This window comes from Maricaulis maris (assembly GCF_003634045.1).
Classification (GTDB): domain Bacteria; phylum Pseudomonadota; class Alphaproteobacteria; order Caulobacterales; family Maricaulaceae; genus Maricaulis; species Maricaulis maris.
In genome coordinates, this window is record NZ_RBIM01000009.1 from 1 (window position 1) to 91897 (window position 91897).

General features: G+C 60.4%; 91 protein-coding genes, 1 tRNA gene and 3 pseudogenes. 39 read left to right on the forward strand and 56 right to left on the reverse strand.

The features are described 5' to 3' along the window. A pseudogene (locus C7435_RS16095) lies at positions 1-95 on the forward strand (IS5/IS1182 family transposase); the annotation flags it as partial. Between the two features lie 15 nt (positions 96-110). Here C7435_RS16095 and C7435_RS16100 read toward each other — a convergent pair. From C7435_RS16100 to C7435_RS16130, 7 genes and pseudogenes are all read right to left on the reverse strand, one after another. Continuing rightward, the gene (locus C7435_RS16100; RefSeq protein ID WP_121212473.1) at positions 111-2132 is read right to left on the reverse strand and encodes an acyltransferase family protein; all 2022 of its coding nucleotides are present in this window, start codon (positions 2130-2132) and stop codon (positions 111-113) included. Positions 2133-2332: 200 nt separating this feature from the next. Then, positions 2333-3283 (reverse strand): cysteine synthase A, encoded by a 951-nt coding sequence (gene cysK / locus C7435_RS16105; protein ID WP_121212474.1) that lies wholly within the window; start codon positions 3281-3283, stop codon positions 2333-2335. A 74-nt stretch (positions 3284-3357) separates the two neighbouring features. Beyond that, positions 3358-3816: a dUTP diphosphatase gene (gene dut / locus C7435_RS16110; protein ID WP_121212475.1), complete on the reverse strand. Its 459-nt coding sequence runs from the start codon at positions 3814-3816 to the stop codon at positions 3358-3360. A gap of 65 nt (positions 3817-3881) precedes the next feature. Beyond that, positions 3882-5064, reverse strand: a pseudogene (coaBC, locus tag C7435_RS17415) (bifunctional phosphopantothenoylcysteine decarboxylase/phosphopantothenate--cysteine ligase CoaBC). A 287-nt stretch (positions 5065-5351) separates the two neighbouring features. Further along, positions 5352-5873: a protoglobin domain-containing protein gene (locus C7435_RS16120; RefSeq protein ID WP_075189951.1), complete on the reverse strand. Its 522-nt coding sequence runs from the start codon at positions 5871-5873 to the stop codon at positions 5352-5354. A gap of 72 nt (positions 5874-5945) precedes the next feature. Beyond that, complete coding sequence (gene ubiB, locus C7435_RS16125; RefSeq protein ID WP_121212476.1) at positions 5946-7484, reverse strand: 2-polyprenylphenol 6-hydroxylase; 1539 nt, start codon at positions 7482-7484, stop codon at positions 5946-5948. A 67-nt stretch (positions 7485-7551) separates the two neighbouring features. Next, positions 7552-8358, reverse strand: coding sequence for a class I SAM-dependent methyltransferase (locus C7435_RS16130; RefSeq protein ID WP_121212538.1), 807 nt, complete (start codon positions 8356-8358; stop codon positions 7552-7554). Between the two features lie 190 nt (positions 8359-8548). On the opposite strand from C7435_RS16130, the gene mutM reads away from it, so the two are divergent. From mutM to recF, 7 genes are all read left to right on the forward strand, one after another. After that, positions 8549-9415 (forward strand): bifunctional DNA-formamidopyrimidine glycosylase/DNA-(apurinic or apyrimidinic site) lyase, encoded by an 867-nt coding sequence (mutM, locus tag C7435_RS16135; RefSeq protein WP_121212477.1) that lies wholly within the window; start codon positions 8549-8551, stop codon positions 9413-9415. A 101-nt stretch (positions 9416-9516) separates the two neighbouring features. Continuing rightward, positions 9517-10449, forward strand: a complete 933-nt coding sequence (locus C7435_RS16140; protein ID WP_075189954.1) for a TraB/GumN family protein — start codon at positions 9517-9519, stop codon at positions 10447-10449. 120 nt (positions 10450-10569) lie between these two features. Then, positions 10570-11346: an enoyl-CoA hydratase gene (locus tag C7435_RS16145; RefSeq protein ID WP_075189955.1), complete on the forward strand. Its 777-nt coding sequence runs from the start codon at positions 10570-10572 to the stop codon at positions 11344-11346. Between the two features lie 109 nt (positions 11347-11455). Then, positions 11456-11722: a 30S ribosomal protein S20 gene (rpsT, locus tag C7435_RS16150; RefSeq protein ID WP_075189956.1), complete on the forward strand. Its 267-nt coding sequence runs from the start codon at positions 11456-11458 to the stop codon at positions 11720-11722. A 491-nt stretch (positions 11723-12213) separates the two neighbouring features. Further along, a complete protein-coding gene (gene dnaA / locus C7435_RS16155; RefSeq protein WP_121212478.1) occupies positions 12214-13659 on the forward strand; it encodes a chromosomal replication initiator protein DnaA in 1446 nt (481 codons plus the stop codon). Between the two features lie 192 nt (positions 13660-13851). Then, positions 13852-14970: a DNA polymerase III subunit beta gene (dnaN, locus tag C7435_RS16160; protein ID WP_121212479.1), complete on the forward strand. Its 1119-nt coding sequence runs from the start codon at positions 13852-13854 to the stop codon at positions 14968-14970. 20 nt (positions 14971-14990) lie between these two features. After that, on the forward strand, positions 14991-16139 hold the full coding sequence (gene recF / locus C7435_RS16165) for a DNA replication/repair protein RecF (RefSeq protein WP_170150523.1): 1149 nt from the start codon (positions 14991-14993) through the stop codon (positions 16137-16139). Here recF and C7435_RS16170 read toward each other — a convergent pair. Next, positions 16136-16897: a CPBP family intramembrane glutamic endopeptidase gene (locus C7435_RS16170; RefSeq protein WP_121212480.1), complete on the reverse strand. Its 762-nt coding sequence runs from the start codon at positions 16895-16897 to the stop codon at positions 16136-16138. The genes recF and C7435_RS16170 overlap by 4 nt on opposite strands. Before the next feature lie 102 nt (positions 16898-16999). Between C7435_RS16170 and C7435_RS16175 the strand changes: the two genes are divergently transcribed. From C7435_RS16175 to C7435_RS16210, 8 genes are all read left to right on the forward strand, one after another. Continuing rightward, positions 17000-17638, forward strand: a complete 639-nt coding sequence (locus tag C7435_RS16175) for a TetR/AcrR family transcriptional regulator (protein ID WP_121212481.1) — start codon at positions 17000-17002, stop codon at positions 17636-17638. 59 nt (positions 17639-17697) lie between these two features. After that, on the forward strand, positions 17698-18321 hold the full coding sequence (locus C7435_RS16180) for a LysE family translocator (protein ID WP_121212482.1): 624 nt from the start codon (positions 17698-17700) through the stop codon (positions 18319-18321). 95 nt (positions 18322-18416) lie between these two features. Further along, on the forward strand, positions 18417-19193 hold the full coding sequence (locus tag C7435_RS16185; RefSeq protein ID WP_075189962.1) for a glycosyltransferase family 2 protein: 777 nt from the start codon (positions 18417-18419) through the stop codon (positions 19191-19193). After that, positions 19190-20872, forward strand: coding sequence for an ArnT family glycosyltransferase (locus tag C7435_RS16190; RefSeq protein WP_121212483.1), 1683 nt, complete (start codon positions 19190-19192; stop codon positions 20870-20872). Before C7435_RS16185 ends, C7435_RS16190 begins: the two co-directional genes overlap by 4 nt. Next, positions 20869-21600, forward strand: a complete 732-nt coding sequence (locus tag C7435_RS16195; protein WP_083635078.1) for a TVP38/TMEM64 family protein — start codon at positions 20869-20871, stop codon at positions 21598-21600. Before C7435_RS16190 ends, C7435_RS16195 begins: the two co-directional genes overlap by 4 nt. Before the next feature lie 73 nt (positions 21601-21673). Next, positions 21674-24076: a DNA topoisomerase (ATP-hydrolyzing) subunit B gene (gene gyrB / locus C7435_RS16200; protein ID WP_121212484.1), complete on the forward strand. Its 2403-nt coding sequence runs from the start codon at positions 21674-21676 to the stop codon at positions 24074-24076. Positions 24077-24250: 174 nt separating this feature from the next. After that, on the forward strand, positions 24251-25891 hold the full coding sequence (locus C7435_RS16205) for a DUF262 domain-containing protein (RefSeq protein WP_121212485.1): 1641 nt from the start codon (positions 24251-24253) through the stop codon (positions 25889-25891). Further along, entirely contained in the window at positions 25884-26711 is an 828-nt protein-coding gene (locus C7435_RS16210; protein WP_147422737.1) for a PIN-like domain-containing protein, read from the forward strand. Before C7435_RS16205 ends, C7435_RS16210 begins: the two co-directional genes overlap by 8 nt. Here the strand turns inward: C7435_RS16210 and polA are convergent. The 4 genes from polA to C7435_RS16230 all read right to left on the reverse strand — a co-directional run bounded on the left by polA (position 26708) and on the right by C7435_RS16230 (position 32494). Then, entirely contained in the window at positions 26708-29494 is a 2787-nt protein-coding gene (polA, locus tag C7435_RS16215; RefSeq protein WP_121212487.1) for a DNA polymerase I, read from the reverse strand. The genes C7435_RS16210 and polA overlap by 4 nt on opposite strands. Before the next feature lie 106 nt (positions 29495-29600). Then, positions 29601-29999, reverse strand: coding sequence for a hypothetical protein (locus C7435_RS16220; RefSeq protein WP_121212488.1), 399 nt, complete (start codon positions 29997-29999; stop codon positions 29601-29603). Positions 30000-30715: 716 nt separating this feature from the next. Next, entirely contained in the window at positions 30716-32245 is a 1530-nt protein-coding gene (locus C7435_RS16225) for an SLC13 family permease (protein ID WP_121212489.1), read from the reverse strand. 51 nt (positions 32246-32296) lie between these two features. Beyond that, on the reverse strand, positions 32297-32494 hold the full coding sequence (locus C7435_RS16230; RefSeq protein WP_075189193.1) for a zinc-finger domain-containing protein: 198 nt from the start codon (positions 32492-32494) through the stop codon (positions 32297-32299). Between the two features lie 91 nt (positions 32495-32585). Between C7435_RS16230 and C7435_RS16235 the strand changes: the two genes are divergently transcribed. The 5 genes from C7435_RS16235 (at position 32586) to C7435_RS16255 (ending at position 35255) form a co-directional block, all read left to right on the forward strand. After that, a complete protein-coding gene (locus C7435_RS16235) occupies positions 32586-33545 on the forward strand; it encodes an ABC transporter ATP-binding protein (protein WP_075189192.1) in 960 nt (319 codons plus the stop codon). Positions 33546-33691: 146 nt separating this feature from the next. Beyond that, positions 33692-34066 carry a hypothetical protein gene (locus C7435_RS16240; RefSeq protein ID WP_075189191.1) on the forward strand — a complete coding sequence of 125 codons (375 nt, stop codon included), beginning with the start codon at positions 33692-33694 and terminating at the stop codon, positions 34064-34066. A 127-nt stretch (positions 34067-34193) separates the two neighbouring features. Continuing rightward, on the forward strand, positions 34194-34499 hold the full coding sequence (locus tag C7435_RS16245; protein ID WP_075189190.1) for an autorepressor SdpR family transcription factor: 306 nt from the start codon (positions 34194-34196) through the stop codon (positions 34497-34499). Further along, entirely contained in the window at positions 34496-34906 is a 411-nt protein-coding gene (locus tag C7435_RS16250) for a hypothetical protein (RefSeq protein WP_121212490.1), read from the forward strand. The genes C7435_RS16245 and C7435_RS16250 overlap by 4 nt, the downstream gene beginning before the upstream one ends. 272 nt (positions 34907-35178) lie before the next feature. Continuing rightward, positions 35179-35255: transfer RNA gene (locus tag C7435_RS16255), tRNA-Arg, on the forward strand. Positions 35256-35280: 25 nt separating this feature from the next. Here C7435_RS16255 and C7435_RS16260 read toward each other — a convergent pair. Continuing rightward, a complete protein-coding gene (locus C7435_RS16260; protein WP_121212491.1) occupies positions 35281-36174 on the reverse strand; it encodes a LysR family transcriptional regulator in 894 nt (297 codons plus the stop codon). Positions 36175-36313: 139 nt separating this feature from the next. Here C7435_RS16260 and C7435_RS16265 point away from each other — a divergent pair, with 139 nt between their 5' ends. Continuing rightward, positions 36314-37000: a DUF4386 domain-containing protein gene (locus tag C7435_RS16265; RefSeq protein ID WP_121212492.1), complete on the forward strand. Its 687-nt coding sequence runs from the start codon at positions 36314-36316 to the stop codon at positions 36998-37000. 13 nt (positions 37001-37013) lie between these two features. Next, positions 37014-37505, forward strand: a complete 492-nt coding sequence (locus C7435_RS16270; RefSeq protein WP_121212493.1) for a DoxX family protein — start codon at positions 37014-37016, stop codon at positions 37503-37505. Here the strand turns inward: C7435_RS16270 and C7435_RS17055 are convergent. Both C7435_RS17055 and C7435_RS16275 read right to left on the reverse strand, forming a co-directional pair. Beyond that, positions 37445-38122: a hypothetical protein gene (locus C7435_RS17055; protein ID WP_147422738.1), complete on the reverse strand. Its 678-nt coding sequence runs from the start codon at positions 38120-38122 to the stop codon at positions 37445-37447. The two genes, C7435_RS16270 and C7435_RS17055, sit on opposite strands and share 61 nt — an antisense overlap. Positions 38123-38450: 328 nt before the next feature. Further along, positions 38451-39419, reverse strand: a complete 969-nt coding sequence (locus C7435_RS16275) for a LysR family transcriptional regulator (protein ID WP_147422739.1) — start codon at positions 39417-39419, stop codon at positions 38451-38453. Between the two features lie 103 nt (positions 39420-39522). Here C7435_RS16275 and C7435_RS16280 point away from each other — a divergent pair, with 103 nt between their 5' ends. Next, positions 39523-40413, forward strand: a complete 891-nt coding sequence (locus tag C7435_RS16280; protein WP_170150524.1) for a DMT family transporter — start codon at positions 39523-39525, stop codon at positions 40411-40413. A gap of 90 nt (positions 40414-40503) precedes the next feature. Here C7435_RS16280 and C7435_RS16285 read toward each other — a convergent pair whose 3' ends face one another. The 12 genes from C7435_RS16285 to C7435_RS16340 form a co-directional block, all read right to left on the reverse strand. After that, positions 40504-40770, reverse strand: coding sequence for a DUF2274 domain-containing protein (locus tag C7435_RS16285; RefSeq protein ID WP_121212496.1), 267 nt, complete (start codon positions 40768-40770; stop codon positions 40504-40506). A 3-nt stretch (positions 40771-40773) separates the two neighbouring features. Beyond that, positions 40774-41967 carry a TraB/TrbI/VirB10 family type IV secretion system protein gene (locus C7435_RS16290; protein ID WP_121212497.1) on the reverse strand — a complete coding sequence of 398 codons (1194 nt, stop codon included), beginning with the start codon at positions 41965-41967 and terminating at the stop codon, positions 40774-40776. After that, positions 41964-43001, reverse strand: a complete 1038-nt coding sequence (trbG, locus tag C7435_RS16295; protein WP_121212498.1) for a P-type conjugative transfer protein TrbG — start codon at positions 42999-43001, stop codon at positions 41964-41966. The genes C7435_RS16290 and trbG overlap by 4 nt, the downstream gene beginning before the upstream one ends. Beyond that, entirely contained in the window at positions 42998-43681 is a 684-nt protein-coding gene (trbF, locus tag C7435_RS16300; protein ID WP_121212499.1) for a conjugal transfer protein TrbF, read from the reverse strand. The genes trbG and trbF overlap by 4 nt, the downstream gene beginning before the upstream one ends. Then, complete coding sequence (gene trbL, locus C7435_RS16305) at positions 43681-44967, reverse strand: P-type conjugative transfer protein TrbL (RefSeq protein WP_121212500.1); 1287 nt, start codon at positions 44965-44967, stop codon at positions 43681-43683. Before trbL ends, trbF begins: the two co-directional genes overlap by 1 nt. 3 nt (positions 44968-44970) lie before the next feature. Then, complete coding sequence (gene trbK-alt, locus C7435_RS16310) at positions 44971-45243, reverse strand: putative entry exclusion protein TrbK-alt (RefSeq protein WP_121212501.1); 273 nt, start codon at positions 45241-45243, stop codon at positions 44971-44973. A gap of 6 nt (positions 45244-45249) precedes the next feature. Further along, a complete protein-coding gene (gene trbJ / locus C7435_RS16315; RefSeq protein WP_121212502.1) occupies positions 45250-45990 on the reverse strand; it encodes a P-type conjugative transfer protein TrbJ in 741 nt (246 codons plus the stop codon). Then, positions 45983-48442 (reverse strand): conjugal transfer protein TrbE, encoded by a 2460-nt coding sequence (gene trbE, locus C7435_RS16320; RefSeq protein WP_121212503.1) that lies wholly within the window; start codon positions 48440-48442, stop codon positions 45983-45985. Before trbE ends, trbJ begins: the two co-directional genes overlap by 8 nt. Positions 48443-48445: 3 nt before the next feature. After that, a complete protein-coding gene (locus C7435_RS16325) occupies positions 48446-48715 on the reverse strand; it encodes a VirB3 family type IV secretion system protein (RefSeq protein WP_121212504.1) in 270 nt (89 codons plus the stop codon). Next, positions 48715-49044 carry a TrbC/VirB2 family type IV secretion system protein gene (locus C7435_RS16330; RefSeq protein WP_121212505.1) on the reverse strand — a complete coding sequence of 110 codons (330 nt, stop codon included), beginning with the start codon at positions 49042-49044 and terminating at the stop codon, positions 48715-48717. The genes C7435_RS16325 and C7435_RS16330 overlap by 1 nt, the downstream gene beginning before the upstream one ends. Further along, positions 49041-50024, reverse strand: a complete 984-nt coding sequence (trbB, locus tag C7435_RS16335; RefSeq protein WP_121212506.1) for a P-type conjugative transfer ATPase TrbB — start codon at positions 50022-50024, stop codon at positions 49041-49043. The genes C7435_RS16330 and trbB overlap by 4 nt, the downstream gene beginning before the upstream one ends. Positions 50025-50172: 148 nt before the next feature. Further along, positions 50173-50646: a GNAT family N-acetyltransferase gene (locus tag C7435_RS16340; RefSeq protein ID WP_121212507.1), complete on the reverse strand. Its 474-nt coding sequence runs from the start codon at positions 50644-50646 to the stop codon at positions 50173-50175. Positions 50647-51300: 654 nt separating this feature from the next. Between C7435_RS16340 and C7435_RS16350 the strand changes: the two genes are divergently transcribed. Both C7435_RS16350 and C7435_RS16355 read left to right on the forward strand, forming a co-directional pair. Then, positions 51301-51813: a dihydrofolate reductase family protein gene (locus tag C7435_RS16350; RefSeq protein WP_233350816.1), complete on the forward strand. Its 513-nt coding sequence runs from the start codon at positions 51301-51303 to the stop codon at positions 51811-51813. Between the two features lie 3 nt (positions 51814-51816). After that, positions 51817-52392, forward strand: a complete 576-nt coding sequence (locus C7435_RS16355) for a TetR/AcrR family transcriptional regulator (protein WP_147422741.1) — start codon at positions 51817-51819, stop codon at positions 52390-52392. A gap of 59 nt (positions 52393-52451) precedes the next feature. On the opposite strand, the gene C7435_RS16360 is transcribed toward C7435_RS16355, so the two are convergent. The 13 genes and pseudogenes from C7435_RS16360 to C7435_RS16415 form a co-directional block, all read right to left on the reverse strand. After that, entirely contained in the window at positions 52452-52874 is a 423-nt protein-coding gene (locus tag C7435_RS16360; protein ID WP_121212510.1) for a ribbon-helix-helix domain-containing protein, read from the reverse strand. Positions 52875-52882: 8 nt separating this feature from the next. Beyond that, the gene (locus C7435_RS16365) at positions 52883-54892 is read right to left on the reverse strand and encodes a conjugal transfer protein TraG (RefSeq protein ID WP_121212511.1); all 2010 of its coding nucleotides are present in this window, start codon (positions 54890-54892) and stop codon (positions 52883-52885) included. Positions 54893-54915: 23 nt separating this feature from the next. Continuing rightward, positions 54916-56673, reverse strand: coding sequence for a relaxase/mobilization nuclease domain-containing protein (locus tag C7435_RS16370; protein WP_121212512.1), 1758 nt, complete (start codon positions 56671-56673; stop codon positions 54916-54918). A gap of 247 nt (positions 56674-56920) precedes the next feature. Further along, positions 56921-57643, reverse strand: a complete 723-nt coding sequence (locus C7435_RS16375; RefSeq protein WP_233350817.1) for a lytic transglycosylase domain-containing protein — start codon at positions 57641-57643, stop codon at positions 56921-56923. After that, positions 57630-57977: a DUF736 domain-containing protein gene (locus C7435_RS16380; RefSeq protein ID WP_121212513.1), complete on the reverse strand. Its 348-nt coding sequence runs from the start codon at positions 57975-57977 to the stop codon at positions 57630-57632. The genes C7435_RS16375 and C7435_RS16380 overlap by 14 nt, the downstream gene beginning before the upstream one ends. A 34-nt stretch (positions 57978-58011) precedes the next feature. Then, positions 58012-58569, reverse strand: a complete 558-nt coding sequence (locus C7435_RS16385; protein WP_121212541.1) for a S26 family signal peptidase — start codon at positions 58567-58569, stop codon at positions 58012-58014. Beyond that, on the reverse strand, positions 58566-59072 hold the full coding sequence (locus tag C7435_RS16390; RefSeq protein ID WP_121212514.1) for a DUF2840 domain-containing protein: 507 nt from the start codon (positions 59070-59072) through the stop codon (positions 58566-58568). The genes C7435_RS16385 and C7435_RS16390 overlap by 4 nt, the downstream gene beginning before the upstream one ends. Next, a complete protein-coding gene (locus tag C7435_RS16395; RefSeq protein ID WP_104829948.1) occupies positions 59069-59353 on the reverse strand; it encodes a helix-turn-helix transcriptional regulator in 285 nt (94 codons plus the stop codon). Before C7435_RS16395 ends, C7435_RS16390 begins: the two co-directional genes overlap by 4 nt. A gap of 155 nt (positions 59354-59508) precedes the next feature. Next, positions 59509-60228, reverse strand: coding sequence for an abortive infection family protein (locus tag C7435_RS16400; protein ID WP_121212515.1), 720 nt, complete (start codon positions 60226-60228; stop codon positions 59509-59511). Positions 60229-60430: 202 nt separating this feature from the next. Then, positions 60431-60916, reverse strand: coding sequence for a DUF2285 domain-containing protein (locus C7435_RS16405; RefSeq protein WP_170150525.1), 486 nt, complete (start codon positions 60914-60916; stop codon positions 60431-60433). Positions 60917-60992: 76 nt separating this feature from the next. Continuing rightward, a pseudogene (locus C7435_RS17420) lies at positions 60993-61175 on the reverse strand (transcriptional regulator domain-containing protein); the annotation flags it as partial. Between the two features lie 101 nt (positions 61176-61276). Next, positions 61277-62143, reverse strand: a complete 867-nt coding sequence (locus C7435_RS16410) for an NAD(P)H-binding protein (protein ID WP_121212517.1) — start codon at positions 62141-62143, stop codon at positions 61277-61279. Next, positions 62140-62499, reverse strand: coding sequence for a VOC family protein (locus C7435_RS16415; RefSeq protein ID WP_121212518.1), 360 nt, complete (start codon positions 62497-62499; stop codon positions 62140-62142). The genes C7435_RS16410 and C7435_RS16415 overlap by 4 nt, the downstream gene beginning before the upstream one ends. Positions 62500-62600: 101 nt before the next feature. On the opposite strand from C7435_RS16415, the gene C7435_RS16420 reads away from it, so the two are divergent. Beyond that, positions 62601-63491, forward strand: a complete 891-nt coding sequence (locus C7435_RS16420) for a LysR family transcriptional regulator (protein ID WP_121212519.1) — start codon at positions 62601-62603, stop codon at positions 63489-63491. A 58-nt stretch (positions 63492-63549) separates the two neighbouring features. Here the strand turns inward: C7435_RS16420 and C7435_RS17360 are convergent, their stop codons facing one another. Then, entirely contained in the window at positions 63550-64104 is a 555-nt protein-coding gene (locus tag C7435_RS17360; protein WP_325048669.1) for a DNA -binding domain-containing protein, read from the reverse strand. Here C7435_RS17360 and C7435_RS16430 point away from each other — a divergent pair. Then, positions 64000-64227 (forward strand): type II toxin-antitoxin system RelB family anti-toxin, encoded by a 228-nt coding sequence (locus C7435_RS16430; RefSeq protein ID WP_121212521.1) that lies wholly within the window; start codon positions 64000-64002, stop codon positions 64225-64227. The genes C7435_RS17360 and C7435_RS16430 overlap by 105 nt on opposite strands. A gap of 43 nt (positions 64228-64270) precedes the next feature. Here the strand turns inward: C7435_RS16430 and C7435_RS16435 are convergent, their stop codons facing one another. The 7 genes from C7435_RS16435 to C7435_RS16465 form a co-directional block, all read right to left on the reverse strand. Further along, on the reverse strand, positions 64271-64603 hold the full coding sequence (locus tag C7435_RS16435; RefSeq protein WP_065383358.1) for a DUF736 domain-containing protein: 333 nt from the start codon (positions 64601-64603) through the stop codon (positions 64271-64273). Positions 64604-65137: 534 nt separating this feature from the next. Then, entirely contained in the window at positions 65138-65668 is a 531-nt protein-coding gene (locus C7435_RS17425) for a GFA family protein (RefSeq protein ID WP_407658372.1), read from the reverse strand. Next, positions 65649-66074, reverse strand: a complete 426-nt coding sequence (locus C7435_RS16445; RefSeq protein ID WP_121212523.1) for a hypothetical protein — start codon at positions 66072-66074, stop codon at positions 65649-65651. The genes C7435_RS17425 and C7435_RS16445 overlap by 20 nt, the downstream gene beginning before the upstream one ends. A gap of 120 nt (positions 66075-66194) precedes the next feature. After that, on the reverse strand, positions 66195-67133 hold the full coding sequence (locus C7435_RS16450; protein ID WP_121212524.1) for a DUF2493 domain-containing protein: 939 nt from the start codon (positions 67131-67133) through the stop codon (positions 66195-66197). Positions 67134-67453: 320 nt separating this feature from the next. Further along, positions 67454-68494 carry a DUF7146 domain-containing protein gene (locus tag C7435_RS16455; protein ID WP_121212525.1) on the reverse strand — a complete coding sequence of 347 codons (1041 nt, stop codon included), beginning with the start codon at positions 68492-68494 and terminating at the stop codon, positions 67454-67456. A 96-nt stretch (positions 68495-68590) separates the two neighbouring features. Continuing rightward, positions 68591-70648 carry a ParB/RepB/Spo0J family partition protein gene (locus C7435_RS16460; RefSeq protein ID WP_121212526.1) on the reverse strand — a complete coding sequence of 686 codons (2058 nt, stop codon included), beginning with the start codon at positions 70646-70648 and terminating at the stop codon, positions 68591-68593. Positions 70649-70774: 126 nt separating this feature from the next. After that, on the reverse strand, positions 70775-71971 hold the full coding sequence (locus C7435_RS16465; RefSeq protein WP_121212527.1) for a DUF932 domain-containing protein: 1197 nt from the start codon (positions 71969-71971) through the stop codon (positions 70775-70777). Between the two features lie 312 nt (positions 71972-72283). Between C7435_RS16465 and C7435_RS16470 the strand changes: the two genes are divergently transcribed. The 6 genes from C7435_RS16470 (at position 72284) to C7435_RS16495 (ending at position 79818) form a co-directional block, all read left to right on the forward strand. Then, positions 72284-72514 (forward strand): hypothetical protein, encoded by a 231-nt coding sequence (locus C7435_RS16470; RefSeq protein WP_065382766.1) that lies wholly within the window; start codon positions 72284-72286, stop codon positions 72512-72514. Between the two features lie 12 nt (positions 72515-72526). Beyond that, a complete protein-coding gene (locus C7435_RS16475) occupies positions 72527-74392 on the forward strand; it encodes a hypothetical protein (protein ID WP_121212528.1) in 1866 nt (621 codons plus the stop codon). 249 nt (positions 74393-74641) lie between these two features. Continuing rightward, entirely contained in the window at positions 74642-75259 is a 618-nt protein-coding gene (locus C7435_RS16480; protein ID WP_121212529.1) for a type IV toxin-antitoxin system AbiEi family antitoxin domain-containing protein, read from the forward strand. 16 nt (positions 75260-75275) lie between these two features. Further along, positions 75276-76637: a hypothetical protein gene (locus C7435_RS16485; RefSeq protein WP_199288369.1), complete on the forward strand. Its 1362-nt coding sequence runs from the start codon at positions 75276-75278 to the stop codon at positions 76635-76637. Between the two features lie 39 nt (positions 76638-76676). Beyond that, complete coding sequence (locus C7435_RS16490) at positions 76677-78401, forward strand: ATP-binding protein (protein ID WP_065383223.1); 1725 nt, start codon at positions 76677-76679, stop codon at positions 78399-78401. A 1-nt stretch (position 78402) separates the two neighbouring features. Then, positions 78403-79818 (forward strand): UvrD-helicase domain-containing protein, encoded by a 1416-nt coding sequence (locus C7435_RS16495; RefSeq protein WP_065383222.1) that lies wholly within the window; start codon positions 78403-78405, stop codon positions 79816-79818. Between the two features lie 228 nt (positions 79819-80046). On the opposite strand, the gene C7435_RS16500 is transcribed toward C7435_RS16495, so the two are convergent. Together C7435_RS16500 and C7435_RS16505 are read right to left on the reverse strand one after the other, a co-directional pair. Further along, on the reverse strand, positions 80047-80445 hold the full coding sequence (locus C7435_RS16500) for a hypothetical protein (protein WP_065383221.1): 399 nt from the start codon (positions 80443-80445) through the stop codon (positions 80047-80049). Positions 80446-80645: 200 nt separating this feature from the next. Continuing rightward, positions 80646-81695, reverse strand: a complete 1050-nt coding sequence (locus tag C7435_RS16505) for a PDDEXK family nuclease (protein WP_065383220.1) — start codon at positions 81693-81695, stop codon at positions 80646-80648. 116 nt (positions 81696-81811) lie between these two features. On the opposite strand from C7435_RS16505, the gene C7435_RS16510 reads away from it, so the two are divergent. The 4 genes from C7435_RS16510 (at position 81812) to C7435_RS16525 (ending at position 87099) form a co-directional block, all read left to right on the forward strand. Further along, positions 81812-82636 (forward strand): type IV toxin-antitoxin system AbiEi family antitoxin domain-containing protein, encoded by an 825-nt coding sequence (locus tag C7435_RS16510; RefSeq protein ID WP_121212530.1) that lies wholly within the window; start codon positions 81812-81814, stop codon positions 82634-82636. Further along, complete coding sequence (locus C7435_RS16515; RefSeq protein WP_121212531.1) at positions 82633-83514, forward strand: nucleotidyl transferase AbiEii/AbiGii toxin family protein; 882 nt, start codon at positions 82633-82635, stop codon at positions 83512-83514. The genes C7435_RS16510 and C7435_RS16515 overlap by 4 nt, the downstream gene beginning before the upstream one ends. A gap of 103 nt (positions 83515-83617) precedes the next feature. Next, the gene (locus C7435_RS16520) at positions 83618-85918 is read left to right on the forward strand and encodes an argonaute/piwi family protein (protein ID WP_121212532.1); all 2301 of its coding nucleotides are present in this window, start codon (positions 83618-83620) and stop codon (positions 85916-85918) included. Next, a complete protein-coding gene (locus C7435_RS16525) occupies positions 85918-87099 on the forward strand; it encodes a PD-(D/E)XK nuclease domain-containing protein (protein WP_065383216.1) in 1182 nt (393 codons plus the stop codon). The genes C7435_RS16520 and C7435_RS16525 overlap by 1 nt, the downstream gene beginning before the upstream one ends. A 143-nt stretch (positions 87100-87242) precedes the next feature. Here C7435_RS16525 and C7435_RS16530 read toward each other — a convergent pair whose 3' ends face one another. From C7435_RS16530 to C7435_RS16545, 4 genes are all read right to left on the reverse strand, one after another. Then, complete coding sequence (locus C7435_RS16530; protein ID WP_065383215.1) at positions 87243-88568, reverse strand: tyrosine-type recombinase/integrase; 1326 nt, start codon at positions 88566-88568, stop codon at positions 87243-87245. A 512-nt stretch (positions 88569-89080) separates the two neighbouring features. Further along, positions 89081-89332: a GDCCVxC domain-containing (seleno)protein gene (locus C7435_RS17365; RefSeq protein ID WP_121212533.1), complete on the reverse strand. Its 252-nt coding sequence runs from the start codon at positions 89330-89332 to the stop codon at positions 89081-89083. Beyond that, on the reverse strand, positions 89325-89864 hold the full coding sequence (locus C7435_RS16540; RefSeq protein ID WP_121212534.1) for a hypothetical protein: 540 nt from the start codon (positions 89862-89864) through the stop codon (positions 89325-89327). Before C7435_RS16540 ends, C7435_RS17365 begins: the two co-directional genes overlap by 8 nt. Before the next feature lies 1 nt (position 89865). Next, complete coding sequence (locus C7435_RS16545) at positions 89866-90228, reverse strand: hypothetical protein (protein ID WP_121212535.1); 363 nt, start codon at positions 90226-90228, stop codon at positions 89866-89868. A gap of 70 nt (positions 90229-90298) precedes the next feature. Here C7435_RS16545 and C7435_RS16550 point away from each other — a divergent pair, with 70 nt between their 5' ends. Beyond that, entirely contained in the window at positions 90299-90715 is a 417-nt protein-coding gene (locus tag C7435_RS16550) for a MerR family transcriptional regulator (protein ID WP_121212536.1), read from the forward strand. Positions 90716-90761: 46 nt separating this feature from the next. Here the strand turns inward: C7435_RS16550 and C7435_RS16555 are convergent, their stop codons facing one another. Next, the gene (locus tag C7435_RS16555; RefSeq protein ID WP_121212537.1) at positions 90762-91316 is read right to left on the reverse strand and encodes a methyltransferase family protein; all 555 of its coding nucleotides are present in this window, start codon (positions 91314-91316) and stop codon (positions 90762-90764) included. Next, positions 91316-91897 (reverse strand): cation efflux transmembrane domain-containing protein (locus C7435_RS16560; RefSeq protein WP_233350818.1); only part of this gene is annotated, 582 nt, incomplete at its 5' end. The genes C7435_RS16555 and C7435_RS16560, both read right to left, overlap by 1 nt.

Here is a 91897-nt window from a genome sequence, read left to right on the forward strand (position 1 = left end):
CCACCCGCTTCGACAAGCTCGCCAGAAACTTCCTCGCTGCCGTCGCTCTCGCCTCAGCGCGTCTCTGGATCAGAACTTATGAGCCCACGACCTAGACCAGCCCGCGGCCTCTACTCCATGCGAGGAGCGTGCTGCGAGGTCGCCATTCTGCGCGCAGTGTCAAGCGTTAAATGGACCTGGTCCAGGTAGACGAGCTCGCCTTCCCTTGAAAAGGCGCTACAGCGGCCACCGGGACAAATCACATCGGAAATCGCCCAAACTGTAACGCCCTCGCGGTCGGGGGCGGCAGCCCAATTCATCAGGTCTGACTCCAATTCGAAAAAGTCATAGTTCAAGTAGTCGTTCAGTTCATGAGCCAGCTCGGCACCCCGTGGGCTCTCCAGCAAAGTCACCGTATTTTCACTGAACGCCGGTCGCGGCCCAACAATGACCACCGATTTACCCTGGTCCAGCAGGTATTGGGCAGTCGAGGAGATCTCATCGAAATCGCTATTATCCCAATTCCCAGTCAGTACAACGGTCGACACTGCCGGGTTCGACAACGCTTCAAACCTTCGTTGATTAAACTCCCGGCATCCACGTGGCTCATACGATGGAGGTGTCGGATATATCGGCACGCAACCGGCTTGGCTGGCCATTCCAACAGCGACATCCGGTATGATCGAGCGGGTCGCGGCGTAAGCTTCCCGTCCAACACTGTCGCCGACAACGACGATTGCGGGTGGTGCTGTCTCCGGCAGACAAGAAGACCAATCAAGTTCGTCTATCGGTGCCCGACCGGAAATTTGGCAGCGGCCGAGCGCCTCGTCGTACCGCGACCACTGAGCCCAGAGCTGGCTGATCCGCCGCGGGACCGATCCGTGGCGCTCAAGCAAGGCTTGCAGATGCTGGGATTCCGACGAGCTTTCCGCCTGCATCGCAGTTGCGGCTGCCGTTGTCGCGGCAAAATTTTCTTCAGCATCCACCGCATCTTCAGCCGCGACGGGATGATTCCGGCCATTCAGGGCCCAGAGGTGCGCCGCGCCTACTAAACTCGCAATACATAGTCCTGCCACCACGGCTGCCTTGCGAGCTTTCTGTTCGCCGGGTTCTGTGGCCTGAAAGCGAAGGGGTGTTTCAATGAATCGGTGCAGAAGTTCTGCCGAGATGAAGATCGCGGCTAAAAGAACAATGTACTGAGTGGGTGAGAACTCGGCGCCGTATAATAGCCGGGTGAGAACAATGATCGGCCAATGCACCAGGTAGAGCGAGTAGGCGCGCATGCCGACATAGGTCATTGGCGCATTTCCGAGAATTCTCACGGAGAGCTTGCTTTGAACTGCAAGCAGGATCGCAAATGTGCCGATCGTCGGAAGCAGCGCAGCGACAGCGAAATTGTATTGCTGGCCATCGGCAAGAAAAAAGGCGATGCCAATACCGACAAGCCCCGAAACGGTGAGCGCCGAGCCGAACACGGGCTTGGCGGACCAAGTTTGCCAGTTGGGCAGCCTGTGAAACGCCGCAACCCCAGCTCCGAGCGCAAACTGAAAGGCCCGAGTAGGAGCAAGGTAGAACATTGCCGAGGGGTTATTTTGCAGAACGATCCAGGATGAGATCGCACCCACAACAAAGATGGCTGCAAAAACTATGACGCGCGACCGGTCGCTCAGGCTAAACAACGCGCTCAACAATATCGGCCAAAACAGGTAGAACTGTTCTTCGACGCCCAGCGACCACGTATGCAGAAAAATATTGGTTTGCGAGGTGTCTTCGAAATAACCGGAGTTCAGCCAGAAGAATATATTCGACGCGGATATGATCGCGTATAGACCCGTTTGAGAAAAATCCATCAAGCGGCTGCTTCCGACGATAAACATTGACGCCAGTAAAGAAATAGAAATCACAACCGCAAGCGCCGGAAAGAGCCTTGCTAGGCGGCGAGTGTAAAATTCAAAAAATGAAAACCGGTTCTTTTCGGAAGATTCAAATATGATCCGGGAAATAATATACCCAGAGATGACAAAAAACACATCGACGCCGACAAAACCGCCCGGCAACGCAATGTGATTGAGGTGAAAAACGAGCACGCCGACCACCGCGATGGCACGTAACCCGTCCAGAGGCGCGATGTAGTGGGATTTCGTGCTCGACATTAGGGAATTAGCCTTAAGAATAAAGATGTTCCAAAAAATTTCGCACGAACATAAGCGGCTTGATCACCGCGTTCAATAACTCATTCTAGACTGGATAAGCCGTTCCTGCGCTCAGGGCGCTGCGGTCAACGCAGGCCAGATCTAGCCCAAACCCATACGTCTTGGTCTGGTCTACTTATTCGCTCCGTTTGGTCGACGGTTTACACCTCAAACAGCGCCGTCGACAGATAGCGCTCGGCAAAGCTCGCCAGGATCACCACGATGGTCTTGCCCGCCATGTCATCGCGCTTGGCGACCTCGAGGGCAGCTTTCAGCGCGGCGCCCGAGGAGATGCCGCCCGGGACGCCTTCCAGCTTGGCGACTTCGCGTGCCATGGCAAAGGCATCGTCGTTCGACACGGTGACCACTTCATCGATCAGGCCGGTGTCGAGAATGTCCGGCACGAAACCGGCGCCAATGCCCTGGATCTTGTGCGGGCGCGGCGCGCCACCAGACAGGATGGGGCTGTCGGTTGGCTCGACGGCGACGACGTGGAAGCCGGGCTTTTTCTCTTTCAGCACCGAGGCAACACCGGTCAGCGTACCGCCCGTGCCGACGCCGGAGATCAGCACATCGGCCTCGCCGGCGGTATCATTCCAGATTTCCAGCGCCGTGGTCTTGCGGTGGATTTCCGGATTGGCGGGATTGGCGAACTGGCTCGGCATCACCGCGCCCGGCGTTTCGTCGATGATTTCCTGGGCCTTTGCGATGGCGCCCTTCATGCCCTTGGCGGCTTCGGTCAGGACGAGCTCGGCGCCGAGATGCTTGAGGAGTTTGCGGCGCTCGATCGACATGCTCTCCGGCATGGTCAGGATCAGGCGGTGGCCGCGCGCGGCGGCGACAAAAGCCAGGCCGATGCCGGTATTGCCCGAGGTCGGCTCGACCATCACGGCGCCCTCGCCCAGCTTGCCGGCGGCTTCCAACGCATCGATCATCGCCACGCCGATCCGGTCCTTCACCGAGGCCAGCGGGTTGAAGAATTCCAGCTTGGCCAGGATGCGCGCCTTGGCGCCATGCGCGTCGGCAAGCTTTTTCAGCTCGACCAGCGGTGTATTGCCCACCGTGTCAGCGATGGAGGCATAGATGCGGCCGCGGCCGGGTGTGTCGGTCATGTCAAATCTCCGTTTGCGGCCAATGTAGGGAGGCGGCGGCCAAGTGCCAGTGACGAATGTGTCAGTCGAACCGGCTATTTCGTGCCGGTCGAGCCGAAACCGCCGGTCCCGCGTGTCGTCTCGTCCAGCGTGTCGGCGACCTCCCAGACGGCCTGGGTGACCGGAGCGATGATCATCTGGGCGATGCGGTCGCCGCGATTGACGACGAAATTGGCCTTGCCGTGATTGATCAGATTGACCCGGATCTCGCCGCGATAGTCCGCATCCACCGTTCCAGGCGTGTTGACGCAGGAAATCCCGTGCTTGGCCGCAAGGCCCGAGCGGGGTCGGACTTGCGCTTCATAGCCAGCTGGCAACGCAATCGCGATCCCGACCGGGATCAGGCGCCATTCGCCGGGCGGGATGGAGACGGGCTCGTTGGTCGGGACGGCTGCGCGCAAATCCATGCCGGCTGACTGGGGCGTTTCGTAGGCCGGCAGGGCCAGACCCTCATAATGATCGAGCGGTTTGATCTTCACGGGCACGGTCGACATGGCGCTATCCTGGCTGGCGAGTGATGGGACGCATCAAAGCCAAGCCCGGCTGATTTGGCCAGAGGCTAGAGCGCCGAGGCGATCCGAGCGGCCAGAAGGCCAGCGATCTTCGATTTCTCGGCCCGTTCCCAGGCTTCGCTGCCCACCCTGGTGACCAGCAGGACGGCATTCTCGGCCCCGCCCATCACATCACCCGACACGTCATTGGCAACGATCCAGTCGCAGCCCTTGCGGGCGCGCTTGGCGATGGCGAGGGCTTCGACATCATGGGTCTCGGCGGCAAAACCGATGACCAGGCCGGGGCGGCCCGCATTCATCTGTGAGATGGTCTTGAGAATGTCCGGATTCTCGACCAGCGGCAGGCTGGAGAAGCTGGCCTTGTCGAGCTTGAGCTTCCTGTCAGACGGCTGCGCCGGGCGCCAGTCGGCGACGGCGGCGACGGCGATAAAGACATCAGCGGGCAGGGCCTGTTCGACGGCGGCCAGCATGTCGCGCGCGGTCTCAATATGGACGGTCTCGACACCGTCAGGGTCGTCCAGCGCGGTCGGTCCGGCGACCAGTGTCACGCGAGCACCCAGCGCGGCGCAGGCCGCCGCGATGGCATAGCCTTGCTTGCCCGAGGAATGGTTGGAGATGAAGCGGACCGGGTCGATCGGTTCACGCGTCGGTCCGGCGGTGACCAGGACGTGGCGACCCTTCAGCGTGTCAGGCATTCAAGAGGCTCACAACGGCATCGGCAATCGCATCGGGTTCGGCCAGGCGGCCCGGTCCGAATTCACCACACGCCATATCGCCTTCATCCGGGCCGACGAAATGCACGCCATCGCCCTTGAGCGTTGCCAGATTGCGCTGGGTCGCCGGATGCTCCCACATGCGCACATTCATCGCTGGCGCCATCAGCACCGGCTTGTCGGTGGCCAGCAGGGTCGTCGAGGCGAGATCATTGGCCAGGCCGGTTGCGGCCTTGGCCATCAAGTCGGCGGTGGCCGGCGCGACCACGACAAGACCAGCCGAACGAGACAGCTCGATATGGCCCATCTCGGCTTCGTCGGTGAGGTTGAACAGCTCGCCATAGACCTTGTCACCGGACAGGGCGGAGACCGAGAGCGGTGTCACGAATTCGCTGCCGGCGCGGGTCAGGATGCAGCGACTGGCAATGCCGCGCTTTTTCAGCGTCCGGATCAGCTCCAGCGCCTTGTAGGCCGCGATCCCGCCGCCAATGATCAGGAGTATGGACTTGTCGGCCACGTGACGTCTCCGCTGATGGTCCCGTACAGGTAAACCGTCAGCGGGGATTTCCCAAGGGTTTCAGGGGGCGAGGGTCAGTTCAGTCGGAGAAAAGGGGACACACGCCCCCGCGCCACTTCGCGGTTTCACCCTTGAGCTGAAGAAGCGGAGACGGCCTGCTGGCTGACAAGCGATTTATGGACAGCCCTGCGCGCGGCGCTCAGATCACTCCGAGCCTGACCGGAGACCGCGCGGGTCTCCCACTCGGTCTGACGGTCGCGGCCTGGACCTACCAAGCGGGGGGAAACTCAATCGACCAGATGGCGGATTTTCTGGGCGTCGGAAGACAGCGCGGCGCGCTTTTCCATTATGTGCTGGTAGAAGGCGCCCATCGACAGTTCGACATCATAATGGGTGATCCGCGACAGTGCCGTGATGTCGTCGGTCTTGAAGCTGCGGCGGTCGGCCATGGCGAGCTCGACGATGCGCGCGAACATGTTGGAATAGGCCGCCGTGTAGACGTGGGCCGGGAATTCCAGCTTGGCGTGACGTGCGCCCATGCCTTCGGTGGACTCGTAGTAGTGCTCGTCGAACCGGGCTGAGAACAGCTCGTCGCAATGGGCCAGCATGCCGGCGCGCAGATAAGTGATGTTGTCGGTGATCTCGAAATAGTGGGCGACATCCGGATTGCCGACCAGATGATCGAAGACCGTTTCAAGCGCCTCATCCGCATACTTCATCAGGCGCGATTTCAGATGCTGCACCCGGTCAATCACATCTTCGTCGATGCGAAAAAACTCGCGCTGCAGGCTGCGTGCCTCGTCGTTCATAATGAAATCCCTTGCCATGCAGGGAATAAATGCATGCGTTTCTTTCGATTTTGTGTAAATCGCGCCGAGATTTTAGCTAAATGCCAGCATCGTCGCCGCGCCAAGGGCGGCCGCGCCCGCCAGCCAGGCCAGGCGCAGGAACCAGGGGCGGAGTTTCGGGCCGCCGCCGAGTGACAATTTGCCGGCCTTGAGCTGGGCGCCAACCTCGGCCCAGTCATCAATCGCGTCGGGCAGGCGACGCATGGCGTCATGCAGGCGCGTGAGGTCTTCGCCGAGGTCGCGGATACGGCCTTCAGGGCCCAGTTCGCGCTTCATCCAGGCTTCGACAACGGGCGCCGCTGCGCCCCACATGTCGTGCTGGGCATCGAGTTGCCGTGACACGCCCTCGCACTGGACCATGGTCTTTTGCAGCATCACGAGTTCCGGGCGCAGCCGCATGTCGAACAGGTCGGTGATCTCGAACAATTGCAGCAGCACGCGTGACATCGGCACCTGGTCGGCGGTCTTGCCGAAAATCGGTTCGCCGACCGCCCGCAGGGCGCTGGCGAAATCCTCGACCGAATGCCGGGCAGGGACATAGCCGGCGGCGAAATGGGCGCGCGCGGCGGCCATGTAGTCGCGGGTCAGGAAGCCGTGCAGGATGAGCGCCAGGAAACGACGCTCGGCACGGCCGATCCGGCCCATGATGCCGAAATCCACGGCCCAGACCGTGTCGTCAGTCCGGGCAAACAGATTGCCGCCGTGCATGTCGGCGTGAAAGACGCCGCGATCGAGGGCCGTCGACAGGAAGGCGCGGGTCAGCCGGGTTGCCAGGGCCGGCCGGTCGATGCCGCTTGCCTCGATTGCATCCATGTCGGAGAGCGGAATGCCGTCAATCCATTGCGTGGTCAGGACGCGCCGCGTCGAGCGGGTCCAGTCGACCGTCGGGATGTGATAGCCCTCGGCCACCGCTGCGGCTTCGCCCAGCTCGGAGGCAGCCGCCGCTTCCAGGCGCAGATCGGTCTCGACCGTCAGTGAGCGCGACACGGTCTCGACGAATTTGCGCGGTTCGAGCCGGCGGCTGGCCGGTGCGAAACGCTCGGCGAGGGCGGCGCCGAGGCTGAGCGTGCGGATGTCGCGCGCGATCCGGCGCTCGATGTCCGGCCGCAATATCTTGACGGCGACGACAGCGCCATCCGGCGTCACGGCATTGTGGACCTGGGCAATCGAGGCGGCTGCGATCGGCGGGCCGAATTCACTGAACAGCGTGTCGACGGGTTGTCCTAGGTCGGCGGCGACGACCGCGCGCGCCTCGGCATCGTCAAAGGCCGGCATGCGATCCTGCAGGCGCGACAGGCCGCGGGCAAAGCGCTCGCCGATCACGTCGCCGCGGGTCGCCAGGATCTGGCCGAATTTCACATAGGACGGACCCAGCTTCTCGAGCGCCCGGGCCAGGCGTTCACCGGGGTTCTCGGCCAGGTCACGGCGGCGGAAGATGCGCAGGGTCGCGCCCAGCCAGCGCGCCGGCGCCGGGTAGAGCGACTGGTATTCCGCCGGCAGGATGGCGTCATGCCGGGCCAGGGTCAGGCCGGCGCGCATCAGGCGGGCAAGGGAGGTGAGTGTGGCGAACATCAGTTGTGTCTAGTGCGCGAGGGAGGGGTTGGCGAGCGCGCCATGTGGTCGCGCCTGCATCTCCGCCTCAGGCCCAGCCGACATGCAGGGCGGCAATGCCGCCGGAGAAATTGGTGTAGCTGACATTGCGGAAGCCGGCCGTGCGCAATTCGTCGGCGAAATCATCCTGGTTGGGGAAGCGCCGGATTGACTCGACCAGGTATTGATAGCTGTCGCGATCCTTGGCGACGTAATGGCCGAGCTCCGGCATGACGTTGAAGGACCAGGCGTCATAGATCTTCTCCCAGGCCCGGCTGGTCGGACGGGTGAATTCAAGACAGAGGAAGCGCCCGCCCGGCTTGAGCACGCGGCGCATTTCCTTCAGCGCTGAAGCGCGGTCGGTGACATTGCGGATACCGGTCGAAATGGTCACGCAATGCGCGGTGCGATCCGGCAGGGGCAGGCATTCGGCATTGCCGGTCACCCAGTCGATGCGGCCGTCCTCATGCGGTTTCAGCCCGCGCTTCATGCCGGCGCGCAGCATTTGTTCGTTGATGTCGAGCACGATCGCTTTTGCCTTGCGATCACTACCCCGGCGTTCCGCGACAGCGTCAGCCTTGGCCAGGAAGCTGCGGGCCAGATCGCCGGTGCCGCCGGCGACATCAATGTGCAGTTCGCCCGGCTGCGGATTGGCGCGCGTCATCACCATGTCTTTCCAGACCCGGTGGATGCCCAGCGACATCAGGTCATTCATCAGGTCATAGCGCCGCGCCGAACGATCAAACACGCCGCGCACCAGCGAGGCTTTTTCCTCGCGGGCCACATCAGTGAAGCCGAAGGACACGGTTTCGTCGGCGGGCCGGGTTGCGGCGTGCTTGTCTTGGGTCGAGCTCATGCCCGGCAACATAGCCACCGACCGCCCGGCGGCAAAGCCGCGAGGGCGGTCCTTAGTGTCGCATGGAGCGGGCCGCACCCCATTTTGGCTGACAGGTCGGCATGCCTGTGGTCAAACGTGTAGGCTTGGTGCCATCATTCCCGCAAAGGGCGGGGCAACCGCGTGACCGCAAAGATAATTCACACAAACAATGCCTGAATTGCCTGAAGTCGAAACGGTCCGAAAGGGTCTGATCCCCGCCCTTGAGGGGCGCCGCATTGATGCGGTCACACTCAATCGACCCAATCTGCGCTTTCCCTTCCCGGAGCGTTTTGCCGAGCGATTGACCGGAAGCCGGGTCGAGCGCATCGACCGGCGTGCCAAATATCTCCTGTTGCGCCTCGACAGCGGCGAGACGCTGATCGGCCATCTGGGCATGTCGGGACGGTTCTCGATCGAGGCGGCGGGGGATGGGGCGGCGCAACCGGGCGGTTTCGTCCACGCGGCGCCCGCCGACCCTCGGCATGATCATGTCGTGATCGAGGCCGAGGGCGGTGTCACCGTGCGCTATAATGACCCGAGGCGGTTCGGCTATATGGACCTGTTCGCAACCGAGGCCGAGGCGACGCACAAGGTCTTGGGTGCGCTCGGTCCGGAGCCGCACGGCAATCAGTTTTCCGGTCCCTATCTGGCGGCAGCACTGGCCGGCCGGCGCACCCCCATCAAGACTGCCCTGCTTGACCAGTCGATCGTGGCCGGTCTGGGCAATATCTATGTCTGTGAAGCCCTGCACCGGTCCGGCATCAGTCCACGGCGACAGGCCGCCAGCATTGCCGGGATCCGCGCCGAGCGGCTGGCGGTGGCGGTGCGGGCGGTCATTGTCGAAGCGATAGACGCCGGCGGCTCATCGCTCAAGGATTTCGCGGCGACCGACGGTGCGCTGGGCTATTTCCAGCACCGGTTTCGTGTCTATGACCGGCTTGATGCGCCCTGTCCCACGACCGGCTGCGCTGGCGCCGTGCAACGTATTGTGCAGGCTGGTCGTTCGACTTGGTTCTGCAGCACCTGTCAGCGCTGAGTGATTGCCAGCGGGACCGTGCTGCCGGATTTCCCGCTATGTCCGCCACCTGCCGCCGCTAAGATGAATCCATGCAGTCTTTCACAGCCAAGAGGCCTTCCATGCTTCCGACTTCCCGCATTCGCCAGCTGGCGTCCGCAACCCTGTCCGCAGCCCTCCTGGCTGGCGGTGCCCTGCTTGCGCCGGCCGCCCAGGCCCAACAGGCTGATTATTCGCAGATCGAGGCTGATCCGGCGATCTGGCACCTCTCCGATGCGGATTCCGATGTTTATGTGTTCGGCACGTTCCACATTCTGCCGCCAAGCCTGGAGTGGTTGACGCCGGAGATCCGCGACCTGCTGGCCAGCGCCGATACGCTTTATCTTGAAGCCGATGTGCACTCGGCCGAGAGCCAGGCCCTGTTGCAGCAATTGGTGATGCAGCACGGCCTCAATCCGCAGGGCGTGACCCTGTCCTCGCAATTGTCCGAGTCCGCCAATGCGGCACTTGCCGAGTTGGCGCCGACGATTGGCTTCGCACCGGCCATGCTGGAGCCCATGCGGCCCTGGCTCGCCCAGGTCATGCTGGCGGTGGGGCAGATGCAGGCGTTGGGGCTGGACCCCAATTCCGGCGCCGAGACCCGGCTGTTGGCGCAGGTTCAGGGCACGTCTACACAAATGGGGTATTTTGAAACGCCGGCCGAGCAGATCGGCTTCCTTGCCGGCATGCCGGACGATGTCCAGGCCCAGGCCTTCGAGCAAGGTCTGGAAGACCTCGCGGAATTGCCGCAAATGCTGGAACTCCTGGTAACCGCTTGGGCCATGGGCGACATGGACGTGCTTGATCGCGAGATCAATACATCGATGCGTGACGAGGCGCCGGAGGCCTACCAGGTCATGATCGTTGGCCGGAACGAGAACTGGATCCCCCAGATCGCTGAGATCATGGATGGCGAAGGGACTGTCTTCATCGCCGTCGGTGCCGCGCATCTGCCGGGCGAGCACGGCGTCATTCAGCTCCTGCGCGAAGCGGGTTTCGAAGTCTCGCGCCAATAGGGTCCGACCGGGCCGGGTGACTCGAACGGGTCACCCGGTATCGACGCTGGCTTCGCTCTGCGTTATAGCGGCGCGGCTTTACCCGTGCGGGACATCCGCGCCGTCAGATGGAGCGCCGAAATGGGCTACAAGACGATCCAGTACAAAACCGAGGGCCGAGTGGGTGTGATCACGCTCAACCGCCCCGAGGCGCTCAATGCGCTGTGCGACGAGCTGACCACGGAACTGGCCGCGGCGCTGGCTGCCTGCGAGGCCGATGATGATATCGGTTGTGTCGTGTTGACCGGGTCGAAGAAAGCCTTCGCCGCCGGCGCCGATATCAAGGAATTGCAGTCGCGCGACATGGTCGGCCTCTACAACAAGGATCCGTTCGCGGAGACCTGGGAGGCTGTGGCCCGTTTCCGCAAGCCGATCATCGCGGCTGTTTCAGGTTATGCGCTCGGTGGCGGCTGCGAGATCGCGATGATGTGCGATTTCATCATCGCCTCCGCGACGGCGAAATTCGGTCAGCCCGAGATCAATCTCGGCGTCATGCCAGGGTCCGGTGGCACGCAGCGGCTGCCGCGCGCCGTCGGCAAGGCCAAGGCCATGGACATGTGCCTGACCGGCCGGATGATGGATGCCGAAGAGGCGGAGCGGGCCGGTCTGGTCTCCCGCGTCGTGCCGGCAGATGATTTCATGGACGTGGTGATGGAAGCGGCTGAAGCCATTGCTTCCAAGTCATTGCCGGTTGCCATGATGACGAAGGAGGCGGTCAATCGCTCCTTCGAGATCGGCCTGACCGAAGGGGTTCGTTTCGAGCGCCGGGTGTTCATGTCGCAATTCGCGCTGGAAGATCAGAAAGAAGGCATGGCTGCCTTCGCCGAAAAACGGGCTGCTCATTTCAAGCATCGCTAGGCGGCAAGAGACAAAGGGCGGTTGACGCCCCGCCCGCAAGGGCCTATACGCCGCCGCTCACGGATTTCGCCGGGAACATCGTCCCGGCCGCATGAAGAGGTTTACATCCATGGCCAACACCAACTCGGCCAAGAAAATGGTCCGCAAGATCGCTCGCCGGACGGCCGTCAACAAGGCGCGTCGTTCGCGTGTCCGGACCTTTGTCAAAAAGGTCGAGATGGCGATCACCGCTGGCGACCAGGCTGCCGCCAAGACCGCACTGGTCGAGGCTGAGTCCGAGCTGATGCGTGCTGTCGGCAAGGGCATCTACCACAAGAATACCGGTTCGCGGAAAGTCTCCCGCCTGTCGGCCCGCGTGAAGTCGATGTCGGCCTGATCCGACAAGCATCGGCAATGCGGAATGAATGATACGCCCGGGGCACACGCCTCGGGCGTATTTTTTTGTGCGCGTGCGTAGGCGGAGTGTCCTTTTTTTCGCAGTCGCGGCATCGCTGCGCTTTATGAATTAATCTGCGTACGGAGGGGTTGCCAAACGGCGGAAGAGTCGTCCCGGGGCCCAAATTCGGGTAACGTCAGGTAAGTAAAAAGGACCAATTGCATTGTCGCAATTCCGTCATAAAGCCCAAGCTTCGATCCGATCACGGATTTCCCGTGTCAAGCGAAGAATCTCGGATTTTGGAAGCTGAATCATGTTGACCGAAACGGGCCTCGGAGTAACCTTTGGGCTCCTGAGGGCGACTATTCCCATGCGGAAAAATTTCCGGTAGCGGCACGACTGGGTGTAGTGCTGCGAGCGGGGGGATTTTGCCAAAATTACAAACACATAGCTTTCGCAAATGCGAGAGAAAAACAAAAGTGTGACCCACGATGGCATTGAACAAATTGGCTGTTTCCGAGGCAAAAACCGCCACCCTTGACGGGGTGGACGCAGGCGGGATTTCTGCGATCTGGCGCCGGGTGCGCGCCCATTTGCGTGAAGAGTGTGGACCTGCCCTGTATTCGCAGGAGATCGCGCGTCTGCGGGTCCGGCTGACCGAGACCGGCGCGCTTATCATCATCGCGCCGAGCAGTTTCAACCGGGATTGGGTTGAAGATCACTGGGGTGCCCGAATTCGCGCGCTTTGGGCTGAACTCGATACCACGCATCGCGAAATTCTCCTGCGCTCCGAAGGCGAGGATCAGCCGCAACCAATGGTCGCTTCGCGCTCGTCCGTGTCCGGACAGTCGGCGGCGCCCGTGCGGGCCGTTGCGACAGCCGCGCCCGCCGGTTCCGGTGACACGGCCCTGATCGATGCCCGCTTCAGCTTCGACAGTTTCCGCGTCGGTCCGGCCAATGAAGTCGCCGCCGCCGCTGCACGGACCATGGTCGGTGCAGCGACGCCGCCCTTCAACCCGGTTTTCTTCTATGGCGATTATGGTGTCGGCAAGACCCATCTCCTGCATGCTGTTGCGACGGCGGTTCAAAACAATTCCCGGCCGCGCAAGGCGCTCTATCTGACGGCTGAGGAATTTCTCTCGGGCTTTGTCACTGCGATGCGCGCCCGCGACACGATCTCTTTCAAGGAAACGGTGCGCGGCGTCGATGTCCTGCTGATCGACGATGTGCATTTCATCGCCGGCAAGCCCAAGACCGAGGATGAGTTCCTGCACACGATCGCCGCCCTGGTGGCCGAGAACAAGCAGGTCGTCCTGGCTTCGCACAAGCCGCCGGCCGAGCTGCAGATGCAGGATGAGCGTTTGCGTTCCCTGCTCACCGGCGGTCTGTCCTGCCCGTTGGGCAAGCCCGATCTCGACCTGCGTCGCCAGATTCTCGATTGCAAGATCGCGCAGGCCACCTGTCACTACCCGACGTTTGACGTGTCCGAGGCAGTCCGTGACTTCCTGGCCGCCCGCATCACCTCCAGCCCGCGCGAGATGGAAGGCGTTCTCAACAATGTTATCTGCCGCACGGCCCTGATCGGACAACCGGTCACGATGGAGGTCGTGTCGACGGCGCTGCGCGAATTGTCGCTCAGCTCGGAGCGTCGCCTGACGGTCGATGAGATCCAGAAAGTCGTGGCGACCCATTTCGGTATCACGCCGGCCGACATCTGCTCGAAGCGCCGGACCCAGTCGGTCGTCCGTCCGCGCCATATCGCGATGTATCTGGCCAAGACGCTGACGACGCGATCGCTGCCGGATATCGGGCGCCGCTTTGGTGGCCGGGATCATTCGACGGTGATCCATGCGGTGTCAAAAGTGAGCCAGATGATTGATGCCGGTGACCCGGTCGGCGACGAGATCGATGCGTTGACCCGGGAGCTACAGGGCTGAGACGGGCCGCCCCGGCCCGGAAATTCGCGTTAACGCTGGATAAACCTCTTGCGATTGCGCGAATTCATGTATCCTCTCTGACCCATCCCGAAGGCACGGGCCGATCACGCCTTGTGCCGTCACGACAGACAAAGATCTTCGACGTAGATTCAGGAAGCTGACGCAGAAGACGTTGAAAGCGGAACGCGAGATATGAAGCTGACGATCGAGCGCGCGACGCTCCTCAAGGCACTGGGCCATGTTCAGGCGGTAGTCGAAAAGCGCAATACCATCCCGATCCTGTCGAATGTGCTAATCTCGGCCGGTCCCGACGGGGCCAGCTTTGCGGCCACCGATCTGGATATAGAGATCCTCGAGACCACTGATGCCAGTTGCGATGGCGAAGGCCTGGTCACGGCGCCGGCCCATACACTCTACGACATCACCCGCAAACTCCCTGACGGCGCCGATGTGACGCTGGAAATGACGAGTGGCGATCCGCGCCTGACGCTGAAGGCCGGTCGGTCCAGCTTCTCGCTGCCCTCGCTGCCGCCCGGTGATTTCCCCGTAATGCCGACCGAGGACCTGGAGCACCGTTTCAAGGTGCCGGCGCGTGAGTTGGCCCGCCTGATCGACAAGACGCGGTTTGCGATCTCGACCGAAGAGACGCGTTATTATCTCAACGGCATCCATTTGCACGCCGCCGAGCAGGACGGTCGCAAGACCTTGCGCGCCGTGGCCACGGATGGTGTCCGCCTCGCCCTTGCCGAGGTTGATCTGCCGGACGGTGCGACCGGCATGCCGGGCGTGATTGTACCGCGCAAAACCGTGCAGGAGGTCAAGCGCCTGCTCGAGGATGCCGATGACGAGGTCGAGGTGTCGGTCTCCGAGGGCAAGATCCGTTTCCGTCTCGGCAAGGCGGTGCTGACCTCCAAGCTGATCGATGGCGCCTTCCCCGACTATGAGCGCGTCATTCCGCGCGGCAATACGCGATTGATGTCGGTCGAGAACAAGCGCTTTGCCGAAGCGGTGGATCGTGTTGCGACAATCTCGGTCGAGAAGTCGCGTTCGGTGAAACTCTCGCTCGGTGCCGATGCGCTGACCCTCGCGGTCAACAATCCGGAAAGCGGTCAGGCCGAGGAAGAACTCGCCGTGTCCTATTCCGATGAGGGTTTCGCGATCGGCTTCAATGCCCGTTACATGCTGGATGTCGCCTCGCAGATCGAAGGCGATGAAGCGCGTTTCCACTTCGCTGATGCCGCCTCACCGGCCCTGGTCACCGACAGTGGTGATCCGGATGCGCTTTATGTGCTGATGCCGTTGCGAGTGTGACGGACGACGCTGGCACCGTGATGACTGAGACACCGCCGCCGGTTCCGCCTGCGGCGGTTCGTCGTTTGCGGCTGACCAATTTTCGCAGTTATGCCGATCTCGACCTCGATCTCGACGTCGCGCCGGTAGCGCTGTTCGGGGAGAACGGGGCCGGCAAGACCAATCTGCTCGAGGCCCTGTCCTTCCTGGCGCCCGGTCGTGGTCTGCGTTCGGCCGGAGCCGACGGGGTCGCGCTCAAGCAGGACGGCGTGGTGGCGTCGGAATGGGCCGTCTTTGCCGAAGCCGATACGCTTGAAGGTGGTTATCGGCTGGGTGTCGGCGCGCGGGGTTCGGCGCGGCGCGAGACCCGGATCGATGGCGAGCCTGCGGCCCAGAATGTTCTGGCGCGCCTGCTGCCGATGATCTGGCTGACCCCGGCCCAGGACCGCCTGTTCGCCGGGCCGCGCGCTGACCGGCTGAAATTCTTCGACCGTCTGGTCCACGCCGCCGATCCGGCGCATGGCGATGCGGCCGGGGCCTATGAAAAAAGCCGGGTGCGGCGCCAACGCCTGCTTGACGAGGGTGGCCAGGACCCCGCCTGGCTGGGGGCGATCGAGGTCGAGATGGCCGGACATGGTGTTGCCATGGCGGCGGCCCGGCTGGATGCGCTGATCCGCCTGCAGGGCGAGATCGACCGGCGTCCGGAGGGCGTGTTTCCGCAAGCCGACCTGGCGCTCGACGGCGCCGTTGAGGCGGATCTGGCTGACGGCATCACGGCGGCCGAGGCGGAAGATCGATTTCTGCTCGCCCTGCGGGACGGGCGTCGCCGTGATGGTGCGGCGGGACGGACCCTGACGCGTGGTCCGCACCGCACCGAACTGCTGGCGCGTCATCGCGGCAAGGATCAGCCGGCGGGTGATTGTTCAACCGGTGAGCAAAAAGCCCTCATCCTCACCCTGGCCCTCGCCCAGGCCCGGGCCCTCGGGCAGCAATGGGGCGTCGCGCCCCTGTTATTGTTCGATGAGGCTTGTGCCCATCTCGACGCAACCCGACGCGAGGGCTTGGCCGCCGAAATCCTTGCATCCGGCTCGCAGGCCTGGTTGACCGGTGTCGAGCGGGTCCTGTTCGATCCGTTCGGTCCGGCCATCCAGTATCACGAGGTTCGTGGCGGCAAAGTGTGCCCGGCCTAGGCCGGGAGTGCCTCTGCTTCACTGGTCGGGACGCAGGCATCGGCGTCCTCATGCGCATCAACCAGTGCCACCAGCGCGCCGGCCAGTGCGTCGGCGAGGATGTGAATGATCATTGCCGGCCACAGCGACCCGCCGATCAGCACGACGGCCGTCATGAACAGCGTGATCGGGGTGATGCGGAGCATGCCGGACAGCCCCTGATAGGCATGTGCCAGAATGAAGACCGCCATCGAAGCGAGCGCGGCTGCCCAGACCGGCATGACCAGCGCCAGCGTGGCGATCAGGAAGCCGCGGAAAATCACTTCCTCCGTGATCCCGGCGGTCAGCGACAGGAATTGAAAGCCCGCATGATCCCCGACTGTACGAGGTCGGATCAGGTCGAAGCCGTCGGCCGTGTAGAAATCGCGGCGCAGCTTGATGCGGGCCTCGCGGTCAAGCGCGGTGCCAAGCAGGGCGTACAGTGCATATGCAATGGACACCGCGACCAGGCCCCAGACCAGCCAGCCGGTCCAGCCTGACGTGGCCTGGAGGCCGATTGCTGACAGGGGCTGCCCCGCCAAAATCCAACAGATGAAGCAGATAATGCACAGAAGCCAAAGCGTGATCGACGTGTCTCGATACTGGCGTTGGACCGGCTTGCGCGGTGCGTCCGGTCCGAGCAGACGATGCCGCAGGTCGCGGTACACGATGAAGCCGAAGACAAGGGTGATGGCGGCCAGTCCACCGAGGAGTGCAGGTTGGTCGAGCAGGGGTTGCATGGGATGCCCTTTCTGTGTGGATTGACCCTGCCAAGGGTCGCATGCGATCAATGTCGATAACGAGAATGAGAATTCGCATTCACATTTAGAGATGGAGTCGATGTGAGTCAAGGCACCAAGCCGGCCCGGCAGGAAAGATCGCGTCAGACCCGTGACCGGCTGGTCGCGGCCCTTGATGCATGCCTGCGCGAAAAGCCCTTTGCCGACATCACGATAGCCGAATTGGCGGAGACGGCCGGCCTGTCGGTCGGCGCGGTCTATCGGCGCTTTGAGAACAAGGACGCCTTCATCCCGGTGATCTTCGAGCTTTACCGTGCTCGCCTGGATGCCTTCATGGCGGGCGACGGGCGCGTCGAGGTCGACCCGGCCGCCGGGTTGCGGCAGGCGCTGCACACGGCTTGCGCGGTCGGCTGGCAATTCCTGGTCCGTCACGGCTATCTGGTCCGGGCCGCCCATCTCCATGCCCGCCTCCGCCCGGACCTAATCGGTGATGACTGGGAGGAATTGCTCGACCAGGCCCGCCAGTCGGCGCACCAGCTGATCGCCCTGTTCCGGGATGAGGTGAAGCGACGTGATCCTGACGAGGCGGCCCAGATGTTCACCTATCTGATGAACACGCTGCCGATCGAACGGGCCCTCTATCCCGAGGAAGGGGCGGCGGTGGTTCTGACGCTGAGCGATGAGCGCTTCGTCGCGGCCATCGCTGACACGCTCTACGGCTATCTCGTCACTGCAGACTGACGCGACGCGACAGGCGTTTACACGCTATAGCGGCGGCAACCCAGTGTGTGCGAGGCGTGATGACCGTCCAGACCCTGTTCCTGTTTGCCGGCGCCTTGCTGGTGTTGTTCATCACGCCCGGACCGGGCATTGCGGCGATGATTGCCCGCACGCTGGATACCGGTCCCTGGCATGCCGCCATGTATGGCGCCGGCATCATGTTGGGTGATATTTTCTGGTTCACCTTGGCGGTTACCGGCCTGTCAGCCATCGCCACCCAGCTGACCGCCTTCTGGCTCATCGCCAAAATTGTCGGAGCGGCCTATCTCGGCTGGATGGCCTTCAAGGCCTTCTGGAGTGCCTGGACCGGGGCGCGACCCAAGCCGGTCTTCAAGGTCGGGTCAAAAAGTGGTTGGGCGACGACCTTTCTCGCCGGCGTCGCCATGCCGCTGTCCAACCCCAAGCCGATTGTCTTTTACCTGACCCTGGTGCCGGCCTTCATCCCGATCGAGGCGATCACGCCGGTAAGCTATGTGGTGATGCTTTTGATCATGCTGGCGATGGCCGTGCCGACGGCGGGCTTCTATATCGGCTTGGCGCACCGTGCCCGAAACTGGTTGTCGACGCCGCAGGTGCGGCGCGGCGCAGACATCATCACCGGCTGTGTCATGACCGGCATCGCCCTGCTTCTGGTTTTGCGCTAGGACCGGGTCCGAAGCGTTCCGCGCGCGCGTGCATTGGCATTTGAAACCGGCGCCAAAGCGGCACACACTCCGGCGCGTATCAGCAGGGCTGTTTCATGAGCGACATTTCCACCATCAACTTCCGCCGGCCGGCGCGGGCCGCAACGGATTTGCGCGCCTCTGTCGTGATTGCGGTGCTCGACGAGGCCGAGAATGTTGCGGCCGTGTGCGAGGAAGTCCTGCGCGAGATGGATCGCGCCGGAGCGTTCGAGATCGTCTTTGTCGATGACGGGTCCAGCGATGCGACACCGGATATATTGCAGGCGATCGCCGATCAGGACGAGCGTGTGCGCCTGGTCCGCCATGACAGGCGTTGCGGCAAGTCCCAGGCCGTCCGCTCCGGCGTATTGGCGGCCCGCGCGCCCTGGATCGCAACGCTTGACGGTGATGGCCAGAATGATCCGGCCGATCTGCCGGACATGTTGGAAAAAGCCTGGGCGGACGATAGCGATCTGCCACTGGTGGCCGGCACGCGGGTTCGCCGCAATGACCCGGTCTCGCGCCTGGTCGCGACCCGGATCGCCAATGGTTTCCGCGCCACGGTGCTGGGCGATCACTGTCCGGATACGGGCTGTGGCGTGAAGGTCTTCCATCGCGACAGCTTCCTGTTGCTGCCCTGTTTTGAAGGCATGCACCGTTTCCTGCCGGCTCTCTTCCAGCGCTATGGCCATCCGCTGATCAATCATCCGGTCAAGCATCGTGCCCGCCATGCCGGGCAATCGAAATACACCAATATCGGCCGCGCTTTCGTTGGTATTTTCGACACGATGGGTGTGATCTGGCTGGTCCGCCGGACCAAGGCGCCCGGTCGGATTGAAGAGCGCCAGTCGTGACCGATACGGCCCGTCGCCTGGGCTGGAAGGACTGGCTGGTCCTGATCGCCCTGTCGGCTCTGGTCCTGCTGCCGGGCATTTCCTCCATTCCGCCGGTTGATCGTGATGAGTCGCGCTATGCGGTCGCCACCAGCCAGATGCTGGCGAGCGGTGATTTCATCGACATCCGCTTCCAGGACGAACAGCGCTATCTCCAGCCGGCCGGGATCTACTGGCTGCAATCAATCTCGGTCGCGCTGACCGGCACCGCCGATGACCGCGCCATCTGGGCCCATCGCATTCCGTCCTTTCTGGGCATTCTGGCAGCGGTCCTGATGACCGGCTGGATCGCGGCGGGCCTGTACGGACGCATGGCCGGTTTCGGCGCGGCCTTGCTGGTGGCGACCTGTTTCGCGGGCGGCTTCGAGGCGCGCATTGCCAAGACCGACGCCATGTTGCTGGCGACCATCACGGCCTCTCACCTCGCCCTGATGCAGATCTATCTCAAACCGCAAGGCCATTGGTGGCGTCCGGCCCTGTTCTGGTCGGCATTGGGGGCGGGGATGATGATCAAGGGGCCGATCATCCTGATCTTCGTGCTGCTGGCCCTGCTCGCCCTGGTGGTCTGGGACCGCAAGTTCGCCTGGCTCGGTGCCCTGAAACCGCTGTGGGGCGTGCCGCTTTTCCTGGCCATCGCCCTGCCCTGGTATGTCGCTATCGGACTCGTCTCGGAGGGCGGTTTTTATGCCGAGGCGATCGGCGACAGCCTGATGGGCAAGGTCGGCGAGAGCCAGCAATCGCATGCCGGTCCGCCGGGCTATTATCTCGGCCTGTTCTCGCTGACCTTCTGGCCAGGGTCCTTGTTTTTTGTATTCGCCGGATACTGGGCCTGGGCCAATCGCCGCGATGCCGCGACGCGTTACCTCATCGCCTGGATCGTGCCGGCCTGGATCGTCTATGAGCTGATCGCGACCAAGCTGCCGCATTATGTGATGCCGGTTTATCCAGCGATGGCCTGTCTCGCCGTGGCGGCGATTTTCATGCCGGGCGAGGCCAAGGCGCCGCTCTGGGTGAAGATCGGTGCGGGCGTGTATGCCGCACTCTGGCTGGCCGCCAGCGGTCTGGTCGCGGCGCTCGGGCCGGCAGGCCTGCACTGGGCCGAGGGCCATTTGTCGCCCTTGCTGGTGCTGGCCGGTGTTGTCATTTTCCTGGCCGCGGCGGCGGCCTTGCTGCTGCATGTTATCGGGCGCCGGCCAATGGCGCTGGTGGCGGGTCTGGTCGCTGGCGGGTTGGCGGTGACGACGGTTTACGGCGCCACGCTGCCGCGTCTCGACACGCTGTGGCTGACGCCGCGCATCGTGGCCGCTGTCGACGCGCATGGCGGCTGCGAAACCACGCGGCTGATCACGTCGGCCTTCCGCGAGCCCAGCCTGGTCTATCGCCACGGCCCTTATGACACCCTTCTGGCCGCCGACCCGGCCGATGCGGCCGTCCAGTTCGCCACCGAGACCGAGTGTTCTCTCGCTCTGATCGATGCCAGCGAGGCCGACGCGTTCCTGGCCCGTGCCGCCGCGCTGGCGCTGAACCTCGATGCCGTGGCGCTGATCGAGGGCCAGAATTATTCCAATGGCGACGCGATGAGCCTGACCCTCTACCGGGCGGCAATGCATGCGACGGACGCCGCGGACGGTCAGCCGTGATCAGCGCCGAACTGGTTTCGACCCTGCGCCGCCATCCCGGCAAGGCGGTCATGGCGCTTGGCCTGGTTGTCCTGTTCTCGCTTGGTGGATTTGCCGCCCTGTTCCTGCCCCAGGATGTGACCCGGCAGGCCCTGGACGGGCTGGCGGTGATCGGCCGCGAACCCTGGGCGCCGCCGCTGGCCATTCTTGCCTTCCTGGTCCTGATCACGCTGGGGGCGCCGCAGGCGGTGCTGATCGCGGCCCTGGTGGCTGCCTTTGGCCCCTGGGCCGGCTTTGTCTACAGCTGGACCGGCAAGGTGGCGGCCTGCGCGCTCGGCTTCCTGATCGGACGCCGGGCCGGGGCGGGCTGGCTGGCGCGCAATGCCGGGCCGGACGTGGCCATCGTCATGGACGAGCTGGCCCGGCACGGTTTCTGGGCCAGCGCGGTGATCCGCTTGGTGCCGACCCTGCCTTCGATCGTCATCAATATCGCCGCCGGCTGCACGCCGATGCGGTTTCGCGCCTTCATTGCCGGCACGGCGCTGGGCAGTGTCCCGAAAATGGCGCTCATCGCCTTCGCCAGCCACGCGGCAATCCAGGGGCTTGAGGGCGGCGGCATCCGGGCGTGGATCGCGGTCGGCGGAGCGGTGCTGCTTCTGGTCCTGATTGCGGTGATCGGGCGGCGCTGGCTGAAGCGTCGTGCAACCGCACGACCGGGCCCGCTTCCGGTCGAAAAGCCCGCCCCGTGACTCACGCGTGCGCGCGTGCGTACGCGTGTGCGCGCGAGTGGTCACAGACGCGCGAAACCTGTACAACAAAACCATGACGGAACAAGCGAATCAGGAATACGGCGCAGAGTCGATCAAGGTCCTCAAGGGCCTCGACGCCGTGCGCAAACGCCCGGGCATGTATATCGGTGATACCGATGACGGATCCGGCCTTCATCACATGGTCTATGAGGTCGTCGATAACGCGATCGATGAAGCCCTTGCCGGCCATTGTTCGGAAGTCCTGGTGACGCTGCATGCCGATGGGTCGGCCTCTGTGCGCGATGATGGTCGCGGCATTCCGACCGATATCCACAAGGAAGAAGGCGTTTCGGCGGCCCAGGTCATCATGACCCAGCTGCACGCCGGCGGTAAGTTCGACCAGAATTCCTACAAGGTCTCCGGCGGTCTGCACGGCGTCGGCGTCTCGGTGGTCAATGCCTTGTCGGACTGGATGGACCTGACCATCTGGCGCAATGGCAAGAAACACTGGATGCGCTTCCGTCGCGGCGATGCCGAGGAAGACCTCAAGGTGATGGGCGATGCCGAGCCGGGCCAGAAGGGCACGGAAGTGCGCTTCATGCCGTCGGAAGAAACCTTCACCATGACCGAGTTCAATCGCGAAACGCTGCAGCACCGCCTGCGCGAGCTCGCCTTCCTGAATTCCGGCGTCAAGATCACCCTGCGCGATGAGCGCGAGGCCGAGCTTTATTCCGACACGATGGTCTATGATGGCGGTGTGGCGGCCTTCGTCGCCCACCTCGATCGCAACAAGACGCCGATCTTCACCCCGCCGGTCCTGATCACCGGCGAGAAGGATGGCGTCGCGGTCGAAGCAGCGCTGGAGTGGAATGACAGCTATCACGAGAATGTCCTCTGCTTCACCAACAACATCCCGCAGCGCGATGGCGGCACTCATCTGGCCGGTTTCCGCGGCGCGCTGACCCGCATCATCAACACCTATGCGGCGTCTTCCGGCCTGGCCTCGAAGGCCAAGGTCTCGATCTCCGGCGATGATGCCCGCGAAGGCCTCACCTGCGTGTTGTCGGTGAAAGTGCCGGACCCGAAATTCTCGTCCCAGACCAAGGACAAGCTGGTCTCGTCGGAAGTCCGCCCCGCCGTTGAAGGCGCTGTCGGCGAGGCGTTGGCGGAATGGTTCGAGGAACATCCGACCGAAGCGAAAATGGTGGTCGGCAAGATCATCGAGGCCGCCGCCGCTCGCGAAGCCGCCCGCAAGGCGCGCGAGCTGACCCGCCGCAAGTCGGCGCTGGAAATCTCGTCTTTGCCCGGCAAGCTGGCAGACTGCCAGGAGAAGGATCCGGCCAAGTCCGAGCTTTTCATCGTCGAGGGTGACTCAGCCGGCGGCTCTGCCAAGCAGGGACGTCACCGGGAAAACCAGGCCGTGCTGCCGCTGCGCGGCAAGATCCTCAATGTGGAGCGCGCCCGTTTCGACAAGATGCTCGGCTCGGAACAGGTCGGCACGCTGATCACGGCGCTGGGAACCGGCATTGGCCGCGACCAGATCAATTACGAAAAGCTGCGCTATCACAAGGTCATCATCATGACCGATGCCGATGTCGACGGCGCCCATATCCGCACGCTTTTGCTGACCTTCTTCTATCGCCAGATGCCGGAGCTGATCGAGAAGGGCTATCTCTACATCGCCCAGCCGCCGCTCTACAAAATCACCAAGGGCCGGTCCGAACGCTATGTGAAAGACCAGGCCGAGATGGACGCCTATCTGATCGAGGAGGGGGCGTCGGAAGCGCATCTGACCTTGCATGACGGCGAAGTCGTCACCGGTCAGGACCTGACCACACGGGTCGCTGCGGCCCGTCAGGTCAAGCTGTCCATCGACCGCATGACCGCACGCGCCCCGGGCTTCGCCCTGGAAGCGGCGGCGCTGGCCGGCGCGCTGGTGCCGGAACCCTCGGAAGACGGGATCCGCGAAGCCGCCGCCCGCCTCAACACTTTCGCCGATGAAGGCGAGGACACCTGGCTTGGCCGCCTCGATGAGGAGGATGGCAGCCTGGTCTTCGAACGCGAAGTGCGCGGCGTGATGGAAACCGTGGTGCTGGACCGCAATCTGCGCGCCAGCCCGGACGCCAAACGTCTCAATGAGCGCGCCACGGCGATCGCCGGCGATTATTCTGGCCCGGCCAGCTTCGTGCCGAAGTCCGGCCCGGTCACCATCAACTCACCGCGCGAACTGGTCGACGAAGTCATCGTCTCCGGCGCCAAGGGCATGAAATTCCAGCGCTATAAGGGTCTCGGCGAAATGAATCCCGGCCAGCTCTGGGAAACCACGCTCGACCCGAACGCCCGCTCGCTCCTGCAAGTCTCCGTCACCCACGCCGACACGGCCGACGAACTCTTCTCCAAGCTGATGGGCGATGTGGTGGAGCCGCGTAGAGACTTCATCCAGGAGCACGCGCTGGAAGCGGAAGTGGACGCTTAAGCGCCCCATTGCCGACGGAACTGAAAACGCCCGCCTGTTTCAGGCGGGCGTTTTCGATTGTGGTGGTAGTAGCATCTATTCTACCATCAAGTTGTATGGCCCGCGGTGACTGGTTTCGATCGTCAGATTCATGATGATCTTTTTGCCCAAGAGCCTCTGATACGATTGTAAAGGGTGCAAAAATTGCAAAGTCCGCTAAATGCCGCCGCCCAAACTGTTGGTGCACTATTCTCCGACTCGACATTTTTGATACCTCAGTACCAACGAGAGTACTCGTGGCAGGATGAAGAGGTGTCGGAGTTTTGGAGTGATCTAAGCGGTAGTTTGGAGCAGGACGCATACTTTCTGGGTTTAGTTATCTTAACCGATGAGGGAGATGTCCGGCATGTGGTAGACGGTCAACAGAGGATAATCACCCTCACGCTGCTCGCCATGGCCCTGTATATTGAGGCAGTTGATAGGGGGCGGGCTGCTCTGGCAGAGCGGATCCAAGCTGAGTTTCTTCAAACCATCGACTACAGCACCGATGAAACTCACTCGAGGGTCAAGTTATCAGACCCAGTAGACAATGAAACATTTCAAGCAATACTAATTAACAAAGGCACGCCAAATGGGGTGGGGGATGGAGAGGTATCAAAGCGACTCATTGCAGCCTTTAACTACATCCGAAACGCGTTGCGACATGATTTGAGGGGTGACCCCTTTAAACGATTAGGAAAATGGACAGAATTTCTAAACAAGAAAGTCTATTTTGCTGTATTCGTACACCCTGATGCCGCTACCGCATATCAAGTTTTTGAAGTTATTAATACACGTGGTCGAGACTTAACTACAGCGGATTTATTGAAAAATTATATCTTAAGTCAAACTTCGCCGCCAAACCGAGAAGACCGTTACCAACAGTGGCAATCGATTTCACGTGTCTTTCCTCCCGAGGGATCTAATAACACATTCGTCCAGTATATCCGCCACGTTGTCACGGTTGGATGCGGGCACGTATTGCCAAAGAACCTTTTCAAGTTTCTGGCGCAGCGGCAATTAGTGCAGGGGCGAACGCCCCCCAATCCAGACCAGCTTATGGCGGAGCTTGAGAAGTTTTTGCCAGTATATCAGCAAATTATAGAGCCGGAGACTTCCGGGCCAGCGTCCGACTTCGCGCTACGCGTTTTTGATTCGCTGAACCATTTAGGCGTGATGACCGTTCGCCCAATACTGCTGGCAATGAAGGAATTGGAGGACGGTGATGCAGGCATGGAATTTTTGTTGCGCTTGGTAGTACGCAGAATTGTGGTTGGGAACTTGGGTACGGGTAACGTTGAAAGGCGCATGGGGGATGTCGCAAAGAAGATTGCGGAAACTAATAATTGGCGACACCTACAAACTGATCTTAGGGATTTAAATCCATCACGGGATGAATTCGTAAACCAGTTGTCACGCCGATCCTTCAACAAGGGTACTCTTACATTTGTGCGGCGCTCTTTAATTGAGAATTCTATTTGCCCTTCTGACCAAGGCATTCTCCATTTTATCTGGCAGAGAAAGGGCATGGAGCATTGGGGAGAAATTTCCGAAGAAGAAGGTTCATTTTGGGCCGCGACAATTGGAAACACTTTTCTTTCAGATTTGAAACGACGCCCTGATGATGCGACTCGCAGTTGGGAAGGGTTCAAAAGCAGCATGATTAATGACACTGCACACGGAGAAGACCTAACTGCTTTCCTGGATGTTCACGAATGGCGCCCCGAAGTCATTCAACACTTTGGCGAAGTTGCAGCCGAGCGTGCCGCAAAGCTCTGGTACGGATCTGATGTTTAGCGTTGCAAGCTCCGATAGAATATTTGCGCGAGTAAAAGAAGTTCTCGATCGCCGAAAATCAGTAGAAGTCGTTAGCCCGGTGATCGCAGCCGTTCAGGGGCGGTCGTCAAGCGTACCGCTTACACGCACCGCAATTGGTGTCGATGCCAACGTATTCCTTCGTATTGCGAGCCACGCATCCAGCGCCGACCTAATTGATTATTTGAATGGTCGGCACACAGCGCCTGTTGTTTTGCCTGGCCAAGCCATCCAAGAATTCTGGAACAATCAACTGCACGCGGTCAAGACGTATGCTGATGAGGTGGATGAAGCTCTGACAAAACTCGACCGAGTTCTAGATAAAATTGACGATAACTTCAATGACTTTCGGGCGAACCTCCAGCGTGAGTTAAGCGAGTTCAGGAGCAGTCATGGACATGTCTATAGCGAGGCGACAGTCAGAAAAACTGTTAGTTTCCTTGAGCTGATACAGAGTCGAGCTCAAGTTCCATACGTTCCTCGCCAGCAATTTTGGGAGATAGCGCAGATACGCCAGCATACTAAGACTCCGCCCGGATTTATGGACAAGGGTTTCGGAGACTTTTTTGTCTGGGCGGACTTCTTGGCGGGAGTTCAAATGGCAAAAAGCGGAAGTACAGATTTTGAACTTGCCGTCTTGATCACAAATGACGTGAAAAAGGATTGGAGCCGCGCAGGCCTCGCACACCCTATCTTGGTCGCTGAGTGTCAGGCGCTGCTTGGTGTGCCCTTCGAGACTTGGAACCTAGAACAGTTTGCTAGCCGTGTGGCGAGCGACGGTCAATGTCAGGCCCCCCCCTAATGAGCCTCACCCCAGGTCATCCCCGCCTTCGCATCCACCACCAGCGGCACGCTCAGCTCCAGTGCCGGCGTACACGCCTCGCCCATCACTTTTGACGCCAGCCCGATCAGGTCGTCCGCTTGGGTCTCCGGCACTTCGAAGACCAGTTCATCATGCACCTGCAGCAGCATTCTGGCGTCCAGATTGGCGGCGCGCAGGGCGTCGTCCATGCGGATCATGGCGCGGCGGATGACGTCGGCGGCTGAGCCCTGGATGGGGGCGTTGATGGCCTGGCGTTCGGCGAACATGCGCATATTGGGGTTCTTGTCGCGAATGCCGGGGAAATGGCAGCGGCGACCGAAAATGGTCTCGACATAGCCGGTCTCGGCGGCCTTGGCCTTCATCTCATCCATATAGGCGCGGATGCCGGGGAATTTCTCGAAATAGGCATCGATGAAGGCCTTGGCCTCATCGCGTTTGACGCCGATCTGATTGGCCAGGCCGAAGGCGGAAATGCCGTAAATCACGCCGAAATTGATCGCCTTGGCCTTGCGCCGGACCATCGGGTCCATGCCCTCAATCGGAACGCCGAAGACTTCCGAGGCGGTCATGGCGTGAATATCGGTGCCGTCGCGGAAGGCCTGTTTGAGGCTTTCGACATCGGCGATATGGGCGAGAAGGCGCAGCTCGACCTGGGAATAGTCGGCGGCAACCAGGACATGGCCCGGCTCGGCGATGAAAACTTCCCGGATCTGCCGGCCGGCCTCGGTGCGGATCGGGATGTTTTGCAGATTGGGCTCGGTCGAGGACAGGCGCCCGGTCGTGGTTGCAGCCAGCGAGAAAGAGGTGTGGACCCGTTTCGTGTCGCGATTGATATGGGCGAAGAGACTGTCGGAATAGGTCGATTTCAGCTTGGCATATTGCCGGTATTCCAACAGCGCGACCGGCAGGGCGTGACCCTCGGCGGCGAGCTGGTCGAGCACGGCCGCATCGGTCGACCAGGCCCCGGTCTTGGTCTTCTTGCCACCGGGTAAGCCCATCTCTCCAAACAGGATTTCCCCGATTTGTTTCGGTGACGCAACGTTGAAGTCGCGACCTGCCGCTTCATGCGCTTCGGCCTCGGCAGCGGCCATTTTCTGGGCGAAGTCGGAGGAGAGCCGGTTCAACTGGTCCGGATCAACCTTGATACCGACCCGCTCCATCTTGGACAGCACATCGGCCATCGGCCGTTCCAGCGTTTCGTAAACCGTCGCCATCTTCTTGGCGACCATGGCCGGTTTGAGAATCTCCCACAGCCGCAGGGTGATATCGGCATCCTCGGCGGCATAGAGGGTAGCCTTGTCCAGCGGCACCTTGTCGAATGTGATCTGGTTCTTGCCGGTGCCGCAAATCTCCTTGAAGGGGATGCAGGTGTGGCCCAGGTGAAGCTCGGCCAGCGCGTCCATGCCATGCCCGTGCAGGCCGGCCTCCATGACATAGGAGATCAGCATGGTGTCGTCATAGGGCGCGACATCAATGCCATAACGCGACAATACGCCGAGATCATATTTCAGGTTCTGGCCGATCTTGAGCACGCCCGGATCTTCAAGCAGCGGCTTCAGCGCCTTGAGCGCCTGATCCATCGGGATCTGCTCCGGCGCGGCGCCGGTATCGAACATGTCGCCGGTGCCCTGCGGATCGACATGGGCGAGCGGGATATAGCAGGCCTGCCCCGGTGCGGTGGCCAGGGAGATGCCGACCAGTCCCGACGCCGTCGAAGACAGGGCATCGGTCTCGGTATCGACCGCGACCTGCCCGGCCTCGAAGCTCTTGGCGATCCAGCGCTCGAGCGCCTCCATCGTGGTCACGCACTCGTAATCGTCACGATTGATCGGTGCCGTGGCATCGCCGGTCTCATCGGCCGGCGGTCCACCCAGCGCCTCTTCCACCTTGCGGGTGAAGGAGCGGAATTCCATCTCGCGCAGGAAGGGAACGAGGACCTCCGGATCGGGCTCGGCGAGGCCGAATTCTTCCAGCTTCTCCGGCATGGGCGCATCGAGCTTCAAGGTCACCAAGTCACGGGAAATGCGCGCATCATCAGCATGGGCGAGCAGCTTTTCGCGCCGCCCCTTCTGCTTGATCTCGCCGGCGCGCTCCAAAAGCGTGTCGAGATCGCCATATTCATTGATCAACAGCGCCGCCGTCTTGATGCCGATCCCCGGCACGCCCGGCACATTGTCGACACTGTCGCCGGCCAGGGACTGGATATCGATCACCTTGTCCGGTCCGACGCCGAATTTTTCCATCACCTCGGGCGCCTGGATGCGCTTGTTCTTCATGGCGTCGAACATCGAGACCTTGTCGGTCACCAATTGCATCAAATCCTTGTCCGAGGAGACGATGGTGACATCGGCGCCCAGGGCTTCCGCCTGGCGGGCATAGGTGGCGATGATGTCATCGGCCTCGTAATTCTCCAGCTCGATACAGGGCGTGCCGAAGGCGCGGGTGGCATCGCGAATGATGGAGAATTGCGGCACCAGGTCTTCCGGCGCCGGCGGGCGATGCGCCTTGTAGAGGTCATAGAGTTCATTGCGGAAAGTCTTGCCGGAATGGTCGAAAATCACCGCCAGATGCGAGGGCTGATCATCGCCCTTCAAATCCTCCAGCAGCTTCCACAACATGTTGCAGAACCCCTGCACCGCCCCGGTCGGCGTCCCGTCGGTCCGGGTCAGCGGCGGCAGCGCATGATAGGCGCGGAAAATATAGCCCGACCCGTCGATCAGATAGACGTGGCTGGTCTCGTCGACGGGTTTGGTCGTGGCCATGGGGTGTGTCTCCGGGCGGATCGGCAGGCGGGCAAATCAGTTGGGACGGAGACTAGCGCGGGGAGGGCGCCCGGTCATGGGGGGAGTGCGGTGGGGCCTTGCCGCCTTAGCTCACCAGACGAAACAGCGCGCCCCCCGCCACAGCGGCGACTGGCGCCATCGCTCGCAGCGACCAGGGCGGCAGGCGTCGGGTCCAGAACAGTGCATAGGCGTGATGCCAGCGGCGCGGGGCAAGGGCGATGACGGCAGAACTGCCGACGATGAAGATGCCGGCCCAGTAAAAGGGCTGCGGCCAGGGCGTGGCGCTGGAGACGCCGATCAGGGCCAGACCGACCAGGGCGCGCAGGGCGTGTTCGCCAAAATGGATGAGCGGCGTTGATCCCATTCTCTCCAAGCCCTCGAGGGCCAGCCGTGGTCGCAACAGGCAAAGCCCGGCGACGCAGATCAGCCAGAGCGCGAACAGCTGGACGATCAAGCGGGAGAGGTCGGTGGCAAGCTCGGTCATGGGAGCAAGGTGTGTCGCGGGGATGGTTTGGTTCAATGGGGTGGTGGTTTGTTTTGCCGAGTCATCCCGGGCGGAGCCCTGACTTGATCAGGGCGAAGACCCGGGACCTATACGCCCGGTGCGGCCAGCTTTGGTGAGAATAGGTCCCGGATCGCCGCCCGGCTCGAGGCCGGGCCTATGTCCGGGATGACAAAGTTTTGTGTCTGGATTCAGAGTTTATCCCCGCTGTACACCCCACATACCGTCATCCTGACGAAAGTCAGGACCCAGTCTCGCAAACTCGATTTGTCAAACATGGCAACAGCTTGCGTCGCATTCCGGGTCCCGGCCTGCGCCGGGATGACGGTGTTTGTTGCGGGGATAGGCGACAAACTTATCCGCCCCCCTTCACCCCATGGGATACTCCCCTCGGTTTTCGGGACGGGAGGCGCGGGCCCTGTCACTTGTGCCCGGAAGCGAGCGGAGCCTGTCCGGGCGGTGGCGTGACACCCATTGGCGCTGGCAGGGCGTGCGACCAGGTCGCGGGGCACTAAACGACCGACCCCATCTACCTGGCGCATTGGAATCGGGGGCGAGAGCGTCCGGGAAAACTCCGCGAACGGGATGTCGGCGATGTCACGTTTTCAAATCAAACCGGTTATCGGCATTCGCCGACATCCCGTTCCCCTCTCTGCCCGAACCGCCAGGTGTTCTCGCCGTGGCGATGAAAGTGCGTGTCAGCCGAAGAGCACGAAAATGCCGGCAATGATCGCGATGGCGGCGAGATTGATCCGCACGCCGGCCTTCATCATCTGCAGCTGGGTCACGGCGCCGGAGGCGTAGACGATGGCATTCGGGGCAGTTGCAACGGGCAGCATGAAGGCCGTCGAGGCGGCGATCGCAACGGGGACGACGAGGTTTTCCGGCGGCACACCCGCTTCGACCGCGATCACGCCGAGCACCGGCAGGAAGGCTGTCGTGGTGGCGACATTCGAGGTCAGCTCGGTCAGGAAGACGACCAGGGCGACGAAAATCAGCAGCAGGACCGGCAGTGGCATGTCGGCGAGGAAGCCCATCTGCCCGCCCAGCCAGTCGGCCAGGCCGGTGGATGACAGGGCCGCTGCCAATGAGAGGCCACCGCCGAACAGGATGACGACATTCCAGGGCAGGCGGGCGAGACCGTCCCAGTCCATCAGCATTTCGCCCTTGCGCACGCCGCGGTCACCGGCCGGCACCAGGAAGGTCGCCAGCGCACCCATCACCGCGATCTGGGTATTGCCGAGTGACAGGGTGACGGTCAGGCCGAGTTGCGTGCTGATCCAGGCGAGCAGTGGATTCCAGCCCCATTCAGTGCCGGACTGGCCGATCAGTTCTCCGGGCAGCACCCGGCCCATCCACAGGATGGCGACCGTGCCGAACAGCAGGGCCACACGCCATTCCGGACGGGTCATCTTGCCCAACTTGGCCAGTTCGGTGCGCACGAGTTCCTTGGCCGCTTCACTGTCACCGCCGCCTTTCAGGTCGAAGGCGAGGCGGGTGAGGATGAACCAGGCGACCGGGATGAGGAGGGCGACAATGGGCAGGCCCATGCCCATCCAGGTGGCAAAGTCGATCGCGATATCGAATTCGTTCTGCAGATAGCCGATGCCAATCAGATTGGTCGGCGTGCCGACCGGAGTCGCCATGCCGCCGATCGAGGCTGCGTAGGCGACCCCGAGTGCCAGGGCCGGGGCGAAGAATTTCGAGCTGACACCTTCGCGCTCGACTTCCTGGGCCACCCGCAGGGCGATCGGGATCATCATCAGCGTCGTCGCCGTATTGGAGATCCACATCGACAACAGCGCCGAGGCCAGCATGAAACCAAGAATGAGCGCCGCGGGGCGTCCGCCGAAGCCATTGACAATATTGAGCGCGATCCGCGTGTGCAGGCTCCAGCGCTCGATCGACAGGGCGACGATGAATCCACCCAGCAGCAGCATCACGATCGGGCTGGCATAGGGGGCGGTGGCGGCGCCGGTCGAGACGATGCCCAGCAGTGGGAAGATGGCCATCGGGATCAGCGCCGTCGCCGCAATCGGGATGGCTTCGGTGGCCCACCACACGGCCATCAGAACGGCCAGCGAGGCCAGCAGCCAGGCTTCCCGGCTCAGCCCGTCCGGCAGCGGCAGGACTTGCAGCAGCATGGCCAGGCCAAGCCCGGCAAACAGGCCGATCACTTGCGATGTGGATTTGCCGCGCTTGGCGGCCGGCGTGTCAGTGTCAGCCACAAAGCGCCTCCCCAGCCGCCTGTTGCAGACCCGTTGATCTGGCGTCGGGCGTCAGGCCTTGGGGTCTTCGGACGAGCCGGCTTTCACGAAGCGGCGATCACAATAGGGGCATTCCACGAAATCATCCTGGCCCATTTCCAGATAGACGCGCGGATGTCCCAGCGCGCCACCACCGCCGTCGCAGGCCATGCGATGCTGGTCGGTGACGATGATTTCGGACGGCGGAACAGAATTGGCGGCGTCGGCCATGGACAAGCCCTCATGGACAGGATGAATGACGATCCCTAAGTGTGGGGCCTAGTTATGGCCTTTGGCCCTCATCCGTCAATTCCGAGGCGACATGTCCGACAGCTCCCCCCTTCCTGATTTCGCGCTCGAAGCCACCGGTCTGAAGAAGACCTATCGCGGGTCGAAGCTGGCCGAGCCGAAAGAGGCGCTCAAGGGGATCGACCTGAAAGTGCCGCGCGGTTCGATCTTCGGGCTGCTGGGCCCCAATGGCGCCGGCAAGTCGACCTTCATCAATATCTTTGCCGGCCTGGTGAAGAAGTCCGGCGGAACGGCGAAGACCTGGGGCATTGATATCGACCAGGACAGCCGCGCCGCGCGCGCCGCCATCGGGGTGGTGCCGCAGGAAATCAACATGGACGTCTTCTTCACACCGTATGAGACGCTGGAGTTGATGGCCGGCTTCTACGGTGTGCCCAAGGCCGAGCGGAAGACCGATGAATTGCTCGAGGCGGTCGGCCTCACCGACAAGCGCAATGCCTATGTCCGCCAGCTTTCCGGCGGCATGAAACGGCGCCTGCTGGTCGCCAAGGCCATGGTCCACACCCCGCCCATCCTGGTGCTCGACGAGCCGACGGCCGGCGTTGATATCGAGCTGCGACGCCAGCTCTGGGACTATGTGCGCGAACTGCATGCCCGCGGCACCACGATCGTCCTGACCACGCACTATCTGGAAGAAGCCCAGGAATTGTGTGACCAGATCGCCATCATTGATCACGGCCAGGTCATCGCCTGCGAGCCCAAGGAAACGCTGCTCAAGCGGATGGATTCCAAGACCCTGGTGATCGAACCGGCCGAGGCGCTGAGCGCCGTACCGGCGGAACTGGCAGAGTATGACGCCGAGATCCGCAGCGATGGCGCGCTGGCCATCACCTATCGTTATGGCCAGCAATCCGTGGCCGAGATGATCGAGAAATTCCGCGCCGCCGGCGGCCGGATCGAGGATTTGCGCACCGAGGAAGCCGATCTGGAAGATGTCTTCCTGGCGCTGACCTATAACCGCCAGGATGCCTGATGTGCCGATCCGTGTCTGCGGGGATGGGGGCGCGCCCTGTCCCGCCTTGCCTGCCCCTTTTTGGGCATGATTCCAGCGCATTCTGTCCCTGGCCAAAGGAGGGCCGACCGACAGGACACCAAAACCGGGAAACCAGGGAGGCCATCATGCGCATTCACGTCATTCGCCAAGTCTTCGCCATTTCGGTGAGCGCGCCGTTGTTTGTTGCCCTGGCCTGGTTTTTCGGCGTCTTCCTGCAGCCGCAGGGCGAGACCGGAGCCGGCTTTGCCCTCATCCTCATCCTCGCAAGTGCCATCGCCGCCATCTGGCTTTATGCCTGGTTGATGCGCCCGGGCCGCAAGGTCCGCTTCCGCAATCGCGGTGTCGACGGGTTTGATCGTGACTGGGGTGTCGGCCTGACGGGGCTCTCCCAGCACCAGAGCGGTCGCCGTCGCCGCGATGATACCGATGGCGATGATCTCGGCGGTCGCCGCAATTCCGGCGATATGGACGATGGCGGCGACGAGGTCGGCCTCGCCTGAGACGGGCATTCCACACACAAGCGCCGCTCACAGGACCAGTCCGAAGGGACAGCGCTCCGGATCCGCTCCGGGGCGCTTTTCATGTTCGCGATTGACAACGATTAGACAATTAGCTAATTGTCATTTCATGAGCGATGTTTTCAAAGCCTTGTCCGACCCGACGCGCCGGGAAGTCCTGCAAATGCTGAAGGCGGGACCCCGGTCTGCCGGTGATCTGGCCGACGCCTTCCCGGTCTCGAAGCCGACCATGTCGGCGCATTTCAACGTTTTGCGCGGGGCCGGTCTCGTGTCGATCGAGAAGGCCGGCAAGTCGGTCATCTATCATCTCAATGTCTCGGTGCTCGAAGAGGCGCTGCTCGGCTTTGCCGGCGCGTTTGGCCTGGGCCAACGCCCGCCCGCCAAACGCTCGAAGGAAGAAAAGGAAACGCCATGATCACCCGCTCCGTGAAAGGGTCGCTGGCCCTCGCCGCCATTCTCCTGGCGACCGCATTCGGACTGTCGCTTCTGGCCGGTTTCAACTGGGTCGGGCCGGACATGCCGGATCGGGTGGTCCAGGTCATGATCGGGCTGGTCTTGGTCCTGTTCGGCAATGCGACCGGCAAACGACCGGCCGACGCCGATCCGGCCGGCGGGGGCAAGCCGGGCCTGATGGCCGCACGGCGCTTCTTTGGCCTGGCCCTGGTGGTCGGCGGTCTCATTCATGCCGGCGCCTGGCTCGTCGCGCCGCTCGATCTGGCCAACACGCTGTCGATGGCGGCGGTGATTGCCGCCCTCATCGCCGGGCTGGGCCGGGTCGCCTACGCGATTGTTGCCCAGCGCGAGACCCCGGACCAGGGTTGAGGCGCGGCGGCCTGCTGCCATCCCGTTCCGCTGAACAGCAGGCGTAAAGCCGCGTTGCGCACCGCACCCGCATCGGCTATGGGTTCGCGTTCGACGCACCCATAGCTCAGCTGGATAGAGCGCTGCCCTCCGAAGGCGGATGTCAACGGGGCGCGTGACAAAGAGGAGACGAAAAAGGACTACAGGAACAAGGATTTGCGAGGCCCTCGTTTTAATCTATAAACTCGCGAAAAGTTCACGTAAGCACTGCGTAAGCAGTTGCGACACGGTAAGCACCCGTAGCTCAGCTGGATAGAGTGTCGGCCTCCGAAGCCGAAGGTCACAGGTTCGAATCCTGTCGGGTGCGCCATCTCTCCTTTGCCAGCATAGGCTTCTCACCTGTTTCGCTGTTGCGTCAGTTGGGCGTTCACGTTGCGCAGCGCCTGGGCGACAAAATCCACAAACATGCGGATGCGGGCGACCTTGCGCAGGTCGGAATGCAGCAGGATCCAGGTGTTACGCCTGAACACGATATCCGTGCCAGGCGCGCGGCGAAGTTCAGGGAACAATGTCTCACACCAGACAGGCAGAAAGCTCATGCCCAGCCCGCCGCGCACGAGGTGCAGATGCATTTCCACATCGCGTGCGATATGGCGAAGCCGCGCATCAGGAAACGGTGACTGATCGACCCAGATCTTTTGTTCCGGCTCCGCCCCATAGCCGATCCACTGGAGGTTTTCACCGCGCGCGCCGGCTCCGGGAAAGTGCGTATCGATATAATCGCGGGAGGCGTAGATGCAGGACGCGGTGGGGAACAATTTTCGCGCCGTCACATCATCGGACACAGCTTCCGCATTTCTGATCGAGATGTCGGTTTCCAACCCGTTGATGTCCTCAATGTCATAGGTCAGGCGGATTTCCAGCTCGATATCGGGATAGAGCTTGCAGAACTCTGCGAGTATCGGCGCTAAGAGCAGGTGACCTGTCATCGGCTCGGCGGAGATGCGCACAAGACCGCTCGCCTGACGGTCTACGCCCTGAACTCCATTTCGACCCGTTTCAAGTTGTTTTTCAGCGTCCTGCGCGTTGGTCAGCAGGATGCGCCCTGCGCGGGTCAATTCCAGGCCCTTTTTTGACCGCCGAAACAGTTGCGTCCCCAAACTATTCTCAAGCGCGATGATATGGCTGCGCACCGTGGCGTGGGTGGCGTCAAGATCGTCCGCCGCCGGGCGAAACCCGCCCGTGCGGGCGACAGACAGGAAATAGGGGATTTGCTTCCAGTGATGCATATGCGGCTCCACCAAATGGTCAATTTATTATCCACTATGGCCAATCAGCGGGCATTAACAACGATTATTCTAACCGATATACAGGCACCATAGTCCGAGCGGCCGCGTCGGCGCTGTTTTCTGAAACGATTGAAAAGTCATGGCCCGAACAACGCCTCATCGCCTGTCAGCCGCCCTGTTCGGGACGTTCTTCATCCTGACATTTGTGTCCTATGGCATTGGTCTGGGGTTGATCGATGCGGCGGTGACGGACGCGGATTTCCTGCTGCATATGGCCGAAAATGAAAGCCGGATTGTCATCGGCGTCATACTGACCGGGCTGGTGCACACCGTCTTGAATATCGGCTTGGCGGTGATCATGCTGCCGATCCTGAAGCCGTTCAGCGAGCGACTCGCTTTTGGCTATTTCAGCGCGGCGATTGCGGCGACCGTCATTCTCGCCGTGGGCGCATTGCTGTCCTTGATGTTGTCGCCATTAGGAGGTGAAGCGCCCAGCCCGCAGGACTATGCCGCCGCCTCGGCGCTGAAGGCTGGCGGCGTCGCGGCCTATCATCTGGGCATGGCGCTCTGGAGCGTTGGCGGCGTGTTGTTTTGCGCGGCGCTCTTTCAATCCCGCCTGGTTCCGAGATGGATGTCCGTGTGGGGCATGATCGGCTATCCGGTTTTACTGGCAGGCTCGATCTATCAGCTTTTTGGCCCGGACGAGCTTGTTGCAACCGTCAGCGTCATACCCGGCGGTGTGTTTGAAATTACTTTAAGTCTCTGGCTGATCGTCAGAGGGTTCAACAACTCTGCAGCTCGCTCAGGTCTTAGTGATTCTGGATGAAGGAATAAGTTCGGTGACGACGCCTCTCATCATTCTGACGATCCTGTTCCTGCCCACACTGATGGCTGTGATTATCGGGCGTCTTGTGGGGCGCCCAGGCCTCTATCGCTTTGTCGGCCGCATCGCCTTCGCCATGGCTTTTACTTTTTTTGCGATGGGGCATTTCGTGAAAACGGATGGCATGGCGGCGATGCTGCCGAGTTTCGTCCCGCAAAAGACCATGATCATCTATGCGACCGGCGTGTTGGAGGCCTTGCTGGCGATTGGGCTGCTTGTCCCTTTTTTACGCAAGCAGGCGGGACTGGCGTGCATCGCCGTGCTCGTCCTGTTTTTTCCGGCCAATGTCTACGCAGCCCTCAATGGCGCAGGTCTTGGCGGACACCAGTGGGGGCCGGTTTATCTGGCCGTTCGCGCCCCTTTGCAGATGCTTCTTATCGTCTGGGGCTATTGGTTCGTTGTGCGCGATGCGCCTAACGGGTCAAAGCAGACCAGCTCCATCTTGTAGTTTTCTCGCACTTCGGCGAGCGGCGTGTTGTCGCCGCTCAGGACAAGCGCGCTATGGGAGAAAACTGTTTCTTGACAGGGCGGCGCCGACGGTTCCGGCCGCATCTTGCCAGAAGGCGCGAGTTGCGCATCGAGCCAAATGCCGCGATCCAATGCGAAAGTCTGTCTTCGCGGCGCCAGTGGGCGGATTACTTTGCCATAAGGTGTTTTTGTTTCAGTCAACGCCGTATTCATCTCCGCCGTCAGGCGCGACGGCACATACCAGTTTTCCGCTTCCGACAGCGTGCGATCCCCGCATTTGAGTTTGACATTGCGATATCTGACCTCTGTGTCCGGCCCGATCTGCAAACGCGTGCGCTGGGCGTCAGTTATTGGGTTTTCAGTCGGCGGCGCATGCTCAACCGCAATCGTCGCAGGGCTCGCCAGATTGTGATCGGCGCACCATTTTTCCAGTGTTAGCGTGGCGCTTGTCGAGGCGAGCAGGTCAGCATTCACGCGTTCAAGTCGTGCAGCCGCCTTCAAATCAGTTTCAGCGGTGGAAGGGGTTGCATTCTGGGCCGGAGTTTCTGCAACGGCTGGTATCTGCTGACATCCGCAGAGCATCAGCGAGACGGTCATGAGTAACATGCAGGACAGATGAGGACTATTCATGACGAAACCACTTTCAAGTCATAAGGAATGACTTTGTCGCTCAGCCGAACTTCACGAGCGATTATGATCCACATATGTCTTTCGACCAAGAAGAAGAGACTATATCGCTTCTAGCGCCTATTGAAAGAACGGCCAGTGTCGCGCCACCCTATCCGATGTTGTAAAAAAGAAATCGAGCGTATGCCTCAGATCGTTCGTCACCGAATCGGCCGTACTAGTCATAGGCAGCAACTCAATTCGGAAATTTTGACGGATACAGCCGAAGCTTTTGCCTCGCGACGGTCGTACGTGATTCTCAATTCCCAGATTGAACATCCCAATATGGCTGTTGTGTTCCATAGGCCGAAACGAGGAAATCAACGAGTGCGCGCGTTGATCGCGATATCAGCTTACGGTCCGAAAATACCATACTTAGGGGCTTGGACGGCATTTCGAACTCGGGCAAAAGCCTCACCAGTTGACCTTCCGCTATCAAAGCACCCGCGATAAACGTCGGGAGGCGTGCTATGCCGCCACCCGCGACTGCCGCCGCGCTGAGCGCCTCACTATTGTTCACCTTTAAATTTCCCGAAACGTTGATGCGTTCGGGGCCCTGTGATGTCTTGAATTCCCACAAGTCCTGATTGTCGGAGTAAGAGAACAAGATGCAGTTTTGACTGGCTAGCTCGGCCGGGGCGGTGGGAAATCCGTGTTTGCGCACGTAGTCTGGCGAAGCGCAAACAATGCTTTTGAGCGGCGCAAGGCTTCGCGTTATCTGCGCCGAACTGGGCAGAGCACTGGCGCGTAAGGCGATGTCATATCGTCCATCGCTTGCGCTTGCAGGCGCGTCATCAAGAATCAGGTCTATGCTCACCTTCGGATGCTGTATGAGAAATTGCGGCAATAAAGGCGCGATATGCCGAACCCCAAAGGACATTGGCGCGTGAAGGCGCAGGTCTCCTATGAGCTCTGTACCGAACTGGGAAGCCTCTTGTTCCGCTGCCTGAGCATGATGAAGCGCCTGATTGGCGTGCGCGAGATATCGAGCTCCCGCCTCTGTAAGCGATAGTTTGCGCGTGCTGCGCTGAAGCAGTAGCACGCCGAGACGTTTTTCAAGCCGCGTGATTCTGTGGCTGACAGCAGATTTGGTGAGATTGAGCTGAGCTGCAGCAGATGAAAAACTGCCAGCTTCAATGATCGCCGAGAAGATTTCAAAATCCGGGACTGTTTGCATCGCCTCACCCATAGTTGAATTCATATCAACACAGTTCTTAAAAATAGCCACATAGTAAATATCAATTCATCAATTAACTTTGTCGTGAAATGCTTTGGAGGCGCTCATGACAGGGTTATGCCCATCCCGTGGTCAACGAGAGACCGTTGCGCTGTTGATCATCATCATCGGTTTGCTCGTCGGCGCTAATTTCGCGTTCGGAAAGTACATTGTACAACAAGGTCAAGCGCCGCTAACGTTGTTCGTGCTGCAAGTGTTCGGGGCCAGTGTCCTTCTGACCGCCGGACTGGTGCTGTCGCAACATATGCGTCTTGCGGCGTTGGTATCGCGTCCTGTGCTGATCTATTGCGTCGTCAATGGGCTGATCGGCGTATCCGCCCCGCAAATACTAGGGTTTTTCGCACTACAGAAAGTTCCCGCGAGCCTGTTTACAATGTTCGTCACACTGTCGCCGCTTATGACATTTCTGGTGTCATCATTGGTCCGGCGCCAGGTGTTGCCCATGTATCGTCTGATCGGCATCCTTATCGGCTTGGCCGGAGTCAGTATTGCTACGGCAAACGGGACGGTCAGGATGGATTTTGGCGCTTTGTGGCTGACGGCGGCTTGCGCTGTTCCCATCCTGCTCTCGATTGCAAACGTGTACCGGGATGTCGCCATGCCTGAAGGGGTGTCTCCACTTGTACTCGCGGCGGGTACGCTCTCATCTCAGGCGCTGCTGTTTCTACCCTTCGCGGTCTATGTCGAGGGTGCGGCGCTCGCATCATGGACAATAGACGCTGCCGCAGCACTTCTCGGCCTGTGCTGCGTCACAGCGCTCAGCTATATCCTGACGTTCGAACTATTTCGGAGAACCGACGGGGTTGGTTTTAGTCAGGTCGGCTATTTCGCCACGGTGGCCGGTACGGGAGCAGGCGCAATCTTCTTCAGCGAGGTAATAACTGTCTGGTTTCTTATTGCTGTGTTCTTGCTGTTTCTGGGCATGGCGATCACGAATAATCAAATCTCTGCCATTCTCAGTCACTGGAACAGGAAACGGCGATGAAACCGCTTAGCCTGAGTGAGAGAGCAGTGTGGTCTCACCCGAATGACAATCCACCCCCTGCGCTGTCTGCTGGGTCTGGCGCGTCAGATGTCAAACGTCACCGCTGCCTGATGGGCCAGAATCGCGCGGCGTGATGCGACGGCCACTGTCTTTGCGTGCCTTAGCAAATACGCGATCCGTCGCCATGAAGCGTGCTAGCATGGGCGCTATGAGTTTGGCCGGCTCATTCTTCTGTCCGGTCTCTCGTGCCAGCACCTCGGCATATGCCACAAGATCGCGATGCACGTCGGCGGGCAGCTCAATACTCAGCTTGACGGGCCTATCGTCGGGGATGGCGCCGAGTTTCAGCTTGGTCATGGATCAACTCCGATAGGGTTCGAGTACAAGATCGCGCGTGACCATGACACGCACGGGGAAGCCGGGGCGAATGGTCAAGGTCGGCGAAACAGAAAGCTGACGACGGACGATCTCGTCGCCGGCGCGGCCGATCGTGTCCTGTGTTCCATCACGAATGGCGCGGGCGATGTCGCCGTCATCATCAGCGCCGAGTTCCACACCGATATTCAAGACGGTGGCGAGACCGGCCGCCATGAATAGCCTGCCCCAGTGGTTGTTGACGCCGTCTTCCAGTCCGGCGTAGCCCGCTTCATCGGCGCCTGGCTGGCGTTCGAGAACGATGGAGCGACCATTGGGCAGGATCAGCCGTGTCCAGGCCAAAAGTACGCGGCTCTGCCCGAAGGCGACACGGCTATCATATTCACCGATGAGGCGCGCGCCTTGCGGGATCAACAGGAAACGCCCCGTCGGACTGTCAAAGACATTGGATGTCACCTGGGCGGTGATCTGGCCGGGAAGATCCGAGCGCAGCCCTGTGACCAACGCTGCCGGGATGACCGCACCGGCTTGCACCACAAAGGGACTTGGCGGATCGGTGAGCCGATCGGCGCTCGTCGTGCGGCGATCAACGGGTTCATCGAGGAATGCCTCCCGCCTATCCGCTGCATCGAGAGCGGCAACCGTTGCGCTCGCTGGAAAGAATGATCCGGTGTCGGACTGCGTGAGCGCGATCGAGGGCAGAGTTCGCGGGGATTCGCCAATGGAGGTCTTGGCGTCGGCAAAGAGACGACTCAGCCGGGCCGCTTCCATTTCCTGAAGTCGGCGCTGTTCTTCCGGGTCAACAGCGGGTGTTGTGATGACTGGTGGCGGTACCGGCTGGCCACGTCGCTGCGCTGACAGAATGGGGCGTCCGAGTTCGCCAGGCAGTGGAGGACCAAGCCGCGGGACAGCCCCATAGTCGACCGGTAAACGCGACAGGCCATCAGCCTCCTGAATATGCTCAGTGGAATAGAGTTCCTGTGGGCCATCGAATGGCTTGCGGTCATGCAACGCCACAATCAGGATAGCGCCGAGCCCCAAAACTCCGGCGGCACCCAGGATAGTCAGGGCACGGCGCGAAAGCCGCATCACACGGGGAGGATCGGCGCGAAGCCGCAGGTATTCCGCGATCTCTTTTTCATCAAGAGAGTCCGGCTTGCATTCGGCACCCTCGCTCATTTGTCTGCTCCACCGGAAGCTCGGGGCGAGGCGGTATGGGCGCTGCGTCTGACGCCATCTGTACGCACGATCCGCACACGTTTCTGCTTGTCGCCGAGACGTAGTTCGGCGGCGGCGAAAAGCCTATCGACGATCATGTAGTTGCGGGCGATGCGGTAGTTGACGAGTTGACCTTCGCCTTCCGGTCCGATGACGAAGAGCGGCGGCATCTCGCCCTGACCGATTCCGCGCGGAAACTCGATGAAGACCTGTCGCCCGTCGTCGAAGGCCCGCAGTGGCCGCCAGGGCGCGCGATCACCTTCGATCCGGTAGCGGAAGCGCAAGGAGTCCAGTGCGACGTCGCGTCCGATCGGTGAGGCTGCTTCCGCCTCGGCATTGCGCCGCCTGAGCGCGATCAAGGCATCTTCGGCATAGGTCCAGGAGACCGAGGCCATATAGGCGGACGGATTCGCCCTAAGTTCGAGATGATAGGTCCGCCGATCCGTATTGATGACGAGGTTGGTCTGGAGATCGGGTCGTGTCGGTTTGACCAGGATGTGGATACGCTGGCTATCGCCGGAACCGCTCTGGGTGTCGCCGATGATCCAGCGGGCCGTGTCGCCAGCCGCGATCGGGCCGGAGCCAACCAGGCTCTCTCCGGGTTGCAGGGCGATGTCGGTGATCTGCCCCGGCGATGCGTAGACCTGATAGAGTGCGCCGGAGCTGTAAGGGTAGAGCTGTACCGCGTTGATGAACCCGTCGCGCACGGGCTCCATGCGGGCGGCGGCGTTCGCTTCATTGACACGTTCGGCAGGGTCGGCGGATTCAGGTTCCAGCGCTTCCCCGTCAACGGGCTTGAGCTGTCCCGGTAACGGAAGCGGTTCGGCGCGTTCGACGATCCGCACGGGCCGCTCGGGCTCCGGCAGAAGCGTCGCTTCGATGGGGAGCTCGTCATAGGCGATTTCGGGCGGTTTGAACGTCGCGCATCCCGATAGCGCCGATGCGGTGAGCAGAGCGGCGACGGAGGCTTTTGCTGGATGAAGTGTTCTTGTCATTGGGCAGTCTCCCGGGACCAGTTGATGGCGTTGACGAAAATGCCGAGCGGGTTCTTGCGCAGACGCTCGGAATCGCGCGGCTGTTGCAGAACGATGGTGAGAATGGCGGTCCAGCGTTCGGTCGCGGCGAGCTGTCCGTTGGCGTAGCGGCGCTCGATCCAGGCGATGCGGAAGCTGCTCTCGGAAGCGCGGATAACGCTAGAGACTTCGACGGAGATCTGCGTGTCGCCGACCTTGGCGAAGGGGTCGTTCACCCGGGCATAGTCGTTCAGCGCCAACGCGCCCCTGTCGGTCGTGAAGTCGTAAGCGTGCAGCCAGTTCTGGCGCAACACGATGGGATCGGCGGGGACCTGGCGCACATTCTCGATGAAGCGCGACAGGTGGTAAGCGATCTGCGGATCGGTCGGACGGAAGTCGGCGGCGGCAGGCGCCACGGCTTGCGCCGCGCCAAGCCGGTCCACTTCGACGACATAGGGCGTGATTGTTCCTTGTATGGACTGCCAGACCAGTGCCGCGCTGAGCCCGCCTGAGAGAAGCAAGGACCCGAACGCCATCAGACGCCAGTTCCTGGCCTGCACGCGGGCGGAGCCGATACGTTCGTCCCAGACCTGCGCGGCTTTCTGATAGGGCGTGACGGGATCGGGGGTTTTCGAATATCGAACGCTCGGGCGACGGAACATCATGATTTCTCCGAAAGGCTGACAGCGGTCCCGCCGCCGCCATGGTCGCCGGAGCGAATGGCATGAGCTGCGACGGCGGCGCCGTGGTGAAGGGTTTGCTGTTGTTTCATGCGACGCGCCCAGGCTGGCGGCCCGTCGTTCGTCGACGTAGCGGGCTCGGGGCTATTGCTGAACTTGCCGCCGGTCGATTCGAAGGCTGCGCGCGAGCCGGAGCGGTAGCTTTCGCTCATAGAACGGCGAAGCGGGCTTGTAGCGGCGCCGACGCCGGCTTGTCCGACACTGGCGAGACCAGCGGCGACACCGGAAGCGCCGCCGCCGGCGGCTGTGCTTCCCATGCGGTAGGCGGTCGAGGCGCCACCAGCGACTGCGGCTGCCCCGCGTGCTCCGGCGCCAGCAGCTCCTGCGGCCATTCGGGCGCCGGCGACCCCGCCGACTGCAAGACCGCCGGCGGCAAGACCGGCGCCAACCGCGGCGCCTGCGCCAAGCTGCGGGCCGCCCGAGACGATACCGTTGGCGATGCCCGGACCGAAGATGCCGAGCGCGAGCATGGAGAGCGCAGCGAGAACGATCGCCATGGCGTCCTCGATCGTCGGCTCACCCGTGAAACCGGCGGTGAACTCGCCGAAAATGGTCGAACCGATGCCGACGATGACGGCAAGAACCAGCACCTTGACGCCGGACGAGATGACCAGTCCCAGCACGCGCTCGGCCATGAAGGCGGTTTTGTTGAAGAGACCGAAGGGCACGAGGATGAAGCCGGCCAGCGTCGCCAGCTTGAACTCGATCAGCGTGACGAAGAGCTGGATCGCCAGAATGAAGAAGGACAGGAGGACGACCAGCCAGGCGAACAGCAGGATGATGATCTGGAGGAAGTTCTCGAAGAAAGAAACAAAGCCCATCAGATCGGAAATCGACGTGAGAATCGGGCGGCCGGCTTCGAGACCGATTTCGGCGATGCGGCCGGGCTGAAGTAGCTCGCCGGGGCTCAGACTTCCGCCAGAAGCGATGAGCCCGAGCCCCGCGAAGCTCTCGAAGACGATGCGGGCGAGCGCGTTCCAGTTGCCGATGATGTAGGCGAAGACGCCGACGAAGAGCGTCTTCTTGACCAGCCGTGCGATTATGTCCTCGTCCGCGCCCCAGGCCCAGAACAGCGCCGCGAGTGTCACGTCGATGACGATCAGCGTGGTTGCGAGGAACGCGACGTCGCCGCCGAGCAGGCCGAAGCCGCTATCGATGTAGGAGGTAAAGACCTGCAGGAACCGGTCGATGACGCCAACGCCGTCCATGCTCTATTCCTTCCCGGGATCGTCGCTGGGAAGACCGAGAAAGCGGCGGCGTTGCTCCGCCCATGCGGTGCGGCAGACGGTGTCGGTGTCCAGTTTTTCCGGCGTCACCATCCGGCAGCGAGAAAGTTCCGCCCGCAAAGGATCGTCGCTCGCTAACGGCTCAACCCGCCCTTCCGGAGCGACAGCGTTCGTCAGTTCGGCGGCGGCGAAGAGCGCGGCGAGTGCGCCGAGGCCGAAGGCGACGAGCCGGAGGACCTGGTCGGGAGAGCTACGCATTGGCCCCTACCGAAACATCGTGACAGTGGTCGGCGCGTAGCCGGTGTCGTAGTCAAGGAAGCGGCTGAGGTTCTCGCGCCCCTGCGCTTCAGCGGAGGCTCGCCGAGCCGCGTCCAGCGCGTCCGCGCGGTTTTGCGCGGCGATGGCGGCGGTTAGGTCCGTCATCTGCTGGCTTTGCAATGCCAGAAGTTGATTACCGGCCTGCGCCGCCTGCAAGGCGCCGACTGCACCTTGGCTTTGCGAGACGAGAGTGCTCAGTTCCGTGCGCGTCGCTTCAATATTGCCGACGACGCCGGCTTGTACCTTCAATGCGTCTTCATAGCCTGCAAACGAGGTCCGCCAACGCGCCTCGGCATTGGCTGTCATGGCGGCGAAATCGCCCGTCGCTGCGGCGTCTCCATATTGTTCTGAGAAGACGCGTTCGATTTCGGAGACGACGTATCCAACCCGCTGCGCTTCGCCCAACAGATCCTCCGTCTGCTGCATGATCGACCGCAGACGCGCCAGCGATGAGTGCGGCAGGTTTGCGAGGTTGCGTCCCTGGTTGATCAACATCTGCGCTTCGTTCTGAAGCTGTGTGATCTGATTGTTGATCATTTCGAGGGTGCGCGCGGCGGTCAGAATGTTCTGCGCGAGATTGGTCGGATCGATGACGACGTCGCCGACGCCGAACAGCGCATAGGCCGGTTGCATCGGCGCCAAGGCGATGGCCCCGGTCAGCATGAGGGCGGCGAGTTTCTTACGCATGAGTAGTCTCCTGAGTTTGGGTTGAGGCATTTGGAGCGGGGATTGGGCCGAGCAGTTCGACGGCCCAATCGAGACCACGGCGGGCAAGCCAGGTTGCGGCGAAGCCGTCTCGTCCGTGTTCGGCGAGGATGTCAGTGATGTTGGCGTGATCGATCTTCGACGATGCGGCGGTGAAGGCGAGCGCGACCTCACCGAGACTGAGTGAGAAGAGCCGATTGCCGCGGCGCGACTGGCAGTAATAGTCACGCTTTGGCATAGCCCGCGCCACGATCTCGATCTGGCGTTCATTGAGGCCGAAGCGGCGGTAGATGTCAGCGATCTGAGGCTCGAAGGCGCGCTCGTTCGGCAGGAAAATTCGCGTTGGGCAGCTCTCGATGATGGCGGGCGCAATCGCGGAGTTGTCGATGTCGGCGAGTGATTGCGTGGCGAAGAGGACGGAGGCATTCTTCTTCCTCAGCGTCTTCAGCCATTCGCGGAGCTGCCCGCCAAACGTTCCGTCATCGAGGGCGAGCCAACCTTCGTCGACGATGATGAGGCTGGGGCGTCCGTCGAGGCGGTCCTCGATCCGGTGGAACAGATAGGCGAGCACGGCGGGCGTTGCCGCCGATCCGATCAGCCCTTCTGTCTCGAAGGCCTGAAAGTCGGCCGTTCCAAGTTCCTCGGTCTCCGCATCCAGCAACCGTCCAAAGGGGCCGCCGAGACAGAACGGCGCCAGCGCTTGTTTGAGTTCGGTCGACTGCAACAGGACCGAAAGTCCCGTGAGGGTGCGTTCTTGGACGGGCGCCGAGGCGAGCGAAGTCAGCGTCGACCAGAGATGATCCCGCGCGACCGGATCGACAGAAACGCCTTCGCGCTCGACCAGGCCGGACAACCAGTCCTGCGCCCAGGCACGCTCGCGGACATCATCGATGTTGCGCAGCGGCTGTAGCTGGACGGCGGCTTCGTCATCCGAAAGCGCCCCAGCCAGATCCTGCCAGTCACCGCCACAGGCGACGGTTGCGCAGCGGATCGAGCCGCCGAAGTCGAACGCGAAGACCTGCGCGCCCGAGTAGCGGCGAAATTGCAGCGCCATCAGCGCCAGCAACACCGACTTGCCCGAGCCGGTCGGCCCGACGACCAGCGTATGGCCGACATCGCCGACATGAGACGAAAAACGGAACGGCGTCGAGCCTTCCGTCTCCGCATAAAAGAGCGGCGGACCGTCCAGATGATCGTTGCGGGCCGGTCCTGCCCAGACCGCTGAAATCGGGATCAAGTGAACGAGATTGAGCGTGGAGACCGGCGGTTGACGGACATTGGCGTAGAGATGGCCGGGCAACGAGCCGAGCCAGGCCTCGATGGCGTTCAATGTCTCGGGCATGCAGGTGAAGTCGCGGCCCTGAATGACCTTCTCGGCCGCCTTCAGCTTGGCGTCAGCGACGGCTTCATCCTCATCCCAGACGGTCAGCGTAGCGGTGATGTAGGCGGCGCCCGCCATGTCCGCGCCAAGCTCCTGCAAGGCTTCGTCGGCGTCAGCGGCCTTGTTCGCCGCGTCGCTATCGAGCAGCGCCGATGCCTCGTTGGTCATCACCTCTTTCAGGATCGCGGCTATGGATTTGCGCTTGGCGAACCATTGCCGACGGATGCGCGTCAGCAGTTTTGTCGCATCGGTCTTGTCGAGACAGACGGCGCGCGTGACCCAGCGATATTCGAAGGACTGGCTGTTGAGCTCGTCGAGCAGCCCTGGCCATGTGGTCGTTGGGAATCCGATGATGGAGAGGCTGCGCAGATGCGCATCGCCCAGCCTCGGCGCCAGTCCGCCAACGAGCGCGCTATCGGCCAGGAGCGCATCCAGATGCATCGGCGTTTCCGGGATGCGCACGCGCTGGCGGCGCGTTGAAATCGTCGAATGCAGATAGGTCAGCGTCTCCTCGTCGGAGAGCCAGGCGGCTTCCGGCATGAAGCCGTCGAGGAGATCGAGCAGACGATCCGTTCGCGCCGTAAAGCTCGCAATGTGCTCTTGAGGGTTGAGGCCTTTGTCGGGGGCATCCTCGTAAAACCACCGCCCGGCGCGGCTCGCATCGTCCGCTGGCGGCATCCAGACAAAAGTCAGGAAGTAGCTGCTTTCGAAATGGCTTGACGCTTCTTCGAATTGCGCGCGACGCTCTGCATCCACGAGAGCGGAAACCGGGTCAGGAAAATGCGAGAGGGGATAGTCGCGCGCTGGCGAGCGTTGCGCCTCGACGAACACCGCCCAGCCCGATCCGAGCCGGCGAAGAGCGTTATTGAGCCGACCGGACACGGCGACGAGCTCTGACGGTGTTGCGGAGTCGAGGTCGGGTCCGCGAAACCGGGCGGTGCGCTGCAGACTGCCATCCTTGTTGAGGATAACACCCTTCGCGACGAGCGCCGCCCACGGCAGAAAGTCGGCAAGAAGCGACGCATTGGAACGGTATTCGGCGAGGCGCATCATCGCTCAGATCCCGAACCAGGTTGGAAAGCGAAGATGACGCCGGGCGACGTCGACGATCTGGGCGTCGCGTTTTGCGGCCCAGACAGCGAGGAGATGGCCGACAAGCCAGAGTGCGATCCCGACCGCCCAGAGCCTGAGCCCAAGTCCGACTGCCGCTGCGAGCGTGCCATTGGCGATGGCGACCGTGCGGGGCGCGCCGCCGAGCAGGATCGGTTCGACCAAGGCGCGGTGGACGGGCGCGTAATAGCCCGGAATGTCAGCCAGCTCCCGCATCAGATCAACGCTCCGCCGCCGAAGGAGAAGAAGGACAGGAAGAAGCTCGATGCCGCGAAGGCGATGGAGAGGCCGAAGACGATCTGCACGAGGCGGCGAAAGCCGCCGGATGAGTCGCCGAAGGCGAGCGTGAGTCCAGTGACGATGATGACGATCACCGCGACGATCTTGGCGACCGGCCCTTCTATCGATTCCAGGATTGACTGAAGCGGCGCCTCCCAGGGCATGCCCGAGCCCGCAGCATGGGCGGGCGCGACGAGCAGAAGGCTGAACGCAAGCGCCGTCGCGTAAAGCGGCCAGCGTGGATGGAGAATGGTGGTTTTGGTCATGGATGGTCTCCTGTGTGGGGGTGAAGAAGTGGTTGGATCTGGTAGTCCCCGCTCGCATCGAGGCCCTCGACGCGAGCGAGCTCGGAAAGCCGGCGCGCCGATCCGCGCCCCGAGAGGACGGCGATCAGGTCGATCGTCTCGGCGATCATCGCGCGGGGCACGGTGACGACGGCTTCCTGGATGAGCTGTTCGAGGCGGCGCAACGCGCCGAGCGCCGAACCGGCATGGATGGTGCCGATCCCGCCGGGATGACCGGTGCCCCAGGCTTTGAGGAGATCGAGCGCCTCAGCGCCGCGCACCTCGCCGATGGGAATGCGGTCAGGTCGCAGGCGCAGCGAGGAGCGAACGAGATCGGAGAGCGACGCCACGCCATCCTTGGTACGCAGAGCGACAAGGTTCGGCGTCAGGCATTGGAGCTCGCGCGTATCCTCGATCAGAACGACGCGGTCGGAGGATTTGGCGACCTCTGCGAGCAGCGCGTTGGTAAGAGTGGTTTTGCCGGTCGAAGTGCCGCCGGCGACAAGGATGTTGGCGCGGGATGTGATGGCGTCGCACAATGCCGCCGCCGCATCGTCTGGCATGATCCCGGCGCGGACATAGTCTTCGAGCGTGAAGACGGCGACGGCCGGTTTGCGGATCGCGAAGACCGGCGCGGCGACGACAGGCGGCAACAGCCCCTCGAACCGCTCCCCCGTTCCCGGCAGTTCCGCAGAGACACGCGGGGACCCGGCATGGACCTCCGCGCCGACATGGTGCGCGACCAAACGGACAATGCGCTCACCGTCAGCTGGGGAAAGCTCTTCGCCCGTGTCGGCGAGGCCCTCGCTCAGCCGGTCCACCCACAAACGTCCATCCGGGTTGAGCATGACCTCGACAACCGCAGGGTCTTCGAGCCATGCGGCAACGCTGGCTCCGAGCGCGGTCCTAAGCATGCGTGCGCCACGGGCGAGCGCTTCGGATTTGAATGTGTGGACGGTCATTGGCGGCCCCGCGTTTGATTACGGGGTTGATCAAGAAGACCGTTAAGGGGTCAGTAGCAACAGCGTTGAGGGCGTAGTAGTGCAACGGCGTACAGAGGCAGGGGCGAGTGTCGTGCGGTGATCAAGGGCAGTTATGCAGACGAATAACTCAGGCTGTCTCAAGTCGATATTTGAGAAACCGGACCCCTGAGTATTCTGTCTCACCGACAAGTCTTGCCCCAAACCTTTCAAGCGCGCCTAGATTTTTGCGTGACGGCGGAAAAAGGAAAGTCACGAAAGGAATTCGCTCATCGGCAACGGCAAACTCGAGCGCCAGTCTTGAAATACGTATGCCAAGCCCAAAAGAGTCTGGCTTTAAAACCAAACCAAAATCCCACTCGTTTTCCTCTTTTTGGAAGCCACCCCACCCGACATATCTATTGTTTGACAATACAGCCCAATGCCCAAGTCCATCGCGCCGCCAGCATTCTTCTTTTGCAGCAACAAATTTGGCCGCGGCGGTCTCGTCCCATTTGCTTGTCAGAAGCGGCATGTGCTCTGCAACACGAGGATCGGACATATGAGCGATAATTTCGTCCAGCTTGATCTCAGGCAATCTGGTGAAGGTGATTTCGGGTTTCAAACTGGTTTCCAGCGCAAAGAAAAAGAGTGTACTTTCTTAGGTCAGCGACTGCCTGCGGACAACGGCCAACGCTCGGACTGAGCCGACATCAACGAAAATTGAATGGCGTAACAGGGCTCGACGCGGTCATTGCCCAGAAGCAACCCCCGGCTTGTCTTCTGAAATTTCCTTTGTCAGCGTGCTCCCCTTCGCCAAGCGTCGACCAAGGGTCTCCACAAAGCCTTCACAACGCCTCGGACCTTTCACCTGCGCCGCCTCACGCATTGTCTCTGGCAGCCGTAGCATCGTCGTAAGCCAGAATCTGATGAACAGAGCCAGCGCCTCATTGCCAATAGTCACGTTCCGCTCAAGCCGTCCGACGGCACGGGTCAGGCGATCAAGGTGCCGCGTGATCGTGGCCTCACGCTGATCGGCGGCACCCGGCGAGAGATAAGAGGCGAGCGCAGCGTGTGGATGCGGATATGGCTGGCCTTCATGTCAGCAGTGCCAATACCCCTAGTGCGCTAATACCGGTTATTCGTGACCGCTAGCAGATGCTGATCAACTTTGGCGGGCATGACCACTCTTCCAAACTCGATTGACATTATCCCAATCCACTTATTATACATCGTATAAAATAATTCGAGGATAAACATGCCCACAGGACACATTATGATGGCGATGACACTCGATGGCTTCGTCGCCCGCAAGGATCATGCTCTCGATTGGCTGATGAAGCTCGATACGGAGGGCGAAGATCACGGTTTCACTGAATTTCAGGTCAGTACCGACGTCATTGTCATGGGAACGGGGTCGTTCAAGACGATATTGGGCTTTGATGAGTGGGTGTATCAAAAACCCGTCGTGGTTCTGTCAAAAAGCCTGACCGACAGCGACGTCCCCGGTCATCTGAAAGAGACGGTTGAGATCAGCCGGCTCTCGCCAGGCGAGCTCATGGCGGAGTTCAAGAGACGTGGGTACGATCGGGTTTACGTGGATGGGGGAGCCATCATCCGTTCTTTCCTTCGCGCCGGTCATATTGCCGATATGAAGGTCACGATCGTCCCTGTCTTGATCGGCGAGGGCATCCGAATGTTTGGCGAGTTGGACAAGGATATCGATCTGGAACTCCTGGACGTGACCCACTTCAAATCCGGCCTGGTCGATATGCGCTACAAGGTAAGCTGAGGAATGCCCGCATCAAGAGGCGTAGGGCGTCCTCAGAAGGGAACACAAACGCTTGCAAAAGATCAAATTCTGTCGGCGGCCTTATTGCGGATGCGGCAGGGAGGGCTCGAGGCCATATCCTTTCGGCGACTTGCCAATGCGCTTGGCGTATCGCCAATGGCGATCAAATACCATGTCGGTGGCCAGCAAGACCTATTGGCCGCTTTGGTCGAACTTGCTTTTAAGGGCACCCTCGCCGTGGACGAGGACAGAAAATCCACAAAGCGCCTCAAACACATTCTGTCGCTTTACTGCGCGCGCGCGCTTGATAACGCCAACCTGGTTCGCTGCATCTTGGGAGACCCATCCCTGATGAGTAATGAAATCGTCGCAATCACCGAGGAGATCAGAAAGAACACGCGGCTGCTGAACGACGGCGATCCAAATGATGTAATGCTAAACTTGTTGGTAGACTACACACACGGCTTTGTCTTTGCCGCGGCTGCGGCAAAAAATGGGAAAGGTCCGACGCTGGAGGACTTTCTCCGCAGTATAGAGTGGGTTATTGGTGCAGACTTACCTGGCAAAAATGCAGAGTGACCTCTCGTAACCGAACATTCGCAGCCTTGCAGAAAGCTAGCAAAGAGGGCTTGGAGCCGTTATTGCTCTGGTCGAAGACCCGCAACATCCTCCGAGACTTCCTTCGACAGCGTACTCCCCTTCGCCAGTCGCCGTCCGAGCGTCTCCACAAAGCCTTCATACCGCTCGCGGCCTTTCGCTTGCGCGGCATTGCGCATTGTGTCAGGCAGCGGCGGCGTCGTGGTGAGCCAGAACCGGACGAAGAGAGCGACCGCTTCGTTGCCGATGGTCACGTCCCGCTCAAGCCGTTCGACAGCGCGGGTCAACCGGTCAAGGCGCCGCGTGATCGCAGCCTCGCGTTGATCGGCGGCGTCCGGCGAGAGATAGGAGGCGAGCGCTGCCTCGATGATCTGGGACTTCGAGACATTACGTCGTGCCGCCAAAGCGTCGAGCTCCGGCGACAACGACGGATCGAAATACACATTGAGCCGATCTTTCTTCATGGCGAGCCTCAAAGATCGATGCCGTCATCGGGATCAAGCGAGGCCTGCCGGGCGATGCTGCGGAATCGGCCCTGCATCTGGCGGGCGCGCTGCGCGTCGTCATCCGGTTCGTCGTCGAGCCCTGCGAATTCTTCCCTCGCAGACAGTGTCGGCTCCGGTGCAATGTCTTCATGCTCCGGCAGTTCCGGCTCGCGGCGGATGCCTCCGTCGGCGTCTTCGCCCGTACCGTCGGACGTCTTCTTCGTGGGCTTGGGCGCGGCGATGGGAGCCCGGCCGCTCCAATCATCCGTTTGCAAGTCGTTCGATACGGTTGGTTCGGCAATTAGGTCCGGCGGTGAGAGGATGCGCGCCTTGAGTTGCGGATCGGCATAGTAGCGCGCCTTCTTCCCACGAACTGGTGGCGCGCCAGAGACGAGCACGATTTCATCATCAGGCGGCAATTGCATGACCTCGCCGGGCGTCAGCAAAGGCCGCGCGGTCTCTTGGCGGGAGACCATGAGATGGCCGAGCCAGGGCGACAATCTGTGTCCGGCATAGTTCTTCATCGCCCGCATCTCGGTCGCCGTGCCGAGGGCGTCGGACACGCGTTTGGCCGTGCGCTCATCATTCGTCGCGAAACTCACCCGAACATGGCAATTGTCGAGGATGGCGTTGTTCTGGCCGTAGGCTTTCTCGATCTGGTTGAGGGACTGCGCGATGAGGAAGGCTTTCAGACCGTAGCCCGCCATGAAGGCGAGCTGACTCTCGAAGAAATCGAGACGCCCGAGCGCCGGAAACTCGTCGAGCATGAGCAACAGGCGATGGCGCTTGCGATTGGCGTTCAACTCTTCTGTCAGCCTGCGTCCGATCTGATTCAACACAAGCCGGACGAGCGGCTTGGTGCGGCTGATGTCGGAGGGCGGCACGACGAGATAGAGCGTGGTCGGCCGTGCGCCGGAGACGAGATCCCTGATCCGCCAGTCGCAGCGGCTGGTGACCTTGGCGACAACGGGATCGCGATAGAGGCCCAGAAAACTCATTGCCGTGGACAGGACGCCAGAGCGTTCGTTCTCCGACTTGTTGAGGAGTTCTCGCGCCGCCTGCGCCACGACAGGGTGCGCCCGGTCGCCAAGATGTTGGGTGCGCATCATCGCCGCGAGCGTCGCCTCGATCGGCCGGCCGGGATCGGAGAGGAAGGCGGCGACGCCGGCGAGCGTCTTGTCAGCTTCGGCATAGAGGACATGCAGGATCGCGCCGACGAGCAGTGAATGGCTTGTCTTCTCCCAATGGTTCCGGCGTTCAAGCAGGCCTTCCGGATCGACGAGGATGTCGGCGACGTTCTGCACGTCTCGCACTTCGCTGTCGCCGCGCCGGACTTCGAGCAGTGGGTTGTAGGGCGCGCTCTTTGCGTCGGTCGGATCAAACAGGATGGTGCGGGTGAACCGCGCTCGCCATCCGGCGGTGAGCTGCCAGTTCTCGCCTTTGATGTCATGCACGATGGCCGAGCCCGGCCAGGTCAGGAGACTCGGCACGACGAGGCCGACGCCCTTACCGCTTCGGGTCGGCGCGAAGCAAAGCACATGCTCCGGCCCGTCATGCCGGAGATAGTGGTTCTCGAAGCGGCCGAGCACGACGCCATCGGAAGCGAGCAGTCCGGAAGATTCAACGTCCCTTCGTTCCGCCCATCGGGCCGAACCATAGGTGGTCACGTCGCGCGCCTCCCGAGCGCGCAGGACGGAGAGGAAGATCGCGACGGCAATCGCGGCGATCCCGCCACTGCCAGCGATGATCGCGCCTTCGACGAACACACGCGGCGCATAGGCGTCGTAGAAATACCACCACACGAAAAAGCTCCAGGGTGGATAGACGGGCCAGCCGAGAATGTCGGTCACTGGCGCGCCGAGCTGAGGCTGAAAGCCGAGCCGCCATGCGGTCCACTGTGTCGCCGCCCAGATGAAGCCGACCACAACGAGCGAGACGATGATGATCTGGCCCCAGAGGATCTTGGTGGCCTGTGTTTGCTGAGTTTTGATCGGCATGTCATTTTCTTTCGGGGTTTTGCTCAGAGGCTGAGCCCGCGCTTGCGGCCAAGGCTCCAGTCGATCCCGCCACCGGGCGTCATCGTTCCTGTCACGGTCTGGCCAAGATGGCGCTCAAGTTGGGGCTTCCATGGGACGAGTTCGAAGCCGAGGCCGTCATCGACCATGGCGAAACGGCCCGAGGCGAGATCGAGACGCCGGCGATAGGTGCCGGAGATGCGATTGCCTTCTGCAGAATTTCTTCGAGGTAAGCCGGTCTCCGCTTCGAGACGCGCCGAGGCTGAGTCGAGCTCTCGTTCACGTAGTGTCTTCAGGAGGTCGCGGGCGAAGGTGACACGCCGGCCGTTCTTGGTCGCGAGCCCTTCGGCGAGGAGATGATCGGCGCGTCGGTCGAGCGCTTCGCGAACTTCGGCGCCGAACCCGCCCATGCTGAGAGGTGCCTGGGTCTTCGCCAGTTGCAGCCGGTCGAGCCAGGTCGCGCCGTGTGCGCCTATCTGGGTTCCGAGGTTGAGATCGGAGCGGCCGACGAGGGCCATGCGCTGACGGCCACCATCGTCCGAGCGCCAGACACGCGTCTCGACAATCCCGCCTTCAGGCGTGTCGCCCGTGGCGTCGAGATCGTGGAAGCGCAGATGATGGACCCGGCCGTCCACGGCGTCGATCATGGCATAGGCTTCGCCGGTCAGTTCGTGATGAAGGCCGCGCTCGACCAGTCGGCCGAGGACCGGGGCATCGGGCGTGTCCTCGATCGCGAAGTCCGTTTGCGCGCGATCAGGTCCGCCCGTCATGGCGCGGTGCATGGTCTTGATGATGTCGCCACGCTCGGCGAGATCGCGCAGCGTTTCCTGTGCGCCCGGTTTCAGGGACCAGACCGCGGGGGCGAGCCTGTCGGCGAGGCCGAGCCGTTCCAGTGTCTGGGCGCGACCGATAAGGAGTTTGCGCAGTTCCGGATCGCGCGGTTCCGGTGAGCCGGGACGCAGATCAGCAACTCCGGCCCCGCCATCAGCGAGCCCCTGGAGCGCGCGATCAAGACCCGTCCAGCGTTCGGCTTTCACCTCCGCCTGAAGTTCGGATGCGATCTCCTGCTCGGTGCGCGGCCCGAGTTCCAGTTCTACCAATTGCTCGGCGCGGCTGCGGAATCCCCGGCTGATATAGTCGCGGGCGATGACGAGGTCCTTGCCGTCATCGGCTCGGCCGCGCACGAGAACATGGATGTGCGGATTGTCGGTGTTCCAATGATCGACGCCGATCCAGTCAAGCTTCGTGCCGAGATCGCGCTCGGCCTCATTCATCAGGTCGCGTGTGTAAGCGCGCAGGTCTTCGAGGCGGTCGGCGTCTTCGGGCGAGACGATGAAGCGGAAATGATGCCGGTCCTCTTCGCATCGCTCTGTGAAAGCGCGATCATCGACGCTGTCCGCTTCGGCGTTGAACATACCCGCATCGCGCCCGTCACGGGTCACGCCCTCACGCTTGAGATAGGCGATGTGTTTGGCGAGCGGGGCGGAACGGAAACGTGCGCCTCGGTGACGGACGATCCGCGCCTTGATGATGACGCGCCGCCGGGTGCGTGACAGTCCGCGCGCTGCGCCGGCGAAGCGACCCCGGCCGAATTGCGATCCGCGCCCGCGTCCTTTCGAACCGTTCAGCTTGTATCCGGTGTGTCCGGCCTTGCGGGCGGCGCCCATAACCTGGCCGACGAAGCTTTGAGCCTTCCGGGCGCCTGTCCCCTTGTTGCGGATGCGGCCGGGCCGGATGCGCATGTCATTATCGCGGTCGCTCATGACAAAGCGCCCGCTTGAAAGCGCGCGGCACGGTGAATTCCGTGTGAAAACAGTGGGTTGGGCCGTGGGGTGGCACTGTGCCCATGGCCGCAGCGGGCGAAATACCCAACAACAACAAAGGCATAGCGCGCATCAGTGCCGCCCCTTTTATCTCGCCCTCCCGTTGTTGTTGCGCCTTCCGTTCCCGTCCTTCCTCCCGGAAACACGCCATCGCGCGACGGACTGCGCGAGAGTGCGATCAGCGGGGTCATCGCTGATCCCCGGTTCCATGTGGTGGGAATAGGCTATCCGAAGCGTGGGATGTGTGCGGAGGATAAGCGTCCATATCGCTGCTTTGGGGCACCTCATCAGCAGACGCCTGTCGATCCCTATGCGTGGTGAAGAGCGGCGCCGTGCGCCAGTCCACGGTCAGAACCGCACTCTGTTCATGCCGTTCCGCTGCAACCGATGCGCCGATGAGCGGCGCTAGCGCCGCAACATAATCGCGGGTTTCTCGGGGTAGCCGGCGACCCGTTGCGAGATGCTCGGCATAGCGTGTCGGCCCGGCATTGTAGGCTGCGAGAAAGCCCGGTGATCCGAAGCGGTCGTGCAGTTCGCGCAGATAAGCTGCGCCTGCGAGAATGTTGTCGCGCGGATCGAACGGATCGCGCCCCAGAGCGTAACGCGCGCGCAGTTCATCCCATGTCCGGGGCATGATCTGCATCAGTCCCATCGCGCCTTTCTCAGGACTCACGGCGCGCGCATCGCCGGCGCTTTCCTGGCGCATGACGGCGAGAATCCAATGCGTCGGAATGCCGAACCGCTGCGCAGCTTCGGAGATATAGGCAGCATAGGAATTACCGCCGTGTTCGGTCCCGGAGGACGAGGTCTCTGCAGATACGGCGTGCGCGAAAACCACGCCGGAGAGCAGACCGCAGAGGAGGAACCTCGCCATCATCGCGTAGCGGCGAGACGGTCTAGCCGCGCTCATCGCGCTTCTCGGGCCGCTTTGTGGGGCGGTTCCAATAGAGCGCCCAATGTCCGTCTTCGGCGTCCGTCTTGAAGAGATTAGCGCGGATCGGAAAAGCGAAAGTCGGGTCGTCGATCTGCAAAGAGATGTATTCACCGGCCTTCTCGCCGGTGCGCTTCCAGCCGGCGCCGATTTCCGGCCCGTCATCATCGCCGTGATGGACGCGATAATCGGGTGCGTTCTCGCTGTCCGACGGTGTTGCCGGAACGAGGGTGAGTTCTCGGTAGAGAATGAGCGTGTGAAGGCGTCCGGTGAAGCCAGAGTCCGTGCGGGTGAATTGACCGATCTGAGCCATGGGAAGATTCCTTTCATTTGCGGTCGGAAGAATTCTAGGGAGCGTCGGCGTCGCGTTCGGTGCGCCAGGCATACCGGCCGTCGCCGTCTTCATCGGTGAGGATCGGAACGGCGCGTCCGATCACGGCGTCCGCCGGGAGCGCGCCAAAATAGCGACCGTCGAGACTGTCGGGATGGCGGGGATTCAAGAGGAAGAGTTCTGTCTCGGCGACGATATGGCAGCCCTGCCAAACGGGTAGGTCGCGTCCGAAGCGGTCGCTCGGCTGGGCTTGCGCCACGCTGATGTCGTCGACAGAGACAGCGGCGCCATCGCGGCAGACACGCTGTCCGGGAAGCGCCGCGATATGCTTGAGGAGCGGTACGCCTTCGGGCAGATAGCCGCGCTCGTCGAGATAGATCGCAAGTGACTTCGGAGCATCGACGACGACTAGATCCCCTACGGATAGATCGTCGTTCGAAGCGATGACGTATAGCCCGATGGGCGCGCTTGCGGACGCGTTCCAGATCAGCTTCGGGCTCACATGCACGAAGGCCAGTCCGCCGATGGCGAGCACCGAGAAATAGGTCGTTATGACGTAACCGAACCTAGTCATGACGCGCTCCCCGCCGACGCGGCGCGCCGCCACTGTGGATCGGGCGGACAGGTTTGGCGCAGGAGCCAGGCGCGATGTTGAGCGGTGGTGTAACAGCGCGGTTTCAGGCCCGCAGACAGCCTGTTGTGAACGTGGCGCCAGTAGTCCGGCGCGGCGTCGGCCGGATCGATGCCGAGCGCTTCGATCGCATCGGCGCACTGAAGAACCTGTTCGACCTTGGGCCAGGCCGACTGGCGCAGCAGACTGTCACCGCCGGGCGTCACATGCGGCACGGTTGCATAGGGCTCACCAGTTCGGGGCGCGCGCAGGATGTCGATCCGGCTTTGCGCAGTCCCGAAGTCATTCGCCTGCCAACGGACGAAGGCGAAGACGGCGCCGGGGTCGAAAGCGACGGTGCTGCGACTGCGGCTCAGAATCGTTGTCCGGACGATTCTGCCGAAGCGAATCCAGTGCTCGATCTGTTTTTCGATCCAGACGAGATCGACAGTGGCGCCGCCGCTCATGAGCCGGCTTTCCGTGCATAGGCGGGCGAGATCGCTGCATGCCGCTTGGCGGGCAACACCTCGTCGCCCGTGTCATCCGAGGTCGAATTCTTCTCCCCGCGGCTGACCCAGGCCTGCAGATCCTCGATCGCGTAGACGACACGGCCTCCGATCTTCGAGTAGCGTGGTCCCGTGCCGTAGGTGCGGTGTTTTTCGAGCGTCCGCCCCGAAAGGCCGAGAAAACGGGCCGCTTCAGGCGTTCTTAAATAGCGTGGGGGAAGTCCGGCATTGGGATCGGGCATGGGTCGCGTCTCCGGTTAGGCCATCCCGCTGCGGGATGCGCGGGACCGTCGGAGACGAGAAAAGCGTAAGATGCGCGCCGGGAGGGATGACGATCAGCGCGCGGCGAAAACGTCACCCCCAAATAATTGGCGGTACCGGTTTCTCGCAGGTTCGATCAGAACGGGATTTCATCATCCAAATCGGCGGCCGGTGTCTGCCGCGAGGCTTCGATGCGTTCGATGAATGCAAGCGAAGCGAGGACGCAATCGATGATGAACTGGGCTTCGGAAACCTCGAGAAGCTCATTGTCGTGCGCGAAGGAGCGCTTGTTGCGGGCCTGGTTCAGGCTGTTGAAGAGCTTGTGCTGAACGCGGAGTGTCGGCAGGGCGAATTCGCTCACCGCGCCTTCATCACGTAATGCCTTGCCATATGCACCGAATATGGCGTCGAGCGGGGTCTTTGCATCGACGGCCTGATTGCGCGATGCGAGCAGATCGCGGAAGCGTTTGACGCAGTAGGTATGCACACGGTCCAGCGCTACATCGGGCTTCTCTGCGACAAGATCGGCGGCGATGGACGCACGCAGTTTGGGAAGCGTGGTGTCGCGTGAGAAGTCCTTGAATGCGTCGTCGAGGTTAAGCGCAGACGCGTTTTCCAACTCGTTCGTGAACTGTTCAAGCCATGCTTTTAGACGTTCTTCTTTTGCGGCGTCCGCGTCCATGCAACCATCAAGACTGCAGCGATACGCCCACAAAATGCGTAGAACCTGAGCAACGAGACGCGGTTCAGCGACCTCGACAAACCCTCTGAGCGTCTTACCCTTGCTCGCCCCTTCCACCTGGAAGCGCGGTTGAAAAATCTGAATGTCGATATTCTCCTCAAACCACTCGGCCATGGTTCGGTCGGAGAAGTTGAGGACATATCCGCCTCCACTGTGAAATATCTGGTCGAAGATGACTCGTTGCTGAGATGGTAGCCGGCGCGTACGTCCCATTATTCTAGGAAGGTTTGAGTCGAGTGATTGCGAAGGTTGCGTCATCAGATGAACATAACTGAAACTTCTCGAACGACACAGGCGCTGTGAGATAAAGGCAGTTTCAGCGGTACTTGCCTAGAAGAAGCTTCGTGTAACCACGATCAATCATCATCCGGCCATAGGATGCCAAGCGCGCAACCTGCGCCTTGAGTGAACTGGTCTTCCAGGGTTCGGCGGCGACGTGATCGGCGCCAAAGAAGGCGCTGGCGACGTCGCGATAGCTGGCGCCGCTCTCACGTCCGTCGATTGTTCGCAGGGCGCGTTTTAAGCGGTCACGTCGTTGCTGAGTGATTGGCGAATCGGCATTGCGGTCGATAAGTTGGTGATACAGCCGATCTGCCGCAGCGAGCCGAATGGGCCATTTGCCATCCAGAGGAAGCAGGAGGCCAACGGGCCGGTCACCGATCTGATCGCCGACAAGATTGGCGCCTTCCTTCAGTTGAACCCATGACAGTCCCTCGGCGTCTATCTTGCAGTTCGCGATGCTTTCGGGAGGTATGGATGCGGTCAAGCCGATTTCCGGAAGAGCGGCGATGAGATGAGCCACGGCGGGAGCGGCTGCGGGCAACCAGAAAACGCGCGCGACGCGTGAATCGATTTCTGGGTTCACAGGGAAATCGCAACCCCCAGTCGGAAGGCGCACCGCCGTCCTTTTGCATTCGGTCATAGTCGGCGCGATAGCTCGTGTTGCGCCGAAGGCATTCCCAAGCCAGTCCGGAGATGCCGAGATCATCGAAATGATCGTATTGTTGATCGTCGCGCCAGTCGGCTGGCATGGCGAACTCCTCCCAATCAAGAGCCGGCATGTGACGTTACGTCGGCTGCTTGAGGTGTTCCGCCATTCATTTGCGGCTGCATAGAATGGCCTCAAATATCGCGTGATGCGATCCACGCATCATCCGCTTGCTCATGCACTGCCCACGGATGGCTGGAACATATCAGCAGCAAAGCGCTCAAAACTGTTCGGTGCGCGTCCTGTGATTTGGGCCACATGTTCGGTCACGAAATCTCCCCAGCCGGACGCGTAAGCTGCACCATAATCTCGGGTCAGCGCCGCCATCCAAGCGCCCCAGCCCGAACCATCGATGAACTCATAGGCCGCTTGAGGCGTGATCGGGTTGTAGCTGACAGGCTTTTTCAGCGCGGTGGCGAGGCGTCGGGCGATCTCGTCAAAGCTGATTGACTCCGGGCCGGTCAATTCGAGCGATTGTCCATTCCATTGATCACTCAGCGCGCAATGCATGGCGCAAGCGGCAATATCGCGAGTGTCTATCATCCCGATAGATCCATCACCCATTGCAAAAGAGAAACTGCCGTCCCCCGCGATTGTCTCAGCGGCCATGAACATGTTCTGCATGAAGTAGCTCGGGCGAAGGAATACATATTCCAGGCCCGAGGCGCAGATATCAGCCTCGGTTTGCGCATGCTGTCGCGTGTTGTCCGTGGGGCCGTCGGGCGCGGCCTTTATTGCTGACACGCGCACGACTTTGCGAACGCCCGCCTGCTTTGCTGCCGATAGAAGAGAGAATGCCTGCGCGGCTGCATCAGGTGCCGCCGCAGTGATCATGACCATTACGTCGGCGCGCTTTGCGGCGTCGGAAACTGCCGCGGTATCCAGATTGTCCGCCGCGACTGGCGCTACATTCGGGCCGTCGATTTCCGCCAGTTTTGCTTCGGAACGCCCGAGTGCACGCACCTCATGGCCAGTCTCGGCCAGCAGTCGCACCACATCGCGGCCAATGGTCCCGGTTGCTCCGGTCACAACAACGCTCATGGCTTCGCCTCGGTCCAGATCGCCAGCTCATTTCCGTTAGGGTCGGCGAAGTGGAAGCGCCGCCCGCCAGGAAAATCGTAAGGTTCCTGTAGGATCGCGCCGCCCGCAGACTTCACGGCGGCAAGGGTCTCATCCAGATCATTCGCATAAAGCACGATCAGGACGCCCGGCGCTGCCACGGGCGTGCCGGATTCGCCGTTGAAACCGCCCTCGACGCCAGCGCCGGAGAAACTGATATATTTGTCGCCCCAGTCCTCGAAGCGCCAACCGAACAGAGACGTGTAGAACGCCTTTGTTCGTGCTGCGTCGATAAGCGGAAACTCGATATAGTTGATGCTTTTGTCGATATTGGCCATGGGGCATCCCTGGTTGGAGCGATATTGGGCGAAGCCTAATCTATTTCCACACACTGGATAATACGCTTATATTGGAAGAAATATTCCAAATATGAGAACTCATGCGACACTTGGATTCCATTGCCGTCTTTGTTGAAGTGGCCCGAACGGGCAGCTTCACCGCTGCGGCCAGAACATTGCAGATGCCCCTGTCGAGCGTGAGCCGAAAGGTGGCGGAGCTCGAGGCGGAATTACAAATCCGGCTGCTGGACCGGTCGCGAAAACCCTTGCGCATGACGGAGGCGGGACAAGCCTATTTCGACTTGTCCAGCAAGGGAATCGACGCGCTGACCTATGCCAACCAGGCCATGCGCGGCAAACAGGAGACCTTGTCAGGCACCTTGCGGATCACGGTTCCACCCAATTTGACCGAACTCTTATTTGTTAAACCCATTGACCGCTTTGTGCGACGGCATCCAGACGCACGCGTTCGGGTGCTGGTGAGCGAACGCATGCTGGACTTTGTCGATGACGCCATAGACTTGTCCTTTCGCGTGGCGCGCCCCGCCGCCCCCAATCTGGTTATCCGCAAACTGCTGGTCCATCGTCATAGGCTGTGCGCCGCACCGTCCTATCTGGCCGTGCATGCGCTGCCGCGCGAGCCGGCTGAGTTGAGCGAACATGTGCGGCTTGGCTTTGGTTTTCAGTCACAGGATTCGATCGCCTGGCAGCTGACCAGAGGAGAGACTTCTTACAGTGAGCCGTTCGAGCCCACAGTGGCGATCAACGACTATCTGGCGTTGAAGGCCGCAATTGAGCAGGGAACCGGTATCGGCGAGCTACCCGGTCTTCTGTGCAAGGATGACCTGGCTAGCGGCCGCCTAGTCGAGATCCTACCCGACTGGCGGCTTCCTGAAATCTCGCTCTACGCCGTTTATGCAGGCAAGGTTGGCCTGTCCAAGCTTGCGCGTGGTTTTCTGGACGAAGTGGCGGCGCATACGGCGTCGTTTTAGGGTTGGTGTTGTTCGAAGACCGCGTGAGGCTCGCGCTTCCATTCGCCGCAACGTACCCTCAATTTTCAGGAAGGCCGTTCTTCAAAAGGTCGCGGAAGCCTCGCTCGGTCATCCAACGTGCGCGGGACAGGTGACTGTCATGGACTCGGCGGGCGCGCTCCGGCTCTTCCACAGCGTTAATGCCGAGCAGAAGCGCCGCAACGTCTTCTAGTGTCGCGCCGGCCTCGTTTGCATCAAGCAATCGCATATAAAGCTTGAAATGATCGCGATCATAAACAGTCACGGCTGCGTCGTTTGGCGGAGCGTCGGCGATCATGATCTGGGTGGCTGGCATCGGCGTCCTTACGGGTCTAGCGTTCTCTATTAATGAACCGTAAACCATAAACGACGCAAGCGTCGAGCGGTTGAAAATTCCTGAGTGTTCCAGTGCAGGCGTGGAAAAATGGCTCCATCGCCCGCGTATTATAGTACGTCGCATTAAAACACGCGATCCGCATTTTACTGGCGGATGGATATTCGGGAAGTATTTGGCGCAAATCTGCAGTTTTTTCGAGAGAAAGCTGGCCTCAGCCAGGCCGCCCTGGCGGACAGAATGGGCGTTGACCGCGCGCATATAAGCGCGATGGAGCGCGGCCAGCAGAACGTCACCATCATTACGCTCTGGCATGTGGCCGAAGCGCTCGACGTCAAACCGGCAGCGCTTCTGGACGATCAGGGGAAGAGCCGAAAGGCATGATGGCTGCCCCTCCCGGCTAGTCCGGGAGGGGCTACCGGGGGCGTCAATCGCCGCTCTGGCGGCGCGACCGAGACCAGATGAGGCTGTAGCTGTCTTCACCTTCGATGACGGTGTCGTCGAAGAGGTTGGCGTAGATCGGAGCGGTGAAGCTCGGATCGTCGAGCTTGAGGCTCAGATAGTCACGGCCCTCGTTCGAGCGCTTGGACCAGGCGGCGCCGATCTCGGCGCGCCCGACGAAGACGCGGTGGCTGGGTGCGTTCTCGTTCACGCGGTCCTCTTCCGGGATGATCCTTACATTCTTCGCCTGAACGCTGAGGGTGACGATTTCGCCGACGTATTCGTTGGCGGACTTCTTAAAGGTTCCGATGGTGGCCATGTCAGTTCTCCTTTTGGCTTTCGAGCCCGCGCCCGTCGCGGCCTCGATGGCGATCGACGAGGCCGGGACGACCGCCGACGCAGCCCATGCGGCCCGCAGCGCAGAGGAGGACGGCGGAGACAGAGTTTCTTGACTCGCGAGGAATGGGCGACGCCCAGGGGAAGAAAGTCCGGCACCGCCGTTGCGGCCAAGGCGGTCGAGGCGTCAGCCGATCCCGGCCAGATCAGTCCATGAGAGGCCGCGTCGGGCGCGGGTGATGAGCTTCAAGAGAACGTTTCAAGTGGACAGTGACGACCGAGAGTTGTTAGTCCGTATGTCGGGCGATGGAGCTCCGTAAGGCTTCAATAGGAAGGATTGCGTCGATCAGTGAGGCGTGAACGATCACGATCCAGGCGCTTGAGCAAAGTGAGACTGACCGGAGTTTAGAGATCAGCACTCTGCAGAAAAGCTGCCGTTTTGTCCGCATGCTTGCAGCCTGCACCAAGCGGTCAGAGCGGCCTTGGCCGCTATTGGGAAGGATCCCAAATCCAATGGCTACGATGGGTGACCTTCCGACTGCGGCGCATCATCACAGATCTCATACCAGGCAGGCTTCTCGGAAACGAACTCGTGAAACTGATTCCTAAGGCCGATTTCGGTATCGAGCGCGTTTGCGGCTATCGGGAAACTGTCCTCCTGAGACAGGATTTCACCTAGAGAGGTCCCGCAAACCTTGCAAAAACATCGGCCATATTTGTAGGGCGCTTCGGGCTGATACAGTCCGACCTGGTCTTTTCCCTTAACCCACGTCAGGTCTTCTCTTTTGACAAAAACAATGCTGCTGGCCCCGACCTTGCGGCACCGTGAACAGTGACACGTGCCCATCATGGATGGTTCGGACGCCAATTGAAATTTGACGGCCCCGCAACAACAGCTTCCTTCAATCATTTTATAAACCCTCTCGTTTCGTATCTTGTTTAGAACAATACAAGAACATGGGGTGTGTCGCAACGCTGAAGGTGGGCCCGAGATTTCGAATTTGTTGCGCCCGCTCCGAACATAGCTTTCAGTCAATCTGACGCGCATCCTGTCCTGCAAGCGATGCAATACGTATCCACGCAGAGGCACCGACGATGACCGCGCCGATGCTGGCGAAGACGAGGGTCCATGTCTCGCCCGCGCCGCCGGTCTCCGACAGCCCCTTGACCGCGTGGAAACCGGCGACTCCCGCCGGTAAGGCATAGAGCGCGCCGAGCGCAAGGCGGATAGTCTGTGAGCGGAAGGTTGCGAAAGCCACTTGTCCGAGAACAAGAGCTATGGCGCCGGCAAACAGGGCGACGGCAACCGCGCCGATCGGTCCTGCACCGTTTTCAAACGCATAATAACCGAGCGTGACGGCGACGAAGAATGGAAGCGCATAGACAGCCAGGCTGAACAAGAGCCAGCATAGAAAACCGAGGCCGATAACACTCAGCAATGCGGACAGGAACATGGGCGGTCTCCTTGTCGATGGAGCGCCTCCACCAACCGCCACGGCGCTTTCCGAAGTATAGCGCAAAGTAGCGCGCGCCGGAACCTTCCGGCGCGCGCATCGGGTGACGTGTTTGATGCATCACGTTGTCTGCGTCGTGTTTTTCGGTGACCGGAAGTCGAAGAGCGGCACGCCGAGCTTGCGGGCCTTGTCGGCGAGATTGTCGGTGATCCCGGACCCCGGAAAGAGGATGAGCCCGATGGGCATGGCCTCAATGAGTGCGTCGTTGCGCTTGAACGGCGCGGCCTTGCCGTGGCGTTTCCAGTCCGGCTTGAAGACGATTTGCTGGCATTTGCGGTTATCCGCCCAACACGCGGCGATCTTCTCGGCGCCTTTGGGCGAGCCGCCATGCAGGAGCACCATGTCGGCGTGTTTGGCTTTCACCCGGTCCAGCGCATCCCAGATCGCCCGGTGGTCAGTGACGTCGAGCCCGCCGGAGAATGCGATCCGTGGTCCGGTCGGCAGGAGGGGTTCGATCTCCGCGCGCCGCTTTGCCGACAGGTAGTCGCGGCTGTCGATCATGGCTGCGGTCAGCGTGCGGTGACTGATCCGGGAGCCCGAATGCGGACGCCAGGTCTGGCCGATATGGGTCTCGAAGTGGTCGGCGGCGATATCGCGCAAGAGCTCGTAAGCGTTGCGCCGTTCGATCAGCGTGACGCCCTGCGCCGTCAGGGCTTCAAGTTCGACCGAGCGTACTTCCGAGCCGTCCTGTTCACGCTGTGATCGTCTTTGTGATTGCTCATTGTCGTCGAGGTCGCGATCGACGCGGGCTGCTGTGCGATGAAACAGGTTCGTCACGGACCAGAGCAGGTCTTCGAGATCCGGTTCGAGACGCGTGTCTTCGAACGTGGCGGCGAGTGCGTCGAAGATATCGGCTATCGCACCCTGGAGGGCGTCGGCTTCGGGCAAGGGTCTCGGGTCGGGTTCGTCGGCGAAAGGCCGATAGCCATAGAGCTGCAATTCTTCGAGTACGGCCGCGGTTGCGGAGCTGGCCATTGGTTCGGTGGTCTCGGCGGTCATGGGATCGTCTCCTGTTCGGCGTGGGCCGCGCCTCTCGCGGCCTTCCCGAGCGACGGGAAAGCGGGGGCTGGCCGGGACTGCACCGCCGGTCACGGCGGCCGGAGCCAGAGGCGGAGGACGGCGGAGGCGGCGCTCTTTTGTTTCGCGATGCAAAGCCGGGCCTTTACGCCCGGCGGCGGAAAAGAGTGTCGCCGTAGCCGTTGCCGGCCCGGCCAGTCTCCGCTCCGTCTCGCTCCTCTCGGAAGGCCGAAGGCGAGGCTCTTGAATTAGGAGGTGATCTGACGATAGCGACCAGACTAGTGACGGGCCTGCTCTGCCGCTCAGTGTTCGTCGGAAAGCAGCCGTGAGAAATCGGCAGTGGCCAGTTGCTGACCCAGATGCGTCCTTAGGTCGTCCCGTCCGAGCTTGCGGAGGTCTTCGTTGAAGTCGCCGCCAAGAGAAATAAGCCGAATCGTTTCGATACCGACGGCTCCTGCGCGTTCGATCAGATTGGCGGCGGCCATGTCGCCTGCTTCGTCGGCGTCGGCGGCGATGTAGAGACGCTGAAGCCCGGTCGGCAGGATCAGCGCGGCGAGATGATTGGCCGACAACGCGGATATGACGGGCATGTTGGGCAACGCCATGCGCACGGAGAGCGTGCTTTCCAGCCCTTCGCCAGCAGCGAGGATGTCGCTCGCAGTTCCGATCCGCACGCCATGGCCGAGCAGGTTCCCCATCGCCTTGCGTGATGGATCGAGGGGCGCCTTGCGAGCCGTCGCCGGATCGAGCCATGTGCGGTGAACGCCGGTGAGATTGCCGTTCACGTCCGTGACCTTGGCGAGCAATGCGGGCCAGGTCTCCGGTGGTGTGTCTTTGGGCTGACCTTCTCGCCAATAGTAGCAGCACGGATGAAATCGCAGTGCTGGCGCGTCGCCAAGCCCGGAAAGACCGCGCCGATGAAGATAGCGCTCGGCGAGCGTTCCACCGATCGGTTTTCCCATGGCGAATAGGCGCCGTGCAGCCTCCGGCAATCCGGTGGGTGCGACCGCTCGTTCGCGGGTTGGCGGTTCAGGTCGTGGGAGGCTCAGGAAGATACGCGCCTCATCAAGCGTCTCGCCGAAGGTGCGAAGTTGCCGGGCGCCGGCAATGAGGTCTAGCAGGTCGCCATGGTCGCCCGTGGCGGCGTCGGTCCATTTGCCGGCAGCGCCAGGACCGTGGGTTGGTCCAGTGAGGCGAACGTAAAGACTGCGTCCGGGCGTGTTCTCGACGTCGCCGACGATCCAGTAGCGGCCCTGCTTGCGGCCGTTGGAGAGATAGTGGCGGCATACGGCCTCCGCTTCGCGGCCGAGCTGGCGGGCCATGTCAGATGCAATGCTATTCATTTGCGCCTCCTTGGTGAGAGCAAAAAAGAAGGAGCCCGCCACATTGGGCGGGCTCCAGGGGCGGCTGCGGGAGCCGTTGGGGGGCTTGGCTCCCGGTCACTCGGCCGCAGTGGCGAAGGCGTTGCCGGTGACAGGTTCATCATCGGTGATGACGGCGGAATCGCCCATGGCCGTTTCGCCGCCGTTATCCGCCGATTGCGCTTCGCTGTCGGGAAGAGCCGGCATGCGCAGGACTCCGGGCAGCCAACCGGTTCCTTCGAGAAGCTCTTCGGCCGCCGCGACCATCTCCGGTTTCTTGAGACCAGCGATGCGGTTGGCTGCCTCGTCGCCCTTGGATTCGCGCACGGCTTCGAGGATGCGGGCCTTGGTGACGCGCGCGAGATAGCTCTCGCCCGTCGGCGTCCAGCCCGCGGCCGCCATGTCGAGCCCGAGCGTCGCCGCCAGCACGTCCGCATGGGCGAGCGCCCGCGGACGGCGGTTGTAAGGTTCCTGGACGGCGTTGACGGTTATGGCGATGCAATGCGCGAACAGCGCCTCGCGGCTGTCGTTGTCGAACCCGACCAGCGCCTCCCACAGATCCTCAGGCGCTTTCGGCAGCGCCCCTAGCCAGCTCGTCGTGCGAGCGTCGATGCTGAGCGCGTAAGCCGTGTCGCCAAGGCCCGGCGCCTGGGCACCGAAACCGGCGCTGTGCGGCGTGATCTCGACGCAGCTATCCAGCGGATAGTGATAGAAGAGCCGCAGCGTCATCGCGTGCAGGGCGGCGAGGAACGCCGTCTGCGGATCGTTGGCGAGCGCGTCGCGAAGGGCGAGCGTGCGATGCGCCGTCAATTCCATGACGAGGCGGTCGGAGAGCGGCTTGAGGCCATCGTCTTCCTCTTCCGCCTCGTCGCTGGCATCCGTGTTCGTGACGTCGTCGACGTCCTCATCGGTGGAGGCGTTGATCCCATCGACCTCATTCTGCCCGTCGGATTCGACCGCAGGTTCATCCTCGGGGCGGACATAGCCTCGTTCGGCGCGCAGACGGCCGTCTTGACCGATGCTGACGAAGACGCCGGCAATCGCGATTTCATCCGGCTCGAAGCGGACGGGCCGCTCCTGCAAGGCTTCCATCGCCGTTTCGATCTCGCCGAGCCGACTGTCGATCTCTTCCGGGAACTCCTCGGCGTCGGCGTACTCGTCTTCGAGCTGATCGTATTCAGTCTTCAGCGCGTGGAAGCTCGCGATCTCGTCCTCGCTCATCGGCTCGGTCTCGCCGATGATCCGGCGCAGACCGTAGGTATGGCCGTAAGGAAAGTCCGTGCTGATCTCGATCCATTTCCAGCCCTCGGCGCGGATCGCTTCCGCATGGGTTTCGAGCTTTTCATCGACGAGTTTCGCAAGCAGGCCTGCATCCTGCAGCCATCCGCCATCATCGGACTGGAACAGGTCGCGAAGGATGGCGCCGCCGGCCGCCTCATAGGCGCCCAGCCCGACGAACTGCGCCCGCCGGTCGGAGGCGCGCACGGCGCCTTCGGTCAGCATGCGGCGGATTTCATAGGGCTGTTTCGCGTAGGTCCGTTTGATCGAATCCCAGACCTGCTCTTGGCGCTCATGGTCGGGATTGACCGTGAAGGCCATGAGTTGGTCGAGGGTCAGGTCCTCCTCGGCATAGGCGTCGAGAAGCGACGGCGCGATGGCGGCGAGCTTAAGCCGCTGCTTGACGACATTCGCCGAGACGAAGAAGGCCGCCGCGATTTCTTCCTCGCTCTTGCCTTTCTCGCGCATCGCCTGGAAGGCGCGGAACTGGTCGAGCGGATGAAGCGGCGCCCGCTGAACATTCTCGGCGAGACTGTCTTCTTCGGCGAGGCCGTCCGTGCGCACGATGCAGGGCACGGGCGCTGTGCGGTTCAGCCGCTTCTGCTTGACCAGAAGTTCGAGCGCCCGGTAGCGGCGTCCGCCGGCCGGGATCTCGAACATGCCGGTTTCAGCGCCGTCCTCGTCCAGCACCGGCCGGACGGTGATCGAGGACAGAAGCGTGCGCCGGGCGATGTCTTCGGCGAGCTCCTCGATCGAGACGCCGGCCTTGATGCGCCGAACATTCGACTGGCTCAGCACCAGCTTGTTGAAAGGGATGTCGCGCGAGGCGCTGAGGGTGATTTTCTGAGACTTGGTCATATCAGTTCTCCGTGGGCGGGCTGGCCGAAAGCCTCTCTCTCGACCTCCAAACCCGTCACGAAAAACCCGGCCCGCCTCTTCCTCTTGAGGAAGCGACGGACCGGAACGATAGAGCGCCGTTTGCAGTTACGCCGCGCGCTCCAGGAGCTTCTTCGCCTTGCCCTCCAATTCGAGCCGGGCGTCCTGCTGCGGCTTCGACCGGGCGACGGCGGAGATGCCCTGCACGAAGTCGAACACGGACTCGGGCGGCCGGCCTTCCTCGGCGAGGACTGTCTCGACGATCCTGGCCGTCTCCGCCTTGGAGAAGCCCCGCTTGCGGAGGAAGTCGGTGCGATCGTCGTCATTGCGCGCGACGATCCGCTCGCGCGCCGCACGGATGCCTTCGACGAAGGGTCGTGGCGAGGAATCTGCGAAGCGGGTCAGCGCCGGCGCCGCCTCGTGTGCGAAGCGGTTGGCGGCGTATTTGGAATGCCGGATGCTGATTTCCTGGAAGTCCTCAACGCCCCAGAGATTACGGTTCTGGCAGACGGCGCGGAGGTAGAAGCTGGCGATGCCGAGCGTCTTCGCGCCGACTTCCGAGTTCCAGCAATAGAACCCCCGGAAATAGAGATCAGGCGATCCATCCGGCAGCTTGCCCGCCTCGATCGGGTTCATGTCGTCGACCAGGAAGAGGAAAACGTCTCGGTCGGAGGCGTAGAGTGTGGTCGTATCCTTGGTGATGTCGACCATCGGGTTGTAGACGCCGCTCGACCAGTCGAGCGTGCCGGGCACTTTCCAGCGCGTATCGCCAGTGCCGTTCCCCGCGATCTTCTGCACGGCGGCGACGAGTTCGTGGTCGTAGATGCGGCCATAATCCGGGCCGGTGACGGCGCGCAGCTCGGTACGCCCATCCTCGGTTTCCAGCGTCTTGATCTGCTCGGCTCGGTGGGAGGTGAGCCCGTATTGCAGATTGATGCCAGCGAGCGGCGCCGGGAGCTGGCGCAAATAGGCCGCTGGTGCGCTGACGAGGCTTGCAAGCTGTCCGAAGCTCCAATGGGTCGGCGCGACCGGCGCGTCGGCTTCGGGCAGGATGAGCGCCAGGTTTTCCGGATCGTCGCGATGGGCTTCGACGCGGATCGCTGCGCTCTCGACCGTCCGCGTGCGGCTGTGCTCGGCGCGGCCCTTCACAGAGGCGTAGAGCTCCGACAGGGACAGGTAGCGTTCGTCATCCGGCCGGGAAAACCATTCCGAGGAGACGCGGCCGATCCGCTCTCCGCGCGAGATATCGACTTTGAAGCCGCCGCTCTCGTCGCGTCGGCCGTCCAGGGTTTCAAGGTTAGTCATGGGTCAATCTCCGTGAGCGGGCCGGCCGAAAGACTCTCTCTCGACCTCCAAACCCGTCACGGCGAAAGCCGCCGAACTCTCACTCTCTCTTGCACCGGCGAAAGCAAAGAATCTCAGCCTTGCGACACCGCCCCAACAAGAAGGTCGTTGGCAATATGTTGGCGTCCAGACGGCGTATTTGCATCGATATTCGGCACAGATTTCTCCAAAGTATTTCGAAATATGGCACGAAATTCATGGAGTCTATTGACTCAAAGCGATGTAGAAACTACCTGAATTTCAGTGAAGGATGCAGAAGGCGGTGATGGATTGATGTCTGAAGACAGTGAGAAACGGGAGAAGTTTGTTCGGCTGGCCGAGGGGCGGACTCAGTCTGCGCTCGACGCCATTCGGAAACTTGGCAACCTCTCGAACCGCCGGGCTTACGAATACAACGATGCTGACGTGAAGAAGATCATCAAAGCGCTCCGAGATGCAACAGGCGAGATAGAGCGAAAGTTCGGATCGACTTCGGGCGATGGCGCAGACAAGTTCAAGCTGTAGGGGGCGCAATCCATGAAGGCTGAACCACTTAACATTCGCGACAAGCGATTTCTCATAAACCGGCTGATCGAACAGGCGCCCGTGAGCACGCTGGTTCGCGAGTTCTTCAAGAATGCCGACGAAAGCGCTGTTCTGGCGGAAACGGGGAATCGTCGTATCGAAATCTACCCCACGACGATTGATGGCGTACGCAAGCTGACCTTCTGGAACACGGGCGTGGGCATGGACGATAGAGAGTTGAAGCAAGCGACCGATCTATCGTCTTCGATCAACAAAGAGATGGCGCTTGATGGCAATTTCGGGATTGGGGCGAAGGTCTCAGGTCTCACCATGTCGCGCGAAGGGATACGCTATCGGTCGTGCAAGAGTGGCATCGTCAACGAAGTCACCATCGGCTTCGATGCCGACGAAGGCACCTATGTCCGCTTCCCTGTCGAATTGCCTGACGGCAGCTCCGACACTGTCTATGACGTTACCGACGTGGCCCGTGAAGCGGGACAGGACACCGCGTTCGACTGGACGGAAGTCGTCCTGCTCGGTCAAAGCGAAGATCACGACACCGTAGCCGAGCCGCTGGGCAAAGGGAAAAGTCTGGACCGAAGCTTCATTCCGTCGGCGATCTTCCGGCGTTTTGCGCGTTTTGGAGAGGGAGTCGAAGTTCGCGTCGATGTCGCCATGACCAAAGGCGGTGGCAAAGGCGAGACAGGTCGTACGCGTCGATTGAAAACGCTGGAAGATGTGGTCGACGAGTTGCCCAACCATGAAAGGGTCGAAGCGCCCGGCGGGGAGGTCACTGTACACTATATCCACGACCCCAAGCATGAGCGGCACAGCCATTCGCTAAGTGCGCTCGCCAATCCGGCAACGAGTTCCACGACATTTTGCGCGCTGGTGCATAAAGGTGAGCGCTATGACATCAAGTCGAAGAAGGCTTGGTCGGCGGCAGCCCCGAACTTCGGTATTCCCTTCGGCTCGAAGGTCCTCACGATCGAAATCGAGCTTGCTGACAATGTCGCCATGCCAAATCAGTATCGTGATGGACTGACCTGGCCCGATGACCGGTCCCCGATGATCGCTGAGGACTTCGACGCCTATGTGCGCGAGCTCATGCCCGAATGGGTCAGGGAGGTCATTCGTTCCGAGTCACCATCCTCCGACGACAATCTGGATGATCTCCAAACCGACCTTCAGAAACTCCTCGACGAGTTCCGTGTCCCCACGGCGACCCTTAGTCCCTCTCGTCGTCCGATGGCATCCCCGACGGAGGATACTGCTGAGGGCACCGATACGTCCGATCCCGTCGACCTCGATACGGATTTCCCGGAAACGGGCGACGAGCCCGATGAGAATGGGGACAAGCGCGACCCGAACAAGAGTCAACGCGCCAAACACAAGAAGGTGCGCAAGGCGCCAGAGGGGTCAAAGCTTTCACGTTCTGCCCAATCGTTGGAGCGCGTGCCGGAGATCAAGATCCTCACCGATCCCGAAGAGATCGCCGAGAAGAATTTGAAAGGCCGTGCGGGGCGCTTTTACAAGGATGCCCAAACGCTGTTCGTGAACGGCTTGTATTCCGTCGTGGAGCGTATGGCTGTCGAACTTGATGCGGAACTTCGTACGTCCGGCGAGCCGGAAGTAGTGCGCACTGCGATACTAAGGGCCTCTCGCAAGTTCATGGCCTTCCGAGTTGGGAAAGCCACTTGCTACGCCATCAGCAAACGACTCTCTGACGACTGGTCGAGCGACGATCTCGACCGTGCCACCTCGCCCGAATCTCTTTCGCTGGCTGCAGATGACTACAAGCAGAGCATATCTCAGGCCAAGCGCTATGCGAAGGAACTGATCAAGACGGCGGACGTCCCGGAAGAAAGCGTGGCCTGAACGCGATCTAGCCCGAAAGCCCAATTCTCATGATCTGATGTGCGTCCGTTCTGGAACGTGCATGTGTTAGTGGCATGTCGAAACCGTCGGATACAGATAGGGCTGATTCTACCCGTCAGAGAGACACTCCCTTCCTTGCTGTCGGAATCAGAGCCCAGAGGTCGACTTCAATGTGTTGTCTTTCCTTTCATCGCTCCACGTGATACAAAACCTCACACTACAAATGCTGAAGTGTGAGAGTATATATCGATGCCCCAGACCCGCTCCCAACGCGAGATAGTCCGCGACCTCCTAGCGGCGCGTGGGATTCTGCGCCTTGCGGAACTTAGGGACGCCGGTGTCACCGCCGCAACCGTCAGCCGCATGGAGAAGGATGGTGAGGTTATCCGCCTGGCGCGCGGGCTCTACCAGCTCCCTGACGCAGAGCTCGACGCAAACCACAGCCTTGCCGAAGCGGCCAAGCGTTTCCCCAAGGGCGTGATCTGCCTCGTCTCGGCGCTCGTCTTTCATGGTCTCACGGATCAGCTTCCCAAGAAGGTGTGGATGGCGATCGGCCGTAATGACTGGACGCCGAAGCCAAGCGACATGCAAATCCGTGTGCTGCGCTTCTCGGACGATCTGCTCATCGAAAGCGTCGAAACCCATGTGATCGAAGGCGTATCGGTAAAGGTGTTCGGCGTGGCGAAGACCGTCGCGGACTGCTTCCGCCATCGCGGCAAGATCAGTCTCGCCGTCGCGCTCGAGGGCCTCCAAGAGGCTCTGCGCCAACGCAAATCCACGCCGGCCGAGATCGCTAGGGCAGCGGACACAGGCGGGGTCGGCACGGTGATCCGCCCTTATCTGGAGGCACTGACCACCAATGGCTAAGGCTGGCGGATATGTCTTGCGTCTGACCCATGAGCGGCGCGATGTCTTTCATCATGCCGTGGATGAGTATGGCCGTTTCGCGGAAGCGGTGCCGTTGTTCGGCCACAGCCGCAATGCGCCTCTAGTCTGTTTCATTGTCGATCCGTCTGGCCGTGTCACGCATATCGGGCGGGGACGACGGGGGGTGAACGCGGGAACGCAGCAAAGCCGACTCAACATTGAGGAAATCCACTCGGTCGATGATGTTGTCTCCACTCAACGCATTATCGGCGGCGTGCCAACTCGCAATCGGAAGGCCGTCGAACAGAGATTCCTTAGTGGCGGCTTGCTTTCGCCAAAGGCGTTCCAGGAAGCGATCGATGTTTTTGTCCGGCTCGCGCCAGGGGCTCGTAGCTTGGTCGATCGTTTCACAACATCGACCCGCCAGCGTCTTGAGCGGCTGAGCGAGCGGGCGCGAGATAGCCTTGCCTATCAGAAGGAAGCTTTGGCCGTTGCCATGAGCCTCGCCGGGATCGACCGTGCGCCACTGGCTCAGTGGTCGTTGGAGGATGAGGCCCCCGGGTCATTCTTGGACGGGTTGCCGGAGGTTCGCATGCGCGAGGATCCGATGGTTATCCAAGATATGCGACAGGTGCCGGGCTACGATTACCTCCGAGAGATTCCCAATGCTGCCGCTGCCGTTTTCGCTGACGGTGACGACCGCCTTACCGTGATAATGGCCAATCGGCAGCCGCTCGAGGAGCAGACCGGGACTGATCTGATCTACTACAATGAACGGTTCAGGGCGTTCGTCATGGTTCAATACAAGGCCATGGAGGCGGATGACGATTTAGGTGCGATCTTTCGGTTCCCTGAGGCAAAACTCACCGATGAACTCCATCGAATGGACAGGTTTCTCAAGGAGTTGTCCAAGGTAAAAGCCGCCTCGGCACTGGATGATTTTCGCTTTAGCGACAACCCGTTCTTTTTGAAGTTTTGCCCACGAATTCAGTTCGAACCCGATAGCACAGGCCTGACGAAAGGAATGTATATCCCCCATGCCTATTGGAAGCTTCTTGAAAAAGACGACCGATTTAAGGGCCCGCGGGGCGGTCGCCGTCTGGCGTACTCGAATGTGGGTCGATACTTCGACAACACCTCATTCACAATGATGGTCAAGGGCGCATGGGTGGGGACAAACATTCCGCAATCCGAACTTTTGGAAAGGTGGATGCGTGATGTCGTGGCCGCTGGCCGCTCCATCACCTTTGCGGTCAAGCCCGACGATCCGGACCCCGATGGGGACGGTGCGTTAGTCGTGAATCCAAACTTGGATCTGGATGGCTTGGCTGTCGAACACGATGAAGAGCCCGAGCGAGTCCAAATTTCACGCGGGTGACGAAGCTAGGGATTGGCGGTAAGCGCCTGGGAGGAGAACATGGCGGTTATTCGCAAGGTTGAGATTTCGCATTTTCGATCGATCAAGTCGTTCGAATGGTATCCGTCACCTGGTCTCAATTGTCTCATCGGGTCTGGTGATGCTGGCAAGAGCACGGTTCTCGACGCTATCGACCTGTGCCTTGGTGCTCGCCGGTCCGTTCAAATCACTGATGCAGATTTTTACCAACTCGATGTCGAGACGCCCATCTCGATCACGCTGACCTTGGGGGCGTTGTCGGATACGCTGAAAAATTTTGAGGCATATGGGGATTATCTGCGCGGCTATCAGTATCTCCTCGGAACGATCGAAGATGAACCCGGGCATGGACTCGAAACAGTTCTGTCGTTGAATCTTGAGATCGCAGGCGACTTGGAGCCACGGTGGAGGTTAAGATCGGATCGCGCAGACGCTAAGGGCGCGGAGCGAAATCTGAATTGGAAGGATCGGGTCGAGCTTGCGCCAACTCGTCTCGGTGCGACGTCTGATCACAATCTCGCATGGCGGCGCGGCTCCGTTCTCAATCGGTTGAGCGAGGAGAAGCCGGATGCGTCCCTCGCTTTGTCGCAGGCAGCGCGCGATGCAAGAAAGAGCTTCGGCAATGACGCGGATGCTCAGCTTGGCGATGCGCTCACATCGGTGAAGAAGGCGGCGGATGAACTCGGCATCCCGATTGGCGAGAAGGCGCAAGCGCTCCTCGACATGCATTCTGTTTCGGTCACCGGCGGTTCGATCGCCCTGCACGACGAGCGAGGGGTTCCTCTTCGCGGTTTGGGGCTCGGTTCCACGCGCTTACTTATCGCTGGGCTCCAGCGGGAAGTCGCGGCGATGTCCTCCATTCTCTTGGTCGACGAGGTGGAGAATGGTCTTGAACCACACCGGATCATTCGGCTTCTCGGCTCGCTAGGAGCAAAGGACGAAACGCCGCCCCAACAAGTCTTCGCCACCACACATTCACCGATCGTGTTGCGGGAGCTTTCTGTGGCGCAGCTGCGGATCATGCGGCGGTCGGACGACAAACATCAAGCGCGGCCTGTCCCTACTTCGGCGCAGGGGACACTACGCCGATCACCGGAAGCTTTTCTGGCTCCATCTGTTCTGATTTGTGAGGGCGCGTCCGAAGTCGGGTTTGTGCGCGGGTTCGAGCTTTTTTGTGTGGGACAGGGCCAACCTTCGATTTTCGCTCGCGGTGTTGCACTCGTCGACGGGGGTGGTGGCCATCCGGATCGATTGTATGAACGCGGCACCGAATTCGCGAAGCTCGGATATCGGACAGCCGTTTTTCGAGATGCCGACATCACACCCACTGCACAGGTGGAAGCGACCTTTCATCAACTGGGCGGCGGCACGTTTACTTGGGACGCAGGCCAGTCGCTGGAAGCCGCGATCTTCAATAATGTGGGGGATGCGACACTCCTGGCGATGCTGGACTACGCGATTATCGAGCACGGGCAGGAAATGGTGGCTGCTCATATTCAGTCGGCGTCCGGTAATCAGGAGACGGTCGAAAATCTACGAGCGCTGCTCCACTCGCCCCAGCACACCATTACGCCTGCTCAGCGCGCTGTTCTCGTCACAGCGAGCACCAACAAGAGCAACCCGTGGTTCAAGTCGGTGGGTCGGATGGAACATGTGGCCAGTAGAATCTTGGCTTTGAACTTCGCCGATGTACGTGAAGACTTCCGGAACCGGGTCAATGCGCTTATTGGCTGGGCACAGGCGTAGCATGGCTGATATCGATCTGCTCAAGATTGACTGTGGTAGCGTTTCAGCGCCGGCTGGGTGCGGGAAGACACACCTCATCGCGTCGGCCCTGCAGCGGCATGACGATGCGAAGCCGGTCCTTATCCTGACACATACCAATGCAGGAGTCGCGGCGCTACGCGCTCGGCTCACGCATCTGGGTGTGTCGCAACGTGCCTATAGGATCACGACAATCGATGGCTGGGCGATGCGCCTCATCGGTACTTTTCCGCTCCGGAGCGGCCATGCCGGAGGCATTCTCGATCTGACCGATCCGAGAAACGACTACCCCGCAATCCGACAGGGAACGGTCAATATCCTAGACGGCGGTCACCTTGGGGATGTGCTGAAAGCGACTTATGCGCGCTTGCTCGTGGATGAGTACCAGGACTGTATTGTTGAGCAGCATGCGATGGTCTCGAAGATCGCAGAAGTCCTGCCGACCTGCGTGCTCGGTGATCCGATGCAGGCGATCTTTGGATGGGGCACTAATGTACTGGTCGATTGGGAGGCTGACGTTCAATTGCGGTTCCCGCCAGCGGGCGAACTGGATACGCCTTGGCGTTGGCGGAACGTTGGTACTGAGCGCTTTGGTCGATGGCTTTTGGCCGTGAGGGCGGCGCTACAAGCCGGTCAACCGATCGATCTTCGTGAGGCTCCGCCAGAGGTGGAGGTGATTGCAGTCACCGGTGACGAAGACGTCCAGAATCAGACAAGGGCAGCCAATACGCGCGCGCCGAATGAAGGTGGAAACGTGTTGATTGTCTGCGATGCCAGACGGCCTCCGCGGCATCGTGAGATCGCTGCACGGGCACGAGGCGCTGTTGTCGTCGAGAACGCCGATCTGACGGATTTCATTCGTTTCGCGGCATCTTTCGATATGCATGCAGCGACCGCCGCCGATGACTTGATCGATTTCGCCGGATCGACAATGACTGGTGTCGGTGCTGCACAGATGAAGCAGAGGTTGCGTGTGCTTTTCGCTGGCCGGGAACGATCTCCGCCAAATGATGCAGAGGCGGCTGCACTGGCATTTGCACGCGCGCCAAGCCCGACAGCAGCCGTGACTTTGTTGGTCGAGATTAATCGCCAGGCCGGTGTCTTCCCGTTAAGGCCAGCACTAGTGCGTTCCGCAATCCAGGCCTTCAACGGCTGCGTCGATGCAAAGGATTTTCATGAAATGGCGGTCCGAGCTCGTGAGCAATCGCGCGTCAAAGGGCGCACACTGCCACGTCGAGCGGTGGGAAGTACCTTGCTTCTCAAGGGATTGGAAGCTGACGTCGCGGTCATTATCGATACAGATCTTTTGAGTGCTCGTGACCTTTATGTTGCCATGACACGCGGATCCCGAAAGCTTGTGATTTGCACGGCCAATCCGGTTCTCACGCCAGCTGTCTAGCGGAGGTACGAGGCCTGTTTGTCGATGTTCATGTTCCGAAGAGCGGGGTGATGTCTAGCAGGCCGCGTTATACCGAGCGCATTGGGATGCTGAGCGAGCGGTCACGTCGCAGTCTTCCGCCTCGCTCCGGAAGCGGCCTCCGAATAGATATCCTTGGGCTTGAAGTATGAGGTGCCGCCTACCGCAGATGAATACCGTGCGCAGACGCAAAAAAAGAGGCCGGACGCTTTAGTATTTTTCGAAGCTTGGATTGTAGAATCGATCAGCAAACTCACCCAAGATGGATCGAGCTTCTCGCAGAGCGCGCAGTGCGCTCGCATTCGCGATTTCTGGAAGCGGCTTTCGGTCCTGCGCAATCGTTCCAATGACGCGCAGCAAAGTGGCGAATGACTCGCGGATCAGATCCAAGGTGTTTGGCTCACACCACAGATCGCCAAACTCGCGGCGGCGAACCTCGCCATGCCAGCGTGGATTTCGCGAGAACACGAGTGTTGTCTCCATTTTGAAAGAGACGCCATGTGCGATGTTGTGGCGGATAATGAAGCCGGATCGGGCAGCCTTGCACCAAGTCTCCAACATGCTCTGCACGTCATCACCTGCTGCGTTGCCGACATGTTGTTCAAGCATTGCGATCAACTCGCTGATCGGTTTTCCGTCTGTTTTCGGTCGGATGCCTTTGGGATCAACACCATCAAGAAGCCAGATGGCGCGTTCAAGGTGCTATTCGATGTTCGCGGCAAAGACGATAATCGATGCCAGCTTCGTGGCGACGACTTGATCCAGGGCCAACACAGCTTCGAGTTGTTCGGCTCGGCCAAATGCCTGCTTCATGAGGCGCTCCCCTGCTGCTTGACTGGAGTGTCTTGGTCCGCACGAGGTGACGGCCCTTTCGTGTTGACCTCTTCTTTCGGTAGGAAGCTTGGCCAGGTGTGCGGTTGCTGATGGAGTATGAGGTGTACTACCTTTTGCTCCAGGGCGCGTTCGAGTGCGCGTCCGAAATTGGTCATGTTGCTCACGACTGCGTCGCGTCTGATCGCGTGACGCCAATTGATTGTCGCACCTTGTGGGAGGTGCCAATGCAGGAGATGTGTCAGGGCCATGTGGCCGAACATCATGCCGTCATCATCGCCGGCAACGAAGCGAAGTTCGATATGCGTGTCGCTGTGTGATTGCTCCTCTGATAAATCCCAAGTCGTGAAGAGCGTCGTCACATCTGGGTCTAGGTGCTCAGCTGGCCTGCCCCCGGAGATCATGAAACCAACCTCGTCGATCCTCATTTGCCATTGTTCGGTCACCGTACCGTCGGTTTCTTGCCGGCTGACGAGTTCTTCCTTCTTGCAGCGAAAGCGCAGCCCCGCACCGGATGCGATCTTGTAAGAAACGTCTCCTGCCAAGATACCAAGCAGATTCTCCTTCATGGCGTCGCCGAACGTGATGTTGAAGTTCTTCTCTGCTTTGGTGAGGTGTTTGACTTCGAACAGCACCCAGATGCCATGAAGCTTCCAGGCGATAAGTAAGGGCATGTTGACGAGCCGGGCGTAGGCGTGGAGACGGTCGAGATAGCGCGGCGTGAAGGAGAGCTTCGGTTTCGTCTTTGATTTCACTTCTATGAGGACGGGGCCGCCATGCTCGAACTCCGCCAATAGGTCTGGAACTTGATAGAAATTGCGAGAGGCCACGGGCGCTTGATGCTGGTCAAGTTTGTGAACGAGGCGGGCTCGTCCGAGCCAGTTGCAGATGGCTGTGAACTCGTCCTCTGCTGGTAGGCCTTGGTCGAGCTGCCTGACCTTGTTCGCGATTGTCTTCGGATCCTCATCCCAACCGAGCTCGGAAAGGACCTCCTGAATCAACCGATCGCTATCGTCTGTCCCTGACATCGGCGCGCCTTGGATTGTATGCTAAAGTCCGCGCTAAACACGGAGTTATCTATATCAAGCTTGCTTGCATTCCAATATCATATTAAAAACTCGGCTGGTAGAGCGGATTTTGAGATATGATACCTGAGCGCACCACCTCCTTGGCGGCCTATGTTGAAGAACTGGCGTCGAGTGGACGCATCAGCTTCACCCGCGAGGATGCGATGGAAGCCTTGGGTGTAAGCCATGGGGCGTTCCTCGACGCGGCCGCACGCCTCAAGAAGCGTGGTCATGTCGTCGTGCCGCGTCGAGGTTTCTACGTGATCACGCCCACGCGGTATCTGAAGTGGGGTGCGCCACCGCCAAGCTGGTACATCGACGCCATGATGAAGGATGCAGAGAGGCCTTACTACGTGGCGCTTCTGAAGGCTGCAGAAGTCCATGGGGCGTCACACCAGGCAGTGATGGAGTTCCAAGTCGTAACCGATCGACAGTGGAAACCCATTCGGGCCGGGCGTTCCAAGCTCGCCTTCTATTTCCGCAAAGACATAGAGAGCATTCAGCAGGGTATCGAGCAAAGAAAGACCGATACCGGTTCGATGCGCGTGTCATCACCGGCTTTGACCGCCTTGGACCTTGTGCGCTATCCACAAGCCAGCGGAGGCATCAGTCATGCGGCGGGTGTTCTCAACGAACTCGCCGCCCAAATTGACCCAGAACGCCTCGACGCGTTGGCCCCGAAGTTTGAGCGGTCTGTCGTCCAGCGCCTCGGATACATTCTCGAACACCTTGGACAGGAGGAGATAGCATCCAGTTTGGAGAGGCATCTTCGTAACGGCAATGTGCCGTGGGTCGAACTCGAACCTGGAGAAGCAAACGCAATCGCCTCCAGCGACGAACGAGAACGCAGCTCACGCTGGCACGTTATTGTCCGCCGGCCAATTGAAGTCGACGAACAATGATCCCCGAGACGAACATCACCGCCTGGAGTCTGACGGCGCCTTGGGCTGAGCCGAGGCAGGTTGAGCAGGATCTGATCATCTCGCGAGCGCTCGTGGAGATTTTCAATCACGATCTCCTAGGACCTGAGCTGAGGTTCCGAGGTGGTACGGCTCTCAACAAAGTGATCTTTCCGGAACCGTTACGGTATTCCGAAGACATTGATCTCGTCCGGACGACCGCAGGGCCTATCGGCCCCATTCTTGATGCTATGCGAGATGTGCTGGAACCTTGGTTAGGGCAAGCGAATTTTGCGTCGAGCCAAGTTGCTCCGAAGTTGCGCTTTCGTGTGCCAGCCGAGGATGACCCTGAAGCGCAGATTCGTCTGAAGGTCGAGATCAACATTTCAGAGATCGAAGCCTTCGATCCACCGGCTTCAATCCCCTATGCCGTTCAGAATCCGTGGTTCACGGGAAGTACGACCATAGCGTCCTTCTCCGCGGAAGAGCTTCTGGCGACGAAGCTACGTGCGTTGCTACAACGCGATAAAGGACGCGATCTTTTCGATCTCGATCATGCGCTCGATGCGCTTCCCGATTTGGACATCGAACGGGTCGTCGCGCTTTTTGTGCGCTATCTTGATCAGCAAGGTCAGGCCATCTCCCGGGCTGAGGCAGAACAGCGGATGCTCGCGAAATTCGCGCGACCAGACCTTTTGGGAGATATCCGTGCGCTACTCACCCCCGATCGTGCTGATGCACTTGATGCTGCTGCCGGTCGCGCCGCATTTGTAAGGGTATTTGGCGAGATGGTAACGCGTTTACCAGGCCAGCGTTGGGCCAAGACCGACGACGTAGCTCAGCAGTTGGGCCTATCGGAAATTGTCGAGAGTTCAGCTTAGCGCAGCAGATCTTCAAATCACAAGTAGAACAAGGCCCTGCCAAGCATTATTATAAGGTGGCGGAGCCAAATCAAACCCTAGCGAAATGAGAAGTTGAAGGCAGATGAGCGGTGAAAATCTGAAACTAAACTTCGCTTCGGTGAGCTTAAGTGGCGATACAGAAATTCACGTAGGATTTCGCCCATTCGAATCGGACATTTTGAGTTCGCTTCGAAAAGAGTTTGGTGAAACGCATGTTTTTCGTACGGACAGAGAAAACGATACGATCATCGACATTCCCGTTGCGCAAGGCGCAGAGCCGTTGAGCGACAAAACGATGGAGATTGATCTTCAAGAAACGCATTGGCACTGGGCGGCCCTGCTCAATGCGGCGCTAATAAGAACCTTCTCGGGAAAACGCGAGATTGCTCGTGACTTTCCCGTTGAAGTGCTCGGTAGCGCTCAGAGAAACTTCATTAGTCACGGCGAGTTGCCCGAATGGGTGCAAAAGCGTTCGCTACTTGAGTTTACGCCCAGAACGATTTTTGGATCCGATGGTCAACCACAATTTGGTCTGTTGTGCGATGCGAGAGTCCGGAACCTTCTTCTTGCCACCTGCGATCAACTTATCAAGGTGGGGATCTCACCTATCGGTAGATATGTGCTCATCGACCACCCTCCTATCGATCCACGGCTGGGGCTGCGCCCTCAAACGGTAGGGCGCGTAGCTTCGATATCAGATGGGCAGTTGGTCTTGGAAGATCACCGTGAAGGCTTTGACACGGTCGAGGCGTCTCGAGCTCGACTGTCTGGGAGCAAAGTAGATTTCGACTGGTGTGTGCGCACCCTCCTTGGCGGCGAAGCGGATAGAGTGCTGAACGATGCAAAGCTCGCTACAAGTCAGCTGCATTCGGGCCCGGGGCGTCTCAGAATGATCGAAGAAACGTTGGGTTTCCTACGTGATCAATCCATGGAAGCAGTACCAGGCGTCCAATTTGAGATTTCCGAGCTGCTCGACTCAAAGTCGCCGTCATTTCCAATGCGCGAATTGATAAAGAAGCCTGCGCTTGTATTCGATCCATCGGGAACACGTACCGACAGTTGGAACGAGCGCGGAATAAAGGCGAACGGGCCCTATGATCAACGCACTTTCACGCCCAAGAAGCTAAACATCGCCGTCATCTGCCAAGCTCGATATGAAGGCCAAGTAGAAACATTTGTCGCTAAGTTTCTTGAGGGCATGCCTGATATTAAGACCGGGCGCCGAGGACGAGAGCAGGCTCGATATGGCGATGGTTTTTTACGCCGGTTCCAGCTTGAGAAGGCCAATGTTCAGACGTTTACTGCTAGGTCGCCTACGTTAAATGGATACGAGGAGGCTTGCACCGCAGCGCTTGCACACGCCGCAGATACGGGCATCCAGTGGGATTTAGCACTGGTTCAAGTCGAGGAAGACTTCAAAGCGCTCCCTGGTAACCAAAACCCATATTTTGGCTCTAAGGCGGTGTTGTTGAAGAATCACGTTGCTGTTCAGAGCTTCCGATTGGAAACGATGAGCCAACCCGCAGCAGGTTTAGTATTTACGATGAACCAAATGAGCCTTGCTTGCTATGCGAAGCTTGGTGGTCGTCCATGGCTTTTGGGTGCCGAGCAGACGGTTGGTCACGAACTCGTCATTGGCGTGGGCTCGCACGTTGCGACCACTAGCAGGATCGGCGGGGGCGCTCGCCAAGTCGGTATCACAACAGTTTTCTCAAGTGATGGCGGATATCACCTTAGTGAACGAACAAACGTGGTTCCCTTTTCCGAATATACCTCCGCATTGACCGAAACTTTGAAGAGAACAATTATCAGGGTCAGAGATCAGGACAATTGGAAGAACACAGATAGGGTTCGTCTGATTTTCCACATGTTCAAGCCAGCGAAGGATGTAGAAGCAGAAGCAATCAAGGCCGCAGTCGAGGGGCTGGAGCTGGACAACGTTACATATGCCTTTGTTCACATCGCTCCGACCAATCCTTTCGTGCTTTTTGACACGGACCAGAAAGGGGAGCCTCCGTGGGCTCAACAAAAAAAAGGGATTTTGGGACCGTCGAGGGGAATGCATCTAAAGCTTGGCGACTATGAATCGCTTGTCGTTTTCGCAGGCGCCTCCGAACTCAAACAAGCAACCGATGGCATGCCACGAGCTTGCTTGCTCAAACTGCATCGCAATTCCACATTTCGAGATATGACCTATCTTTCACGACAGGCATTCGATTTTACTGCACATTCGTGGCGAATAATGTCACCAGAGCCATTCCCAATCACGATCAAATACTCAGACCTGATTGCTGAGAGGCTGACCGGACTGAAGCAGATTGAAAGTTGGGATGATGATGCCGTGAAGTTTCGCGATATCGGCAGAACGCCCTGGTTCCTATAATGCAATTGACCGAGCTTAAGTCTGCACTTGATATCTCAGAGTCGGATTACTCCGCATTACCTGTTCACGTCGCCGGTTTCTGTGCATTTTTGATCAAAAGCGATCGAGCGATGCTTCCATCTCTCTTCCGACCAGACGAAGAGGCGGATGAGGACGTCGCGGCGTATCCTCGAGTGGCGTGTATTGGGTATGCGCTTGCCGCAGGCTTAGTGTCCGATAATGATCTGGCGTCTTTTCGACAGGGATTTGAGCATCTATCTGGTCGAACCTTTTTCGCCGAGGGGAGAGTTCCGAGATTTGAGATCGATGGATTTGCTTTACTGGGCGTGGCGCTCGGTGCGCAGACGGCCGGGATAGCTGAAGACCAGCTAGGCTGGTTTGTTCAACTTTTAGCCAGATCAGCAACAACAGTTCCCCAGGACGAGTGGGAGTATGGGCTGGTCAAAGCTGCTCAAGTCCTACTCGGTGTCGAAGCTTGGGGCGCTGTCGCTGACGTCTTATTCAGGGTTGCTGTGCAGGCAGCGTTGAATCAGGATTGTGATGCCAATGACAGGCAACTTGCTTGGGAGAGAGCAGTCAATCTTGTTGGAGAGACCGCTCTCCCGAAATTGGCCGCTGCTCGATCTGTTTTTGACTCTTGTGTTGAAGCGCTTTCACGCATGCCTGTGCATGGAGCAGGCTTCCCAGAACTTGTGTCTCTTTTGGACGAAGTGCGGGATGCGATGTCCCATTGGACGTACGAGACGAAGCCGCGCGTCAAAGGCGTTTTGCCACAGCAGTGGGAAGTTGATCATGAGTATCACGTGCAGAATTTGCTTTGGACTGTGTTGAGGCCAGTCTTCAAGGACCTTGTCGATGAGCAGTCTCTCCCAAAGCTCGGGCACACGACTCCTCGGTATGATCTCGGAGTACCTTCTCTACAGACCATCATCGAAGTAAAATTCATGCGCCGCGCTGGACCAGCTGAGTGCCGCAAAATCACGCAGGAAATTGCAGCAGACCGCTCACTCTATTTGGGCGACAGGACTGGCTATGAGAGACTTGTTGCGTTCATCTGGGACGATTGTCGGCAAACAGAGGAATATGCGACCCTCCAGATGGGTCTTGAAAGCTTAGACGGAATTGAGAAAGTTATCATTCTTCCAAGACCGTCAAGAATGGAACGATCTGAGCAATCGTAGCATCATTTGTCCGAAGCATGTAGCAGACATCGGGCAACCGGATTGATCAAATACAGAGTGCTAACCGTCATATCTGACAGATAGATTTGGTTTGGCCGTCAAATATGGCAGTTAGCGGACCGACGAGGAGTGATCGAAAGCAATCATTGGGTGCATGGCCGTGCTTCGTTCAAAATCTCGTTGATTGCGCTCTGTCGGGACTGCCGATCCAGCGTGTAGGTGTTCCGTCTGAACTCTACGCCTTCAAGCAAAGCCTTCACGTAGCCGGACACAGTGTCTGCGGCCATGATCAGTGTAGAATCGAGCGTGTGGACGTATTTGCTCGTGACTGATCCTTTGGCATGACCGATCAGCGCGGCGATCGTGATCTCTGTGAAGCCCAGGTCGTTCGCGATGCTCGCGAAGCTGTGTCGCAAAACGTGAGGGGTTACGTCCCAAAGCGGCGTGTCCTTGAACATTTTCTTCCAACTCTGTGGGAAGTTCCCGACGGCGTTGTCCAAGCCCTTGCCGGGGAATACATACGTGCCTGCCCGCCGCTTTCGTTCGTCTTCGAGATACTCGATAACAGGCAATCCGACAGGACGAACGGAAGACCCCTCCTTGCTATCGATCAGCCGCAGGCAGCTACCCTCAAGATCGACCTCGCTCCATTTGAGATTTATGATTTCTCCGCGACGGCAGCCAGTCAGCGCGATCAGCCTGAGGATGTCGGCGTGTATGCGGTAGTGGTCGCTCTCCTGCGCCTCGCGAAGAATGCCGCCTAGAACCCGATACTCGGCTTCGCTGAGCCGGCGGTCGCGGACCTGATATTTCGGTTTGCGGAGGCCATGCGTGGGATTGTGCTCGATCACCCCGGCCTCGACCGCGTAAGAAAAGATGCCGCCAAGCAGGCCCATAGTCCGGATCGCGGTTCCGCGACCGCCGCGAACGATGGCCTTGCCGCGCAGCTTTTCGGTTTTCATGGTCACGCGTGTCTTGCCGGCGATGATGTCCTTCATCAGGTTATTCATGTCCGGCTTGGTGATGTCCCGCACACGTCGCGTCCCAAGAAGAGGAATGATGTGCCTGCGGATACGGCCGACATCGGTGGCGATGGTGGTATCCTTCTTCGGCCGTCCGCCTTTCCCCAGAATGAGGCCAGCTTCCATGTCAGCGATGTACTGTTCGCAGAGCTGCTTGATGGTAAGCGCCTTCCGGTCTTCTTCCCGTTCTTCGGCGGGGTCGTCACCATGAGCGACCCGGCCAAGTTGCGCTTTCGCTTCACGACGCGCGGTCTCCGGGGTCCATACGCCATGGAGGCCTATCGTATAGCGACGCGAACGTCCTCTGGATCGATACTGAATCACATAGCTTCTCTTCCCGGATGCGAAGACGCGCAGACCAAACCCAGGGAGGTCATCATCCCAAATGACGTAATCTTTGGTGCCTGTTTCAGCCGTATCGACGACCCGCTTGGTGATCTTCGCCATGGTTCCAGTCCCTGCCGGACCCGACTTCGCGTAAGCACCACGTAAGCACTTGGCGGCAAATTCGGGCGTATTCTCGGATAGAGACTTCGGAGAGCGGATTCTGAAAATCAATGTTTTTCAGGTGGTTATCGTGCTCTGGCGTGCCCTATCGCGCATTTCGGATAGGGCAATGAACCAGCTCCGAAGGCAGAGGTCAGAGGTTCGAATCCTCTTGGGTGCGCCATTTCTTGTTGGACGTCACAAGTCGTTGGACAAAGTCCAAGAAGCTTGGACAAACCAAGCTGGAAAGCGTCGGGGTTCATGATCCAAGTGGATCGTTTGTGTGTTCAAAAGGGCCACGACAAGGTCGACAGCCCTGATCTGCTGTACGATCATTTGGCCGCATTGACTTCTTGCCAACACCTAGCATCCGCTTTGGCTTAGGAGGGGTCATAACCTGTCGGCTGAGTTCTGTATTCGGCGGATGTCTGAATTGTCCGGTTCACCGCACAAAGCGCATGATGTGCCGTACTCTAACACCCAAGCCGACGAGCGCGGGGAGGCCACCCTGCTGCACAGCACGCATCGCCCTCCTGAATAGGCGGGCACGGTACGGTTCCAAAGGAGCAGAAGACGCAGCAATCGCCCGGCTTCGGTTTCAGCAGCGTGCTGCATGACGGACAGTCCCAGAAGTACTGGCAGGCGTTCGTCGGCATCTCCAAATTGGCGTGTATGCTGCCACAATGGGGACAGGTGAGTGTTGATTTGAGTTGGATATCAACCATCGGACTTTAAGGAACGCTCCCATTGATCAATTGCACCAATCGGCCCGGGACATTCGTGATCGCGGGTTTCACGCCCTGCTATCCGGCCAATCAATATCGGTATTGCGCGCATTTCGCAGCCGGGCGTTCCGAAGAGAGCAGCCAGGAAAAATGAACCACCAAGGTGGAGATAGACATAGGTATTGAGCCAATAGGTGGTCGACCAAAGCTGTGAATTGATCCACTCGCCGGAAGATTGCCATCCGATAGCCGCGGCGCCGATCAACAAGCCCGTAGCCAGCAGTCGAGGCCAAAGCCCTAGCCGAAAACCCAGTCCAATGTTCAGCGTGTATGGGGCCAAGTGGACAGCAAACGCCGTGAACCCGATCACCCATGCATTGGTCAAGGCATCCATCTCGCCGAAGCGAAACAATTGGGCCGCCCAATAGATTGCGCCTGCGCCGAAAATCAGGCGTGAGAGACGACCGATAGGCCCGGGCGGCGGTATAGTTCCTCCGTCGCGAAACTGATAGGTCGGCGAAGGTTTGGCCATATCAAGCTCGGAGCCAGTCCAATAACCAGCTTTGCAATCGCATCTCGTAGTTCGGCAGGATGAGCGACACGGCGAGAAATACCGCGCCAACAATCCACCATATCCAGAATATCCGGCCCGGGCTTCCGCGCCACAACGCCAGCGTCAGCGAGAACGCGAGCATGCCGGTCGCCCCCCAAGCGAACCAATCCTGCCAGCGTGCAAAGAAACCGAGCTTTGCAACCAAGCCGGAGGCGACACCAAGTTGAACTAGTAAGATCGGAACCACGCAGCAGGACGCGCCGACAAAAGCGAGAAAGCCGCTGACTGCCCCGCTGCCAGATACGAAGGATGAAGGGATAAGGTTTTTCTGGGTCGATCTCATAACTGCAGAATGGTAGTCCCTGTAGTAACTGCAGGATCAAGAGAAATTTGCATGGGGACAGGTTGACCCGATGAAGGGACCGCTTAAACGAGGCACCGTCGCGAAGCTGTTGGACTGCAACATCGAGACGATCCGATACTATGAGAGCATCGATCTGGTCGCCGCATCGGCGCGCTCCGACGCTGGCCACAGGCTGTTTTCGCAGGCGGACATCGAGCGCCTGCGGTTTGCACTTCGGCTAAGACAGTTGGGATTTGCTCTCGCGGAAGTCAGGGAACTTCTTACCATGACGGAGAAGCAGACCTTTTCCTGCAAACAGGTTGCAGGGATGGCCGAGATGCATCTGTCCCAAATCCATCGCAAGGTCGCCGATCTCAGGCAGCTCGCAGCGTCTCTGGAAGAGATCACGAGCCAGTGCCAGCGCACAGACACGCCGGACTGTGCGCTCGTCCTGTCACTAAAGGCACCGAGCAAGACTCTAAACTAACGCCTGATGTAGAATTCGCGATCAGGATTCGAGGATCTACGCTCCGCTACCAATACCGACCGACCTTGCGCGCATACTGATCAAACGTATCTCCGAAGGTTCTGCGAATGTGCGGCTCCTCTACCCAAGTGATGAACACGTGGATGATCGCGATGAAGGCCAATGCGGAAAACAGGGCGAGTCCGGATCCGGCCGCGATGGCAGCACCGAGAAACATGCCGCTGTAGCCGACATACTGGGGATTGCGTGTGCGCTTATAGATACCGTGTTGGATCAACTCATCTTCGAGCAAGCCGTAAACCCGCTTCTGTGAACCATAGGCGTAGCGGCCAAGGAAAATGACGTAAGCGCCACCAAGGAAGAGCCCTCCCCCGATCGCCAGCGAGATCATGTTCGACGCGAACAAACTGCCACGATCGAGCCAGGCGAGAGCGATCGTGGCGAGGAAGTGCCCGTGCATGATGAGGCCCGAGAAGGCAGCGGTCAGCGGCGACCATTTACCTTGCTGTCGAAACTCAGACCGCGCTCGAAACATGAATGGGATCGAGAGAGCGGCCGTTATGAGAACATAAGCGACGACACCGGTGAGCAAAGGGGACATTACGCTTCTCCTGTGTTGGCGACTGCTGCGTGGTCGCGAAGCTCTGAGAGAGCCTGCGAGCAGATGGACCAAGCCGAGCGGGTGAATATGCCGGCGAGCACAAACGCGAGAATGAGATCCGGCCAGGCTGACCCTGTCAGGGCAACGAGGCCACCGGCGATCATGACGCCGACATTGCCGATAGCGTCATTACGAGAGCAAAGCCAAACCGAACGGACGTTTGCGTCACCGTCTCTCCATTTGAGAAGGATCAGCACGCTGATAGCGTTGGCGAGTAGTGCCGCGAACCCGACAATGCCCATGGTCTCTGCGACTGGCGGCTCGCCAGAGAATGCGCGGAGCAGTGTCATGCTCAGCACGGCAATCGCGATCGCGAACAAAAGGCCACCTTTGAAGAGAGCGGCTTTGGCTCGAACCGCGAGAGCGGAGCCAATGACCAGAAGGCTGATTGTGTAGGTCATCGTATCGCCTGCGAAATCCAGGGCATCGGCTTTCAGCGATTGCGAACCTGAAGCGAAGCCTGCCGAGATTTCGACGACGAACATCACAAGATTGATAAAAATGACGGCCCACAGGGCGCG

What these genes read in the sequence shown, in the direction of transcription:
- C7435_RS16100 (WP_121212473.1), bottom strand. Translation starts at nt 2,132, where the DNA reads ATGTCGAGCACGAAATCCCACTACATCGCGCCTCTGGACGGGTTACGT.
- cysK (WP_121212474.1), bottom strand. Translation starts at nt 3,283, where the DNA reads ATGACCGACACACCCGGCCGCGGCCGCATCTATGCCTCCATCGCTGAC.
- dut (WP_121212475.1), bottom strand. Translation starts at nt 3,816, where the DNA reads ATGTCGACCGTGCCCGTGAAGATCAAACCGCTCGATCATTATGAGGGT.
- C7435_RS16120 (WP_075189951.1), bottom strand. Translation starts at nt 5,873, where the DNA reads ATGAACGACGAGGCACGCAGCCTGCAGCGCGAGTTTTTTCGCATCGAC.
- ubiB (WP_121212476.1), bottom strand. Translation starts at nt 7,484, where the DNA reads ATGTTCGCCACACTCACCTCCCTTGCCCGCCTGATGCGCGCCGGCCTG.
- C7435_RS16130 (WP_121212538.1), bottom strand. Translation starts at nt 8,358, where the DNA reads ATGAGCTCGACCCAAGACAAGCACGCCGCAACCCGGCCCGCCGACGAA.
- mutM (WP_121212477.1), top strand. Translation starts at nt 8,549, where the DNA reads ATGCCTGAATTGCCTGAAGTCGAAACGGTCCGAAAGGGTCTGATCCCC.
- C7435_RS16140 (WP_075189954.1), top strand. Translation starts at nt 9,517, where the DNA reads ATGCTTCCGACTTCCCGCATTCGCCAGCTGGCGTCCGCAACCCTGTCC.
- C7435_RS16145 (WP_075189955.1), top strand. Translation starts at nt 10,570, where the DNA reads ATGGGCTACAAGACGATCCAGTACAAAACCGAGGGCCGAGTGGGTGTG.
- rpsT (WP_075189956.1), top strand. Translation starts at nt 11,456, where the DNA reads ATGGCCAACACCAACTCGGCCAAGAAAATGGTCCGCAAGATCGCTCGC.
- dnaA (WP_121212478.1), top strand. Translation starts at nt 12,214, where the DNA reads ATGGCATTGAACAAATTGGCTGTTTCCGAGGCAAAAACCGCCACCCTT.
- dnaN (WP_121212479.1), top strand. Translation starts at nt 13,852, where the DNA reads ATGAAGCTGACGATCGAGCGCGCGACGCTCCTCAAGGCACTGGGCCAT.
- recF (WP_170150523.1), top strand. Translation starts at nt 14,991, where the DNA reads ATGACTGAGACACCGCCGCCGGTTCCGCCTGCGGCGGTTCGTCGTTTG.
- C7435_RS16170 (WP_121212480.1), bottom strand. Translation starts at nt 16,897, where the DNA reads ATGCAACCCCTGCTCGACCAACCTGCACTCCTCGGTGGACTGGCCGCC.
- C7435_RS16180 (WP_121212482.1), top strand. Translation starts at nt 17,698, where the DNA reads ATGACCGTCCAGACCCTGTTCCTGTTTGCCGGCGCCTTGCTGGTGTTG.
- C7435_RS16185 (WP_075189962.1), top strand. Translation starts at nt 18,417, where the DNA reads ATGAGCGACATTTCCACCATCAACTTCCGCCGGCCGGCGCGGGCCGCA.
- gyrB (WP_121212484.1), top strand. Translation starts at nt 21,674, where the DNA reads ATGACGGAACAAGCGAATCAGGAATACGGCGCAGAGTCGATCAAGGTC.
- C7435_RS16210 (WP_147422737.1), top strand. Translation starts at nt 25,884, where the DNA reads ATGTTTAGCGTTGCAAGCTCCGATAGAATATTTGCGCGAGTAAAAGAA.
- polA (WP_121212487.1), bottom strand. Translation starts at nt 29,494, where the DNA reads ATGGCCACGACCAAACCCGTCGACGAGACCAGCCACGTCTATCTGATC.
- C7435_RS16220 (WP_121212488.1), bottom strand. Translation starts at nt 29,999, where the DNA reads ATGACCGAGCTTGCCACCGACCTCTCCCGCTTGATCGTCCAGCTGTTC.
- C7435_RS16230 (WP_075189193.1), bottom strand. Translation starts at nt 32,494, where the DNA reads ATGGCCGACGCCGCCAATTCTGTTCCGCCGTCCGAAATCATCGTCACC.
- C7435_RS16235 (WP_075189192.1), top strand. Translation starts at nt 32,586, where the DNA reads ATGTCCGACAGCTCCCCCCTTCCTGATTTCGCGCTCGAAGCCACCGGT.
- C7435_RS16240 (WP_075189191.1), top strand. Translation starts at nt 33,692, where the DNA reads ATGCGCATTCACGTCATTCGCCAAGTCTTCGCCATTTCGGTGAGCGCG.
- C7435_RS16245 (WP_075189190.1), top strand. Translation starts at nt 34,194, where the DNA reads ATGAGCGATGTTTTCAAAGCCTTGTCCGACCCGACGCGCCGGGAAGTC.
- C7435_RS16250 (WP_121212490.1), top strand. Translation starts at nt 34,496, where the DNA reads ATGATCACCCGCTCCGTGAAAGGGTCGCTGGCCCTCGCCGCCATTCTC.
- C7435_RS16260 (WP_121212491.1), bottom strand. Translation starts at nt 36,174, where the DNA reads ATGCATCACTGGAAGCAAATCCCCTATTTCCTGTCTGTCGCCCGCACG.
- C7435_RS16265 (WP_121212492.1), top strand. Translation starts at nt 36,314, where the DNA reads ATGGCCCGAACAACGCCTCATCGCCTGTCAGCCGCCCTGTTCGGGACG.
- C7435_RS17055 (WP_147422738.1), bottom strand. Translation starts at nt 38,122, where the DNA reads ATGACCGTCTCGCTGATGCTCTGCGGATGTCAGCAGATACCAGCCGTT.
- C7435_RS16285 (WP_121212496.1), bottom strand. Translation starts at nt 40,770, where the DNA reads ATGACCAAGCTGAAACTCGGCGCCATCCCCGACGATAGGCCCGTCAAG.
- C7435_RS16290 (WP_121212497.1), bottom strand. Translation starts at nt 41,967, where the DNA reads ATGAGCGAGGGTGCCGAATGCAAGCCGGACTCTCTTGATGAAAAAGAG.
- trbG (WP_121212498.1), bottom strand. Translation starts at nt 43,001, where the DNA reads ATGACAAGAACACTTCATCCAGCAAAAGCCTCCGTCGCCGCTCTGCTC.
- trbF (WP_121212499.1), bottom strand. Translation starts at nt 43,681, where the DNA reads ATGTTCCGTCGCCCGAGCGTTCGATATTCGAAAACCCCCGATCCCGTC.
- trbL (WP_121212500.1), bottom strand. Translation starts at nt 44,967, where the DNA reads ATGGACGGCGTTGGCGTCATCGACCGGTTCCTGCAGGTCTTTACCTCC.
- trbK-alt (WP_121212501.1), bottom strand. Translation starts at nt 45,243, where the DNA reads ATGCGTAGCTCTCCCGACCAGGTCCTCCGGCTCGTCGCCTTCGGCCTC.
- trbJ (WP_121212502.1), bottom strand. Translation starts at nt 45,990, where the DNA reads ATGCGTAAGAAACTCGCCGCCCTCATGCTGACCGGGGCCATCGCCTTG.
- trbE (WP_121212503.1), bottom strand. Translation starts at nt 48,442, where the DNA reads ATGATGCGCCTCGCCGAATACCGTTCCAATGCGTCGCTTCTTGCCGAC.
- C7435_RS16325 (WP_121212504.1), bottom strand. Translation starts at nt 48,715, where the DNA reads ATGCGGGAGCTGGCTGACATTCCGGGCTATTACGCGCCCGTCCACCGC.
- C7435_RS16330 (WP_121212505.1), bottom strand. Translation starts at nt 49,044, where the DNA reads ATGACCAAAACCACCATTCTCCATCCACGCTGGCCGCTTTACGCGACG.
- trbB (WP_121212506.1), bottom strand. Translation starts at nt 50,024, where the DNA reads ATGACCGTCCACACATTCAAATCCGAAGCGCTCGCCCGTGGCGCACGC.
- C7435_RS16350 (WP_233350816.1), top strand. Translation starts at nt 51,301, where the DNA reads ATGGCGATGACACTCGATGGCTTCGTCGCCCGCAAGGATCATGCTCTC.
- C7435_RS16355 (WP_147422741.1), top strand. Translation starts at nt 51,817, where the DNA reads ATGCCCGCATCAAGAGGCGTAGGGCGTCCTCAGAAGGGAACACAAACG.
- C7435_RS16360 (WP_121212510.1), bottom strand. Translation starts at nt 52,874, where the DNA reads ATGAAGAAAGATCGGCTCAATGTGTATTTCGATCCGTCGTTGTCGCCG.
- C7435_RS16365 (WP_121212511.1), bottom strand. Translation starts at nt 54,892, where the DNA reads ATGCCGATCAAAACTCAGCAAACACAGGCCACCAAGATCCTCTGGGGC.
- C7435_RS16370 (WP_121212512.1), bottom strand. Translation starts at nt 56,673, where the DNA reads ATGAGCGACCGCGATAATGACATGCGCATCCGGCCCGGCCGCATCCGC.
- C7435_RS16375 (WP_233350817.1), bottom strand. Translation starts at nt 57,643, where the DNA reads ATGAGCGCGGCTAGACCGTCTCGCCGCTACGCGATGATGGCGAGGTTC.
- C7435_RS16380 (WP_121212513.1), bottom strand. Translation starts at nt 57,977, where the DNA reads ATGGCTCAGATCGGTCAATTCACCCGCACGGACTCTGGCTTCACCGGA.
- C7435_RS16385 (WP_121212541.1), bottom strand. Translation starts at nt 58,569, where the DNA reads ATGACTAGGTTCGGTTACGTCATAACGACCTATTTCTCGGTGCTCGCC.
- C7435_RS16390 (WP_121212514.1), bottom strand. Translation starts at nt 59,072, where the DNA reads ATGAGCGGCGGCGCCACTGTCGATCTCGTCTGGATCGAAAAACAGATC.
- C7435_RS16395 (WP_104829948.1), bottom strand. Translation starts at nt 59,353, where the DNA reads ATGCCCGATCCCAATGCCGGACTTCCCCCACGCTATTTAAGAACGCCT.
- C7435_RS16400 (WP_121212515.1), bottom strand. Translation starts at nt 60,228, where the DNA reads ATGGCCGAGTGGTTTGAGGAGAATATCGACATTCAGATTTTTCAACCG.
- C7435_RS16410 (WP_121212517.1), bottom strand. Translation starts at nt 62,143, where the DNA reads ATGAGCGTTGTTGTGACCGGAGCAACCGGGACCATTGGCCGCGATGTG.
- C7435_RS16415 (WP_121212518.1), bottom strand. Translation starts at nt 62,499, where the DNA reads ATGGCCAATATCGACAAAAGCATCAACTATATCGAGTTTCCGCTTATC.
- C7435_RS16420 (WP_121212519.1), top strand. Translation starts at nt 62,601, where the DNA reads ATGCGACACTTGGATTCCATTGCCGTCTTTGTTGAAGTGGCCCGAACG.
- C7435_RS16430 (WP_121212521.1), top strand. Translation starts at nt 64,000, where the DNA reads ATGGATATTCGGGAAGTATTTGGCGCAAATCTGCAGTTTTTTCGAGAG.
- C7435_RS17360 (WP_325048669.1), bottom strand. Translation starts at nt 64,104, where the DNA reads ATGCGCGCGGTCAACGCCCATTCTGTCCGCCAGGGCGGCCTGGCTGAG.
- C7435_RS16435 (WP_065383358.1), bottom strand. Translation starts at nt 64,603, where the DNA reads ATGGCCACCATCGGAACCTTTAAGAAGTCCGCCAACGAATACGTCGGC.
- C7435_RS17425 (WP_407658372.1), bottom strand. Translation starts at nt 65,668, where the DNA reads ATGCGCGTCAGATTGACTGAAAGCTATGTTCGGAGCGGGCGCAACAAA.
- C7435_RS16445 (WP_121212523.1), bottom strand. Translation starts at nt 66,074, where the DNA reads ATGTTCCTGTCCGCATTGCTGAGTGTTATCGGCCTCGGTTTTCTATGC.
- C7435_RS16450 (WP_121212524.1), bottom strand. Translation starts at nt 67,133, where the DNA reads ATGACCGCCGAGACCACCGAACCAATGGCCAGCTCCGCAACCGCGGCC.
- C7435_RS16455 (WP_121212525.1), bottom strand. Translation starts at nt 68,494, where the DNA reads ATGAATAGCATTGCATCTGACATGGCCCGCCAGCTCGGCCGCGAAGCG.
- C7435_RS16460 (WP_121212526.1), bottom strand. Translation starts at nt 70,648, where the DNA reads ATGACCAAGTCTCAGAAAATCACCCTCAGCGCCTCGCGCGACATCCCT.
- C7435_RS16465 (WP_121212527.1), bottom strand. Translation starts at nt 71,971, where the DNA reads ATGACTAACCTTGAAACCCTGGACGGCCGACGCGACGAGAGCGGCGGC.
- C7435_RS16470 (WP_065382766.1), top strand. Translation starts at nt 72,284, where the DNA reads ATGTCTGAAGACAGTGAGAAACGGGAGAAGTTTGTTCGGCTGGCCGAG.
- C7435_RS16475 (WP_121212528.1), top strand. Translation starts at nt 72,527, where the DNA reads ATGAAGGCTGAACCACTTAACATTCGCGACAAGCGATTTCTCATAAAC.
- C7435_RS16480 (WP_121212529.1), top strand. Translation starts at nt 74,642, where the DNA reads ATGCCCCAGACCCGCTCCCAACGCGAGATAGTCCGCGACCTCCTAGCG.
- C7435_RS16490 (WP_065383223.1), top strand. Translation starts at nt 76,677, where the DNA reads ATGGCGGTTATTCGCAAGGTTGAGATTTCGCATTTTCGATCGATCAAG.
- C7435_RS16495 (WP_065383222.1), top strand. Translation starts at nt 78,403, where the DNA reads ATGGCTGATATCGATCTGCTCAAGATTGACTGTGGTAGCGTTTCAGCG.
- C7435_RS16500 (WP_065383221.1), bottom strand. Translation starts at nt 80,445, where the DNA reads ATGCTTGAACAACATGTCGGCAACGCAGCAGGTGATGACGTGCAGAGC.
- C7435_RS16505 (WP_065383220.1), bottom strand. Translation starts at nt 81,695, where the DNA reads ATGTCAGGGACAGACGATAGCGATCGGTTGATTCAGGAGGTCCTTTCC.
- C7435_RS16510 (WP_121212530.1), top strand. Translation starts at nt 81,812, where the DNA reads ATGATACCTGAGCGCACCACCTCCTTGGCGGCCTATGTTGAAGAACTG.
- C7435_RS16515 (WP_121212531.1), top strand. Translation starts at nt 82,633, where the DNA reads ATGATCCCCGAGACGAACATCACCGCCTGGAGTCTGACGGCGCCTTGG.
- C7435_RS16520 (WP_121212532.1), top strand. Translation starts at nt 83,618, where the DNA reads ATGAGCGGTGAAAATCTGAAACTAAACTTCGCTTCGGTGAGCTTAAGT.
- C7435_RS16525 (WP_065383216.1), top strand. Translation starts at nt 85,918, where the DNA reads ATGCAATTGACCGAGCTTAAGTCTGCACTTGATATCTCAGAGTCGGAT.
- C7435_RS16530 (WP_065383215.1), bottom strand. Translation starts at nt 88,568, where the DNA reads ATGGCGAAGATCACCAAGCGGGTCGTCGATACGGCTGAAACAGGCACC.
- C7435_RS17365 (WP_121212533.1), bottom strand. Translation starts at nt 89,332, where the DNA reads ATGGTTGATATCCAACTCAAATCAACACTCACCTGTCCCCATTGTGGC.
- C7435_RS16540 (WP_121212534.1), bottom strand. Translation starts at nt 89,864, where the DNA reads ATGGCCAAACCTTCGCCGACCTATCAGTTTCGCGACGGAGGAACTATA.
- C7435_RS16545 (WP_121212535.1), bottom strand. Translation starts at nt 90,228, where the DNA reads ATGAGATCGACCCAGAAAAACCTTATCCCTTCATCCTTCGTATCTGGC.
- C7435_RS16550 (WP_121212536.1), top strand. Translation starts at nt 90,299, where the DNA reads ATGAAGGGACCGCTTAAACGAGGCACCGTCGCGAAGCTGTTGGACTGC.
- C7435_RS16555 (WP_121212537.1), bottom strand. Translation starts at nt 91,316, where the DNA reads ATGTCCCCTTTGCTCACCGGTGTCGTCGCTTATGTTCTCATAACGGCC.